Origin of the sequence: Paracoccus aurantiacus, from assembly GCF_007993065.1 — a bacterium.
GTDB classification, from domain to species: Bacteria; Pseudomonadota; Alphaproteobacteria; order Rhodobacterales; family Rhodobacteraceae; genus Paracoccus; species Paracoccus aurantiacus.
This window is the reverse complement of sequence record NZ_VOPL01000001.1, coordinates 791,832-903,096: the sequence shown is the minus strand read 5'-3', so window position 1 is coordinate 903,096 and position 111,265 is coordinate 791,832. Positions and strand designations below refer to the sequence as shown.

Annotated in this window: 110 protein-coding genes, 1 tRNA gene, 1 other RNA gene and 1 pseudogene (2 of these 113 only partly in view); 58 read left to right on the top strand and 55 right to left on the bottom strand. The window is 63.4% G+C overall.

The window, feature by feature from the left end; translation table 11 throughout:
• On the top strand, window positions 1–439 hold the 3' portion of the coding sequence (locus tag FQV27_RS04410) for a MarR family winged helix-turn-helix transcriptional regulator (protein ID WP_342779869.1). It extends 20 nt beyond the left edge of the window; 439 of the gene's 459 nt are visible here — the last part of the coding sequence; its start codon lies off the left edge, out of view; it ends in the stop codon at window positions 437–439.
• 106 nt (window positions 440–545) lie between these two features.
• On the opposite strand, the gene clpA is transcribed toward FQV27_RS04410, so the two are convergent.
• Both clpA and gloB read right to left on the bottom strand, forming a co-directional pair.
• The gene (gene clpA / locus FQV27_RS04405; protein WP_147096578.1) at window positions 546–2,864 is read right to left on the bottom strand and encodes an ATP-dependent Clp protease ATP-binding subunit ClpA; all 2,319 of its coding nucleotides are present in this window, start codon (window positions 2,862–2,864) and stop codon (window positions 546–548) included.
• A 210-nt stretch (window positions 2,865–3,074) separates the two neighbouring features.
• The gene (gloB, locus tag FQV27_RS04400) at window positions 3,075–3,830 is read right to left on the bottom strand and encodes a hydroxyacylglutathione hydrolase (RefSeq protein WP_147096577.1); all 756 of its coding nucleotides are present in this window, start codon (window positions 3,828–3,830) and stop codon (window positions 3,075–3,077) included.
• 79 nt (window positions 3,831–3,909) lie between these two features.
• Between gloB and FQV27_RS04395 the strand changes: the two genes are divergently transcribed.
• From FQV27_RS04395 to FQV27_RS04365, 7 genes are all read left to right on the top strand, one after another.
• The gene (locus FQV27_RS04395; protein ID WP_147096576.1) at window positions 3,910–4,740 is read left to right on the top strand and encodes a class I SAM-dependent methyltransferase; all 831 of its coding nucleotides are present in this window, start codon (window positions 3,910–3,912) and stop codon (window positions 4,738–4,740) included.
• 233 nt (window positions 4,741–4,973) lie between these two features.
• Window positions 4,974–5,540, top strand: a complete 567-nt coding sequence (locus FQV27_RS04390; protein ID WP_147096575.1) for a F0F1 ATP synthase subunit delta — start codon at window positions 4,974–4,976, stop codon at window positions 5,538–5,540.
• A complete protein-coding gene (gene atpA, locus FQV27_RS04385; protein ID WP_147096574.1) occupies window positions 5,540–7,075 on the top strand; it encodes a F0F1 ATP synthase subunit alpha in 1,536 nt (511 codons plus the stop codon). Before FQV27_RS04390 ends, atpA begins: the two co-directional genes overlap by 1 nt.
• Window positions 7,076–7,087: 12 nt before the next feature.
• Window positions 7,088–7,975, top strand: coding sequence for a F0F1 ATP synthase subunit gamma (locus FQV27_RS04380; protein WP_147096573.1), 888 nt, complete (start codon window positions 7,088–7,090; stop codon window positions 7,973–7,975).
• An 18-nt stretch (window positions 7,976–7,993) separates the two neighbouring features.
• Window positions 7,994–9,424, top strand: coding sequence for a F0F1 ATP synthase subunit beta (gene atpD, locus FQV27_RS04375; RefSeq protein WP_147096572.1), 1,431 nt, complete (start codon window positions 7,994–7,996; stop codon window positions 9,422–9,424).
• A 9-nt stretch (window positions 9,425–9,433) separates the two neighbouring features.
• Window positions 9,434–9,886: an ATP synthase F1 subunit epsilon gene (gene atpC / locus FQV27_RS04370; RefSeq protein WP_147096571.1), complete on the top strand. Its 453-nt coding sequence runs from the start codon at window positions 9,434–9,436 to the stop codon at window positions 9,884–9,886.
• A gap of 73 nt (window positions 9,887–9,959) precedes the next feature.
• Window positions 9,960–10,307: an H-type lectin domain-containing protein gene (locus FQV27_RS04365; RefSeq protein ID WP_147096570.1), complete on the top strand. Its 348-nt coding sequence runs from the start codon at window positions 9,960–9,962 to the stop codon at window positions 10,305–10,307.
• 32 nt (window positions 10,308–10,339) lie between these two features.
• Here the strand turns inward: FQV27_RS04365 and FQV27_RS04360 are convergent, their stop codons facing one another.
• Window positions 10,340–11,014: an SDR family NAD(P)-dependent oxidoreductase gene (locus FQV27_RS04360; protein ID WP_147096569.1), complete on the bottom strand. Its 675-nt coding sequence runs from the start codon at window positions 11,012–11,014 to the stop codon at window positions 10,340–10,342.
• Between the two features lie 111 nt (window positions 11,015–11,125).
• On the opposite strand from FQV27_RS04360, the gene FQV27_RS04355 reads away from it, so the two are divergent.
• Window positions 11,126–11,680: a biotin transporter BioY gene (locus tag FQV27_RS04355; protein WP_246132989.1), complete on the top strand. Its 555-nt coding sequence runs from the start codon at window positions 11,126–11,128 to the stop codon at window positions 11,678–11,680.
• Between the two features lie 49 nt (window positions 11,681–11,729).
• Here FQV27_RS04355 and FQV27_RS04350 read toward each other — a convergent pair whose 3' ends face one another.
• Genes FQV27_RS04350 through gltX form a run of 3 tightly spaced genes read right to left on the bottom strand, consistent with a single transcriptional unit; the run spans window position 11,730 to window position 14,909 of the window.
• The gene (locus tag FQV27_RS04350) at window positions 11,730–12,125 is read right to left on the bottom strand and encodes a DUF1284 domain-containing protein (protein WP_246132988.1); all 396 of its coding nucleotides are present in this window, start codon (window positions 12,123–12,125) and stop codon (window positions 11,730–11,732) included.
• A 43-nt stretch (window positions 12,126–12,168) separates the two neighbouring features.
• On the bottom strand, window positions 12,169–13,461 hold the full coding sequence (gene gltA, locus FQV27_RS04345) for a citrate synthase (RefSeq protein WP_147096567.1): 1,293 nt from the start codon (window positions 13,459–13,461) through the stop codon (window positions 12,169–12,171).
• A gap of 56 nt (window positions 13,462–13,517) precedes the next feature.
• Window positions 13,518–14,909, bottom strand: a complete 1,392-nt coding sequence (gene gltX, locus FQV27_RS04340; protein ID WP_147096566.1) for a glutamate--tRNA ligase — start codon at window positions 14,907–14,909, stop codon at window positions 13,518–13,520.
• Between the two features lie 112 nt (window positions 14,910–15,021).
• Between gltX and FQV27_RS04335 the strand changes: the two genes are divergently transcribed.
• Complete coding sequence (locus FQV27_RS04335; protein ID WP_147096565.1) at window positions 15,022–17,169, top strand: ComEC/Rec2 family competence protein; 2,148 nt, start codon at window positions 15,022–15,024, stop codon at window positions 17,167–17,169.
• A gap of 4 nt (window positions 17,170–17,173) precedes the next feature.
• Here FQV27_RS04335 and FQV27_RS04330 read toward each other — a convergent pair whose 3' ends face one another.
• A complete protein-coding gene (locus FQV27_RS04330; protein WP_147096564.1) occupies window positions 17,174–17,929 on the bottom strand; it encodes an NAD kinase in 756 nt (251 codons plus the stop codon).
• A gap of 203 nt (window positions 17,930–18,132) precedes the next feature.
• Between FQV27_RS04330 and glyA the strand changes: the two genes are divergently transcribed.
• From glyA to FQV27_RS04315, 3 genes are all read left to right on the top strand, one after another.
• The gene (gene glyA, locus FQV27_RS04325) at window positions 18,133–19,422 is read left to right on the top strand and encodes a serine hydroxymethyltransferase (RefSeq protein ID WP_147096563.1); all 1,290 of its coding nucleotides are present in this window, start codon (window positions 18,133–18,135) and stop codon (window positions 19,420–19,422) included.
• 238 nt (window positions 19,423–19,660) lie between these two features.
• Window positions 19,661–21,025, top strand: coding sequence for an aminotransferase (locus tag FQV27_RS04320; RefSeq protein WP_147096562.1), 1,365 nt, complete (start codon window positions 19,661–19,663; stop codon window positions 21,023–21,025).
• The gene (locus FQV27_RS04315; protein ID WP_147096561.1) at window positions 21,022–21,624 is read left to right on the top strand and encodes a class I SAM-dependent methyltransferase; all 603 of its coding nucleotides are present in this window, start codon (window positions 21,022–21,024) and stop codon (window positions 21,622–21,624) included. The genes FQV27_RS04320 and FQV27_RS04315 overlap by 4 nt, the downstream gene beginning before the upstream one ends.
• Before the next feature lie 27 nt (window positions 21,625–21,651).
• Here FQV27_RS04315 and FQV27_RS04310 read toward each other — a convergent pair whose 3' ends face one another.
• Window positions 21,652–22,488 (bottom strand): universal stress protein, encoded by an 837-nt coding sequence (locus FQV27_RS04310; protein WP_147096560.1) that lies wholly within the window; start codon window positions 22,486–22,488, stop codon window positions 21,652–21,654.
• 260 nt (window positions 22,489–22,748) lie between these two features.
• Here FQV27_RS04310 and ccoN point away from each other — a divergent pair, with 260 nt between their 5' ends.
• The 8 genes from ccoN (at window position 22,749) to ccoS (ending at window position 30,925) form a co-directional block, all read left to right on the top strand.
• Window positions 22,749–24,353: a cytochrome-c oxidase, cbb3-type subunit I gene (ccoN, locus tag FQV27_RS04305; RefSeq protein ID WP_147096559.1), complete on the top strand. Its 1,605-nt coding sequence runs from the start codon at window positions 22,749–22,751 to the stop codon at window positions 24,351–24,353.
• A 10-nt stretch (window positions 24,354–24,363) separates the two neighbouring features.
• Window positions 24,364–25,089, top strand: a complete 726-nt coding sequence (gene ccoO, locus FQV27_RS04300; RefSeq protein ID WP_147096558.1) for a cytochrome-c oxidase, cbb3-type subunit II — start codon at window positions 24,364–24,366, stop codon at window positions 25,087–25,089.
• 9 nt (window positions 25,090–25,098) lie between these two features.
• A complete protein-coding gene (locus tag FQV27_RS04295) occupies window positions 25,099–25,290 on the top strand; it encodes a cbb3-type cytochrome c oxidase subunit 3 (protein WP_147096557.1) in 192 nt (63 codons plus the stop codon).
• A 206-nt stretch (window positions 25,291–25,496) separates the two neighbouring features.
• Window positions 25,497–26,345: a cytochrome-c oxidase, cbb3-type subunit III gene (ccoP, locus tag FQV27_RS04290; protein WP_246133009.1), complete on the top strand. Its 849-nt coding sequence runs from the start codon at window positions 25,497–25,499 to the stop codon at window positions 26,343–26,345.
• Window positions 26,346–26,528: 183 nt separating this feature from the next.
• Window positions 26,529–27,986 (top strand): cytochrome c oxidase accessory protein CcoG, encoded by a 1,458-nt coding sequence (gene ccoG, locus FQV27_RS04285; RefSeq protein WP_147096555.1) that lies wholly within the window; start codon window positions 26,529–26,531, stop codon window positions 27,984–27,986.
• 4 nt (window positions 27,987–27,990) lie between these two features.
• Complete coding sequence (locus FQV27_RS04280) at window positions 27,991–28,551, top strand: FixH family protein (RefSeq protein WP_147096554.1); 561 nt, start codon at window positions 27,991–27,993, stop codon at window positions 28,549–28,551.
• Window positions 28,551–30,749: a heavy metal translocating P-type ATPase gene (locus FQV27_RS04275; RefSeq protein WP_147096553.1), complete on the top strand. Its 2,199-nt coding sequence runs from the start codon at window positions 28,551–28,553 to the stop codon at window positions 30,747–30,749. Before FQV27_RS04280 ends, FQV27_RS04275 begins: the two co-directional genes overlap by 1 nt.
• On the top strand, window positions 30,749–30,925 hold the full coding sequence (gene ccoS / locus FQV27_RS04270; protein ID WP_147096552.1) for a cbb3-type cytochrome oxidase assembly protein CcoS: 177 nt from the start codon (window positions 30,749–30,751) through the stop codon (window positions 30,923–30,925). The genes FQV27_RS04275 and ccoS overlap by 1 nt, the downstream gene beginning before the upstream one ends.
• Here ccoS and xseA read toward each other — a convergent pair.
• Together xseA and FQV27_RS04260 are read right to left on the bottom strand one after the other, a co-directional pair.
• Window positions 30,907–32,454, bottom strand: coding sequence for an exodeoxyribonuclease VII large subunit (gene xseA, locus FQV27_RS04265; protein WP_377768711.1), 1,548 nt, complete (start codon window positions 32,452–32,454; stop codon window positions 30,907–30,909). The genes ccoS and xseA overlap by 19 nt on opposite strands.
• Window positions 32,451–33,161 (bottom strand): glycine-rich domain-containing protein, encoded by a 711-nt coding sequence (locus tag FQV27_RS04260; protein WP_147096550.1) that lies wholly within the window; start codon window positions 33,159–33,161, stop codon window positions 32,451–32,453. The genes xseA and FQV27_RS04260 overlap by 4 nt, the downstream gene beginning before the upstream one ends.
• A 68-nt stretch (window positions 33,162–33,229) precedes the next feature.
• On the opposite strand from FQV27_RS04260, the gene purD reads away from it, so the two are divergent.
• Window positions 33,230–34,492 (top strand): phosphoribosylamine--glycine ligase, encoded by a 1,263-nt coding sequence (gene purD / locus FQV27_RS04255; protein WP_147096549.1) that lies wholly within the window; start codon window positions 33,230–33,232, stop codon window positions 34,490–34,492.
• 7 nt (window positions 34,493–34,499) lie between these two features.
• Here purD and FQV27_RS04250 read toward each other — a convergent pair whose 3' ends face one another.
• Entirely contained in the window at window positions 34,500–35,282 is a 783-nt protein-coding gene (locus FQV27_RS04250; protein WP_147096548.1) for a division plane positioning ATPase MipZ, read from the bottom strand.
• A 131-nt stretch (window positions 35,283–35,413) separates the two neighbouring features.
• Between FQV27_RS04250 and FQV27_RS04245 the strand changes: the two genes are divergently transcribed.
• From FQV27_RS04245 to FQV27_RS04235, 3 genes are all read left to right on the top strand, one after another.
• The gene (locus FQV27_RS04245; protein ID WP_147096547.1) at window positions 35,414–35,881 is read left to right on the top strand and encodes an RrF2 family transcriptional regulator; all 468 of its coding nucleotides are present in this window, start codon (window positions 35,414–35,416) and stop codon (window positions 35,879–35,881) included.
• 106 nt (window positions 35,882–35,987) lie between these two features.
• Complete coding sequence (locus FQV27_RS04240; protein ID WP_147096546.1) at window positions 35,988–36,230, top strand: hypothetical protein; 243 nt, start codon at window positions 35,988–35,990, stop codon at window positions 36,228–36,230.
• A 1-nt stretch (window position 36,231) separates the two neighbouring features.
• A complete protein-coding gene (locus FQV27_RS04235) occupies window positions 36,232–36,489 on the top strand; it encodes a hypothetical protein (protein ID WP_246132987.1) in 258 nt (85 codons plus the stop codon).
• Window positions 36,490–36,621: 132 nt separating this feature from the next.
• Here FQV27_RS04235 and rpmE read toward each other — a convergent pair whose 3' ends face one another.
• From rpmE to ffh, 12 genes are all read right to left on the bottom strand, one after another.
• Entirely contained in the window at window positions 36,622–36,843 is a 222-nt protein-coding gene (gene rpmE / locus FQV27_RS04230) for a 50S ribosomal protein L31 (protein ID WP_147096545.1), read from the bottom strand.
• Window positions 36,844–36,854: 11 nt separating this feature from the next.
• Window positions 36,855–37,247, bottom strand: coding sequence for a 50S ribosomal protein L19 (gene rplS, locus FQV27_RS04225; RefSeq protein WP_147096544.1), 393 nt, complete (start codon window positions 37,245–37,247; stop codon window positions 36,855–36,857).
• On the bottom strand, window positions 37,244–38,041 hold the full coding sequence (gene trmD, locus FQV27_RS04220) for a tRNA (guanosine(37)-N1)-methyltransferase TrmD (RefSeq protein ID WP_246132986.1): 798 nt from the start codon (window positions 38,039–38,041) through the stop codon (window positions 37,244–37,246). The genes rplS and trmD overlap by 4 nt, the downstream gene beginning before the upstream one ends.
• A 59-nt stretch (window positions 38,042–38,100) precedes the next feature.
• On the bottom strand, window positions 38,101–38,595 hold the full coding sequence (rimM, locus tag FQV27_RS04215) for a ribosome maturation factor RimM (protein WP_147096542.1): 495 nt from the start codon (window positions 38,593–38,595) through the stop codon (window positions 38,101–38,103).
• Between the two features lie 63 nt (window positions 38,596–38,658).
• On the bottom strand, window positions 38,659–39,072 hold the full coding sequence (rpsP, locus tag FQV27_RS04210) for a 30S ribosomal protein S16 (RefSeq protein ID WP_147096541.1): 414 nt from the start codon (window positions 39,070–39,072) through the stop codon (window positions 38,659–38,661).
• Between the two features lie 49 nt (window positions 39,073–39,121).
• Complete coding sequence (locus FQV27_RS04205; protein WP_147096540.1) at window positions 39,122–39,418, bottom strand: chorismate mutase; 297 nt, start codon at window positions 39,416–39,418, stop codon at window positions 39,122–39,124.
• 70 nt (window positions 39,419–39,488) lie between these two features.
• Window positions 39,489–40,022, bottom strand: a complete 534-nt coding sequence (locus FQV27_RS04200) for a GNAT family N-acetyltransferase (protein WP_147096539.1) — start codon at window positions 40,020–40,022, stop codon at window positions 39,489–39,491.
• A 76-nt stretch (window positions 40,023–40,098) separates the two neighbouring features.
• On the bottom strand, window positions 40,099–40,617 hold the full coding sequence (locus tag FQV27_RS04195; protein WP_147096538.1) for a GNAT family N-acetyltransferase: 519 nt from the start codon (window positions 40,615–40,617) through the stop codon (window positions 40,099–40,101).
• On the bottom strand, window positions 40,614–41,126 hold the full coding sequence (locus FQV27_RS04190) for a GNAT family N-acetyltransferase (RefSeq protein ID WP_147096537.1): 513 nt from the start codon (window positions 41,124–41,126) through the stop codon (window positions 40,614–40,616). Before FQV27_RS04190 ends, FQV27_RS04195 begins: the two co-directional genes overlap by 4 nt.
• The gene (locus tag FQV27_RS04185) at window positions 41,123–41,647 is read right to left on the bottom strand and encodes a GNAT family N-acetyltransferase (RefSeq protein WP_147096536.1); all 525 of its coding nucleotides are present in this window, start codon (window positions 41,645–41,647) and stop codon (window positions 41,123–41,125) included. Before FQV27_RS04185 ends, FQV27_RS04190 begins: the two co-directional genes overlap by 4 nt.
• A complete protein-coding gene (locus tag FQV27_RS04180; RefSeq protein WP_147096535.1) occupies window positions 41,644–42,171 on the bottom strand; it encodes a GNAT family N-acetyltransferase in 528 nt (175 codons plus the stop codon). The genes FQV27_RS04185 and FQV27_RS04180 overlap by 4 nt, the downstream gene beginning before the upstream one ends.
• A gap of 24 nt (window positions 42,172–42,195) precedes the next feature.
• The gene (ffh, locus tag FQV27_RS04175) at window positions 42,196–43,689 is read right to left on the bottom strand and encodes a signal recognition particle protein (RefSeq protein ID WP_147096534.1); all 1,494 of its coding nucleotides are present in this window, start codon (window positions 43,687–43,689) and stop codon (window positions 42,196–42,198) included.
• Window positions 43,690–43,922: 233 nt separating this feature from the next.
• Here ffh and FQV27_RS04170 point away from each other — a divergent pair, with 233 nt between their 5' ends.
• Complete coding sequence (locus FQV27_RS04170) at window positions 43,923–44,534, top strand: LysR substrate-binding domain-containing protein (RefSeq protein ID WP_147096533.1); 612 nt, start codon at window positions 43,923–43,925, stop codon at window positions 44,532–44,534.
• 37 nt (window positions 44,535–44,571) lie between these two features.
• On the opposite strand, the gene recR is transcribed toward FQV27_RS04170, so the two are convergent.
• From recR to FQV27_RS04145, 5 genes are all read right to left on the bottom strand, one after another.
• Window positions 44,572–45,168, bottom strand: coding sequence for a recombination mediator RecR (gene recR, locus FQV27_RS04165; RefSeq protein ID WP_147096532.1), 597 nt, complete (start codon window positions 45,166–45,168; stop codon window positions 44,572–44,574).
• A 6-nt stretch (window positions 45,169–45,174) separates the two neighbouring features.
• The gene (locus FQV27_RS04160) at window positions 45,175–45,519 is read right to left on the bottom strand and encodes a YbaB/EbfC family nucleoid-associated protein (RefSeq protein WP_147096531.1); all 345 of its coding nucleotides are present in this window, start codon (window positions 45,517–45,519) and stop codon (window positions 45,175–45,177) included.
• 3 nt (window positions 45,520–45,522) lie between these two features.
• Window positions 45,523–47,376 carry a DNA polymerase III subunit gamma/tau gene (locus FQV27_RS04155; RefSeq protein ID WP_147096530.1) on the bottom strand — a complete coding sequence of 618 codons (1,854 nt, stop codon included), beginning with the start codon at window positions 47,374–47,376 and terminating at the stop codon, window positions 45,523–45,525.
• A 149-nt stretch (window positions 47,377–47,525) separates the two neighbouring features.
• An RNA gene (ffs, locus tag FQV27_RS04150) (signal recognition particle sRNA small type) lies at window positions 47,526–47,624 on the bottom strand.
• 76 nt (window positions 47,625–47,700) lie between these two features.
• Window positions 47,701–49,518 (bottom strand): 5'-nucleotidase C-terminal domain-containing protein, encoded by a 1,818-nt coding sequence (locus FQV27_RS04145; RefSeq protein ID WP_147096529.1) that lies wholly within the window; start codon window positions 49,516–49,518, stop codon window positions 47,701–47,703.
• A 182-nt stretch (window positions 49,519–49,700) separates the two neighbouring features.
• On the opposite strand from FQV27_RS04145, the gene FQV27_RS04140 reads away from it, so the two are divergent.
• Window positions 49,701–50,144 carry a hypothetical protein gene (locus FQV27_RS04140; protein WP_147096528.1) on the top strand — a complete coding sequence of 148 codons (444 nt, stop codon included), beginning with the start codon at window positions 49,701–49,703 and terminating at the stop codon, window positions 50,142–50,144.
• Between the two features lie 211 nt (window positions 50,145–50,355).
• Here FQV27_RS04140 and FQV27_RS04135 read toward each other — a convergent pair whose 3' ends face one another.
• Window positions 50,356–51,234, bottom strand: a complete 879-nt coding sequence (locus FQV27_RS04135) for a prephenate dehydratase (protein WP_147096527.1) — start codon at window positions 51,232–51,234, stop codon at window positions 50,356–50,358.
• Between the two features lie 121 nt (window positions 51,235–51,355).
• Between FQV27_RS04135 and FQV27_RS04130 the strand changes: the two genes are divergently transcribed.
• The 6 genes from FQV27_RS04130 (at window position 51,356) to FQV27_RS04105 (ending at window position 59,184) form a co-directional block, all read left to right on the top strand.
• Window positions 51,356–51,895, top strand: coding sequence for a c-type cytochrome (locus FQV27_RS04130; RefSeq protein ID WP_147096526.1), 540 nt, complete (start codon window positions 51,356–51,358; stop codon window positions 51,893–51,895).
• Between the two features lie 184 nt (window positions 51,896–52,079).
• The gene (locus tag FQV27_RS04125; RefSeq protein ID WP_147096525.1) at window positions 52,080–54,005 is read left to right on the top strand and encodes an extracellular solute-binding protein; all 1,926 of its coding nucleotides are present in this window, start codon (window positions 52,080–52,082) and stop codon (window positions 54,003–54,005) included.
• A gap of 79 nt (window positions 54,006–54,084) precedes the next feature.
• Window positions 54,085–55,152: a microcin C ABC transporter permease YejB gene (locus FQV27_RS04120; RefSeq protein ID WP_147096524.1), complete on the top strand. Its 1,068-nt coding sequence runs from the start codon at window positions 54,085–54,087 to the stop codon at window positions 55,150–55,152.
• A complete protein-coding gene (locus FQV27_RS04115) occupies window positions 55,152–56,255 on the top strand; it encodes an ABC transporter permease (RefSeq protein ID WP_147096523.1) in 1,104 nt (367 codons plus the stop codon). Before FQV27_RS04120 ends, FQV27_RS04115 begins: the two co-directional genes overlap by 1 nt.
• The gene (locus tag FQV27_RS04110; RefSeq protein ID WP_147096522.1) at window positions 56,252–57,907 is read left to right on the top strand and encodes an ABC transporter ATP-binding protein; all 1,656 of its coding nucleotides are present in this window, start codon (window positions 56,252–56,254) and stop codon (window positions 57,905–57,907) included. Before FQV27_RS04115 ends, FQV27_RS04110 begins: the two co-directional genes overlap by 4 nt.
• Window positions 57,904–59,184 (top strand): glycosyltransferase family 4 protein, encoded by a 1,281-nt coding sequence (locus tag FQV27_RS04105; RefSeq protein ID WP_147096521.1) that lies wholly within the window; start codon window positions 57,904–57,906, stop codon window positions 59,182–59,184. The genes FQV27_RS04110 and FQV27_RS04105 overlap by 4 nt, the downstream gene beginning before the upstream one ends.
• Here the strand turns inward: FQV27_RS04105 and FQV27_RS04100 are convergent.
• Genes FQV27_RS04100 through FQV27_RS04090 form a run of 3 tightly spaced genes read right to left on the bottom strand, consistent with a single transcriptional unit; the run spans window position 59,168 to window position 61,487 of the window.
• Complete coding sequence (locus FQV27_RS04100) at window positions 59,168–60,478, bottom strand: sensor histidine kinase (protein WP_246132985.1); 1,311 nt, start codon at window positions 60,476–60,478, stop codon at window positions 59,168–59,170. The two genes, FQV27_RS04105 and FQV27_RS04100, sit on opposite strands and share 17 nt — an antisense overlap.
• Window positions 60,475–61,137, bottom strand: a complete 663-nt coding sequence (locus tag FQV27_RS04095; RefSeq protein WP_147096520.1) for a response regulator transcription factor — start codon at window positions 61,135–61,137, stop codon at window positions 60,475–60,477. Before FQV27_RS04095 ends, FQV27_RS04100 begins: the two co-directional genes overlap by 4 nt.
• Window positions 61,137–61,487, bottom strand: a complete 351-nt coding sequence (locus FQV27_RS04090) for a PepSY domain-containing protein (RefSeq protein ID WP_147096519.1) — start codon at window positions 61,485–61,487, stop codon at window positions 61,137–61,139. Before FQV27_RS04090 ends, FQV27_RS04095 begins: the two co-directional genes overlap by 1 nt.
• A gap of 124 nt (window positions 61,488–61,611) precedes the next feature.
• Between FQV27_RS04090 and FQV27_RS04085 the strand changes: the two genes are divergently transcribed.
• Entirely contained in the window at window positions 61,612–62,649 is a 1,038-nt protein-coding gene (locus FQV27_RS04085; protein ID WP_147096518.1) for a hypothetical protein, read from the top strand.
• Between the two features lie 57 nt (window positions 62,650–62,706).
• Here FQV27_RS04085 and FQV27_RS04080 read toward each other — a convergent pair whose 3' ends face one another.
• The 3 genes from FQV27_RS04080 to FQV27_RS04070 are packed head-to-tail and all read right to left on the bottom strand — an operon-like array spanning window position 62,707 to window position 64,812.
• Window positions 62,707–63,180: a CinA family protein gene (locus tag FQV27_RS04080; RefSeq protein WP_147096517.1), complete on the bottom strand. Its 474-nt coding sequence runs from the start codon at window positions 63,178–63,180 to the stop codon at window positions 62,707–62,709.
• A complete protein-coding gene (locus FQV27_RS04075) occupies window positions 63,177–63,668 on the bottom strand; it encodes a phosphatidylglycerophosphatase A family protein (protein WP_147096516.1) in 492 nt (163 codons plus the stop codon). The genes FQV27_RS04080 and FQV27_RS04075 overlap by 4 nt, the downstream gene beginning before the upstream one ends.
• Before the next feature lie 4 nt (window positions 63,669–63,672).
• Window positions 63,673–64,812 (bottom strand): bifunctional 2-C-methyl-D-erythritol 4-phosphate cytidylyltransferase/2-C-methyl-D-erythritol 2,4-cyclodiphosphate synthase, encoded by a 1,140-nt coding sequence (locus FQV27_RS04070; protein WP_147096515.1) that lies wholly within the window; start codon window positions 64,810–64,812, stop codon window positions 63,673–63,675.
• Window positions 64,813–64,984: 172 nt separating this feature from the next.
• Here FQV27_RS04070 and rpiA point away from each other — a divergent pair, with 172 nt between their 5' ends.
• The 7 genes and pseudogenes from rpiA (at window position 64,985) to purU (ending at window position 72,916) form a co-directional block, all read left to right on the top strand.
• Window positions 64,985–65,716 (top strand): ribose-5-phosphate isomerase RpiA, encoded by a 732-nt coding sequence (gene rpiA, locus FQV27_RS04065; RefSeq protein WP_186827224.1) that lies wholly within the window; start codon window positions 64,985–64,987, stop codon window positions 65,714–65,716.
• The gene (gorA, locus tag FQV27_RS04060; RefSeq protein ID WP_147096513.1) at window positions 65,713–67,095 is read left to right on the top strand and encodes a glutathione-disulfide reductase; all 1,383 of its coding nucleotides are present in this window, start codon (window positions 65,713–65,715) and stop codon (window positions 67,093–67,095) included. Before rpiA ends, gorA begins: the two co-directional genes overlap by 4 nt.
• Window positions 67,096–67,170: 75 nt before the next feature.
• Entirely contained in the window at window positions 67,171–68,463 is a 1,293-nt protein-coding gene (gene hflK / locus FQV27_RS04055; protein ID WP_147096512.1) for an FtsH protease activity modulator HflK, read from the top strand.
• A pseudogene (gene hflC / locus FQV27_RS04050) lies at window positions 68,463–69,479 on the top strand (protease modulator HflC); the annotation flags it as partial. The gene hflK and the pseudogene hflC, both read left to right, overlap by 1 nt.
• Before the next feature lie 476 nt (window positions 69,480–69,955).
• Window positions 69,956–71,491 carry a DegQ family serine endoprotease gene (locus FQV27_RS04045; RefSeq protein ID WP_147096510.1) on the top strand — a complete coding sequence of 512 codons (1,536 nt, stop codon included), beginning with the start codon at window positions 69,956–69,958 and terminating at the stop codon, window positions 71,489–71,491.
• A 97-nt stretch (window positions 71,492–71,588) separates the two neighbouring features.
• Window positions 71,589–71,912, top strand: a complete 324-nt coding sequence (locus FQV27_RS04040; RefSeq protein ID WP_147096509.1) for a 2Fe-2S iron-sulfur cluster-binding protein — start codon at window positions 71,589–71,591, stop codon at window positions 71,910–71,912.
• 119 nt (window positions 71,913–72,031) lie between these two features.
• A complete protein-coding gene (gene purU / locus FQV27_RS04035; protein WP_147096508.1) occupies window positions 72,032–72,916 on the top strand; it encodes a formyltetrahydrofolate deformylase in 885 nt (294 codons plus the stop codon).
• A 114-nt stretch (window positions 72,917–73,030) separates the two neighbouring features.
• On the opposite strand, the gene FQV27_RS04030 is transcribed toward purU, so the two are convergent.
• A tRNA-Gln gene (locus FQV27_RS04030) sits at window positions 73,031–73,105 on the bottom strand.
• 93 nt (window positions 73,106–73,198) lie between these two features.
• Here FQV27_RS04030 and FQV27_RS04025 point away from each other — a divergent pair.
• The 4 genes from FQV27_RS04025 to FQV27_RS04010 all read left to right on the top strand — a co-directional run bounded on the left by FQV27_RS04025 (window position 73,199) and on the right by FQV27_RS04010 (window position 77,796).
• Window positions 73,199–74,386, top strand: a complete 1,188-nt coding sequence (locus tag FQV27_RS04025) for a BaiN/RdsA family NAD(P)/FAD-dependent oxidoreductase (protein WP_147096507.1) — start codon at window positions 73,199–73,201, stop codon at window positions 74,384–74,386.
• A 28-nt stretch (window positions 74,387–74,414) separates the two neighbouring features.
• A complete protein-coding gene (gene tgt, locus FQV27_RS04020) occupies window positions 74,415–75,545 on the top strand; it encodes a tRNA guanosine(34) transglycosylase Tgt (RefSeq protein ID WP_147096506.1) in 1,131 nt (376 codons plus the stop codon).
• Between the two features lie 110 nt (window positions 75,546–75,655).
• Window positions 75,656–76,834 carry a ribonuclease D gene (gene rnd / locus FQV27_RS04015; RefSeq protein ID WP_147096505.1) on the top strand — a complete coding sequence of 393 codons (1,179 nt, stop codon included), beginning with the start codon at window positions 75,656–75,658 and terminating at the stop codon, window positions 76,832–76,834.
• Window positions 76,831–77,796: a GNAT family N-acetyltransferase gene (locus FQV27_RS04010; protein ID WP_147096504.1), complete on the top strand. Its 966-nt coding sequence runs from the start codon at window positions 76,831–76,833 to the stop codon at window positions 77,794–77,796. The genes rnd and FQV27_RS04010 overlap by 4 nt, the downstream gene beginning before the upstream one ends.
• Here the strand turns inward: FQV27_RS04010 and FQV27_RS04005 are convergent, their stop codons facing one another.
• From FQV27_RS04005 to FQV27_RS03945, 13 genes are all read right to left on the bottom strand, one after another.
• Window positions 77,797–78,756 (bottom strand): beta-ketoacyl-ACP synthase III, encoded by a 960-nt coding sequence (locus tag FQV27_RS04005; RefSeq protein WP_147096503.1) that lies wholly within the window; start codon window positions 78,754–78,756, stop codon window positions 77,797–77,799.
• Window positions 78,753–79,877, bottom strand: coding sequence for a phosphate acyltransferase PlsX (gene plsX / locus FQV27_RS04000; RefSeq protein ID WP_147096502.1), 1,125 nt, complete (start codon window positions 79,875–79,877; stop codon window positions 78,753–78,755). The genes FQV27_RS04005 and plsX overlap by 4 nt, the downstream gene beginning before the upstream one ends.
• A gap of 21 nt (window positions 79,878–79,898) precedes the next feature.
• Window positions 79,899–80,105 (bottom strand): 50S ribosomal protein L32, encoded by a 207-nt coding sequence (gene rpmF, locus FQV27_RS03995; protein ID WP_147096501.1) that lies wholly within the window; start codon window positions 80,103–80,105, stop codon window positions 79,899–79,901.
• Between the two features lie 204 nt (window positions 80,106–80,309).
• A complete protein-coding gene (gene mobA / locus FQV27_RS03990) occupies window positions 80,310–80,909 on the bottom strand; it encodes a molybdenum cofactor guanylyltransferase MobA (protein WP_147096500.1) in 600 nt (199 codons plus the stop codon).
• A complete protein-coding gene (locus FQV27_RS03985; protein WP_147096499.1) occupies window positions 80,906–81,973 on the bottom strand; it encodes an Mrp/NBP35 family ATP-binding protein in 1,068 nt (355 codons plus the stop codon). Before FQV27_RS03985 ends, mobA begins: the two co-directional genes overlap by 4 nt.
• Window positions 81,974–81,980: 7 nt before the next feature.
• Complete coding sequence (tpiA, locus tag FQV27_RS03980) at window positions 81,981–82,715, bottom strand: triose-phosphate isomerase (protein ID WP_147096498.1); 735 nt, start codon at window positions 82,713–82,715, stop codon at window positions 81,981–81,983.
• A 50-nt stretch (window positions 82,716–82,765) separates the two neighbouring features.
• Complete coding sequence (locus FQV27_RS03975) at window positions 82,766–83,146, bottom strand: HesB/IscA family protein (protein ID WP_147096497.1); 381 nt, start codon at window positions 83,144–83,146, stop codon at window positions 82,766–82,768.
• A gap of 57 nt (window positions 83,147–83,203) precedes the next feature.
• Window positions 83,204–85,381 carry a phosphoribosylformylglycinamidine synthase subunit PurL gene (gene purL, locus FQV27_RS03970; RefSeq protein WP_147096496.1) on the bottom strand — a complete coding sequence of 726 codons (2,178 nt, stop codon included), beginning with the start codon at window positions 85,379–85,381 and terminating at the stop codon, window positions 83,204–83,206.
• Between the two features lie 298 nt (window positions 85,382–85,679).
• Window positions 85,680–86,210 (bottom strand): holin family protein, encoded by a 531-nt coding sequence (locus tag FQV27_RS03965; protein ID WP_147096495.1) that lies wholly within the window; start codon window positions 86,208–86,210, stop codon window positions 85,680–85,682.
• On the bottom strand, window positions 86,201–86,812 hold the full coding sequence (locus tag FQV27_RS03960; RefSeq protein WP_147096494.1) for a holin-associated N-acetylmuramidase: 612 nt from the start codon (window positions 86,810–86,812) through the stop codon (window positions 86,201–86,203). The genes FQV27_RS03965 and FQV27_RS03960 overlap by 10 nt, the downstream gene beginning before the upstream one ends.
• An 87-nt stretch (window positions 86,813–86,899) precedes the next feature.
• The gene (gene ccmE / locus FQV27_RS03955; protein WP_147096493.1) at window positions 86,900–87,343 is read right to left on the bottom strand and encodes a cytochrome c maturation protein CcmE; all 444 of its coding nucleotides are present in this window, start codon (window positions 87,341–87,343) and stop codon (window positions 86,900–86,902) included.
• Window positions 87,344–87,352: 9 nt separating this feature from the next.
• Window positions 87,353–88,165: a glutamate racemase gene (locus FQV27_RS03950; RefSeq protein ID WP_147096492.1), complete on the bottom strand. Its 813-nt coding sequence runs from the start codon at window positions 88,163–88,165 to the stop codon at window positions 87,353–87,355.
• Window positions 88,166–88,229: 64 nt separating this feature from the next.
• The gene (locus tag FQV27_RS03945; RefSeq protein WP_147096491.1) at window positions 88,230–91,628 is read right to left on the bottom strand and encodes an indolepyruvate ferredoxin oxidoreductase family protein; all 3,399 of its coding nucleotides are present in this window, start codon (window positions 91,626–91,628) and stop codon (window positions 88,230–88,232) included.
• A gap of 154 nt (window positions 91,629–91,782) precedes the next feature.
• On the opposite strand from FQV27_RS03945, the gene FQV27_RS03940 reads away from it, so the two are divergent.
• The 4 genes from FQV27_RS03940 to FQV27_RS03925 all read left to right on the top strand — a co-directional run bounded on the left by FQV27_RS03940 (window position 91,783) and on the right by FQV27_RS03925 (window position 96,084).
• Entirely contained in the window at window positions 91,783–92,682 is a 900-nt protein-coding gene (locus tag FQV27_RS03940; RefSeq protein WP_147096490.1) for a LysR family transcriptional regulator, read from the top strand.
• Between the two features lie 124 nt (window positions 92,683–92,806).
• Window positions 92,807–94,765, top strand: coding sequence for a heme lyase CcmF/NrfE family subunit (locus FQV27_RS03935; protein WP_147096489.1), 1,959 nt, complete (start codon window positions 92,807–92,809; stop codon window positions 94,763–94,765).
• Complete coding sequence (locus tag FQV27_RS03930) at window positions 94,762–95,214, top strand: cytochrome c-type biogenesis protein (RefSeq protein ID WP_147096488.1); 453 nt, start codon at window positions 94,762–94,764, stop codon at window positions 95,212–95,214. Before FQV27_RS03935 ends, FQV27_RS03930 begins: the two co-directional genes overlap by 4 nt.
• A gap of 99 nt (window positions 95,215–95,313) precedes the next feature.
• Window positions 95,314–96,084 carry an enoyl-CoA hydratase-related protein gene (locus tag FQV27_RS03925; protein WP_147096487.1) on the top strand — a complete coding sequence of 257 codons (771 nt, stop codon included), beginning with the start codon at window positions 95,314–95,316 and terminating at the stop codon, window positions 96,082–96,084.
• 96 nt (window positions 96,085–96,180) lie between these two features.
• Here FQV27_RS03925 and FQV27_RS03920 read toward each other — a convergent pair whose 3' ends face one another.
• From FQV27_RS03920 to FQV27_RS03905, 4 genes are read right to left on the bottom strand one after another with little or no spacing between them, the layout of a single operon-like run.
• On the bottom strand, window positions 96,181–96,828 hold the full coding sequence (locus FQV27_RS03920; RefSeq protein WP_147096486.1) for a nicotinate-nucleotide adenylyltransferase: 648 nt from the start codon (window positions 96,826–96,828) through the stop codon (window positions 96,181–96,183).
• Window positions 96,829–96,879: 51 nt separating this feature from the next.
• The gene (locus FQV27_RS03915) at window positions 96,880–97,902 is read right to left on the bottom strand and encodes a GGDEF domain-containing protein (RefSeq protein WP_147096485.1); all 1,023 of its coding nucleotides are present in this window, start codon (window positions 97,900–97,902) and stop codon (window positions 96,880–96,882) included.
• Window positions 97,899–98,471 carry a heme NO-binding domain-containing protein gene (locus FQV27_RS03910; protein WP_147096484.1) on the bottom strand — a complete coding sequence of 191 codons (573 nt, stop codon included), beginning with the start codon at window positions 98,469–98,471 and terminating at the stop codon, window positions 97,899–97,901. The genes FQV27_RS03915 and FQV27_RS03910 overlap by 4 nt, the downstream gene beginning before the upstream one ends.
• 46 nt (window positions 98,472–98,517) lie before the next feature.
• Window positions 98,518–98,781: a DUF3572 family protein gene (locus FQV27_RS03905; RefSeq protein WP_186827208.1), complete on the bottom strand. Its 264-nt coding sequence runs from the start codon at window positions 98,779–98,781 to the stop codon at window positions 98,518–98,520.
• A gap of 82 nt (window positions 98,782–98,863) precedes the next feature.
• On the opposite strand from FQV27_RS03905, the gene FQV27_RS03900 reads away from it, so the two are divergent.
• Window positions 98,864–100,195 carry a GGDEF domain-containing protein gene (locus tag FQV27_RS03900; RefSeq protein WP_147096482.1) on the top strand — a complete coding sequence of 444 codons (1,332 nt, stop codon included), beginning with the start codon at window positions 98,864–98,866 and terminating at the stop codon, window positions 100,193–100,195.
• A gap of 129 nt (window positions 100,196–100,324) precedes the next feature.
• On the opposite strand, the gene FQV27_RS03895 is transcribed toward FQV27_RS03900, so the two are convergent.
• Window positions 100,325–100,921 (bottom strand): HAD family hydrolase, encoded by a 597-nt coding sequence (locus FQV27_RS03895; RefSeq protein ID WP_186827207.1) that lies wholly within the window; start codon window positions 100,919–100,921, stop codon window positions 100,325–100,327.
• Window positions 100,922–101,204: 283 nt separating this feature from the next.
• Between FQV27_RS03895 and FQV27_RS03890 the strand changes: the two genes are divergently transcribed.
• The 6 genes from FQV27_RS03890 (at window position 101,205) to FQV27_RS03865 (ending at window position 108,302) form a co-directional block, all read left to right on the top strand.
• Window positions 101,205–102,791 carry an ABC transporter substrate-binding protein gene (locus tag FQV27_RS03890; protein WP_147096480.1) on the top strand — a complete coding sequence of 529 codons (1,587 nt, stop codon included), beginning with the start codon at window positions 101,205–101,207 and terminating at the stop codon, window positions 102,789–102,791.
• A gap of 80 nt (window positions 102,792–102,871) precedes the next feature.
• A complete protein-coding gene (locus FQV27_RS03885) occupies window positions 102,872–103,879 on the top strand; it encodes an ABC transporter permease subunit (protein WP_147096479.1) in 1,008 nt (335 codons plus the stop codon).
• Between the two features lie 3 nt (window positions 103,880–103,882).
• Window positions 103,883–104,791: an ABC transporter permease subunit gene (locus FQV27_RS03880; protein ID WP_147096478.1), complete on the top strand. Its 909-nt coding sequence runs from the start codon at window positions 103,883–103,885 to the stop codon at window positions 104,789–104,791.
• A gap of 3 nt (window positions 104,792–104,794) precedes the next feature.
• Window positions 104,795–105,784, top strand: coding sequence for an ABC transporter ATP-binding protein (locus tag FQV27_RS03875; protein WP_147096477.1), 990 nt, complete (start codon window positions 104,795–104,797; stop codon window positions 105,782–105,784).
• Window positions 105,781–106,767, top strand: a complete 987-nt coding sequence (locus FQV27_RS03870) for an ABC transporter ATP-binding protein (protein WP_147096476.1) — start codon at window positions 105,781–105,783, stop codon at window positions 106,765–106,767. The genes FQV27_RS03875 and FQV27_RS03870 overlap by 4 nt, the downstream gene beginning before the upstream one ends.
• 83 nt (window positions 106,768–106,850) lie before the next feature.
• A complete protein-coding gene (locus FQV27_RS03865) occupies window positions 106,851–108,302 on the top strand; it encodes a TrkH family potassium uptake protein (RefSeq protein ID WP_147096475.1) in 1,452 nt (483 codons plus the stop codon).
• Window positions 108,303–108,359: 57 nt separating this feature from the next.
• Here FQV27_RS03865 and FQV27_RS03860 read toward each other — a convergent pair whose 3' ends face one another.
• The gene (locus tag FQV27_RS03860; protein WP_147096474.1) at window positions 108,360–109,796 is read right to left on the bottom strand and encodes a peptidoglycan-binding domain-containing protein; all 1,437 of its coding nucleotides are present in this window, start codon (window positions 109,794–109,796) and stop codon (window positions 108,360–108,362) included.
• 108 nt (window positions 109,797–109,904) lie between these two features.
• Between FQV27_RS03860 and FQV27_RS03855 the strand changes: the two genes are divergently transcribed.
• Window positions 109,905–110,837: a glycine--tRNA ligase subunit alpha gene (locus FQV27_RS03855; RefSeq protein WP_147096473.1), complete on the top strand. Its 933-nt coding sequence runs from the start codon at window positions 109,905–109,907 to the stop codon at window positions 110,835–110,837.
• Window positions 110,834–111,265, top strand: partial view of a DUF6446 family protein gene (locus tag FQV27_RS03850; RefSeq protein WP_147096472.1) — the 5' portion only. Its footprint extends 42 nt past the window's final position; only the first 432 of its 474 coding nucleotides appear in the window; the start codon lies at window positions 110,834–110,836; the stop codon falls past the right edge of the window. The genes FQV27_RS03855 and FQV27_RS03850 overlap by 4 nt, the downstream gene beginning before the upstream one ends.

Sequence of the window (111,265 nt, the reverse complement as noted above, 5' to 3'; positions counted from 1 at the left end):
GCCCGGTCATCTGATCCGGCGGCTTCACCAGATTTCGACACAGATTTTCACTCAGCGCGTGCAGGCAGAGGGCAGTGACCTGACCGCCGTTCAATTCGCGGCACTTGACGCACTGGAAAGCAGCCCCGGCATTGATCAGGCCGGACTTGCCGGGGCGGTCGCGAAAGATCGCGCGACGATTGGCGCGGTGGTGGACAGGCTTGTCCAGAAAGGGTTGATTGCCCGCAAGATCAGCGAGCGCGACAAACGTGCCCGCGAGTTGTGGCTGACAGAGAGCGGCACGGCTGCGCTTCGGGCGCTGGCACCGGTCGTAGGGGAATTGCAGCGCGATATTCTGCCGGGACTGAGCGATGACGAATATCGCGATTTCATCGCGCTTGCTGCGCGGGCAGTCACTGCCGCCGAAGCTGCAGAGTCTTCAGGCGCGGACCAGACCTGACCTCGTGCCGCCATGGTGACGAATGCGAAAGGGCCGCCACGTCTGAAACGTGGCGGCCCTTTCATCACATATCCGCTTGCGCGGGCGCCCGGAAACCGGGGCGCGTTCAGTCTGCCGTCAGAAGCGGCGGTTTCGCCTTGCCGCCGATCCGAGGCGCTTCGGGGCCAGAGATATCGAAGGTGGGCTTGTCATCCTCGATCCGCACCTTGACCACGCCGCCTTTCGTCAGGCGACCGAACAGAAGCTCTTCGGCAAGCGGCTTCTTGATCGTCTCCTGAATGACGCGGCCAAGCGGGCGGGCGCCCATCTTGTCGTCATAACCGTGTTCAGCCAGCCAGTTCGACGCTTCGTCGGTCAGCTCGATATGGACGTTGCGGTCGATCAGTTGCGCCTCCAGCTGCAGGATGAACTTCTCGACCACCTGAACGATCACCTCGCGAGAGAGGGGGGCGAAGCTGATGATCGCGTCCAGACGGTTGCGGAATTCGGGTGTGAAGAGCTTTTCGATCGCTTCCTTGTCATCACCTTCACGACGGTCGCGGCCGAAGCCGATGGCCGCGCGAGCAAGATCAGACGCCCCCGCATTCGACGTCATGATGATGATCACGTTTCGGAAATCCGTTGTCCGGCCGTTATGGTCGGTCAGCTTGCCGTGATCCATGACCTGCAGCAGGATGTTGTAGACATCCGGGTGCGCCTTCTCGATCTCGTCCAGAAGCAGCACGCAATGCGGGTTCTGATCGACACCGTCGGTCAGCATCCCGCCCTGGTCGAAGCCGACATAGCCGGGCGGCGCACCGATCAGGCGGGAAACGGCATGCTTCTCCATGAATTCCGACATGTCGAAACGCAGCAGTTCCACGCCAAGCGAATCCGCAAGCTGCTTGGCAACCTCGGTTTTGCCGACGCCGGTCGGTCCTGCAAACAGATAGTTGCCGATCGGCTTTTCAGGTTCGCGAAGCCCGGCACGCGCCAGTTTGATCGCCGACGACAGCGCGTCGATCGCTGCATCCTGCCCGAAGACAACGCGCTTCAGCGTGACATCGAGATCGCGCAGAACCTCTGCATCGTCTTTCGACACATTCTTCGGGGGAATGCGCGCGATCTTGGCCACGACCGCCTCGATCTCTTTGGGAGAGATTGTCTTGCGGCGCTTGGATTCTGCCACCAGGTGCTGCGCGGCACCGGCCTCGTCGATCACGTCGATGGCCGAGTCGGGCAGCTTGCGGTCATTGATATACCGGGATGCCAACTCGACGGCGGTCTTGATGGCTTCGTTGGTATAGCGCAATTCGTGATGGGCTTCGAAATGCGGCTTCAGACCCATCAGGATCTTGATCGAATCCGGCACCGAAGGCTCGTTCACGTCGATCTTCTGGAATCGCCGCGACAGGGCCCGGTCCTTTTCGAAATGCTGGCGGAATTCCTTGTAGGTGGTCGACCCCATGCAGCGCAGCTTGCCGCCGGCCAGGGCCGGCTTCAGCAGGTTAGACGCATCCATCGCACCGCCCGAGGTCGCGCCCGCACCGATGACGGTATGGATCTCGTCGATGAACAGGATCGCATCGGGATGGGCTTCCAGTTCCTTCATCACCGCCTTGAGGCGTTCCTCGAAGTCGCCGCGGTAGCGGGTTCCGGCAAGAAGCGCGCCCATATCGAGCGAGAAGATCGTGGCGCCGGCCAACACATCCGGCGTCGCACCTTCAACGATTTTCTTCGCGAGACCTTCAGCAATCGCGGTCTTGCCCACGCCGGGATCACCCACCAGAAGCGGGTTATTCTTGCGACGGCGGCACAGAACCTGAATACAACGCTCCACCTCCAGCTCGCGGCCGATCAGCGGATCGACATCGCCATCAAGCGCCTTGGCGTTCAGATCGACGCAATACTTATCGAGCGCCGTCTCTTCCTTCTGCGCGGGCGACGCCTCGTCTTCGTGCTGGCCATCCGCACCAGAGACGGGCCGCTGCTCGTTGAATTCGGGATTCTTGGCGACGCCATGGGCGATGAAATTCACCGCGTCATAGCGGGTCATGTCCATTTCCTGCAGGAAATAGGCGGCGTGGGATTCGCGTTCGGCGAAGATCGCGACAAGCACGTTCGCGCCCGTCACCTCGGCCCGGCCAGAGCTTTGGACATGGATTGCGGCGCGTTGGATCACGCGCTGAAAGGCTGCGGTCGGCACTGCTTCGGACCCGTCGATATCAGTAATCAGCGTCGACAGATCGTCGTCGATGAAGTCGCTGAGATGCTGTCGCAGCTCTGCGAGGTCGACATTGCAGGCGCGCATGACGCGCACTGCATCCGGCTCGTCCGTCAGGGCCAGTAGCAGATGTTCGAGCGTTGCCAGTTCGTGACGGCGTTCATTGGCAAGCGCGAGGGCGGCGTGGATCGCCTGTTCCAGCGAAGTCGAAAATGAAGGCACTTGCGTCTCCTGTCAGTCTGTCCGGCGGTTTGGACTCAGCGGCCCACCTGCACAGACTGTCATCATCAGTTTAAGGATTGGTGGATTTCGCCGCGATTCAAGTCACTTTTTCGCAGGGTCGTCGAAATCTTCCGGTCATGGTCACAATTTGGGCGCAGGTTGCACGGGTTTCAAGACTGCGGGACAGCAGAGGGGACGGGTGCTTCGGCATCAGAACCTGTCCTTCATGTCGCGCAGGATTGCAAAAGCCTCTGCCTCGTCAGGCGTGCCAAGCTGCGCTGCCAGTGCGCCAGCACGAAGAAAGGGGTTGGTCGCGCGTTCCTCGGCGAGCGTGGCAGGCGCGCAGGGCTGCGCCGATGATGCAATCGCGTCAAGCCGGGCCTTGAGGCGGTCGTTATCACCATCGACGCTTAATGCGAAGGCACCGTTGCCTGCGCAATAGTCATGGCCCGAACAGACCAACGTCTCGGGCGGCAATGAGTTCAGGCGTTGAAGGCTGTCCCACATCATCGCGGCATCTCCTTCAAAGATGCGCCCGCACCCCAGGGCCATCAGGCTGTCGCCGGTGAAGACCGCGCCGATTGCGGGCAGATAGAACGCGATATGGCCAACGGTATGACCCGAGACATCAATGACCTTTGCCGGAATTCCGGCCGCCTCTGTGTCTGTGCCTGCATCGACCTTGACATCAAGCGCGGGCAGGCGGTGCGCGTCGGCGGCAGCGCCGGTGACCGTCGCGCCCGTCGCCGCGACAAGCTCAGGGACGCCGTTTATGTGGTCGTCATGATGGTGGGTCAGCAGAATCTGGTCCAGCGTCCAGCCGCGCGCGTTCAGCGCATCCAGAATCGGCGCTGCCTCGGGGACGTCGAAAACCGCGGTCTTGCCATTGGCGTTCAGAAGATAGGCGTAATTGTCCCTTAGGCAGCGGACAGTGACGATCTCGGCGTCCTGATCTGGGTGGGTCATTGCAACCTCCTGTCATTTGCGGGCAGTCTGGACCGCGACGGCATTCACCGCAACCACTCCTCGCCGCATCGGGCGCACCATGCATCACGACGTTATCGACCTGCGCAGGTTCTACTATTCCCGCTCTCTCGGGCGGGTGGCGCAGCGCATTCTGCGCGACAAGCTGATAACGAACTGGCCCGCCGAGTCGATCACGGGGATGAGCGTTGCGGGATATGGCTTTGCGGTTCCGATGTTGCGGCCGTATCTGTCGCAGGCACGGCGCGTAACCGGGCTGATGCCGGGCCCGCAGGGTGTCATGGCATGGCCGGCTGGCATGGCAAATCACAGCGTTCTTTGTGACGAAACGGCGTGGCCGCTGGAAACCGGCAGCCTCGACCGGCTGGTGATGCTTCACGGACTTGAAACATCCGACCATCCCGCGGCGCTTCTGGCCGAGGCGTGGCGGGTGCTTGGTCCCGGTGGCCGCATGGTCGTCATGGTGCCGAACCGCGCCGGGCTTTGGGCGCGGACGGACAACACGCCTTTCGGCTTTGGCCGCAGCTACACACCGGGGCAGTTGCAGCGCCAGGCAGAAGGAACGGGTTTCGTGACCGAACGTTCGGGCGCGGCAATCTATATCCCGCCTTCGGACCGTCGCTTCTGGCTGCGCAGCGCGATGTGGTGGGAACGGGTGGGGGGCAAGATCGCCTCCATGCTGGTCGCAGGTGTGACCTGGGCAGAGTTTTCGAAGCAGCTTCACGCCCCTGTCGGGCCCGATCGCCGGCTGACCGTCCCGAGCCCGCTTGACGTTCTGGAGGGAATCGCCCGTCCACGCCCCAAACGCGATCCCGCCGCGGGCGGGCTTGGCGGCCAGGGAATGCGCGGGGTCGAGGAACGAATGTCACAGTCTGATCGCGCGCCGCGATAAACGGCTGGGAAGATCTTCCGGCGCATCGGCAGGCGCGAACCCGCGCGAAGCGTTGCCGATCTCGCAAAAAGCATAACATGATAGCGCTCAAGGCGGTTGCGGGTGCGAAAAACAATTGCTAGAGACCACCCGAGATAACGGGCCGGTGAGGTCCAACCCCAAGACCCGCGCCCCCCGCGACCGACCGCCCCTTCGGGACGGCCAGCCGGCGGGGTTACGCGTAAACCGGAAGGATGACCGTGGCCAATTCCGCTTCGATTTCCGCCTCGATCGCCGGGCGCTATGCCCAGGCCCTTTTTGACATCGTCAGGGAATCAGGGGAGATCGACCAGCTCTCTGGCCAGGTCGAGGATCTGGGCGCCGCGCTTCGCGACAGCGACGCCCTTCGCGATCTGATCAGCTCCCCCGTTTATACCCGCAGCGAACAGCAGGGGGCGATTCAGGCGGTTGCGCAGAAAATGGGCCTTGCCGCCCCGCTCGCCAATACGCTGGCGCTGATGGCGCAGAACCGCCGCCTTTTCGCGCTGCCGCAGCTTGTCACACGCCTTCAGGCGCTGATCGCGGATGAGCGCGGCGAAGTGACGGCCGACGTCACCTCGGCGGTCGAATTGAGCGATGAACAGAAAAAGCGTCTGACCGCCACGCTGGCCGAGAAATCGGGCAAAACGGTCAAATTGAATACGCGCGTCGATGAAAGTCTTATCGGCGGCATGATTGTCAAGCTGGGCTCGCAGATGATCGACAGCTCGATCAAATCCAAGCTCGCTTCCCTTCAGAATGCTATGAAAGAGGTCGGATAATGGGAATCCAGGCTGCCGAAATTTCGGCGATCCTCAAGGATCAGATCAAGAACTTCGGTCAGGACGCCGAAGTGGCCGAAGTGGGCCAGGTGCTGTCGGTCGGCGACGGGATTGCCCGTATCTATGGCCTCGACAAGGTGCAGGCCGGCGAGATGGTGGAATTCCCCGGCGGTATCCGCGGGATGGTTCTGAACCTTGAAACCGACAATGTCGGCGTCGTGATCTTCGGTGACGACCGCGACATCAAGGAAGGCGACACCGTCAAACGGACCGGCGCCATCGTGGAAGTTCCGGTCGGCAAGGGCCTGCTGGGTCGCGTCGTTGACGCGCTTGGCAACCCGATCGACGGCAAGGGCCCCCTGCAGGACGTGACGCAGGCCATCGCCGACGTGAAAGCGCCGGGCATCATGCCGCGCAAATCCGTGCATGAGCCGATGGCGACCGGCCTGAAAGCCGTTGACGCCATGATCCCGGTTGGTCGCGGTCAGCGCGAACTTATCATCGGTGACCGTCAGACCGGCAAGACCGCCGTCGCGCTCGACACGATCCTGAACCAGAAAAACTATAACGGCCGCGAAGATGAAGGGATGAAGTCCCTTTATTGCATCTATGTCGCTGTTGGTCAGAAGCGTTCGACCGTGGCGCAGCTGGTGCAGAAGCTGGAAGAGACCGGCGCGATGGAATATTCCATCGTCGTGGCCGCGACCGCCTCGGACCCCGCGCCGATGCAGTATCTGGCGCCCTATTCGGCGACTGCGATGGGCGAGTATTTCCGCGACAACGGCATGGACGCGCTGATGATCTATGACGACCTGTCCAAGCAGGCCGTCGCTTACCGTCAGATGTCGCTGCTGCTGCGCCGTCCGCCGGGGCGCGAAGCCTATCCGGGCGACGTGTTCTATCTGCACTCGCGCCTGCTGGAGCGTTCGGCCAAGCTGAACGAAAATTATGGCGGCGGCTCGCTGACGGCACTGCCGATCATCGAAACCCAGGCGGGTGACGTGTCGGCCTATATCCCGACCAACGTGATCTCGATCACCGATGGGCAGATCTTCCTGGAAACCGACCTGTTCTTCCAAGGCATCCGCCCGGCTGTGAACACCGGCCTTTCGGTGTCGCGCGTTGGTTCGTCCGCGCAGACCAAGGCGATGAAATCCGTCGCCGGTCCGGTCAAGCTGGAACTGGCGCAGTATCGCGAAATGGCGGCCTTCGCGCAGTTCGGTTCTGACCTTGATGCCGCGACGCAGAAACTGCTGAACCGCGGTGCGCGCCTGACCGAGCTGATGAAGCAGCCGCAATACCAGCCGTTGACCAATGCGGAAATCGTGATCGTCATCTATGCCGGCACCAAAGGCTACGTCGACGACGTGCCAGTCCGCGACGTGGTGGCCTGGGAACAGGGGCTGATCCAGTTCCTGCGCAACCAGAAGCAGGATCTGCTGGACGATATCACCAAGAACGACCGCAAGGTCGCTGGCGATCTGGAAGATGCGATCAAGGCTGCTCTGGACGCTTACAACAAAACCCGCGCCTGAGAGGAGGGATAGATGCCCAGCCTCAAGGATCTTAAGAACCGGATCAACAGCGTCAAATCGACGCGCAAGATCACCAAGGCGATGCAGATGGTCGCCGCAGCCAAGCTGCGGCGCGCCGAGGAAGCCGCGCAGCAGGCCCGTCCCTATGCCGACCGCATGAATGCGGTCATGGCAGGACTGGCGGAAAAGGCGTCGGGTTCTGAAAGCGCACCGCGTCTGCTGGCCGGAACAGGCGACGACAAGCGTCACCTGCTGGTCGTGCTGACCTCGGAACGCGGGCTTGCGGGGGGCTTCAACTCCTCCATCGTCAAGCTGGCGCGTCAGACGGCGGTGAAGCTTCGTGGTGAAGGCAAGGACGTGACAATCCTGACGGTCGGCAAAAAGGGCCGCGAACAGCTGAAGCGTGACTATTCGCAGGCTTTCGTGAACCATGTCGATATGTCCGAGGTGAAGCGCCTTGGTTACGAACATGCCCGCGACATTGCCGATGACGTTCTGGATCGGTTCGAGACCGGCGATTTTGACGTGGCGACCCTGTTCTATAACCGCTTTGAATCGGTCATCAGCCAGGTTCCCACCGCGCGCCAGATCATCCCTGCGGTGATCGAAACCGCGGAAGATCAGGAAATCGCGGATTCGGTTTCGGCGGAATACGATTATGAACCCGGCGAAGAGGTCATCCTGGCCGAGTTGCTGCCGCGTGCGGTTGCAACCCAGATCTTCACCGCGCTTCTGGAAAACGCCGCATCCGAACAGGGCGCGCGCATGACCGCCATGGACAACGCCACGCGCAACGCGGGCGACATGATCAGCCGGCTTGAAACCGAGTATAACCGCTCGCGTCAGGCTGCGATCACCAAGGAACTCATCGAAATCATTTCGGGCGCCGAGGCGCTCTGACCGTAAAGGGGTAGAAACATGGCAGAGGCCAAAGCAAAAGGTAAGATCACCCAGGTCATCGGCGCCGTCGTGGACGTGCAGTTCGACGATCACCTGCCGGCGATCCTGAACGCGCTTGAAACCGAAAACAACGGCAAGCGCCTTGTTCTGGAAGTGGCGCAGCATATGGGTGAAAACACCGTCCGCACCATCGCCATGGACGCGACCGAAGGTCTTGTCCGCGGTGCCGAAGTGCGGGATCTGGGCGAGCCTATTCAGGTGCCGGTGGGCGACGTGACGCTCGGCCGTATCCTGAACGTCGTGGGCGAGCCGGTGGACGAGGGCGAGCCCCTGAACGTCACCGAAACCCGCGCCATTCACCAGCCCGCGCCGGATTTCGCGTCGCAGGCGACTTCGTCCGAGATCCTCGTGACCGGCATCAAGGTCATCGACCTGCTGGCCCCCTACGCCAAGGGCGGCAAGATCGGCCTGTTCGGCGGCGCCGGTGTGGGCAAGACGGTTCTGATCATGGAACTGATCAACAACATCGCGAAAGTGCACTCGGGCTATTCGGTGTTCGCGGGCGTTGGTGAACGGACCCGTGAAGGCAACGACCTGTATCACGAGATGGTGGAATCGGGCGTTATCAAGCCGGACAATCTGGCTGAATCGCAGGTGGCACTGGTTTACGGCCAGATGAACGAGCCTCCGGGCGCGCGGATGCGCGTCGCGCTGACCGGCCTGACCTTGGCCGAACAGTTCCGCGATGCGACCGGCACCGACGTTCTGTTCTTCGTCGATAACATCTTCCGCTTCACGCAGGCGGGCTCCGAGGTGTCGGCGCTTCTGGGTCGTATCCCGTCCGCCGTGGGCTACCAGCCGACGCTGGCCACCGATATGGGCGCGATGCAGGAACGCATTACCTCGACGAAAGCCGGCTCGATCACCTCGATCCAGGCCGTTTATGTTCCGGCTGACGACCTGACCGACCCGGCACCGGCCACGACCTTCGCCCACCTTGACGCCACGACCGTTCTGTCGCGCGCGATTTCGGAACTGGGCATCTACCCGGCCGTGGACCCGCTGGATTCGACCAGCCGTATTCTTGACCCGGCAGTTGTCGGCGAAGAGCATTATCAGGTTGCCCGCGACGTTCAGGGTATCTTGCAGAAATACAAATCGCTGCAGGACATCATCGCCATTCTGGGCATGGACGAACTGTCGGAAGAGGACAAGCTGACCGTGGCCCGCGCCCGCAAGATCCAGCGCTTCCTGTCGCAGCCCTTCGACGTGGCCAAGGTCTTCACCGGTTCGGACGGGGTTCAGGTGCCGCTGGAAGACACGATCAAGTCGTTCAAGGCGGTTGTCGATGGCGAATATGACCATCTGCCCGAATCCGCCTTCTACATGGTCGGCGGCATCGAGGATGTGAAGGCCAAGGCCCAGAAGCTCGCTTCGGAAGCGGCATAAGGGGGCGTCATGGCTGATACGATGCAGTTCGACCTTGTCGCACCGGAACGGAACCTGATGTCCGTTCCCGTGCGCGAGGTACGCCTGCCGGGTACGGATGGCGATTTGTCGGCGATGCCGGGCCACGCGCCTGCCATCGTCAACCTGCGCCCCGGTCTGGTCACGGTCGTTGACGACAAGGGGACAGAGCATCAGTTCGCGATTTCCGGCGGTTTCGCCGAGATCAACAACAGCTCGGTCTCGCTTCTGGCCGAAATCGGTCGCAAGCGCGAGGATATGACGCAGGAAGTCTTCGACGAGATGATGCGGTCCGCGGTGCGCAAGAAAGAGGCCGCCGAGGCGAAGGACACGGCCCACGGTGCCGAAAACATCGTCGCTTCGGCCGCCAAGCTTCTTGCCGATATGGAAGCCCTTGGTACCCATATCGGACTTGATCCGAATTCTTCGACCGTGCCGCACTGAATGGCCTAAGATACGAAAGCCCCGGTCACGCCGGGGCTTTTTGCTTACCTGACCGGGTTTTGGAAAAAGGACCATGAAGCGTTTCAGTCATCTCGCCGTCGGCATCCTCCAGGGCTCTGAGATCCTGTTCTCGGATTTCGAAGATGGCGGCGAAATGTGGACTGGCGATGGCCCGAGACAGCATCGTTACGACGTGCGCTTTGAAGAGGCTTTTCACGGCGTGCCGATCGTTCATATCGGGCTTTCCATGTGGGATATCGACAGCAACAGCAATCAGCGTGCCGATATTGGCACCGAAGATGTCACGCGCGACGGTTTCACGATCATCTTTCGCACATGGGGCGATACGCGCGTTGCACGGGTGCGCGCCGACTGGCTGGCGATCGGTCCGACCCGCTTTGACGAAGATTTCGAGGTCTGACAGGCGATCCGTCTATTTCGGTTGACCGAGCGTCAGAGGCCCGCATCGGCAAGAATTTTCTCGGCCTCGTCGGCGCATGGTGACAGGGCGGCGCGATCCTCGCCGGGATAGAAGCGCCCGCGCGTTGCCGTGGGCATGGGCGCAGGTTCTGGTGTCAGGACGCGCGGTCCGACACGCTCGGCCTCTGCCTGCCAGCTTTTCGCGAGCGAAATCTGGGCGGATTTGCTGGCCCCGTATGCCCCAAAAAATTTCTCTCCGCCGCGCGGATCGTCCGGAATGATCGCGGTGCCGTTTCGCGCCCGCAGCAATGGCTCCATCAGGCCGACCAGATTCTGCGTGGCAGTGGCGTTGACCGCGAAAGATTTTGTCCAATCCTTGCCATCGACATGACCGGCAGGCCCAAGCGGGGCAGCGTGGATCGCGGTATGCACCCAGACATCCAGCCCGCCCCAGCGTTCTGCAATCGCCTTCGTTAATTGCAGCATTGCGGGCGACTCGATCACGTCCATCGGTGCCAATGTCGCCGGATGACCGCCGGCGGCGCGGATGCGGTCGTCCAGTTCCTCCAGCGCGCCTGTCGTGCGGGCGACGGCGATAATGTGATATCCGCGCTTCGCGAGTGCTTCGGCGAGGGCAGAGCCAAGCCCGCGTGATGCACCGGTCACGAGCGCGATCTTCTGGTCCTGGTCATGCGTGTCATGTGTCATGCAGAACGCTTTCGCATGTGGCCGGAACGACTGCAAGACGCCGCGAAAGATTGACTTTTTGCGGCAATGCGGCATGATCGCCGGGACAGAAATTCCATGAAGGACAGTATCATGACACTCACTCAGGCGGCGCTTCCCAGCCGCACGTTTCTGACGAATGCGATCCTCGTTCTGGCCGGCACGGCACTGCTGGCAATGTCGGCGCAGGTGTCCGTGCCGATGTATCCCGTGCCGATGACGCTGCAGACGCTGGCGGTTTCCCTGATCGGTCTGGCCTATGGCTCTCGTCTCGGCGCTGTGACCGTGATTGCCTATCTTGCCGAGGGCGCGATGGGGCTGCCGGTATTTGCGAACTTTGCTTCGCTGCCGGCGTTCACCGGGCCGACGGCAGGCTTTCTTTTCGGCTTTGTCGGCATGGCATGGCTGACCGGTTTCATGGTCGAGCGTGGCTTTGACCGCGGCTTCGTCAAGCTGTTCGTCGCGGCCATCCTGCCCGCACTTCTGCTGTTCGTTCCCGGTGTCACGGTGCTGAAACTGGTGACTGGCCTGGGCTGGGAAGCGGCCTTCTTCGCGGGCTGCGCCCCGTTCCTGATCGGCGCGCTGGTGAAGGCAATCGTCGCCGCAATGGCAGTCAAGGGCGGCTGGAACCTGATTGATCGCCGCTGACCGGAGGTCAGACTGAACGAAAGCGCCGCCCATCGGGCGGCGTTTATCTTTACTGCTCCTGCAAGCGGCGCAGCGCGCCCTTGCACATGCCGTATTCCAGCCATTGGCAGCGGGCGCAGATCACATCCAGGTCGTCAGGGCGCACCCTTTCACGCGCCCGCGCTTCTGCCTGCTGCCAACGCATCTGCTGACCGGGCGTGATACCAAGCGCGCGTGCATGGTTCTGATCCAGCCAGGAAATACGCTCGTCAGAAGCGCATCCTTCGCCACGACGATGGGGGCAGGGGCCGCAGACGCTGTCGGCCTGAGACGTGAAGATCACGGGCGTGTCAGGGTCGGCGCGCAGCCGTCCGACAACGACGGCATCCATATTGCGTGAAAACGCCTCGGAATAGCCGCGACCCTGCCAACCTATGGCGCAAAGCACATGATGCGGGCGCAGCAAAACGGCCCCGGAAGCCGGGGCCGTTCTGCTTGTTTCAATACTCTCAGCGATTGGCGACGGGGACATAGTCGCGCTTGTCCGCCCCGACATAAAGCTGACGCGGACGGCCGATCTTGTTCTGCGGATCGGACAGCATTTCCTTCCACTGCGAGATCCAGCCGACGGTGCGAGACAGCGCAAAGATCGGCGTGAACATCGAGGTCGGGAAGCCCATCGCCGACAGGATGATGCCGGAATAGAAATCGACGTTCGGGTAAAGCTTACGCTCGACGAAATATTCGTCTTCCAGCGCGATCTTTTCCAGTTCCTTGGCGACTTTCAGGGTCTCGTTATTTTCGATGCCCAGCAGGTCCAGAACCTCGTCCGCCGATTCCTTCATCACCTTCGCGCGCGGGTCGAAGTTCTTGTAGACGCGGTGGCCGAAGCCCATCAGACGGAACGGATCGTCCTTGTCCTTGGCGCGACGGATATATTCGGGGATCTGATCGACGGTCCCGATTTCCTGCAGCATTTCCAGCGCCGCCTGGTTGGCGCCGCCATGCGCCGGTCCCCACAGGCAGGCGATGCCGGCCGCGATACAGGCAAACGGGTTCGCACCCGACGACCCGGCCAGACGCACGGTCGAGGTTGAGGCGTTCTGTTCGTGATCGGCATGCAGCGTGAAGATGCGGTCCATCGCCTTCGCCAGCGCCGGATCGACAGTGTATTTCGCCGCCGGAACCGAGAAGCACATGTTCAGGAAGTTCGATGCGTAATCGAGCTCGTTATTCGGATAAACGAAAGGCTGCCCGATCGAGTATTTATAAGCCATCGCGGCAATGGTCGGCAGTTTCGCGATCAGCCGGATCGAGGCCACTTCGCGCTGCCACGGATCGCCGATATCGGTCGAATCGTGATAGAAGGCGGACATCGCACCAACCACGCCGACCATGGTCGCCATCGGGTGGGCGTCACGGCGGAAGCCTCGGAAGAAGTTGTGCATCTGCTCGTGAACCATGGTGTGGTTGGTCACGCGCGCAACGAAGTCCTTCAGCTGGCTTTCGTTCGGCAGTTCGCCGTATAGCAGCAGATAGCAGACTTCCAGATAGTTTGAATTATCGGCCAGTTGCTCGATCGGGTAGCCGCGATACCACAGCTCTCCCTTGTCGCCGTCGATAAAGGTGATGGTCGACTCGCAGGAGGCGGTCGAAGTGAAGCCGGGATCATAGGTGAAGACGTCACCCTGTCCGTAGAGTTTGCGGATATCAAGGCAATCCGGTCCCGCGGTCGGCGTCAGCACGGGAAGTTCGATTTCCTTGCCAAAGACGGAGAGTATAGCGGGTTTGTTGTCAGCCATTCCGGGCTCCTTCGCTAGGGCCGGCGCCTTTCGGCACCGGACATGTGGGCGGGCCGTCAGCCCGCTTGATCTTGCAGCCGCGCCAGAGCCTCGTCGCGGCCGAGCGCAAGCATCATGTCGAACACGCTGGGAGTAGAGGTCTTCCCGGCCAGGGCAGCCCGTAGCGGCGCCGCAATCTTGCCGAGTCCGAGCCCGTGCGATTCTGCAACGGTCTTGGCTGCCTGCTCCAGCTCATCGCGCGACCAAGTAGCATGCTGCAGCGCGGCAGTCAATTCATTCAGCATACCACGGGATACCGTATCCAGCGAATTTGACGCTTTCTCCTCGATCGGGATCGGGCGTTCTGTCAGGGCGAAACTGGCCTGTTCAAGCAATCCTGGCAGGGTTTTCGCCTTTTCCTTCAGCACCGGCAGAATTGGCATCAGCCTGGCAGTCTGTGTCGCATCCAACGCTGCGTCACCGATGGCTGCGCGGAAGGCGTTCAGTTCAGCCAGAAGATGCGCGTCCTCCATCTGTCCGATATGCCAGCCGGAAACATGTTCCAGCTTTTTGAAATCGAGCCGCGCGGGCGCGCGCCCGATGCCGGAAAGGTCAAACCATTCAACAGCTTGCGCATCCGTGAAAAGCTCATCATCACCATGCGCCCAGCCAAGTCGCGCAAGATAGTTGCGCATCGCTTCAGGCGGATAGCCGAGTGCTGCGTATTCGTGCAGCCCGACCGCGCCGTGACGCTTGGAAAGCTTTTTGCCGTCGGTCCCGTGGATCAGCGGAATATGGGCAAAAACCGGGCGCTTCCAGCCCATCGCGTCATAGATCTGCGCTTGCCGCGCGGCGTTCGTCAGATGATCGTCACCGCGGATGATATGGGTTACGCCCATGTCGTGATCGTCCACCACGACGGCATGCATATATGTCGGGCTCCCGTCGCTGCGCAGCAGCACCATGTCGTCCAGTTGCGCATTCTGAAACGTGACATCACCCTGAACCGCATCAGTGATAACCGTCGCGCCCTCGCGAGGGGCGCGCAGGCGCACGGCATAGGGCAAGTCCGGCTGCTCGTTACTGTCGCGCCAGGGCGACTGGAAAGGCTGGTTTGGATTGGCCTCGCGCCACGCGGCGATTTCGTCGGCGGTGGCGTAACAGCGATAGGCATGCCCGTTTTCCAGCATTTCGCGTGCGACTTCAGCGTGGCGGTCGGCGCGGGCGAACTGGCTGATCGGCTCTCCGTCCCAGTCGATGCCAAGCCAGCGCAGCCCATCAAGGATGGCCTCGGTTGCCTGGGCGGTGGAACGCGCGCGGTCGGTATCCTCGATCCGCAGCAGAAATTTGCCGCCACGACCGCGTGCATAAAGCCAGTTGAACAGCGCCGTACGCGCACCCCCGATATGAAGATATCCGGTCGGCGAGGGGGCGAAGCGGGTGATGATCGGTCGGGTTGCGTCGGTCATGACAGGGCCTTTCGGGGCGGAAAGGGGAGGCATTGCAGCCATTAACCCTTTCTCAACGAGTTTGCTTGTACGGTTGCGCGAGGGATAGCGAAGGGGCCGGGAAAGAACAAGAATGGCGTCTGATGCGGCACTTTCAGGCCCAAGCGCTGCAGGCATGGCCGGGACACGTCGCGCACCAGCCGCGCGCGCGCCCGGAAGACGAGCGACCACGGGAATAGCCGAACGTGCCGGGCTGATGCCCTGGGCACCGGTGTGGCTGTCTTTAGGGATCGGGCTTTGGTTCGGGTTGCCTGCGCAGCCGGGGATCTTGGAAAACACGATCGCGCTGACCATCGCAGCGGCGGGACTTCTGCTGTGGTATTGGCGCGCGGGGCATCAGTCAGAGCTTCTTCGCCTCGCCGGCTTCGGGTTGGTTTTCATCGCCCTGGGCTTCGGGGCAAGCAGCATACGCGCCGCGCGGGTCGCTGCCCCCGTGCTGGAGTTCCGGTATTACGGCCCGATTGAGGGCCGCCTGATCGAGATCGACCGATCAGCCCGTGACCGCGTGCGCCTGACGCTGGATCAGGTCCGGCTTGATCGCATGTCCCCGGCCCGCATCCCGCGCAAGGTCAGGGTTTCCTTGCCCGATGGCGCGCCCGACGCCCCGCCACCGGGCACGCGCGTGATGCTGACCGGGCATCTTGGTCCGCCACCCGGTCCGGCAGAGCCGGGGGGATTCGATTTCCGTCGCGCGGCTTGGTTCGAAAGCCTTGGGGCGATTGGCTATACGCGCGCGCCCGTGATGGTCGCGGCCCCCGCGAAGCCCGGCGGTGCGCTGCAGATGCACCGCATGCGCATGCGGGTATCGGCGGCGATGCAGGACCGAATCGGCGGGCAGGCGGGTGCTGTCGCCTCGGCCCTGATGACGGGGGATCGCAGCGGTATCTCCGAAGCGACGAACCAGCTTATGCGCGATTCGAACCTGTTTCACATCATCTCGATATCCGGCCTGCATATGGGAATGCTGGCCGGTTTCGTCTATGCAGCGCTGCGTCTGCTGATTGTGGCTGCACAGGCCATCACGATGCGCGGCCTTCTGCTGCCCGCGCACAAGCTTGCGGCAATCGGCGGCATTCTTGCGGCGGCAGCCTATCTGTGGCTCTCGGGCGGTGGCGTCGCGACTGAACGCGCCTTTCTGATGGTCGCGGTGATGATGGGCGCGATCCTTGCCGACCGGCGGGCGCTGTCGCTGCGCACCGTGGCGCTTGCTGCGCTGGCGATCCTGCTGCTGGCGCCCGAGGCACTGCTGACCCCCGGTTTCCAGATGAGTTTCGCGGCAACGGTCGCTCTGATCGTCATCTATCCGCGCTGGCAAGGCTATGCGCCGCGTCTGCCCTGGCTGCTGCGTCCGGTTGTCATGCTTGTCCTGTCATCCCTGATCGCGGGGCTTGCCACAACACCCATCGCGGCCGCACATTTCAGCAGGCTTGCGCATTACGGTGTTCTCGCGAACCTGCTCGTGGTGCCGGTGACGGGCGCGCTCATCATGCCGATGGGCCCGGTGGCGGCGCTTCTTGCCCCTTTCGGGCTGGCGGCACCCGCGCTTTGGCTGATGGGGCTTGGGACGCGGTGGATGCTGGCGGTTGGCGAGTGGATTGCGGGGCTGAGCGGTGCGGTCAGCTTCGTTCCCCAGCCTGCGTCTTGGGTGCTGCCGACCCTCGGCGCCGGCGCGGTGATCGCACTTCTATGCGCGCGGTCGTCCGTCAGCATATTCCGCAACCTGCGCTTTCTGGCGGGTGCCGCGCTGATCCTTCTCGGTTTTGCCGGATGGGCGACGACGACACGACCAGAGCTTCTGATCTCACAGGCGGGGGATGCGGTCGGCGTGATGACGGCGCAGGGCCGGGTGCTGTCGAAGGCGAAAGGGGGCAGCTTCACCACCGGAGAGTGGCTGGAAAAGGACGGGGATACCGCAAGTCAGGCACAGGCGGCTGCGCGGCCGGGATGGACAGGGCCCGTGAAGCAACGGGTGATCCGCGTCGGTGATACGCAGTTGCTGCACTTGACCGGCAAGGGCAGCGACCTGGTCGCGCGGAAGATGTGTCGGCCGGGCGTGATCGTTGTCACGAATCAGCCTGTCGAGGCGGATGAGACAACGCGACCCGGCGGCTGTATCCTTCTGGATGCGCTTTCTCTGCGGCAGAGCGGGGCGGTTGCGATGCATCGCGGGACCTTTCGCAGCGCGCGCGATGCGACGGGAAAGCGACCCTGGTCATATTAGCCGATCAGACGAACTGCTCTCTGGTAAGGCGTTCCTCCAGCCCATGCCCCGGATCGAACAGAATGCGGTGCTGGATCGCCGGCTGTGACCGGATTTCGACCCATCTGACAGAATCGACGCCCCGAGAATCGGCATCTGCCATGACGGGTCGTTTTTCGGGTTCCAGCACGTCAAATCGCACCGTCGCAGAGGTAGGCAGGATCGCCCCGCGCCAGCGTCGGGGGCGAAAGGCCGCAATCGCGGTCAGGGCGAGCACGTCCGAGCCCATCGGCAGGATCGGGCCATGCGCGGAATAGTTATAGGCGGTCGATCCCGCCGGCGTGCACAGAAGCGCCCCGTCACAGACCAGTTCCTCCATCCGGACACGGCCGTTGACAGATATACGCAGCTTCGCCGCCTGCGGCCCGGCGCGCAGCAGGCTGACCTCGTTGATTGCGAGCGCCTGATGCTCTGTGCCGTCGCGGGAACCGGCGACCATCGCAAGCGGATTGGTCACGGTCATTTCAGCCTCGGCGATCCGCTCTGGCAGGTCGTTTTCGGCGTAATCGTTCATCAGGAAGCCGATTGTGCCGCGATTCATGCCGTAAACCGGAAGGCCAAGGTTGCGGTGAAGCGTGCTGAGCATCAGCCCGTCGCCACCAAGCGCCACGATCACGCCGGCATCTGCCTCATCGGCCTGACCATAGCGCGCGGTCAGCCGCACAAGCGCGTCCTGCGCGACTGTCGTTTCGCTCGCAACGAACATCAATCTGGCTGTCATCTGCCCCTGCCTGCGTGAACGCGCCCAGAGTTCCGTCAGACGGGCAGGAACGCAACCCCCAAGCGAAGGCGATCCGGGCGCGCGCGCAGTCTCTCGCCCACATGCCGCGCGAATTCGGCGACACATGGCGCGTATTAGCTGTTTATGCCGACGCCCCGCTCGGCTAAAGAGACCGCGAACCCGCCCAGTTCCGGAGACGTGACATGAATAACCAGACCCATGAATTCTTCACCGCGAATCTTGCCGGCAGCGATCCCGAAATCGCCAAGGCCATCGGTCAGGAACTGGAACGCCAGCGCGACGAGATCGAGCTGATTGCATCCGAAAACATCGTCAGCCGCGCGGTGCTGGAAGCGCAGGGCAGCGTGCTGACAAACAAATATGCCGAAGGCTATCCGGGCAAGCGCTATTACGGCGGCTGCCAATATGTCGATATCGTTGAAAATCTGGCGATCGACCGCGCGAAAGAGCTGTTCGGGGCGCGCTTTGCGAATGTGCAGCCCAACAGCGGCAGCCAGATGAATCAGGCGGTGTTTCTGGCGCTTCTGCAGCCGGGCGACACCTTCATGGGCCTCGATCTGAATTCGGGCGGGCATCTGACGCATGGCAGCCCGGTGAACATGTCGGGCAAGTGGTTCAATGTCGTCAGCTACGGTGTGCGGGCGCAGGACCAGCTTCTGGATATGGAAGATATTCGCGCCAAGGCACTGGAACACAAGCCGAAACTGATCCTCGCGGGCGGAACGGCCTATAGCCGCGTCTGGGATTGGGAAGCCTTCCGCAAGATCGCGGACGAGGTTGGTGCCTATCTGATGGTCGATATGGCCCATATCGCCGGTCTGGTCGCAGGTGGGCAGCATCCCTCTCCGGTGCCGCATGCGCATGTCGTGACCACGACGACACACAAATCGCTGCGCGGTCCGCGCGGCGGCATCATCCTGACGAATGACGCCGACATCGCGAAGAAGATCAACTCGGCCGTGTTCCCCGGCCTTCAGGGTGGTCCGCTGATGCATGTGATCGCGGCCAAGGCCGTGGCGTTCAAGGAAGCGCTCGATCCCAGCTTCAACGATTATGCCGCGCAGGTCGTGAAAAATGCACGCGCGATGGCGGATGAACTGATGAAGGGCGGCATCGACATCGTATCGGGCGGGACCGACAACCATCTATGCCTGGCCGATCTGCGCCCGAAAGGCGTGACCGGCAAGGCCGCCGAGGCAGCATTGGGCCGCGCGCATGTCACCTGCAACAAGAACGGCGTGCCGTTTGATCCTGAAAAGCCGTTCGTGACTTCGGGCATCCGCCTTGGTGCGCCTGCGGGCACCACGCGCGGCTTCAAGGAAGAAGAATTCCGCCAGATCGCCCGCTGGATCGTCGAGGTCGTCGACGGCCTTGCGGCCAATGGCGAGGAAGGCAATGCCGAGGTCGAAGAAAAGGTGAAGGCCGAAGTCGCCGCACTTTGCGCGCGTTTCCCGCTTTACGAGGGGATGTGAGCGACCCGCACCCCGACGGGCTGATCGGACGCTGACGCGACACGACCGGATCGCGGGTCAGGCCCGTGGTGCGGTCGGTACGGGATGTTTCGCGTCTTGCCACGTATCCCGATTATCGTCACGGACGCGATCCGGCGGCGGACCGGATGCCGCGACGTTGTGCGCAGGCCCGACAGCCCCCATTGCCGAGCCGCACGCGCAGCGATAGCCTGCGCCCAATCAGATTCAGGAGACGACCATGGTCCAACCGCAAAGCTGGGAACAGCGCGCCGAAGAGTTTTCGATGTATGGCTTCACCGACCTGCCGAGCGTGCATGAACGTGGCACGGTCGTGGTGACGCATGGCGAAGGGCCCTATATCGTCGACACCAACGACAAGCGCTATCTCGATGCGAATTCGGGGCTGTGGAACATGGTCGCGGGCTTCGATCACGCAGGCCTGGCTGACGCCGCGAAGGCGCAATATGACCGCTTCCCCGGTTATCACGCGTTTTTCGGGCGCATGTCCGACCAGACAGTGATGCTGTCGGAAAAGCTGGTCGAGGTTTCGCCTTTTGAACGCGGCAAGGTTTTTTACACGAACTCTGGTTCGGAAGCCAATGATACCATGGTGAAAATGCTGTGGTTTCTTTGGGGCGCGGAAGGCCAGCCGCAGCGCCGCAAGATCCTGACCCGCAAGAATGCCTATCATGGCGTGACTGCCGTTTCCGCATCCATGACCGGCAAGCCCTATAACGAGGTCTTCGGCCTGCCGATGGACGGGTTCATCCATCTGACCTGCCCGCATTACTGGCGCGAGGGTCGTGACGGCGAAAGCGAGGAAGAATTCACCGCCCGTCTCGCGCAGGAGCTTGAGGATGTGATCGCGCGCGAAGGCGCCGACACGATTGCGGGCTTTTTTGCCGAGCCTGTGATGGGCGCAGGCGGGGTCATCCCGCCCTCGAAGGGGTATTTCCAGGCGGTCCAGAAGGTGCTGAAGAAGCACAATATCCCACTCATATCGGACGAAGTGATCTGCGGCTTTGGACGCACCGGAAACACGTGGGGTTGCCAAACTTACGACTTCATGCCCGATGCGATCATCTCGTCCAAGAACCTGACCGCAGGGTATTTCCCGATGGGTGCAGTCATCCTCGGGCCAGAGCTTTCGGACCGGCTGAGCGCCGCCGCCGAAGCGATCGAGGAATTCCCGCATGGCTTCACGGCCTCGGGTCATCCGGTCGGCTGTGCGATTGCACTGAAGGCGATCGACGTGGTGATGAACGAGGGTCTGGCGGAAAACGTCAAAAGCCTTGCGCCGCGGATGGAAGCGGGTCTGCGCGGGATCATGGAACGCTCGAAGAATATCGGGGAGTTGCGCGGCGTGGGCTATATGTGGGCGCTGGAGGCCTGCCTTGATCCGGCAACGAAAACGCCCTTCGACAGCAAGTTGTCGGTGAGCGAGCGAATCGCGAATACCTGCACAGATATGGGACTGATCTGCCGTCCGCTTGGCCAGTCGATCGTGCTGTGCCCGCCCTTCATCCTGACCGAAGAGCAGATGGATGAGATGTTCACCAAGCTTGAAGCCGCGCTGAACAAGGTGTTTGCCGAGGTCGCATGAGCGCAGACCCCGCACTGCGGGTCTATGCCGAACATGCCGGGGACATGGCGGCGCGATGGCGGGCCGCCCGCACCCCGGCAGAGCTGTACGCGCCCGTCGCCGACCTGGTTCTTGACAGCCCCTGCCGGGTCGCGGATATCGGTGCCGGTCCGGGTCGCGAGGCGCAGTGGCTGGCGGGGCTTGGCCACGATGTCACCGCCGTGGAGCCGGTGCAGCCTTTTCGCGAGATCGGCGCGCACGGTGCCGCGCAGGTCACGTGGCTGGATGACCGGCTGCCCGATCTTGCGCTGACCCGCCAGCTTCCTCTCTTCGATCTCGTGCTTCTGACCGGCGTCTGGCAGCATGTCGATCCGGCCTCGCGCGGGCAGGCGATGGCGTCTCTGGCTGCGATCCTGCGCGATGGCGGTCGCCTGATGATATCCTTGCGTCAGGGTCCGGTCGATCCGCACAGGGGTCTTCATACCGCCGACGCGGGCGAGGCGCTTGGCCTGGCTGCGGCGGCGGGGCTGACCATGATTGCGCGGCGCGACGGCGCATCGGCTCAGCCGCAAGGCATTGTGGCTGGCGTAAGCTGGATCTGGCTGGTGCTCGGCAGGTGAACCCTTGCGGAGCCGGCGGGTCCTCGATCAGCGCGCCATGAAGACCGGCAGATTTGTCTTGCCCAGCATGTTGCGTGTGGTCCCCCCAAGGATCGCCTCGCGAAAGCGAGAATGACTATAGGCACCCATGACGATCATATCGGCCCCGATCTCGGTCGCGCGCTGTGCGATGATGTCGCTGGTCTGGGGCAGGGTGCGCGCGAGCACCGCAATATCGCTGTTGACGCCGTGGCGTGACAGCATCTCGGCCAGTGCGCCGCCGGGGTCAGAGCGTTCCGGCCCGTGCGGCGACGGGTCGATGACCGTGATCTCGACACTGTCGGCGGCTGTCAGAAGGGGCAGGGCGCGCCTGACGGCGGCCATGGTTTCCTCTGACTGGTTCCACGCGATCATTATCTTGCGGCCCATATCTTCCGGAAGCTCTCCTTTCGGGACGATCAGCACAGCCGCGCCGCCCTCGAAAAGCGCGGCTTCCGTGATCGCTTCCGCGTCAGAGGATGCATTCTCGCTATAGGGGCGGGTCAGCACGACCAGATCGGCGAAGCGCGCGCGCATCCCGATCAGCGTGGTCAGCCCGCCGACCTGTGCCACGGCGCTTTCGACGGACCAGCGGACATCTTCTGCCTCCAGCCGGCTTCTGACCGAGGCTTCCAAGGCTTCGGCTGCGGCCATCGCCTTGTCGATGCTTTCCTGGAACACGTAAGCCGAGGCCCCGGCGTAGTAATACCCGGTCTGCGAATGATCGACGCCAAGGCAGAACACCTCCAGATGCGCGTCTTCGCGGCGCGCCATCGCAATTGCGGCGTCAAGCTGTCGTTGCTGCCCTTCGGTCGAGATGACGGTGAGTATCGTCTTGTAACCCATGCTGCGCTGTTCCTTCGCGTTCATTTGCGGCCCGACTGTTCACGGCCTGTGGGCGACAGAGGCAGTTTTTCGGCGGGGCGGCCGCCCGGTACCGGCCACATGCAAAACTAATGCCGCATCAGATCGGGCGATTTGATGCAGATCAAGGATAGCACATCGCGGGCCGGCTAGGACATCGCTGTGTGCAGATGCCCCGTAACCGTGCCCGAGTGACGCGATTCGGCGGTCGCTGCCGCTTATGATGACGGGGGCGCGAACCAATGTCGGACTACCTTAAGCTGGGCGTGCTGGGCCTTGTTGCGCTGATCGCGGCCATTGCCGCGAATTATGCGCGCGATCTGGCCTTCGCCGTCAACATGGCAATCGTGATGCTGAGTGCCGGTGGCCTGTTCATCTATTACCTGCGCCGCACTGACGAGCCGCACCCGGACATCAACGAAAGCGAGTATGCCGACGGTGTCGTGCGTGCGGGCGTGATTGCAACCGTGGTCTGGGGGCTGGTGGGTTTCCTTGCCGGGCTGACCGCAGCCGCGCAGCTGGCATGGCCGGCGCTGAACCTGACCGACATCTTCGGCGGGTATCTGAATTTCGGCAAACTGCGTCCGCTGCATACCTCGGCGGTGATCTTCGCCTTCGGGGGCAACGCGCTGATTGCGACATCTTTCTATGTCGTCCAACGCACAAGTGCCGCACGGCTCTGGGGTGGCAATCTCGCCTGGTTCGTCTTCTGGGGCTATCAGCTGTTCATCGTGCTGGCCGCGACCGGCTATATTCTTGGGGCGACGCAATCCAAGGAATATGCCGAGCCTGAATGGCATGTCGATCTGTGGCTGACGATCGTCTGGCTGGCCTATTTGGCGGTGTTTCTGGGCACGATCATGAAACGGCGCGAGCCGCATATCTATGTCGCGAACTGGTTCTATCTGGCGTTCATCGTGACCATCGCGATGCTGCATGTCGTCAACAATCTGGCCGTTCCGGTCAGTGTGTTCGGGTCGAAATCCGTCCAGCTTTTCGCCGGCGTTCAGGACGCCATGACGCAGTGGTGGTATGGCCATAACGCGGTCGGCTTCTTCCTGACGGCAGGATTTCTGGGGATGATGTATTACTTCATTCCCAAGCAGGCCGAGCGTCCTGTCTATAGCTACAAGCTGTCGATCATCCACTTCTGGGCGCTGATCTTCCTGTATATCTGGGCCGGTCCGCACCACCTGCATTACACCGCGTTGCCCGACTGGGCATCGACCCTGGGAATGGTGTTTTCGATCATCCTGTGGATGCCAAGCTGGGGTGGCATGATCAACGGGCTGATGACGCTGTCGGGCGCGTGGGATAAGCTGCGCACCGATCCGGTCCTGCGCATGATGGTCGTGGCCGTGGGCTTTTACGGCATGGCGACCTTCGAAGGCCCGATGATGTCGATCAAGGCGGTCAACTCTCTAAGTCATTATACCGACTGGACAATTGGCCATGTCCATTCCGGCGCACTTGGCTGGAACGGGATGATTACCTTCGGTGCGCTTTACTATCTCGTTCCGCGTCTGTGGGGGCGCGCGCAGCTTTACAGCGTGCAGCTTGTCAGCTGGCACTTCTGGCTCGCGACGATCGGGCTGGTTCTTTACGCGGCTTCGATGTGGGTCTCTGGCATCATGGAGGGTCTGATGTGGCGCGAGGTCGACAGCCAGGGTTTCCTCGTCAACGCCTTCGCCGACACGGTGGCCGCGAAATACGCCATGAATGTGGTCCGCTTCCTTGGCGGGGCGCTGTATCTGGCCGGTGCTGTCGTCATGGCGTGGAACCTGTGGGCGACTGTCAATCGCCAGCCTCGTATTCATTCCGGCCCGGTCGCCGTGCCGGCAGAATAAGGGGCAGAAGATGCAGATCCTTGAAAAACACAAGATCCTTGAAAAGAACGCAACGCTTCTGCTGGTCTTTTCCTTTCTGGTCGTCACGATCGGCGGCATCGTCGAGATCGCGCCGCTGTTCTATATCGACAGCACGATCGAGGAGGTCGAGGGCATGCGCCCCTATACCCCGCTCGAACTGACGGGTCGCGACGTCTATATCCGCGAGGGCTGCTATGTCTGCCACAGCCAGATGATCCGGCCGATGCGAGACGAGGTAGAGCGCTACGGGCATTACTCGCTGGCTGCGGAATCGATGTATGATCACCCGTTTCAATGGGGGTCGAAGCGCACCGGACCGGATCTGGCGCGGGTCGGCGAACGCTATTCGGATGAGTGGCATCTGGACCATCTGCGCGATCCGCGGGCGGTGGTGCCGGAATCGATCATGCCGTCCTATGGCTTTCTGGAAAATCGCATGCTCAGCGGCGAAAATGTCATGGACCGCGTTCAGACGGATGCGCTTGTCGGCGTGCCCTATGACGACGCCATGATCGCCGCCGCGCGCGAGGATTTTCTGGCGCAGGCCGATCCGGACGCCGACGCCTCGGGGATGGAGGAACGCTATCCCGGCGCGCAGCAGCGCAATTTTGACCGGCAGCCGGGCGTATCGGAAATGGATGCGCTGATCGCCTACCTACAGGTTCTCGGCACGATGGTCGATTTCTCGACCTTCGAACCGGACCCGAACCGCTAGGGGGCCGCGATGGATATTTATACCCTCACCCGCGCATTCGCCGATAGCTGGGCCTTGCTGGCGCTTGTCCTGATTTTCCTCTGCGTGATCCTGTTCGTATTCCGGCCGGGTGCCCGCAACGCGCAGCAGGATGCCGCCAAAAGCATCTTCCGCAACGAGACGCGGCCCGCGCCGCCTGAACCAGAAGAGGATCAGCGCTGATGGCCGAGAACGACAAGGACAAACCGGACACGCAGGATCACGACAGCCCCGCGAACCCGGATAACCGCATCTCGCTGGAGCGGGCTGCGGCGGATGATGAGCACAAGGCCGATATCCTTGCCCATCCGACCGGCGAGGCAGAGGGCAAGGCGCTGCATAAACCGAAACGCACCGGGCCGCGCACCGGCAAGCGCCGCGCCGGCAAGATGGTTGAAGAGGTCGGCTCGACCGGGCACAGCTGGGACGGGATCACCGAATACGACAATCCCATGCCCCGCTGGTGGCTCTGGGCGTTCTATGCGACGATGGTCTGGGGGCTGGCCTATACGTTCTTTTATCCGGCCTGGCCCCTGATCAGCGGCGCAACGCAGGGCCTGCTGCACACCAACTATCGCAAGGAACTGGCTGCCGATGTGCAGCGCTATGACGACGCGAATTCAGCGGTGCAGCAGAGGCTGGCCTCGGCCGATCTGAACGCGATTGCATCGGATGCAGAGCTTTCGAACTATGCCCTGAATGCGGGCCGCGCGGTCTTCGCGACATGGTGCGCCCAGTGCCACGGATCGGGCGCGGGCGGCGCGAAGGGCTATCCCAACCTGCTTGACAATGACTGGCTGTGGGGCGGCACGATGGAGGAGATCCATACTACCGTGACCCACGGCATCCGCAACACCGCCGACCCGGATGCGCGCTATTCCGAAATGCCGCGCTTCGGCACCGATCAGTTGCTGGAAGACGCGCAGATCGACCAGGTGGTTCAGCATGTGCTGGCGATTTCCGGACAGGCGCATGACGCTGCGCTTGCGGCCGAAGGGGCCACGGTCTTTGCCGACAATTGCACCGCCTGCCATGCCGAGGATGGCACCGGCGACAGGATGCAGGGCGCGCCTGACCTGACCGACGCGGTCTGGCTTTACGGTGGCGATCCGGCATCGGTCACGCAATCCGTCCACGATGCCCGTTTCGGGGTGATGCCCAACTGGTCGACGCGCCTGTCCGAGGACGATCTTCGCGCGGTGTCCTTCTATGTCCACAGCCTTGGCGGTGGCGAATGAGCTTTCGAATTCCGGCGTTCTGGGACGCCGGGATGGTGCCGGTCCCTCGTCCTGTTCGCGCGTTTCCAGAGGGACCGGCATCGCTGTCCAAAGAGCAGGATTTCCGGCCGCGACTTGATGCAGGTCAAGGTTCAGCGCCGATCGGCGGCATAGAAAGCCTGTGCGCGAGACAGGAGCATGTTCATGTCCACCCCGGATACGGACCCGCCACGGCTTTACGCGGCCAGAGAGCCGATCTTTCCACGCTCGGTCAAAGGCCGCTTCCGGCGGTTGAAGTGGATCATCATGGCGGCCACGCTGGCTGTCTATTATATCACGCCGTGGCTCCGCTGGGACCGCGGGCCGGACATGCCGGATCAGGCCGTGCTGGTCGATCTGGCCAGCCGGCGCTTCTTTTTCTTCTGGATCGAGATCTGGCCGCATGAATTCTATTTCGTGGCGGGGCTGCTCGTCATGGCGGGTCTGGGGCTTTTCCTGTTCACCTCGGCACTTGGGCGCGTCTGGTGTGGCTATGCCTGCCCGCAGACCGTCTGGACCGACCTTTTCACCCATGTAGAGCGCTGGATCGAGGGCGACCGGAATGCGCAGATCCGACTGTGGCGGGCGAAATGGGACGCGCGCAAGATACGCCTGCGCGCCGCGAAATGGACGATCTGGCTGGTAATCGCGCTGCTGACCGGGGGCGCGTGGGTGTTTTACTTCACCGATGCCCCGACGCTTCTGGGCAATCTGCTGAACGGGCAGGCCCATCCCGTTGCCTATCTGACCATCGCCACCATGACAGCGACGACCTTCCTGTTCGGCGGTTTCATGCGCGAGCAGATCTGCATTTACGCCTGCCCGTGGCCGCGCATTCAGGCCGCGATGATGGACGAGGATACGCTGACCGTCGCCTATCGCGAATGGCGCGGCGAAGAGCGGGGCAAGATCCGCAAGGGCGAGCCGACCAGATCCGACGATCCGCTTGCCGAAAAGGGCGACTGCATCGACTGTTTCGCCTGCGTGAACGTCTGCCCGATGGGGATTGATATCCGCGACGGACAGCAGCTTGAATGCATCACCTGCGCGCTGTGTATCGACGCCTGCGACGATGTGATGGACCGCATCGGAAAGCCGCGTGGTCTGGTCGATTATATGGCCCTGAAGGACGAGACGGCCGAGCGTGTCGGCAATGAAAGCCAGTCGCTGTTGCGCCATGTCCTTCGCCCCCGCACGCTGCTTTATTTCACGCTCTGGGCTTCTATCGGGGTTTTGCTGCTGGTGGCGCTTTTCCTGCGCTCGCCCTTCGATCTGAACGTGACGCCGATACGAAACCCGCTGTTCGTGACGCTTTCCGACGGCGCGATCCGCAACACCTATGCGCTGCGGCTGCGCAACAAGCAGCACACGGAAATGGCGTTCAGCGTCGATGCAGTGGGCACGGATGGCGAAGCGCTGCCGCAAGCCGTCCTCAGCGTCGAAGGGGCCGAGAATGCGGCGGTAAGGGTTCCCGCCGACAAGACCGCGACGCTGCGCGTCTATCTGACGGCGGAACCCGGATCGCCCCTGACACGGGTTCAAAGTACCGATCTCGATCTGCTTGTCACGGATGCGGATGGCCAGCAATCGACCGTCGCGACCGTCTTTCATGGAAAGGACTAAGCCCATGCCCGCCGCCTTTTCGAACCCGCTTCCGCTCAGCCTTCTTCTGGTGCTGGCCATATCGGCTGTGTTCTTCGCACCGTTTCTGCTGTTCGGCGGCCACAGACCGGTGACTGGCCGGGCAATATTGGCGGTCTTTCTGTCGCTTTTTGGCACGATCCTTTGCGTGAATATCGTCATGGCGACCAAGGCGGTGCGCAGTTTTCCGGGCCTGGAGGTCGCGAATTCCTATGTCGCCTCGCAGAATTTCGACCGCGAGAGATCGGCGCAGCAGGCGCTCGGCTGGCGGGCAGAGCCGAGTTATCGTCATGGCGTGCTGAGCGTGAAAATCTCCAACGCGCAGGGTCTGCCCGCCCCTGTGCAGGCGCTGCGCGTGACCGTAAGCCGCCCGACGCAGAGGCGCGACGACATCGCCCCGACAATGCGCAACGCGGGCGGCATCTGGCTTGCAGATCTGCCGCTGCCGCCCGGCGCATGGGTCCTGCATCTGGAAGCAGACGCGCCGGATGGCACAGTCTTTCGCCAGCGGCTTTCGCATTATCCCGGCAGCATGGTGAGAGGCTGATGGCAGATATCAGCGCCCCCGGACCTTACGGCGCAAAGCTCAGCGCCTGCCCTGCCTGCGACGCGGTGCCGCTGGCCAGCCGGGTCGCGGAATCTGCGATAAAAAGCGATCTGGTCCTGTCGCTGCCGACCGCACATTGCGCAACATGCATTGCCGATGTCGAACGTGCATTGCGCGCCCAGCCGGGCGTAAATTCGGCCCGCGTCAACCTGACCCTGCGCCGCGTCATGATTGATGCGCCGGGCCGCCGGGCGGAGGAATTTATCCCTATTCTGCAAGGCATCGGATACGAGGCGCACGAGCTTGACCTGTCGGCGCTGTCTTCATCGGCCGCTGGTCGGCAGGGGCGCGATCTTCTGATGCGGATCGGCGTCGCCGGTTTCGCGATGATGAACATCATGATCCTTTCGGTCGCGGTCTGGTCCGGGGCCAGCGGTCCGACGCGCGACATGTTCCATTGGATTTCCGCGTTGATTGCACTGCCGACCGTGGCATTCGCCGGTCAGCCCTTCTTCGCAAGTGCATGGGCCAGCCTGCGCGCAGGACGGCTTGGAATGGATGTGCCGATCTCGCTGGCGCTGATCCTCGCCACGGCGATTTCTGTGACCGAGACGCTGCAATCGGGTCATCACGCCTATTTCGACGCGGCGGTGATGCTGTGCTTTTTCCTGCTGGTCGGCCGCTATCTGGATTTCCGCAGCCGGGCTGTTGCGCGCTCGGCCGCTGAAGAGCTGACGGCATTGGAGGTCAGCCGCGCCGTGCTGCTTACGGACGGCGCAGAAAGCATCGTCAATGTGGCTGACCTGCGCCCTGGCGACCTGATCCGCATCCGACCGGGTGCCCGCGTTGCGGCGGATGGGGAAATCGTGGCCGGAATGTCTGAAATTGACCGCTCGTTTCTGACCGGGGAAAGTCTGCCTGTGCGGGCCGGGCCGGGGGACGATTTGTCGGCGGGCGATGTCAACCTGACAGGACCGCTGGACCTGCGCGTCAGGGCGGCCGGGCGCGACAGTTCCCTGTCGCGGCTGGCAACGCTTGTGGCCAGTGCCGAAGCGTCGCGGGGGCGTTACGCCTCGCTTGCCGAACGCGCCGCGCGGGTCTATTCGCCTGCCGTGCATCTGCTGGCGCTGGCAAGCCTGCTGGGCTGGATCTTGACGACAGGCGACTGGCGCGTCGCATTGAATATCGCCGCGGCGGTCCTGATCATCACCTGCCCCTGCGCGCTCGGCCTTGCCGTTCCGGCAGTGATCACGGCCGCATCGGGCCGGCTGTTCAGCCACGGCATGCTGATAAAGGACGGCACCGCGCTGGAACGTCTGGCAGAGGTTGACACCGTCGTCTTCGACAAGACCGGCACGCTGAGCATGGGGCTGCCGGAACTCGTGTCCGCATCGTACTTGCCGCTGTCGCTGCACCCGACCTTGCTCGCGATTGCGCAGGGGTCTGAACATCCGCTGTGCCGCGCGATTGCCGCAGCGCTGAAAGGTGAAGGCGTGGTTCCGGCGCAGCTTGACCGCGTGACAGAGATACCGGGTCACGGTGTCGAGGCCGAATGGGATGGTCGCCTTGTCCGTCTGGGTCGCCCGGACTGGGTTGGTCTGCCTGCCGCCGCTGCCGATGGACCTGTCAGCGTTCTGGCGGTCGAGGGTCACGACCCCGTAACGCTGCATTTCGCAGATACGCTGCGTCCGGGTGCGGCCGATTGCGTCGCCGCGCTGCGCGGGCAGGGGCTGCGGGTGATCATGCTGTCGGGCGATGCCGAGGCTGCGGTCGCGCGCACCGCATCGGCGCTTGGCATAGACGAGTTTCACGCCACCGTAACGCCGCAGCAGAAAGAGGCAGAGGTCGCGTCTCTGGCTGCGGCCGGCGCGCGGGTTCTGATGGTGGGCGACGGCTTGAATGACACTGCGGCACTTGTTCGCGCCCATGTCTCGATCTCGCCTGCTTCGGCGCTGGATGCGGCGCGGGTCGCGTCTGATATCGTGCTGATGGGGTATGACCTTGCACCAATTGCCGAGGCGATGGCGCTGGCGAAAACCGCGCGGCGGCGGATAAAGCAGAACTTCGCGATTTCGGTCGGGTACAATGTCGTGGCCGTGCCATTCGCCATGCTGGGCCTTGTCACGCCGCTGCTTGCCGCACTCGCGATGTCGTTCAGTTCGGTCAGCGTGACGCTGAATGCCCTGAGGCTGCGCTGATGGCGGTTCTGTTCATTCTGATCCCGGTTTCCATCCTGCTTGGCGCGGGCGGGCTGGCGGCGTTCCTGTGGTCACTGAAGGCGCGGCAATATGACGACCCGAAGGGGGATGCGGCCCGCATCCTATCGGACGAGTGGGACGAACGGCCGAAGCCGCCTCAGAACAGCGATCCCTGAGGGTCCAGATCGGGGCGTGCGGGAAGCTCTCCATCGCTGAATTCGATGATGAACGCCTTCGCCCTGGCGGCGGCGTCCGCCGTGGCCAGCACATGGCCGTCCTTGTCACGAACGACGGCGAAACCGCGCGCCAATGTCTGCTGATAGCCAAGCGAGATACGCATCCGGTCCAGCCGCTGGATCGCGTCGTCGCGCCGGGCGATGCCCCGCGCAAATGCGGCATCCATCCGTTCGTGAAGCGGGACCAGACGCGCCCGCCCGTCGGAAGTTTTGCGACGGGCATCGGCCAGCACCCGTTCGCGGCCATTTTTCAGCCGGGCGCTCAGACCGTCCAACCGGTCACGGCGGCGTTGATTGGGTGCGCTGGCAGAACTTGTCAGATGTCGCGTTAGGTTGTCCAGCCCGGTCTTTGCCCGCTCGGTCAGACGCGTCAGCATGGCGGGCGTCAGACGTTCCTTGTTCAACTGGTCGCGGCGGCGGTGAACGAGATTGCGAAGCGCCGGTTCCAGCGCGCCGCCCCGGAAGTCGAGCCTTTGGCGCGCGCCTTCGGTGAGCGTCTGTGGGCGGCCAAGGGCGCGGCCCAGATCGACCAGCCGCTGCGCCATGCGTTCGTGCCGCTGACCCATCGCCTGCGTCATGCGAAGCCGCGCCTGCTGCAGTTGCAGGCCCAGTTCGCGCCGCACCGGCACGGCCATTTCGGCGGCAGCGGTCGGCGTCGGTGCGCGGCGGTCGGCGGCAAAGTCGATCAGCGTGGTGTCGGTTTCGTGCCCGACCGCCGAGATCAGCGGGATGGCGCTGTCGGCGGCGGCGCGGACAACGATTTCCTCGTTGAAGCCCCACAGGTCCTCCAGACTGCCGCCACCACGCGCCACGATCAGCAGATCGGGCCGGGGGATCGTACCGGTCGGGGGCAGGGCGTTGAAGCCGCGAATGGCGGCGGCGACCTCGGCTGCGGAGCTGGCGCCCTGCACGGCCACCGGCCAGATCAGCACATGCGTCGGAAAGCGGTCGCGCAGCCGGTGCAGAATGTCGCGAATGACCGCGCCCGAGGGCGAGGTGACAACCCCAATCACGCGCGGCAGGTAGGGCAGCGGCTTCTTGCGATCCGCATCAAACAGCCCCTCTGCCGCCAGCGCCTTGCGCCGCTTTTCCAGCATCGCCATCAGTGCGCCGGCACCTGCGGGTTCCAGCTCATCCACGATCAGCTGATATTTCGACTGGCCCGGGAAGGTGGTCAGCTTGCCGGTCGCGATCACCTCCAGCCCTTCTTCGGGCTTCTGGGTCAGCCGCGCGGCCTGTCCTTTCCAACTGACGGCGGCAATGACCGCGCGGTCGTCCTTGAGATCGAAATAGACATGGCCGGAACGCGGCATGGACACGCGCCCGATCTCTCCCCGCACACGGACACGCCCGAATTCGCCCTCGATCACACGTTTGACCGCGCCCGAGATTTCGGACACCGAAAGCGGAGGATTGTTATTGCCGGGGCCGTCGCCGTCGGGCGTTTCGTCTTCAAACAGGTCCATCAATCTCCTCCGCAGCCGCCGCCATCGCCGGCGTCGCTGCCGGATTGCCCGTCATAGGTTGTGAAGCCCGGCCGGTTTTCGTCGTCATGCCTGCTGCCGCGCGACGTCTCGGCCCCGACGACCATACCGCCATCTGCGCTGTCTGACCGACGCAGCAGTCTTTTACTGGGCGTGGCAATATAACGCTCCACCGCGATCACAACGGTCACGGCGAAGGCGACGGTTGCCCAGCCCGGTCCGAACTGCCAGAGCACCAGAGCCGTGACAACGACACCCAGAAAAAACGCATTCAGTGAGGTTGCCCCTTTTTGCGACCGGCTTGATGGGTCCGGCCAGAATTCGGGATCGGGCGAGACATCGAATTCTTCGCGGATCATGCGCAGTGTTGAAAGGTAGGCGGGATCATTTTCAGGCGCAGGCCGACCGGGAATATGGCGCAGTTCACGACCGAAGAATTTCCTGCTGTATGTGCGCCAAGCGGCGTCATCTGCGAGGTGCAGATGCCAAAGCTGGTCAACCATGGTCGACGGCGCCAGAACGCCGTCCGAGAGTGAGACGAGATAGAGAAAGCGCCTGTATTCCGTGAGCAGCGCCGCCGTGCGCTGCGGCGAGATGTGATAGCGATCCGTCAGCACCACGCCCAGATCGCTGCCATCCGACAGCGTGATCGGTTCAGATTGCAGCTGTTGCCAGAGTTCGGGATTGCGCACCGGGTGGCCTGCCTCTAGTTCCTTGGCCCAGCACTAACGCGGCGGTCCGCGAAGGGAAAGGGCAGGGCATGAATATCCTCATACTCGGTGGTGGCGGGCGGGAACACGCGCTTGCCTGGGCGATCCGGCAGAACCCGAAATGCGACCGGCTGATCGTCGCACCGGGCAATCCGGGCATCGGGGCGGTCGCGGAATGCGCCGATCTGGATATCATGTCGCGCGCCGCGGTCTGCGAATTCGCGCAGGAGAACGCGATTGATCTGGTCGTGGTCGGCCCCGAGGCCCCCTTGGCTGCCGGTGTCGCGGATGCGCTGCGCGCGGCGGGCCTGCTGGTCTTTGGGCCGTCGCAGGCAGCGGCGCAGCTGGAGGCGTCGAAGGCGTTCACCAAGGAAATATGCGATGCCTGCGGTGCACCCACTGCGGCATGGGCTCGGTTTGACGCGGCGGCGGATGCGCATGTTTATGTCGATGCGCAAGGCGCGCCGATTGTCGTGAAGGCGGACGGGCTGGCGGCAGGCAAGGGTGTGGTTGTGGCCGAAACGCTGGAACAGGCACATGAGGCCATCGACATGATTTTCGGCGGCGCCTTCGGGGCATCCGGCGCCGAAGTCGTGATCGAGGAATTCATGGAGGGAGAGGAAGCCAGCTTCTTCATCCTGTCGGACGGCGTGAACTGCCTGCCCATCGGCACCGCGCAGGACCACAAGCGCGTGGGCGAACGTGATACCGGCCCGAATACCGGCGGCATGGGGGCCTATTCGCCCGCGCCGGTGTTGACAGATGCGATTCAGGCGCAGGTGATGGAGCAGATGATCCGCCCGACCGTGGCCGAAATGGCGCGGCGCGGCACCCCGTTTCAGGGCGTGATCTTTGCCGGGCTGATGATAAAGGACGGACAGGCGCGGCTGGTCGAATATAACGTGCGCTTCGGCGATCCCGAATGTCAGGTGCTGATGATGCGGCTGGGTGCGCAGGCGCTCGATCTGATCCATGCCTGTGCCGAGGGACGGCTGGATCAGATCGCCGCCAACTGGGCCGAGGATCATGCACTGACCGTGGTAATGGCAACGGAGGGCTATCCGGGCGATTACGCGAAAGGCAGCCGCATCAAAGGGCTGGACGACCTGCCCGAGGACAGCTTCAACATGATCTTCCATGCCGGGACTGCAATGAAAGACGGTGGACTTGTGGCGTCCGGCGGGCGGGTGCTGGCGGCGACGGGGCGCGGCGACACGCTGACGCAGGCACGCGAGCGTGCTTATGCGCTCGTGAACGGCGTCGATTGGCCGGAAGGTTTCTATCGCCGCGACATCGGCTGGCGGGCGCTGTAGCGACCGTCTAGAAATCCACCTTCACGCCGGGCAGGTTCAGGGTCTGCACAAGCTCGCGCAGCTCTTGTCGGGCGGCGATGTTGGACATGCTTAGCTGCTCGGTCCCGATATCTTTCAGGTCCAGAAGCGTCAGCCCGCGCGGGAAAAGTTCGCGAAAGACGACGCGCTCGGCAAAGCCGGGTGCCACGCGAAAGCCGATCCGCCTGGACAATTGCCCAAGGGCCGTGCCGACCTTTCGCTTGTTGTGCATCGCCTGCGTGCCCAGGCGGTTGCGCAGCACGATCCAGTCAATGGGCCCGGCACCCGCCGCCTGACGGCCCTGCCGCGCGCCCCAGACCATCTCGGCATAGATCGACGGTCCCAGCACCTTGCCATCCGGCGACATCCGCGCCAGCAGGTCAAAGTCGATGAAACTGTCATTCATCGGCGTGATCAGCGTATCGGCCAGCATATGCGCCATCTGCGCCAGCCGCGTATGAGAGCCGGGGCAGTCAATCAGGATGAAGTCGTGATCGCCTTCCAGCGCCGCCATGGACGCCGAAAGAGGATCGGTGTCGTTCGGGTTCTTCGCGTCGATCTGGCCAAGCGTCGGGCTGGGCAGATCCAGCCCTTCCTTGCCGACAAAATGCGCACGATTTTCCAGATACCGCCCGAAGCTGCGCTGCCGGATATCAAGATCCAGCGCCGCGACACGGTGGCCCATGCGTGCCAGCGCGGTGGCCACATGCATCGAGGTCGTGGATTTGCCGGACCCGCCCTTTTCGTTTCCGACGACGATGATATGCGCCATGAATCGCTTCTGCTCTTTCCCAAGGTCGCGGGACCATATGCGCAGATGACGAGCTTGGAAAGCCGTTGAATCCCGCCCGTCCCGGCTGAGTTTCAGTTGAATTTCCCGCGCGTTCTGCCGTAATTGTCGTCATGCTGACGCAGAAAATGAAATATGCGCTGAAGGCGCTTATCGTGCTCGCCGACGAGTATGACGATCAGGCCAAACCACTTCAGATCGAAGAAATCGCGCGCCGTGCCGGGGCGCCCCGGCGCTTTCTCGAACATATTCTGCTGGATCTGCGAAAAGAGGGCGTTCTCGTGTCGGTGCGGGGCCGTTCGGGGGGGTACCGCATGGCGCGTGAGCCGGCGACTGTCCCGCTGGAGGCGCTGTTGCGCCGCATCGACGGGCCGCTGGCCCCACTGCCATGCCTGTCGCGGACGGCCTATCAGAAATGCGAGGATTGCCGCGACGAGGCAGAGTGTCGCCTTCGCCGCGTCTTTGCCGAGGTATTCTGGTCCTATCTGCTGCTTCTCGAATCTCTCACGCTGGCCGATCTGGTCGGCGCGGCAGGCGTTCCGATGCGCGGAATGCTGTCGGCCGATCCGGTAACTAGCTGAAATAAAATAATCTTTAAGCTTCTGAAAATTTTTGTTTTAAAACACGACAAAGTCGGTAGAGATAAAGTGGTCAGAAGGTCTGACAAACTCGATGAGGAGTGATGTGATGACCATGTTGAACCGGCTATCAAGTTTTGCCGATGCGACCATTCGCGCCGTTGCGCGCGAACCGCGCCGCTATGCGGTGCACCTGGTCGATCGCGAAAGCGGCAGAATGCATTGCGTCGCTGGCATCCCGCTGACGGTGTTTACCAGTGATCCTGCCGACGTGCGCACAGAACTGATGCGCAACCGCGACCCGTTGAAATGGGATGTCCTGATCGAACAGCGCATCCCGAAGGAGATCTGACATGACCGCCTTGTTCTTCCCCATGTTCGGCCACTACACTGCGGTCCCGGATGGATTTGCCGTGCCGGTGCCCGCGACAGAAGCGCGCAATCTGGGCTGGGCCACAGTCCGCGTCGCCGGACAAACTTCTGCCCAGGGGCCGGTCCTGCGCCGCTTTCGCGACGGGCGCGTGACCATTGATACGGGCGATCGTCAGATCACCGGCCACCCCATCGGCGGCAGTGCTCCGCGCGGATGGTGGGCAGGGCTGATGAACTGATCCCGTTTCCTCCGGCGTTGCCACGTCATGGGAATGAGCGCCGCCCTTCGGGGCGGCGTTTCAGTTTTCAGCATCTGCCAATGAAAAACGCCGCCCAGACGGGCGGCGTTCGCTGTGGCAATTGCGCCGGGATCAGAAGCCCAGACCGGCGTATTTGTTCTTGAACTTCGACACACGGCCGCCGGCGTCCATCAGGCGGGCATTGCCGCCGGTCCATGCCGGGTGCGAGGTGGGGTCGATATCCAGCGACATGGTGTCGCCTTCCGCACCCCAGGTCGAACGGACCTGATAGGTGGTGCCATCGGTCATCTTGACCTCGATCATGTGGTAATCGGGATGGATGTCTTTTTTCATGGCAGCGATCCTCAGGCTTTGGCGTCGGCCTTGGCGGCCTTCGGCTTGTAGTTGGTGACTTCGGCAATACGGGCCGACTTGCCGCGACGGTCGCGCAGGTAATACAGCTTGGCGCGACGGACCTTGCCGCGGCGCACGACTTCGATCGAATTGATGTTCGTCGAATAAAGCGGGAAGACACGTTCCACGCCTTCACCGAAGGAGATCTTGCGAACCGTGAAGGATGCGCCGATGCCGTCGCCACCCTTGCGGCTGATGCAGACGCCTTCATAGTTCTGTACGCGCGTGCGCGTGCCTTCGGTCACTTTGTAGCCGACGCGGATCGTGTCGCCGGCCTTGAAATCCGGAATATCCTTGCCGAGTTCGGCAATCTGCTCTGCTTCGAGCTGTGCGATCAGGTTCATCGCTGTTCATCCTTGTCTTGCGCGGGTTCGTTCCCCGCTTGGTGTGATGCGCCCGAGAGCTGTGCGTCCTTTGCCGGGTCATTCTGCGCGTGCTGCGCATATGCCCGCCACAGGTCGGGGCGGCGTTCCTTTGTCAGCCTTTCGGCTTCCTCACGTCTCCAAGCAGCAATGGCCGCGTGATTGCCGGACATGACGACATCCGGTATCCTGCGGCCTTCCCACTCGGCGGGGCGAGTATATTGCGGGTGTTCAAGCAAGCCATCCGAGAAGGACTCTTCGGCCAGTGACGCCTGATTCCCGACGACGCGCGGTATAAGCCGAACCGTCGCATCAATCAAGACCTGAGCGGCAAGCTCTCCGCCGGTGAGGACATAGTCGCCAATCGAGATTTCTTCGACGCAGTGGGCGTCGAGAACCCGCTGATCAACCCCTTCAAAACGCCCGCAAATCAGGGTGACACCAGGACCTTCCGCCAGTGCCCGCGCGCGGTCCTGCGTCAGCGGCATGCCGCGCGGCGACAGGTATATGACCGGCAGGCGCAAGCTGGCCTCGCGCAGCGCGGCATCCATGACATCCGGGCGGATCACCATGCCCGCGCCGCCGCCGGCGGGTGTGTCATCGACATTGCGGTGCTTGCCGACACCATGTTCACGCAGCGGGATCGTCCGCAGATTCCATAGCCCTTCGGCAAGCGCGCGGCCTGTCAGCGAAAGACCCAGCACGCCGGGAAAAGCCTCGGGGAAAAGTGTGATCACATTTGCCGTCCACGCCCCGGCATGCTGCGGTTCTGCCATCAGGTCCCGTGGCCGGGCCGATGAACTGGCCGAGAGCCGCCCATGAGATTTCGACGCCTTCATTCGTCCGATCCGGGCGGATCGGCGACAATGCGGCCGGCTGACAGATCGACGGTCGGTACGATCTGGCGAGTGAAGGGCAGCAACAAAGTCTGTTTCCCTGCAATTTCAAGAATATCGCCGGCACCATGATCGAAGATCGCCTTGACGCGGCCCAGCACCTGTCCGCCGGTATCGACGACCTCCAGCCCGATCAGATCGGCATGATAAAACTCGTCGTCGGGCAGGGAAGGCAGGGCGGTGCGCGGTGCCCACAGCGTTGTGCCGCGAAGCGCCTCGGCCTGTTCGCGCGTAGCAATTCCAGAGAGCCGCGCACCAAGCCCCCCGGTGACGGAACGGGTCAGGGTGAGAGTAAACTGCTGCGACCCATCCTCGGTCGAAAGGGGGCCATAGCTTGCAATATCAGCAGCTTGCGCGGTGAAGCTCTTTATCCGCACCTCGCCATGAACGCCGAACGCACCGGCGATTGCACCTACGCATATCTTGTCGGTCATCGGTGTATCCCCGCGATGCTGCGGTCAGGAAACGGCCCGCCGGTCGGGCGGGCCACTAGGTGATTATTCCGAGGCGGCTTCTTCTGCCGGTGCCTCTGCTGCCGGGGCGGCCTTGGCTTCTTCGGCGGCGGCTTTGGCGGCTTCTTCGCGGTCGGCGCGGGCCTTGGCGCGATCCTGGGCTTTCTTGCCCGGCTCGGCTTTCTTCATGTTCTTGCGCTCTGCCTTGTCCTTGACGCCAGCGGCTTCGAGGAAGCGGGCGATGCGGTCGGTCGGCTCGGCGCCCTTGCTCAGCCAGTACTGAACGCGTTCGATATCCATCTTCACGCGATCTTCGCTGTCCTTGGCGAGAAGCGGGTTATAGGTGCCCAGCTTTTCGATGAAGCGGCCGTCGCGCGGCATGCGCGAATCGGTTGCGACGATCGAATAGAAGGGACGCTTCTTGGAGCCACCACGGGCCAGACGGATTTTCATTGCCATTGCGTTTTCTCCTTTGAAATGGCGGTATTGAGGCGCAAATCTGACGCGCCTACGATTGGTAACTTTCGTGATGGCGGATCACTTCCGCGATCACGAAATTCAGGAATTTGCGCGCGAATTCCGGGTCGAGATCGGCCTCGCGCGCGAGGCGTTCCAGCCGCTCGATCTGTTGGGCTTCGCGGGCCGGATCGGACGGAGGAAGGTCGTGTTCGGCCTTGAGGCGGCCGACGCTTTGGGTGTGCTTGAACCTTTCGGCAAGCGTATAGACGAGGATCGCGTCCAGCCGGTCGATGCTGGCGCGGTGTTCCTTCAGAAGGGCGGAAGCGCGGGCGACGGGATCGGTCATATGCGCCCCCATGCGGCGTATTCAGCCCGTCCATAAGCCGTATATATCGCGTCTATAATCCGTATATACATCAGGCACCTTCTTTCGGGTGGCGGAAAACCAGACATGGCTCGTCCGGTTTCGGCTGGCGGGCGGCGGGATCGACGACAGCACCCAACCGTTCGGCAAGCGCGATGGAGCGCGCATTTTCGGTATCGATGTAACTGACGATATCGACCCAGCCGAGGCGGCGACGGGCGAAGTCGCGCGCGGCGGAGGCGGCTTCGAACGCGTAGCCCTGTCCTTCGGCTTCGGGTGTCCAGACCGTCCAGCCGATTTCGGTTTCGGGCCAGTCGGCGGGATGCCACGGCCCGGCCATGCCCAAAGGCGCATCATCGCCTTTCAGCGTGAAGACGAAGCTGCCATAGCCGCGCATGGCCCAATGGCCGATGACATGGCCGAAGGCGCGCCATGCATGGCCGAGGGTGATGTCGGCCCCGCCGCCGCAATATTGCGCGCGCGCGGTCATGTAGAAATCGCGCCAGACCGGCCAGTCGCTGCCCTTTGGCGCGCGCAGGCTGAGGCGTTCGGTTTCCAGAACCGGGGTGTTGGCCAGGTCGATCATGCGGCACCTGCGGGCAGGGCGGCACCGGGGCGTTGCCCCGGACCCCAGGATACTTGGATGAAGAAGAAACGCAGCGTCATTCGGATACCTTCGGGTGACGCCAGATGCGGGCGTTGCGGCCGGCAGGCGAGGTCCAGTCGGATTCGACCTGTGCGCCAAGGCGGGTGGCGACGGCTTCAGAGCGCGTATTGCCAAGCGCGATGATCGAGATGAGATGGGGCAGGCCCCACACAGTGGCGGCGTGGCTGCGCATGGCGATGGCGGCTTCGGTCGCGTAGCCCTTGCGCTCGGCCCCGTCGTAAAGCGTCCAGCCGAGTTCGGGTTCGGGCCAGCCGCCGGGATACCACAGCCCGCAGCGCCCGATCAGCGTGCCGCTGGCTTTTTCGATGACCGAGGCCATGCCGAAGCCGCGCATCTGCCAGTGGCCGAGTTCGGTGGCAAAGGCCTTCCATGCGGCGGGCGCATCGAGCGGGCCAGCGGTCGTGGCCGAGCGATCCGTCGCGTAATAGGCGGTGAAGGCGTCGAGATCCTGCGGCTGCGGGCGGCGCAGGATCAGGCGGTCGGTTTCGACGATCTGCATCGGGGTCGGGGTCATGCGCTCACCTTCTCGGTCGTGGGCATGGCGTAGATGTCGCGGTCGATGCCGTCGGGGAAGGTCTCGCGGCGTTGTTTTGTCCCGCCGAGGCTTTCGGTCAGGCGGCGTGCGGCAGTGTTCTCGTCGCGAAAATGGGTTTCGACCCGTGGCCAGCCCAGTTCCGTGCCAGCCCATGCGAGGACTGCGCGCGACGCTTCCTGCGCGATGCCCTGACCGCGCGCGGCGGGCAGAAGCCACCATGTCAGTTCATGCCCCGGCCAGCCATCCACGTCGAGGATGCCGCAGCCGCCAATGACCTGACCGTCCTTTTCGATGACGAAGCGGCCAAAGCCTTTCAGCATGAAATGGCCGATATCTGCGGCCAGCCGTTCCCATGCCTGATAGGGCAGCAGCGGGCCGCCATAGAAGCGCGACGCCTCTGCATCGGCAAAGAACGCCGAATAGGAGGCGTGGTCGCGGGCGTCCGGCATGCGCAGAGTGAGACGCGCGGTGGTCAGATCGGCTGTCATACGGCCACCTGCGGGTGGCGATAGATCATGCACGGGGTGCCGCGGATCTGAAAATCTTCGGTTTCGATTTTCGCGCCAAGGCGTTCGGCCAACCGGCGAGAGCGGGTGTTGCCGTGTGCTATCAGAGAGATCAGCGGGCCGAGGCCGAAATGGCGATTGGCGTGATCGCGGGCGGCCAGTGCGGCCTCGTAGGCGAGGCCCTTGCCTTCGAAGCCGTCATAGATGTGCCAGCCGAGTTCCGGTTCCGGCCAGTCGAGGTGATACCCGATGCCCGCGCGGCCTGCGACGGCGCCGGTGGCCTTGTCTTCCAGAACCCACCAGCCGAAGCCGCGATTGATCCAATGCCCGATAGCGGCGTTCAGGACGTTCCAGCTTTGCCACGGTTCCAGCTTGCCGCCGACGAATTCGGTACGGTCCGACATCCCGAATGCCACAATGGCGTCGAGGTCGGACAGGCGCGGTTCCCGCAGGAACAGACGCTCGGTTTCCAGTACCGGAATGTCGATTGTCAGCGTGGTCATGCGGACACCTGCGGGTGGCGGAAGCGCAGCATCGGGCCGTAGGGCGTTTCCCATTCGCCGTCGCGCCTTGCGCCCATGCGTTCGGCCAGTGCGATCGAGCGGGAATTCGTGGCCTCGATTGACGATATGGGGGCGGTGATGCCGAAGTGCCGTGCTGCGCCGTCGCGAGCGGCGGTTGCGGCTTCCATTGCGATGCCGCGACCTTCGTGGCTGTCGCCATAGATGATCCAGCCGAGTTCGGGTTCCGGCCAGAAATCGGGATGATAGATGCCCGCGCGGCCGATATTGACGCCGGATTCGCGGTCGATCACTTCCCAGAAGCCGTAGCCTTTCAGGAACCACTGCCCGGCGGTGGACGAAAAGCCGCTATAGGCGTCCTTGCGGTCAAGCGGTCCGCCGATCATGGCGCTGCGCGGGCTGGCGTAGAAGCCGGCGAAAGCGTCGAAATCCGAAAGCTGCGGCGGGCGCAGCAGCAGACGCGCGGTCTTTAGGACCGGGGCGTCGGGCAGGGGGGTGCCCCGCATATTATGCTGCGCCGCAATCATCGCTTACTTCTTCCCGAACAGCCCCGAAAGACCGCCCGGCAGGCCTGCGCCGCCAAGCTGACCGCCCAGGCCCCGCGGGTCCTGCAGCATCTTCGTCGCCTCGGCCATTTTCGCCGGATCGGCATTGGACATGTCGGGCAGACCGCCGCCTTTGCCCATCATCGCGCGCATCGCCTGCTTCAGCATCCCGCCCTTCATCTTGCCGAGCTTCTTCATCGTGTCGGCCATCTGCTTCTGCATCTTCAGAAGGCGGTTCAGTTCGGACACTTCCAGCCCGGCGCCTGCGGCGATCCGCTTCTTGCGGGATGCCTGCAGCAGGTCGGGATTGGCGCGTTCCTTCTTGGTCATGGAGTTGATCAGCGCGATCTGGCGGCGGATCATGGTATCGTCCATGCCGGCTTCTTCGGCCTGTTTGGCCATCTTCTGCATGCCGGGCATCATCTGCATGATCGACCCCATGCCGCCCATCTTCTGCATCTGTTCAAGCTGGCTGCGAAGGTCGTTCATGTTGAACATGCCCTTCTGGAAGCGCTTCATCATGCGCTCGGCCTGTTCGACCTCCAGCACTTCCTGGGCTTTTTCGACAAGGGCCACGATATCGCCCATGCCAAGGATGCGGCCGGCGACACGGCTTGCGTCGAAGGATTCCAGCGCGTCCATCTTTTCGCCCAAGCCCACAAAGCGGATCGGCTTGCCGGTGACAGCGCGCATGGACAGGGCGGCACCGCCGCGCCCGTCGCCATCCATCCGGGTCAGCACGACGCCGGTGATGCCGACCTTGCCGTCGAATTCGGTGGCGACGTTCACCGCGTCCTGACCGGTCAGGCCATCGACGACCAGCAGGGTTTCGCGGGGGTTTGCGACGTCGCGGACGGCCTGCACCTCGTCCATGAGCACTTCGTCGATATGCAGGCGACCGGCGGTGTCCAGCATATAGACGTCATAGCCGCCAAGCGTGGCCTGTTGCTTCGCTCGCTTGGCGATCTGGACGGCGCTTTCGCCCTTGACGATGGGCAGGGTATCGACGCCGATCTGGGTGCCAAGGATCGCCAGCTGTTCCATCGCCGCCGGACGGTTGGTGTCGAGCGAGGCCATCAGCACGCGCTTCTTCTCGCGGTCTTTCAGGCGCAGGGCGAGTTTCGCCGTGGTGGTGGTTTTCCCCGAGCCCTGAAGCCCGACCATCAGGATTGGCGCGGGCGGGTTGTCGATGCGCAGCGCGTCGGGCTCACCATCGCCCTGAAGTGTCTTGATAAGTTCGTCATGGACTATCTTCACGACCTGCTGGCCCGGCGTCACGGATTTGGTGACCGCAGCGCCCGTGGCCTTGCCGGTCACCGCCTTCACGAAGCTGCGCGCGACGGGCAGCGAAACGTCGGCTTCCAGCAGGGCGGTGCGCACCTCTCGCATGGCGGCGGTGACATCATCCTCGGTCAGGGCGCCCTGTTTCGTCAGCCGGTCGAAGACGCCGCCAAGGCGGTCTGACAGATTCTCGAACATATGGGCCTCCTGCGGGTCCGTTGCGGGGTGCGCGGGTGCGAAATGCACGAACGCCCCCGTGGGCGCAACGCGCTGACGGGGGGCGATCCCCGCGCAAGGTCGGGGACCGGAAGGCAGACCTTCCGGGAATTGGGGCAGGAAATACGGGGGCAGGGCGCCAAAGTCAAGCGCAGGGCGCGAATTAACGCGATCTTCAGGGCCGGGCGATAGGCTGGGCGCGAATCGGAGGTGGTATGGCGGGACCGAACGAGCAGGTGGTTATCAGTGCGGTCCCCTTGATGGGAGAGCTGATCGTGCCGGCGCTGATGAATATCGGCGCGACATTCCCGGAAATCGGCGTCGTCTATCGCAGCGAACTGGGCTTTGCCAATCTCGCCGATTGCTCGACCATCGCGATCCGCGCCGGGGCCGAACCCGCCGGCGACAGGCTGGCCGTGCGCTGGCTGGGGCGGATCAGCGTGGCGCTGGTCGCGACGCAGGCCTATATCGCCCGTCACGGGCTGCCCGAAACGCCTGCCGATCTGGCGCGATACGAGATGGTCGCCCATGATTTCCCGGACGGCGCCGCCCCCTGGTCACGCTGGCTGCTGCACCATACGCGAACGCAGCGCACGATCTTTCGCACCAATGACGAAACCGTGCTGCGCCTGGCCATCCGTTCAGGGCGATGCGCGGGTTTCCTGCCGATTTCCAGCCTGATCTGGTCGCCGGAACTGGTCGAGCTGATGCCGTCGAGCGATGAATGGGCCGCGCCCCTGTGGCTTGTGCATGATCGCGGCGCGTCGCAGGCCTGCCGCGATGTCGGGCGCGAACTTGCGGATATCGTGTCGAGGCAGCTTGAATGAGGCAGCTTGAGTGAGGTTGCGACGCCGAATTGCGGGGTCAGAAATTGCGCCGCGCCCGCAATGCGGCGGTGATCGTCCCGTCGTCGAGATAATCAAGCTCTCCGCCGATGGGGACGCCCTGCGCCAGCCCGGTCACACGCAGCCCCTCCGGCAGCGCGTCCGCGATGTAATGCGCGGTCGTCTGCCCCTCGACCGTGGCGTTCAGCGCAAGGATCACCTCCTGCACCTCCTCCTTTGCGATCCGCGACAGCAGGCGCGGAATACCCAGATCCTCGGGGCCGATATCGTCAAGCGCGGACAGCGTGCCGCCCAGCACATGATAGCGCCCGCGAAAGGCGCGCCCGCGTTCCAGCGCCCAGAGATCGGCGACAGTCTCGACCACGCAGATCTCGCCGGTCTGGCGGCGGGGATCGTCACAGATCGGGCAGATTTCAGTGTCCGAGATGTTCCCGCAGCGCGCGCACGGCCGCGCGTGATCGGCGACGCGCGCCATCAGGGCGGACAGTTGTGCCATCTGGCCGGGCCTGCGCCCGATCAGCGCCAGAACGATGCGCCGCGCGGATCGCGGCCCCAGCCCGGGCAGCCGGGCCATGGCGTCGATCAGCGCCTGAATATCGCTGCCGCCGTCATCCATCCCGGATCAGAAAGGCAGCTTCATGTCGGCCGGCAGGCCGAGTTCCTGCGAAATCCGCGTCATTTCGGTCTGGGCGCGTTCCTGCGCGCGGCGCTGGGCGTCCTTGATCGCGGCCAGAATAAGATCCTCGACCACTTCCTTTTCCGAGGCGACGAAGATCGACGGGTCGATATCGAGCGCCGTCAGCTCTCCCTTCGCGGTCGCGGTCGCTTTCACAAGACCGGCACCGGCCTCGCCCGTGACGGTGATGCTGGTCAGGTTTTCCTGCATCTCGGCCACTTTGGCCTGCATATCCTTCGCGGCGGACATCATCTTGGCCATATCGCCAAAACCGCCAAGTCCCTTGAACATTTCCTACTCCTCGTCCTCGAAAGGGTCCCATTCCTCTGCCTCGGCCACCGGGCCGGCGCCTTCGTCATGCAGCGCATTGCCCGGCGCAGACCCGTCGGTGTCCAGCGTTGCCGCGGGGCGTTCGATCTGTTTCGCCGAAATAATGCGCGCCTTCGGAAAGGCCTGCAATGCGGCCTTCACGGTCGGGTTTTCGGCAGCGCGGGCAAGGGCTTCCGCCTCGATTTCGGCGCGCTGCTCGGCCACGGTTTTCGCGCCCCCGGAACTGACCACGCTGACCGCCCATCGCTGACCGCCGGTCCAGCCGCGCAAACGCTCGGCCAGACGAGAGGCAAGATCGGCGGGTGCACCGGGGGCGGGTTCGAATTCGATCCGGCCGGGGCTGTATTTCACGAGGCGCAGATGCGATTCGACCATGATGAGCAGGGGCATGTCGCGCATCCGGCGGATCAGGCCCAGAACGCTGTCGAAATCGGGATAGGCCGCGATAAGCGATTCCGGCACTGCGGAAAGCGCAGTCGCCTGACCGGAGGCGCTGACCGTGCCATAGCCCGCGCCGTTGCCTTGCGCGCGCGCGGTGGCTGCGCTGCTGCCGGCGTCACGCGCGCCAGATTGCCCGGACGCCCCGGCCGAGGCGCGCGCGCCGCCCTCGCCACCGCCGCCGGCTGGCGCGGGCTGCGTGAATTCGCCTGCGGCCTGCGCGGATTTGATCTTGCGGATCAGTGCCTCGGGGTCGGGCAGATCGGCGGCATGGGTCAGCCGGATCACCGCCATTTCCGCGGCCATCATGCTGTTCGGCGCGGCAGAGACTTCTTCCAGCGATTTCAGCAGCATCTGCCACATACGTGTGAGAACGCGCATCGGAAGCCGCGCGGCCAGATCAGCGCCACGCGTGCGCTCATCGGGCGCGATTGTCGGGTCCTCCGAGGTCTCGGGCGTGATCTTCACGATCGAGATCCAATGCGTCAGCTCGGCAAGGTCGCGCAGCACGGCGACAGGATCGGCCCCATCGGCATATTGCGCCTGCAACTCTGCCAGCGCCTGCGCCGCATCACCGCGCACGATCATGTCGAACAGGTCGATGACGCGGCCGCGATCAGCCAGACCGAGCATGGCGCGCACCTGATCGGCCCCGGTTTCGCCGGCGCCGTGGCTGACCGCCTGATCCAGAAGCGAGGTCGCGTCGCGGGCCGAGCCTTCGGCGGCGCGTGTGATCAGCGCAAGCGCGTCATCGGTGATCTCGGCGTTTTCCGCATTGGCGATCTTGCGCAGCAGCGCGATCATCACCTCGGGTTCGATCCGGCGCAGGTCGAAGCGCTGGCAGCGCGACAGCACGGTGACGGGAACCTTGCGGATCTCGGTCGTGGCGAAGATGAATTTCACATGCGGCGGAGGTTCTTCCAGCGTCTTCAGCAGCGCGTTGAATGCGCTGGTGGACAGCATGTGAACCTCGTCGATGATATAGATCTTGTAGCGCGCAGAGGCGGCGCGATAGTGAACGGATTCAATGATTTCGCGGATATCGTTGACGCCCGTGCGGCTGGCCGCATCCATTTCCAGCACATCGACATGGCGCCCTTCCGAGATCGCGACGCAATGTTCGCATTGTCCGCAGGGGTCGGTCGTCGGGCCGCCCTGACCGTCGGGTCCGACGCAGTTCAGCCCCTTGGCGATGATCCGCGCCGTGGTCGTCTTTCCGGTCCCGCGAATGCCGGTCATGATGAAGGCCTGTGCGATGCGCGAGGTCGCGAAGGCATTCTTCAGCGTGCGCACCATCGCATCCTGACCCACAAGGTCAGAAAAGGTCTCGGGCCGGTATTTCCGGGCCAGCACCTGATAGTTCTGTTCGGTCTCGGTCATTACGCCTCGCTCGGGTCGCGTCACATTAGCGATGGCGGTGGCGCGCCACAACCGGCGAGATGGGGGTCCGGCACCGGCTGCGCAAGCGCACGACCTGCCGCAGATCGCGATGCGGCCATCGGTGACGCGCAGGGACAGGATGTCGGGAAAGGTGAGAGACTGGACAGCGACCCGAACGAATTTCGTTACGGCTGCTTCCTTCCGGACCTGACCGGGTTGGCGATGCGTCCGCCCGCGCCAGCCTCTCGCGGCCTAGATAGGCAAGCGGAACGCCCGATGCAACCCCGTTCCCGCGCACCGGCCCTTTCGCATCCGCAGGTGGCATCAGAAACGCAGGATCAGGCGTTTGAAACCGCTGCTGGTCATGGCCGCGCTTTCGACCGGCAGGGGGCAGTCCGCGACACGCGCCTCGGCCGATGTTTCGAAGCTGAAGCGCGCCCCGTCGGGTGCGTGAAAGCTGAAAAGCGGGGCATCCGGCAGGCCCGACAGATCGGCCCGCTTCAGGTATCGGGCGACGATGTCGCGCATCCTGATCCGCGCGGGGCCGGGCAGGCGGCAGGTGCGGTGCCGGGTCAGGGGGGCATAAAGCGGGGTGCCGGTCAGGCGGTAACTGTTGGTCAGCATGAGAAAACGCGCATCGGGCCTCAGCGGCTGGCCCAGATGCCTGACATGGCGCAAACGGCCCGGATTGGGCAGCGCATGCCCCCAGGCGTCGAAGGCTGGCGGGCGCGACAGGTCGATCCCGTAGTCAAGCCCGGTCAGGATATCGAACTGGAATCCTGCGAAATCCGGGTCGATGAGCGGCCGGACCGGCGCGACCGCACCGGCATTCCGCACCTCCGCATCGCTGTGCCAGCTGAAGATCGCGGCTGCGCGTTCCAGCCATTCGGTGATTTCGGCACCGCTCATCTCGATCGCGGCGATGTGGTTGGTGAAAGGATACAGCGCCGACAGATCGCCAAGCGACAGCGGGCCTGCGGGAATGGTCACGAAATTCTCTGGCCCACCGCGCCCCCCGGTGCGGAAGGGGGCGACGGCCGAGAGGACCGGCAGGCTGTTTTCCGGCATGGCCTCGTCCAGCCAGGCGCGGGCGGCGGCGTCGATCAGACGCAGGCCGTTATCGACCCCGAGCAGCGCGTAATGGCTGTGAAGCGGGCGCGTGCTGAAGCCAATCGGCATGCTCAGCCGGCGGGCGACGGCCGCGGTTGCGCTGTGCAGCGTATCGGCGAAATCCGGATGCGGCGTATCGGCGGCGGCAAGCGCCTCGGCGCTGCTGAAAACCGTGCGCCATCCATCGGCCTCGCGATGCAGCGAAAGCGTGATCGCGGCGAGGTGAGAGCCGGCATAGCCCGCCTTCACGATGGGCGCGCGACCCGGCTTCGCGGCGCGCACGATGACCTCATGCGTGTGACCGGCGATCACCGCATCGACCCCGTCGATCCGGGCGATCACGCCGGCGGCGTTTTCGGCGCGCGGCGAAGGTCCGTTTCCATGTCCGCCATGGCTGAGAGCGATGATGACGTCCGCGCCCCGCGCCCGAAGCGAGGAGACGGCGCGATGCGCGGCGATCACCACATCTTCGGTGCTGAGATCGCGCGCGAGATCAGCCTCCCATTCGACGGTCTGGGGCGGGGCGACGCCGAAGACGCCGATGGACAGGTCGTGCATGCGCCCCTCTGCATCGCGCATCCGGCGCGGCAGGATCACCGATTCGGACCAAATCGCTGCACCGTTCATCAGCCCGGCATTGGCCAGCGTCACCGGATGCTGCGCATCGCGCAGCACGCGACGCAGAAATTCGGTGCCATGTGCGAAATCATGATTGCCAAGCGTTGCCGCGTCGAATTTCAGCCGGTTCAGCGCCGCGATGGCAGGATGCACATCATGAGGACCAAGCCCCGCACGCGCGATTTCCTCTGCCAGTGGCGTGCCCTCGATCAGATCGCCATTGTCGAACAGAAGCACATTGTCGAACTGCCGCCGCTCGGCGCAGATCACGGGGGCGATGCGCGCAAGCCCGCCGCTGCGCCGCTCGGCGCCCAGATGCATATGCAGATCCGTGGTCGCGAGAATGCGAAGTCTCAGCGTGGAAATCCGGGGAGGGCTGCCCCAAGTCGCGGGCGGGCGGGTGCCGTCAGGCATTCTGTGTCTTTTAATCCTTTGCCCGGAACCTATTCTGAGCGTGAGGGGACCATAGGCAGGATTATGTCTGGCTTGCAACCTATGATTGCAAAAGCAACGGTTTCGTGTGGCGGACCGGCTTGCATCGGCGAAATCGCGCGGCTAATCGAATTGACAGAGTTAACAGGATTTTTTCGGTCACCATGAAGTTTTCAACGCGTATTGATCAGGACGTTCCTGCCGAGGAGATGTTTGACGCCGTCGCGAATTTCGACCGGATCGAGCGGATGCTGATGCGGCGCGGTGTTTCAGTCCGTCGCAACAACGACATGTCGGTCGGCAGCCGGTCATGGGATCTGGCCTTCGACTGGCGCGGCCAGCGGCGCGAGGTCAATCTGGTGCTGACGAGATTCGACCGCCCCGAACACCTGACCATGACCGGCCAGTCGGCGCCGTTCGACATGGTGCTGGATATGTCGGTGGTGGCGCTGTCACGTCAAAAATCGCGGCTGATCTTCGAACTGGACGTGAAGCCGCGCAATATGCGTGCCCGGCTGGCGCTTCAGACAGCGAAACTGGGCAAGACGCAGCTTGACCGCAAGATCGCAAAGAAGGTCGGTGCGTTCATCGACGACACGCTGAGCTGAGAGGGCAGCCCGCGCCCGACAGCGCGGCCGGTCCGGCAAGGCGTATGGCCACGTGGGCGGCGGGCGCGGGGGAGTTTGTTCCCAGAAGATGCGGCGCTGGCAGGTTCTACCAGGGGCGATGGTCGCCGGCGCGGCGGGCCGATCTGTCACGCCGTCCTGTCGCGCAGCCCCGGTTCGGCAGGCCATCTTCTGCAGGCCCGTTGAGCTGCGCCTATTTCGCCTGGCTGCGAAGTTGTTCGGCGCGCAGCGGATCGGCGGGATAGACACCCAGCACGTTCAGCGACGAGGTGAAGTAACGCAATTCGTCAAGCGCGTTCATGACGTTCTGATCGTCGGGATGGCCTTCGACATCGGCATAGAACTGCGTCGCGGTAAAGACGCCGTCAACCATGTAGCTTTCAAGCTTGGTCATGTTCACGCCGTTGGTCGCGAAGCCGCCCATCGCCTTGTAAAGCGCCGCAGGGATGTTGCGGACACGAAAGACGAAGCTGGTCATCATCCCCGGCTCTCCCGCGCGGTTCGGGCGGCGCGCATAATCGGGCTCTCGTGACATGATGAGAAAGCGGGTGGTGTTGTTCTGGCGGTCCTCGATCTCGTCGGCCAGGCGGTCAAGACCGTAGATTTCGCCCGCAAGCGGCGCGGCGAGTGCGGCGATATGACGCTGGCCCTGTTCGGCGACGATCTTGGCCGAACCGGCAGTATCCGCACCGACGATCCCGCGAATGCCATGATCGCGCAGGAAGCGGCGGCATTGCCCCAGAAGGACGGTATGGCTCATCGCGTCGGTGACCTCGGACAGCGTCACACCCGGCAGGGCCAGCAGCGAGATATGGACGCGGACGAACGCTTCGTCGATGATGTGCAGGCCGGATTCGGGCAACAGATGGTGAATATCGGCGACGCGGCCATAGGTCGAGTTCTCGACCGGCAGCATGGCCAGATCCGCATCACCCGAGCGAACGGCCTCGATCACGTCCTCGAATGTCCGGCAGGGCAGGGCGTCCATATCGGGGCGCGCGTCCCGGCAAGCCTGGTGGCTGTAGGCACCGGGTTCGCCCTGAAAGGCGATGAGGTTCGTCGGGCTGGTCATCTGCGCTTCGCTTCATCCGATTGACATCAAGGGGATCGGGACGTGAACTATACCTTGAACCGGCCGAAAGAAAGCGGATAGATACGGCCAGAATTTGAACACTACCTAGCGGGGACGGCATATGTTCAACACCATGACCATTACCAAGACGGCGGGGGCGCTGATCGGTTCGCTGCTTTCGCTGCTGCTTCTGTTCTGGGCTGGCAGCGCGCTGTTCCATGTCGGCGCCTCGGAAGGTCATGCCGAAGGCGAGGGGCATGCGCAGGCCTACACGATCCCGGTTGAGGATGCCGGCGGCGGCGGCGAGGCCGCGGCCGAGGAGCAGATTGATTTCGGCGCGCTTCTGGCAGCGGCCGATCCGGCCAAGGGCGAGAAGGTGTTCGGCAAGTGCAAGGCCTGCCACAAGATCGACGGCAGCGACGGCACCGGGCCGCATCTGAATGGTGTCGTCGGGCGTCCCGTCGCCAGCGTTTCCGGCTTCAACTATGACGACGCGATGAAGGAACATGCCGCCGAAGCGCCGGAATGGACGCCTGAGGCGCTGCAGGCATTCCTTGCCGATCCGAAAGGCATCGTGCCGGGCACGAAGATGAGCTTCGCCGGCCTGCCGAAGCCCGAAGACCGCGCCGATCTGATCGCGTTCCTGCAGACGCAGAACTGATCCCCGCAAGAAATCCTGGCAACACTTCCGCAAGCGCCCGGCCTGTCTGCCGGGCGTTTTTCTGTCTGGTCCGCAGGCGGCGCGGTGCAGCCGGGCCGGTCTGCGCGCTGCCGATCACGAAATCGCGGATTGATCCGGGCGCCCGGCCTGTCCTAGCCTGCGCGAACAGACCTGAAGGACTCTCATGCGCAACACCGAATTTCTCGCCGCCCTGATCCTGCCGCTTTGCCTTTTCGGCGCGCCGCTTGCCGCGCAGGAGGCCGCACCCGGAGCCGAAGCCGGCACCGACGCGCCCGCTGAAGCCGAAGCGCCAGCACCGGAAGAGCAGGCCGCTGACAACGTCACTGTCGCAAGCGGCATCGGCGTTTTTGGCCCGCCGGCGCTGCCTGAGGGCTTTGCAAATCTGCCCTATGTGAATCCCGACGCGCCGAAGGGCGGAGAGTTCTCGATGTCATGGACGGGGGGATTCGACAGCCTGAACCCCTATACGGTCAAAGGACGCCCGGCGCTCATGTCCTCGATCATGCACGAGCCGCTGATGGAGGGTTCCGCCGCCGAGATCGGGGCGGCCTATTGCCTGGTCTGCGAAACCATCGAATACCCCGAGAGCCGCGACTGGGTGATCTTCAACCTGCGGCCCGAGGCGGCGTTTTCCGACGGAACGCCGGTCACGGCGGAAGATGTGCTGTTCAGCTATGAAACGCTGCGCACCAAGGGGCTGAACTCGTTCCGCACGGTGATCGCGCAATCCATCGCCGGGGCGGAGGTTCTGGACGATCACCGCATCCGGTTCGATTTCGTCGAGGGCTATCCGCGCCGCGACGTGATCCAGGGCGCGGCCAGCCTGCCGGTGTTTTCGCGCAAGGATTTCGAGGATAACGACCGCGATTTCGAGGCCTCGACCAACAAGGCGTTTATCGGCAGCGGCCCCTATATGTTCGACCGCATGGATACCGGGCGCACCATCGTCTGGAAGCGGAACCCCGATTATTGGGGAAAGGACCTGCCGCTGAACAAGGGCCGGCATAATTACGACCGTATCCGCATCGAGTACTTCGCCGACAGCGATTCCGCGTTCGAGGCGTTCAAGGCGGGCGAATACACGTTCCGGCAGGAAAACTCTGCGATCCAGTGGGCGACCGGCTATGGCTTTCCCGGTGTCCAGAACGGCAGCGTGCTGAAGGTCGCGCTGCCGGACGGAAGCAAGGCCCCTGCGCAGGGGTTCTTCATCAATCTGCGGCGCGAGAAGTTCCAGGATATTCGCGTGCGCGAAGCCATCGGTCTGATGTTCAACTTTGAGTGGGCCGACAAGGCGCTGTTCTACGACCTTTACACGCGCATCGAATCTTTCTGGGATAACAGCTATCTGAAAGCCGAAGGTAAACCGTCCGAGGGTGAGCTGGCATTGCTGGAGCCGCTCGCCGCCGATCTGCCAGACGGCATTCTGACCGAGGACGCTGTCCTGCCCGCGAAGGGCGGCGAGCGGCAGCTTGACCGCGCAGCACTGCGCAAGGCGGCGGCGCTTCTGGACGAGGCCGGATGGGTGCCGGGATCTGACGGGATGCGCCGCAATTCCGACGGCCAGGTGCTGAGCGTCGAGTTCATGAATGACAGTCAGGCCTTCGATCGCGTCATCAACCCCTATGTGGAAAACCTGCGCGCGCTGGGCGTGGATGCCCGCATGGCGCGGGTGGACGATGCCGAATACGAAACCCGCCGTTATGAATTCGACTATGACATCATGGTCACCCACGCATTCACCGACATGATCGCCGGGGACGGGCTTTATCAGATGTTCGGCTCGCAGGGGGTGAATGACGTGTTCAACGCCTCGGGCCTGTCGAACCCGGCCATCGACAAGCTGATCGGCGCTGCCGTCGCCGCCGAGACCGAGGACGACATGGTGACAGCGACGCATGCGCTCGACAGGTCGCTTCGCGCGCTGCGGATCTGGGTGCCGAACTGGTACAATGCCGACAACCTCGTGGCCTATTACGACATGTATGAGCATCCCGCCGAATTGCCGCCCTATTTGCTGGGTCAGCTTGATTTCTGGTGGTATAACGCGGAAAAGGCCGAAAAGCTGAAAGCCTCGGGCGCGCTGCGCTGAGATGGCGCGCGGCGCATAACAACGACAGGGCCGAGGACGGCGATACCGTCCCGGTGCCAGCAAGGCAAAAGGGCAGGGCATGGCAGCTTATCTTCTGCGGCGTTTGCTGCTGATCGTCCCGACGCTGATCGGGATCATGGTGGTGAATTTCACGCTGACCCAATTCGTGCCGGGCGGTCCGATTCAGCAGGTCATCGCGCAGGTCCGGGGCGAGGGCGATGTCTTTGCCAATATCGCGGGCGGTGGCGGCGATGCGGGCGGGGTGGAATATGCGGGCGCGCAGGGTCTGCCGCCGGAATTCATCGCCGAGCTGGAGCAGGAATTCGGCTTCGACAAGCCGCCGCTGACGCGCTTCCTGACCATGATGGGCAACTATCTGCGCTTCGACTTCGGCGATAGCTGGTTTCAGTCCGAAAGCGTCATCAACCTGATCCTCGACAAGCTGCCCGTCTCGATCACGCTGGGGCTCTGGTCAACGCTGCTGGCCTATCTGATTTCGATTCCTCTGGGGATAAAAAAGGCCGTCAGGGACGGCACGCCCTACGATACCTGGACTTCGACGCTTATCATCATTGCCTATGCGATCCCCGCCTTCCTGTTCGCGGTGATCCTGCTGGTGCTGTTCGCGGGCGGCACCTATTGGCGCATCTTCCCGCTGCGCGGCCTGACAAGCGCCGATTTCGACACGCTTTCGACCTTCGGCAAGATCAAGGATTATCTGTGGCATATCACGCTGCCGGTTCTTGTGACCTCGATCTCGGGCTTTGCGACGCTGACGCTGCTGACGAAGAACAGCTTTCTGGACGAGATCAACAAGCAATATGTCATGACCGCGCGTGCGAAGGGCCTGACAGAGCGCAAGGTTCTGTATGGCCATGTCTTCCGCAACGCCATGCTGATCGTGATTGCAGGCTTTCCGGCGATGTTCGTGGGCATGCTGTTCGGATCGTCCATCCTGATCGAGACGATCTTCTCGCTTGACGGGCTGGGACGTCTGGGCTTCGAGGCGACGGTCAAGCGCGATTATCCGCTGATTTTCGGCACGCTTTATGTCTTCGGCCTGATCGGGCTTCTGGTCGGCATCCTGTCGGACCTGATGTATGTGTTCGTCGATCCGCGCATCGACTTCGAAAAGAGGTCCGGCTGATGGCCTTGTCCGAACTGAACCGTCGCCGCTGGCGCAATTTCCGGCGCAACAAGCGTGCCTTCTGGTCGCTTGTCATCTTCACGGTGATGTTCGTCATCGCCTGCTGCGCGGAACTGGTTGCTAATGACCGGCCCATCGTCGCCAGCTATCGCGGAGAGCTGTATTTCCCGGTTTACAACTTCTATCCCGAGACGACATTCGGCGGCGATTTCACGACCGAGGCGATCTACACCGATCCGGCGGTGCAGTGTCTGATCGTGTCGGGCGGCCGGGAAGAGTGCTGGGACGATCCCGAAGGCTTCATGGCCGCCGTGAAGGACGGCAGTGCCGGTGTCCCCAAGGCCGAACAGGGCTGGATGATCTGGCCGATCATTCCCTACAGCTACAACACCATCAACAATGTCGGGCAGGCACCAAGCGCGCCTGACGCGGATCACTGGCTGGGCACCGACAACACCGCGCGCGACGTGGCCGCGCGGGTGATCTATGGCTTCCGCACCTCGATCATGTTCACGCTGATCGTGACCATCATCGCCTCGACCATCGGGATCGCGATGGGGGCGATTCAGGGCTATTTCGGGGGGCGCACCGATATCATCCTGCAGCGGATCATGGAGATCTGGCAGAATACGCCGTCGCTTTACGTCATCATCATCCTGTTCGCGATTCTGGGGCGAAGTTTCTGGCTGCTGGTCTTCATCACCATCCTGTTCGGCTGGCCGGCGCTGGTGGGCGTGGTCCGCGCCGAATTTCTGCGGGCGCGGAATTTCGAATATGTCCGCGCGGCGCGCGCCCTTGGCGTCAGCGACCGGGTCATCATGTTCCGCCATATCCTGCCCAATGCGATGGTCGCCACGCTGACCATGCTGCCATTCATCGTGACCGGCACCATCTCTGGCCTCGCTGCGCTGGATTATCTGGGATACGGGCTGCCCGCATCCGCGCCGAGCCTTGGCGAGTTGGCGCTTCAGGGGAAACAGCATCTGCGCTCTCCCTGGCTGGCATTCACGGCATTTTTCACATTCGCCATCATGCTGTCGCTTCTGGTCTTCATCTTTGAAGGCATCCGCGATGCCTTCGACCCGCGGAAGACCTTCAAATGACCGAACAGATAATCGCCGAACGCCCCCGGACCGCGCCCGCCGCCACAACCGGACAGCCGCTTCTGGACGTGCGTGACCTGAAGATCAGCTTCCGTCAGGACGGCAAGACCTTTCAGGCGGTGAAGGGGGTCAGCTTCACGATCGGGAAGGGCGAAACCGTTGCGCTGGTGGGGGAATCGGGGTCGGGCAAATCGGTCACGGCGCTGTCCACGGTGCGGCTTCTGGGCGATGCGGCCGAGCTTGACGGATCAATCCGCTATGACGGGCAGGAACTGATCGGCGCGTCGGAAACCGTGCTTCGCGACATTCGCGGCAACGATATCAGCTTCATCTTTCAGGAACCGATGACATCGCTGAACCCGCTGCACACGCTGGAACGGCAATTGTCGGAAAGCCTTGCACTGCATCAGGGGCTGAAGGGTGCGGCTGCGCGCCAGCGGATCATTGATCTGCTGACCCGTGTCGGCATCCGCGACCCCGAAAGCCGGCTGAAGGATTATCCGCACCAGTTGTCGGGCGGGCAGCGTCAGCGTGTGATGATCGCGATGGCGCTGGCAAATGGCCCCGAACTGCTGATCGCGGATGAGCCGACGACCGCGCTGGATGTGACCATTCAGGCGCAGATCATGGACCTGCTGGCCGAACTGAAGCGCGACGAGCATCTGTCGATGCTGTTCATCAGCCACGATCTCGGGCTGGTCAGGCGCATCGCGGACCGTGTCTGCGTGATGAAGGATGGCGAAATCGTCGAGCAGGGACCGGCCGCCGAAATCTTTGCCAACCCGCAGCACCCCTATACCCGCAAACTTCTTGGGGCAGAGCCTGCGGGACGCGCGCGACCTGTCCCCGAAGGGGCTGCGACGATTGTCGAGACGATAGACCTCAAGGTCTGGTTTCCGATCAAGCGCGGATTTCTGCGACATGTCGTCGGGCATGTGAAGGCGGTCAACGGGGCCTCGCTGGCGGTCCGCGAGGGCGAGACACTGGGCATCGTGGGCGAAAGCGGATCGGGCAAGACGACGCTGGCGCTTGCGATCATGCGCCTGATCGAAAGCGACGGGCCGATCCTGTATCTCGGGCAGGACATTTCGGGCTGGAATGGCCGCCAGTTGCGCCGCCTTCGCCGCGATATGCAGATCGTCTTTCAGGACCCGTTCGGCAGCCTGTCGCCGCGCATGACGATCGAGCAGATCATCTCGGAAGGGCTTGGCGTCCACGGGATAGAGCCGGGGGCGAACCGGCGCGAGATGGTCGCGGAGATCATGGCAGAGGTCGGGCTGGACCCGGCGACGATGCACCGCTATCCGCATGAATTCTCGGGCGGGCAGCGGCAGCGCATCGCGATTGCGCGGGCGATGATCCTGCGCCCGAAAGTGGTGGTGCTGGACGAGCCGACAAGTGCGCTCGACATGACGGTGCAGGTGCAGATCGTGGACCTGCTGCGCGGATTGCAGGAAAAATACGGTCTGGCCTTCCTGTTCATCAGCCACGATCTGCGCGTGGTGCGCGCAATGGCCCACAAGATCATGGTCATGCGCGCCGGCGAAGTGGTCGAACAGGGCACCACGGATCAGGTCTTTGACGCCCCGCAGACGGATTATACCCGTGCCTTGATGAATGCGGCCTTCCGCGACCGCGAGGTATCGGCGTGAAGATACTGTTCGTGCATCAGAATTTTCCCGGCCAGTTCCCGCATCTCGCGCCCGCGCTTCAGGCGCGCGGACACGAGGTTGTCGCGATGACCGACCAGAAGAACGAGCGTCCAAGTCCGGTGCGCGTCGTCCGCTACAAGACGCCAGAGGATCAGACCTGCAGCCAGCCTTTCGCCACGCCCTATGCCAACCATGTCGAGCGCGGCTATATGGCCGCGCGCGGTGCCCGTGCGCTGCGCGACCGGCACGGCTATACGCCCGATGTCATCATCGGTCATTCCGGCTGGGGCGAGACGCTGTTTCTGAAGGAAATCTGGCCCGATGCGAAGCTGCTCGTCTATGCAGAGCTTCTGTATCGGACGCGCGGTCAGGATGTCGGCTTCGATCCTGAAATGACGCCGGATATCGACATGTCGCGCTTTTCGACCACGGCGCGCAACGCTCATCTGGCGATGGGCATCCTGCAATGCGACGCGGCGCTTGCGCCGACCCGCTATCAGGCCGACAGCTTTCCGCCAGAACTGCGCCAGAAGATCACCGTGATCCATGACGGGATCGACACCGATGTGATGCGCCCCGACCCGCAGGCGAGCGTGACCCTGCCCGGCGGGCTGCGGCTGAAAGCCGGCGACGAGGTGCTGAGCTATGTTTCGCGCTCGCTCGAACCCTATCGCGGCTTTCACGTCTTCATGCGTGCCTTGCCGAAGGTGCTTGCCGCGCGCCCCGATGCGCATGTCGTGCTGATCGGCGGTGACGGCGTCAGCTATGGCGGCAAGCCGAAAGATGCCGAAAGCTGGAAGGCGAAGATGCTTGCGGAAGTCGGCGACGGGCTTGATCTGTCGCGCGTTCACTTCCTGGGCCGTATTCCCTATCGCGATTACCGCCGCGTGATCCAGATCGCGCGGGTGCATTGCTATCTGACCTATCCCTTCGTGCTGAGCTGGTCGCTGACCGAGGCGATGGCGGCGGGGGCCTATATCGTGGCGTCGGATACAGCGCCGGTCCGGGAACTGATCGTTGATGGCAGGAACGGGCGCCTGGTGCCATTCTTCGATACGGCCGCCCTGTCGGATGCGCTGATCGGGGGGCTGGCGCAGCGCGATGACAAGGCCGAAGCCATGCGGCATGCGGCGCGCCAGACCATCCTGGACGGCTATGACCTGCGTCAGCACAGCCTTCCGCGCCTGATCGACTGGGTGGAAAGCTTCGCACCCCCGTCCGACCGCGTGAACAGGGCAGGCACAGCCGCCGCATCGGCAATCAGCGCGGAAGGCTGATCTTCGCGGCCAGCCCGCCAAGTTCCTGATCGTTCGCAAGCTGCAAGCTGCCGCCATTCAGCGCGGCGAGATCGGCGACGATGGCAAGGCCAAGGCCCGCGCCCGGCCCCCGCTCATCCAGCCGCATGCCGCGCGAAAGGGCGCGTGCGTGGTCGGCTTCGGCCATGCCGGGGCCGTCATCGGCGACCGTAATCAGCAACCGCCCGTCAGCCTCGGCGGCGCGCACGGCAATCGTCCCCGACGCCCATTTCGCCGCGTTTTCCATCAGGTTGCCCAGCATTTCCTGCGCGTCCTGCTGTTCCAGCGGCAAGGCGAAGCCCGCGGGAATGGCGGTTCGCAGCGTGATATCGCGATCCTCCAGCGCATGACGCAGGACAAGCGCGATGTCATCGACCACAGGGCCGAGCGGCGTGCGCTGACCCAGCACCCGCGCGGCCCCCGCGCTGCGGGCATGTTTCAGATGCCAGGCAATCTGCCGGTCCATCCGCTCGATCATTGCCTGACCGGGATCATTGCTTGCCATTTCCCCCTGTAGCGCCATGAGCGGGGTTTTCAGCGAATGGGCGAGGTTTCCGATCTGCTCTCGCGTGCGGGTCAACTGGCTGCGGTTCTGCGAGATGAGGGCGTTGATTTCGTCGGTGACGGGGCGCAATTCGCTGGCTTTGGGCGGCGGCAGCGCATCGCTTCGCCCTTCGCGGATCGCGCGCAGATCCCGTCCCATCCGTTTGAGCGCGCTGAGCCCGAGCGTCACCTGAACAAGCACCGCAAGCCCAAGGCCAAGACCAAGCGCGCCCAGCGTCAGCGCGAGCGGGCGGCGCACGACGGACAGCGCAGCGTCGATTTCCGACTGCGGCGCGGTCACGGCGACCGATAGCGCCTCGTCACTGCCGGGCACGGTATATGCGCGTTCCAGCAGGCGCAGCGCCGCGCCATCCGGCCCGGTGATCGCTCTGCCTGCAGCCGGCGCGCTGCCGGTGTCGAGTTCGGATTGATAGAGCGACGCGGATTTCGCGAATGTCTCGCCATCTGCCGCGATCTGCCAGTACCACCCCGAAAGCGGGGCCGCGAAGCGCGGGTCGTCCGGTGCCGTCACGATCTGCGCCAGCCCCTGAATATCGGCCTCGGTTCCGGCCATGATCGCATCGGAAATGGCGGCGGTTTCCGCGTCGAAGCGCGCGGTCACGAAGCGTTCCAGCACATTCCCGATCACCAGATATGCCGCGATCAGCGCCGCCGCCATCCACAGCGCGGACAGCCACAGCAAACGCCCCCGGATCGAATTCCATCCGATCACGGCGCGTCGCGAAGGACATATCCTTCGCCCCGCCGCGTCTCGATCACGCCCTCGCCGATCTTCTTGCGCAGGCGGCCAATGACGACCTCGATAGACTTGAAATCGCGGTCTGCATTGGCGTCGTAAAGATGCTCGGCCAGTTCGCTGCGCGAGACGACGCGGTTCTTGTGGTGGATGAGATACGCCAGAATGCGCTGTTCGAACGCCGTCAGCTTCAGCGCCAGCCCGTCGCGGGTGATGATCGAAAGCTGACTGTCAAGCTTCAGCGCCCCGGCCTTGATGACCGGCTGCGCGTGACCGGCGGCGCGGCGCACCAGCGTCTGCGCGCGGATCACGACCTCCTCCAGCCGGAAGGGTTTCACGGCGTAATCGTCGGCCCCGGCGCGAAAGCCTGCCACCTTGTCGGCCCATTCGCCGCGCGCGGTCAGGATCAGCACCGGCATCGCGACGCCCGCCGCGCGCCAGCTTTCCAGCACGGCAATCCCCGGCATCCCGGGCAGGCCTAGATCCAGCACCGCCACATCATAGGTTTCGGTCGCGCCCAGATATTCGCCCTGATCGCCGTCGCTGGCGCAATCGGTGACGAAACCCGCATCTTCCATCGCGCGGACAAGCTGGCCCGACAGGGTCGGGTCATCTTCGACGATCAGGCAGCGCATCAGGGATTCTCCTTCATCCGTCCGGTCCCGGCGCGCGGGCTTTCCTTCCTGACCCGCGCGGCATTGATGCCGCGCCCGCGCACATCCAGAACCTTGCCGCTGACAGCGTCGATGCGCAGAAGGATGATATTGCCTTGCGGCGAAAGCAGGGTGAGTTCCTGCACGAGATCGCTGCCGAGCGCGAGCTCGAACGGGCGCGGCTGATCGATTCGCACGGCCAGCAGCCTGCCTTCGAAACGCGATGCGACGATTTTCACGACCTCGTGAAAGGGAAGCAATGCCGCTGGCCGCTTGGGCTGAGCAGCCAGCGGGGTCGTAAGAAGCAGGCATAGAAGGGCGGCGCGGATCATTCGGGCAGAATATGACGGATCAGGTAAACGAAAACACAACGGCTCATTGGTGAACCGTTCGCAAACGATTCGCTAGACCGGTCTCATCGGGGCGATGTCCCCGTCAGATTTGAAAGGAAGAAACATGAGCAGCAAGTTCAAAGGTTCGGTCGCCAGCATGGCGCTGATCGCCATCATGGGCGCAGGTCTTGCGGGAACGCAGGCAGGCTGGGCGCAGACCGCCCCGGCAGAGACTGCGACCGACGCGCCTGCCGGTCAGGCCGAAAGCGCGGCACCTGCCGCCGCGGAACAGGCAGCACCGCAAGCATCGGCAATCGCCGTTCCGCAGATCCTTGAGGGGGACCAGTTCAGCGATGTTTCCAGCCGTCAGGGACCGCGCGGCGGGCTGATGGTCGAAGGAACCATCGCCGAAACCGGCAAGGGCTTCGATGCGCTGGTGAATTCAGACGGTGCGCTGATCGGTATCCGGACTGCTGAAGGCTCGTCGCTGCCGCAGGCCGTCATTGACGAGCTGTTGCCCGAGGCCGCACGCGGGAACGCGGTTCTCGCCGAAATCACCGAGCTGAACGCCATCGGCACGCGTGACGGTGCTGTCATGGCCGCAGGTCAGGACGCATCGGGCGATGATGTGCGCATCGGCTTCAACGCGGATGGAGAGTTGATGCATTTCGACCGCGGCGGTCGCGGTGAGCGTGGTGATCGCGGCGGCCCGTGGATGGGCGGCGAGCGCGGTGATCGGGGTGACCGGGGTGGCAAGGACATGCGCAGCGATCACGGCGAGCGCGGCGGCAAGCACGGTGACCGGGGTGATCGGGGTGATCGCGGTGATCGGGGCGACCGTGGCGACAAGGCCATGCGCGGCGACAAGGGCGGCGACCGCCCCGGCGACCGGATGGGAGAGCGTGATGCAATGCCCCCGCGCGAGGGTCGGCCCGCGCCCGAGGGCGATCGCGCGCCGAGCGGCGAAATGCGCGGCGATGCCCCGCAACCTGTCGATGAGGCTGCGCTGCGCGCCGCGCTGGAAGGCAACGGCTATACCGATCTTGCCGGTGTTCGTCCCGCTCCGGGCGGCGCGGTGATCGAGGCCACCAATCCGCAGGGCGAACAGGTGCTGGTCACCATCGACATGCAGGGCGAGGTGGTGCGCGAAACCGCGCGCTGATGCAGCCTTGATAAAGTGGCGGCACGGCCTTCGGGCCGTGCCGTTCTACGTTTGTGATCAGACCGCGGCCAGCCTGTCCAATAGCAGGCGAAGCGCATGGGCAACGGTCGCCGCGCGCACGCCCGCGCGCCCGACAGCCCCGAATTCGACAGTCTCGGTTGCGACCCCATCCTCATCTGCGATACCGAAACAGACCCGGCCTTCGGGCTTGTGCTCTGACCCGCCCGGTCCGGCGATACCTGTGACCGCGACCGCCAGCCGCGCGTCGGATCGTGCAAGCGCGCCTGCCGCCATTTCTGCGGCAACCGCCTCGCTTACCGCCCCATGCGTCGCAAGCGTGTCGGCGCGGATACCAAGCATCTGCTGCTTGGCGGCGTTGGAATAGGTGACGAAGCCCCGGTCGAACACGTCGGACGATCCGGCGATCTCGGTCAGCGCGCCCGCGATCAGTCCGCCGGTGCAGCTTTCCGCCGTGGCGATCATCACGCCACGCTGCCGCGCGGCCTCCAGAACCCTTGCCGCATCGCTCACATCACAAACCCGTGCCAGATGCCGGCGCAGACCATCGTCGCAAGCCCGGCAAAGACCCCCGCCCAGAGGTCATCCATCATAACACCCATCGTGCCGCCCTCGCGATCCGCGCGCCCGACGATCCACGGCTTCCAGATGTCGAAAAGCCGGAAGAACAGGAATGCCGCCAGCCAGCCGGGCCAGGGAAAATCGGTCGAGGGCAGGCCCGCGTGCCAGAAACCATAGGACGGAAAGCAAAGCGCCAGCCATTGACCCGCGACCTCGTCAATGACGATTTCCGAGCGGTCGGGGTCTTCCATGCCGGCGGTGTATTGCGCGACCGACCAGAAGCCGAGCGCCGCGACCGCGATGGTGGCAACGGCCAGAAGCGGGAAGCTGCCCAGCCAATGGATCAGCACGCCAAGCGCAATCGCGACGGCCGACCCCCAGGTGCCGGGGCCAGGGCGCATATCGCCCGCGCCGAACCATGTGACGATCATCCGGATCATCGTTTTATCCTTTCATCAGCGTGGCGGTTGCGATTGCGGCGATGCCCTCGCCGCGACCGGTGAAGCCCAGCCGTTCGGATGTGGTTGCCTTGACCGAAATCCGCGCCGCCTCGATGCCAAGGATCTCTGCCAGACGGGACTGCATGTCTCCCGCATGAGGCCCGATCTTCGGTGCCTCGCAGATCAGCGTGACATCGGCATTGCCGATGCTGAAGCCGCGAGAGCGGGCCAGATCACCCGCATGGGCCAGAAACACGGCGCTGTCCGCGCCTTTCCATTGCGGATCGGACGGCGGAAAGTGCCGCCCGATATCGCCCTCGGCCAATGCACCATAGATCGCGTCGGTCAGCGCATGCATGCCGACATCGGCATCCGAATGGCCCTTCAGGGTGCGGTCATGCGCGATGCGCACACCGCATAAGGTGACGTGATCGCCGTCTTCGAAGGCATGCACGTCGAAACCGTTGCCAAGGCGAATATCCATTGCGTCCCCAAGAATTCGGCGGGCGCGGTCGAAATCCGGCCCGTAGGTGAGTTTCAGATTATCCTCTGCGCCCGCAGTGATGACGACCTCGTGCCCTGCGCGGCGCGCGAGTTCGACATCATCGGCAGCCCCTTCCGGGAAAGCGCGATGTGCGGCGAGGATCGCATCCAGCGAAAAGCCTTGCGGGGTCTGGGCGCGAAACAGGCCATCGCGCGATTGCAGCCCGGTGACGCGCCCATCCTCGCTTCGCCACAGCGCGTCCGAAACGGGCAAAGCGGGTGCTGCGGCGTCGGCGCCCTGCGCCAATGCGGACACCACGCCTGCGATGACCTGAGGCGAAACAAGCGGCCGCGCGCCGTCATGGATCAGGACATGACGAATACCGCTGCCGTCCAGCACCTCCAGCCCCGCCCGCACGCTGTCAGAGCGTGTCGCGCCGCCTGCTACAAGCGTGACCGGGCCGGAAAGTTCGTCAATCGCGCGACCCATGTCATCGGGCGAGAGAACCACGATAATACGAGGAAACTGCGCGAAGGCCGCGATGGAGCGTGCGAGCACGCTTTTCCCGTTCAGGTCGCGCCATTGCTTCGGCGGGCCGCCCATGCGGCTGCCGCGCCCGGCGGCGGTAATGATGACGGCAAATTGCGACAGATCCTGCATGGCGATGGTCTAGTCCAGCCGCGAGGTCCGCGCAATCGCCGGGATTGCAGCACGGGCGCGGGCGCTTACATGGAAGAAGCGACACCATCGACGCTGCGACGAAAAGTTGCTGTTTATTGCTGCCGGACCGGGCTAGACAGATTGCGCCCGCGAAATCCCCGGAAGGACCGATATCATGACTGAACTTTCGCCCTCGGATATTGCCAAGGATGCCGCTGCCGCTGCCGCTGTCCGGCTGGTTGAAAACGGCATGCGCCTTGGTCTGGGGACCGGATCGACAGCGGCATTCATGGTGCGCCGTCTTGCTGCCTTCGTTAAGGAGGACGGATTGCAGCTTCGCTGCGCCGCGACCAGCAAGGCGACGGCGGATCTGGCCGAAAGCCTTGGCATGAAAGTCGAGACGCTTGACGATATCGGCTGGCTGGATCTGACCATCGACGGTGCGGACGAACTGGACCCGGACCTGAACCTTATCAAAGGCGGCGGGGCGGCATTGCTGCGCGAAAAGATCGTTGCCAGCGCCTCGGACCGGATGGTGGTCATGGCCGATGGCAGCAAGGTGGTCGAGACGCTGGGTGCGTTTCATTTGCCCGTCGAAGTCATTCCGTTCGGCTGGCAGACGACAAAGCAGCTGATCGACCGCATGCTGACACTGATGGATCTGGATGGCCGCCCGATCCTGCAGCGCAAGCGCGATGATGCGCCACTTCTGACTGACGAGGGCAATTACATCCTTGACCTCTCGCTTGAGGCGATCCCGGAACCGGCGCGTCTCTCCGCTGCGTTGAACGCGATTCCCGGCGTGGTCGAAAACGGATTGTTCATCGGCCTGTGCGATCTGGCGATCATCGGCAAACCCGATGGCGAGGTGGTGGAACTGCGCCCGGAAGGGGCCGAGGAATGAGTTTCGATTTCGATCTTTTTGTCATCGGCGGCGGCTCTGGCGGGGTCCGCGCGGCGCGTATCGCGGCGGGCCACGGTGCCAAGGTCGCCCTTGCCGAAGAAAGCCGGATGGGTGGCACCTGCGTGATCCGTGGCTGTGTGCCGAAGAAGATCATGATCTTCGCCTCGACCGCGCCGGCCGCTGCCGAAGAGGCGCGCGGCTATGGCTGGCAGGGCGCGGATGCAGGCGATTTCGACTGGGGCGCTTTCCGCGCAAAGCTTGACGCGGAACTGTCGCGGCTGGAAGCGGCCTATACGCGCGGCCTCGAAGCCGCGAATGTCACGATCTATCACCAGCGCGCGCATCTGACCGGCCCGCATGAGGTGGAACTGGCCGACGGCACCCGGATCAGCGCCAAGCATATCCTGATTGCCGCGGGCGGGCGTCCGCGCCTTCCGGGCATACAGGGCGAGGAACTGGGCATGATCTCGGACGATCTGTTCCTGATGGACAAGCTGCCGGGCCGCGCGCTTGTGGTTGGTGGCGGCTTCATCGCCTGCGAATTTGCGACCATCCTGAAGGGGCTGGGGGTCGAGACCGTGCTTGCCTATCGCGGCGACAAGGTGCTGCGCGGCTTCGATAACGACCTGCGCCTGATGGCGACTGAACAACTGGCGGAAACCGGCGTCGATGTGCGGCTGGAATGCACACCGTCGGCCCTTGAAAAGACAGGCACGGGTATCAGCGTCACGTTCTCTGACGGGGTCGAGGACAGCTTTGACGCGGTTATCTTCGCGACCGGACGCGCGCCCTATACTGCCGGTCTGGGGCTGGAGGCAGCAGGTGTTGCCACAGGCGATAACGGCAAGATCATCGTGGACGAATGGTCGCAGACGAATGTGCCCTCGATCTTCGCGGTGGGCGATGTGACCGACCGCGTGAACCTGACGCCGGTCGCGATCCGCGAAGGTCACAGCTTTGCCGATACGGTCTTCGGCAACCGGCCGCGCAATCTGGATCACAGCCTTGTCGCGAGCGCGGTCTATACCCGCCCGCACGAGGCCGCGACCATCGGCATGACCGAGGATGAGGCCATTGAGCGCGGCGGGGTCGAGGTCTATGACGCCCGGTTCCGCCCGATGCGGTCGCTTTTCGCAGGCTCGGACGCGCGCGTCATGATGAAGCTTATCGTGGACGAAGACACCCGGCGCGTCCTGGGATGCCAGATCTTCGGGCCCGAGGCGGGCGAACTTATTCAACTTGTCGCGGTCCCGATCACGATGGGCGCGACCAAGGAGGATTTCGATAATGCGGTCGCCGTTCACCCGACGCTGGCAGAAGAACTGGTGACGATGCGCCAGCCCACGCGACGGCATGAGCGCCCGCAGGCGGCGGGCTAAGAACAGGTCAAACAGCTTGACTTTCCGGGCTTTGCCCCCAGTTTCAGGCACAAGTAAACAGCAAGAGGCATACAGATGGCACAGGGCCCCTGGGGTGGCGGCAGCGGCGGCAATAACGGAAATGGCGGCGACAAGGACGGCAAGCAGCCGCCGCGCGGCCCGCAGCGGCCTTGGGGTCAGTCGGGTGAGCAGGGCAACCAGCGACCCGAGCCGCCACGCCGCCCGGGTCAGCGCGGCAACGAGATGCCCGAGATCGAGGATCTGATGAAGAAAGGCCAGGACAGGCTGCGCGTTCTGATGGGCGGGCGCGGCGGTTCAGGCAATGGCGGCAGCCCGCGCCGGCCAAGCGGTCCCGGCTTCAGCTTCGACCGGCGCACGCTGGCGATCGGCGCGCTGGTGCTGGCCGGGCTTTGGGCATTTGCCAGCTTCTATACCGTGAAACCGGAAGAGCGCTCGGTCGAGTTCCTGTTCGGGCGTGCCGTGGGCACCGGCGAACCGGGTCTGAATTTCGCGCCGTGGCCGATTGTCACGAAGGAAGTCGTGCAGGTCACCGGCGAGCGTGTCACAGAGATCGGCACCGGCCAGACCGATGCGGTGCGCAAGGGCGCCGGCACGATCAGCGCCACCGATAGCGGGCTGATGCTGACACGCGACCAGAACATCGTGGATATGGAATATCAGGTCGTCTGGAACATCTCGGACCCGGAAAAATACCTGTTCAATCTGGCCGATGCCCCCGGCACGATCAGGGCCGTGGCCGAATCCGCGATGCGCGACATCATCGCGCGGTCCGAACTTGCGCCGATCCTGAACCGTGACCGTGGCGCGATCGCCGAGGATCTTAAACTGTCCGTGCAGCAAACGCTCGACAGCTATCAGTCCGGCATCCATGTGGTGCGCGTCAACCTTGACCGCGCCGATCCCCCGGCCGAGGTGATCGACGCCTTCCGCGAAGTGCAGGCAGCCCAACAGCGCCGCGATGCGCTGGAAAAAGAGGCCGATGCCTATGCGAACCGTGTTCTTGCCGCCGCGCGCGGCGAGGCCGCGGCGCTTGTCGAAGAAGCCGAGGCTTACCGCGCACAGGCCGTGAACGAGGCGCAGGGTGAATCCGCGCGGTTCAATTCGGTCTATGCCGAATATGCCAAGGCACCGGAAGTCACGCGCAAGCGCATGTATCTTGAAACAATGGAAAAAGTGCTGGGTAACGTTGACAAGGTGCTTCTGGATGAAGGCACCGGCGAGGGCGTCGTGCCCTATCTGCCGCTGGATCAGCTGCGCCGCGGCGGGCAGGGCGCAAACGGGCAGGGCGCGTCTGCGGGCACGAACAGCGCAACAAATACGACGAATACGCAGGAAGGTGGTAACTGATGGCCGGCGCACGCAAGAGACTATTGGCGACGCTCGCCATTCCGGCGCTGATCGTGGTCGGCGTGATCGTCGCGGCCTCGCTGTTCATCGTCGACGAACGCGAGAAAGCGCTGGTTCTGCGTCTCGGCCGGGTGGTCAAGGTGCAGGAACGCCCCGGTCTTGGCGTCAAGCTGCCCTTCATGGATCAGGTCGTCAAATATGATGACCGGATGCTGGGCCTGTCGACCACGCCGCTGGAAATTACCCCGCTGGACGACCGTCGCCTGATCGTCGACGCCTTTGCGCGCTGGCGCATCACCGATGTCGTCCGGTTCCGGCAGGCTGTCGGCACGGGCGGGATCGACGCAGCCCTTGGCAGGCTTGATCCGATCGTGCGCACCGCGATCCGCGAAGTTCTGGGCAGTGTGCCATCGACCACGGTTCTGTCGGATGACCGGACCGCGATGATGAACCAGATCCGCGACGAGGCACGGCGCAATTCGGAAGGGCTCGGGGTCGAAATCATCGACGTGCGGCTGACCCGCACCGACCTGCCCGAGCAGAACCTGTCAGCGACCTATGAGCGCATGCGCGCCGAACGCGAACGCGAAGCCGCCGACGAGATCGCCCGCGGTAACGAGGCCGCACGCCGTGTCCGCGCCGCCGCCGACCGCACCGTGGTGGAGCTGACCTCGGAAGCGCGCCGCAATGCCGAGATCATTCGCGGTGAAGCCGACGCCTCGCGCAACGCGATCTTCGCCGAGGCATTTGGCCGTGACCCTGAATTCTTCGCTTTCACCCGTTCGATGACGGCGTATGAACGGGCGTTGCAGGGCGGCAATTCGCAGATCGTGATCGCGCCAGAGGGCGATTTCTTCACCTATCTGGGCAATGACGGTGCGGCAAACGCGCAGCCCGCGACCCCGCCTGAGGCTTTGCCTGCCGAAGAAAACCTGTCGACCCTTCCCGACAAGGACGGCGATGCGGATGGCAGCGGCGCGCCGATACAGGCAGACAGCGCTGTCACGCCGAAGCCGCTGGAAATGCCTTGGGACGCAGAGCCGGGCGCCGCAATGGGCGATCCTGCCATGCCGGGCGAAGCTTCTCCAGTGCCGCCGGCAGAAAGCGACGCAGCAGCGCCACCGGCCAACGAAAGCGACGCAGCCGCGCCGCCGGCCGACGAAAGCGGCGCAGCCCCAGCCGCAGCAGGCGACGCGCCAGAGGCTGCGGTTGACCCCGCCGCGACGGACGCCGCGGCGGCAGATACGGTCCCCGAGCCAGAGCCTCTGCCCGAGGCGGCGGCGCAGGAAACGCCGCAACCGGCAACGAACTGAACAGAAAGAAAGGCGGCACATGCCGCCTTTTTTCATGATTTTCGCAACTCACGATGAGTTCATCGGTCAGGAGCGTGATTTATTTGCAACGGCTGCCCATCTGCCGTTCTGTGCAATCGCGAGTTGTCGCGTCGCGAACAGCTCGCAAATCAATAAGCGCTCCAATGAAAGGACATTCGATGCGCACCCGCTTTTCCCAATTTCTTGCCACCGTTTCCGTGGCTGCGCTGAGCCTCGGCGCTTTGCCCGTTACCGCCCAGCAGGCCGTAACCGAAACGCAGGCCCCCGCAAATTCTGCCGACGCACCGCTGGTTGCGCCCGATACGGCTGCGCGCCGCCAGCAGATCATGCCGGACAGCTTCGCCGATCTGGTCGAGAAGGTGTCCCCCGCCGTCGTCAATATCAACACCACCTCGGTTATCGAACAGCCGACCGGGCCGGTCTTTCCGGAAGGCAGCCCGTTTTCCGATCTGTTCCGTGAATTCGGCTTCCCGACGCCCGATCAGGGGCAGGGCGACCCCCGGTTCGGCGGGCGCGGCCAGCAGCAGGCGCAGCGCGCCAATGCGCTGGGTTCGGGTTTCGTGATTTCCGATGACGGCTATATCGTCACGAACAATCACGTCATCGAAGGTGCTGACGAGATCGAGATCGAATTCAAGGACGGTGCACGCCGCAAGGCAGAGGTCGTCGGCACCGACAAGCAGACCGATATCGCGCTTCTGAAGGTCGATGCGACCGATCTGCCCTATGTCGGCTTCGGCAACAGCGACGATGCCCGCGTCGGCGACTGGGTGCTGGCGCTTGGCAACCCGCTGGGTCAGGGATTCTCGGCCTCGACCGGGATTGTCTCGGCCCGGGGGCGCGCGCTGACCGGCACCTATGATGACTTCATCCAGACCGATGCCTCGATCAACCGCGGGAACTCTGGCGGGCCGCTGTTCAATATGGACGGCGAGGTGATCGGTGTGAACACCGCGATCCTGTCGCCGAATGGCGGTTCCATCGGGATCGGCTTCTCGATGGCGTCGAATGTGGTCGGCAATGTGGTTCAGCAGCTGCGCGAATTCGGCGAAACGCGGCGTGGCTGGCTGGGCGTGAAGATCCAGCGCGTGACGCCTGAAATCGCCGAATCGCTTGGCCTCGACAATGAAAACGGCGCGATGGTTACCGACGTCCCGGATGGGCCTGCCGCCGATGCCGGGGTGAAATCGGGCGACGTCATTGTCAGCTTCGATGGAAATGACATCACGGACGACCGCGATCTGGTCGCGCGCGTCGCACAGGCCCCGATCGGCGAAAAGGTCGATGTGACCGTTCTGCGCGACGGTAAGTCCGAGGATCTGCAGGTGACGCTTGGTCGCCGTGAAACCGCGGAAGGCACCGCAAGCGATGAACAGTCGGCACCGGCCGAGACCAGCGACGACACGCTCGGGATGCAGCTTCAGACCCTGACCCCCGAAATCGCGGCGGAACTGGGCATGAGTGGCGATCAGCAGGGGCTGGTGGTGCGCGAGGTCGATCCCAGCTCTGACGCGGCCGACAAGGGCCTGTCGCAGGGCGATGTCATCACTGAAGCCGGTCAGCAGGCGGTGAATTCCGTCAGCGACCTTCGTGACCGCATCACCGAGGCGAAGGATGCCGGGCGCAAGTCGCTGCTGCTGATGATCCGCCGCGGTGGAGAGCCGCGTTTCGTGGCGCTGTCCATCGAGGACTGAGCTTTTGCGCCAGATCACAGGGGCGGGGCCTTCGGGTCCCGCCTTTTCTTTGCCCGCCGGATGGCCTATTCCGCGCGAGACGTTCAAGGAGCAAGCGATGGCCAGGATCACCTATATCGAGCATAACGGCACCGCCCACGAGATCGACGTAAAGACCGGTATGACCGTCATGGAAGGCGCGCGCGACAATGGTGTGCCGGGGATCGAGGCTGATTGCGGGGGCGCCTGCGCCTGTTCGACATGCCATGTCTATGTTGCGCCGGAATGGATCGACAAACTGCCGCCGAAAGACCCGATGGAAGAGGATATGCTGGATTTCGCCTGGCAACCCGATCCCGAGCGGTCGCGGCTGACCTGTCAGCTGAAGGTCACGGACGAACTTGACGGGCTTGTCGTCAATATGCCCGAAAAGCAGATCTGATCGGGGTCATTCGCCTTCGACGAAATATCTATCCTGCCCGGCCCGCTGTCGGGTGCCTGATCCGGTGCGCCACAGCGACGGCACCAGCCCGACCGCGCGGCCCTGAAGGAGAGCCCTGAATGTCCGATCTCGTCCTGACTGTGACCTGCCCGACGCGACGTGGCATCGTGGCGGCGATCTCTGCCTTCCTTGCCGATAACGGCTGCAATATCACGGATTCGGCGCAGTTCGACGATCTGGAAGCCGGGCGCTTCTTCATGCGCGTCAGCTTCCGCGACGAGGAAGCGCAAGGTATCGAGGCACTGCGCGAGGGGTTTGCGCCCGTTTCGGAAGCGTTTTCGATGGACGCGTCGATCCATGACGCGACGCGCCGGATGCGGGTTCTTCTGATGGTGTCCAGCTTCGGACATTGCCTGAACGACATCCTTTATCGCTGGCGGATCGGCGCGCTGCCGATCGACATCGTCGGTGTCGTGTCGAACCACATGACTTATCAGAAGCTTGTGGTGAATCACGACATTCCCTTCCACCACATCAGGGTGACGAAAGACAACAAGCCCGAAGCCGAAGCCCGGCTGATGGAGGTAATCGCCGAAAGCGGGGCGGAACTGGTCGTTCTGGCGCGCTATATGCAAATCCTTTCGGACCGGCTTTGCCGCGAGATGTCAGGACGCATCATCAATATCCACCATTCATTCCTGCCCAGCTTCAAGGGCGCGAACCCCTACAAGCAGGCCTATGAGCGCGGTGTTAAGCTGATCGGGGCGACGGCGCATTACGTGACCGCCGATCTTGATGAGGGGCCGATCATCGAACAGGATACGGTGCGCGTGACCCATGCGCAAAGCCCGTCCGACTATGTCAGCCTCGGGCGGGATGTCGAGGCGCAGGTGTTGGCGCGCGCAATCCACGCCCATATCCATCACCGCGTCTTTCAAAATGGCGGCAAGACCGTCGTTTTCCCCGCATCCCCCGGCAGCTACGCGTCCGAGCGGATGGGCTGATCCGGCCTGTCATTCCGGCGAACGCGCGCGACGACAGGGCGCGGCGTTCCGGCGGGTCAAAATGCGCTCAGCAGGGCGCTAATCCCGTTGTTTTACTGGCTTTTCAAGGATTGTTGGCTGGGGCGGTAGGATTCGAACCTACGGTACACGGTACCAAAAACCGATGCCTTACCACTTGGCCACGCCCCAACTGTGCGGGCGTATCTAGACTCGGTTGCCGGTCGGTGCAAGGGGGTTTTGGAAAAACTTGCGGGCGGATTTCGGGGCAAGTAAGCGGGCAGCATGGATTGTGATGTTTTGATTATCGGCGCGGGCGCGGCAGGCCTGTTCTGCGCGGGCTCTGCGCGGGCCACGGGTGCGCGCGTCGTGGTGATTGACCATGCCGCGCGGCCGGGCGAGAAAATCCGGATCTCTGGTGGCGGACGCTGCAACTTCACCAATCTGGCGACCGCCCGCGAAAGGTTCATTTCCGAAAACCCGCGCTTTTGCGCCTCGGCGCTGGCGGGGTACCGGCCGCAGGATTTCGTCGCTCTGGTCGATCAGGCAGGGATCGACTGGCATGAAAAGACGCTCGGCCAGCTGTTCTGCGACGGCAAGGCCACGCAGATCACCGATATGCTGATCCGCCGGATGAACGGGGCAGAGTTGTGGCTTGATACCACGCTTGAGCGGTTGGAGGCGCAGGGCAGCGGGTTCACGGCGCTCACCTCTCGCGGCGTGGTGACGGCCGGGCGCGTCGTCGTGGCCTGCGGGGCGAAGTCCATTCCCAAGATGGGGGCGACGGGGCTCGCCTATGATCTTGCGCGGCAGTTCGGCCTGCGCATTGTCGAGACACGCCCCGGCCTTGTGCCGCTGACCTTCGCGGAACAAGAACTGGCGCTGACCAAACCGCTTGCTGGCGTCTCGGTCGAGGCAGAGATCCGGCACGCAAAGACGGCGTTCCGCGACGCGCTGCTGTTTACTCATCGCGGGCTGTCCGGCCCGGCGGTGCTGCAGATCTCCAGCTATTGGCAGCCGGGGCAGGAAATCACCGTTGATCTGGCGCCTGACTGCGACCTTGCCGCCGTCCTGAGGGACCGGCGCGGGCAGGGCGGTCGTGTGGCCGTGGCGACCGTGCTTGGCACCGCGCTGCCTGCGCGACTGGCCGAGGCAATCGCGGCCGAGCTCGGGCTGGGCAACGCGCGACTGGCCGACCAGAACAACGCGACGCTCGACCGGATCGCGGCGCGGGTCCATCGCTGGCAGATCCGTCCCGTGGGGTCCGAAGGGTATCGCACGGCGGAAGTGACGGTGGGCGGGGTCGATACGCGCGATCTCGACGCGAAAACGATGCAGGCGCGCGCGGTGCCGGGGCTTTATTTCATCGGCGAATGTGTCGATGTGACGGGCTGGCTCGGCGGGCATAATTTCCAATGGGCCTGGGCTTCGGCCCATGCGGCGGGGCTTTCGCTGGCCGCTGCGCTGCGCTAGAACGCGCCTTTCCAGAAGAGTGCCGGATATGAGCGGATTTTCCTTCACCCTGAACGCCACTGACAATCGCGCGCGCGCGGGCGTCATCAGCACGCCGCGGGGCGAGATACGCACCCCCGCCTTCATGCCTGTCGGCACGGCAGCGACCGTCAAGGCGATGCTGCCGGAATCGGTGCGTGAGACAGGCGCGGACATCCTTCTGGGCAATACCTATCACCTGATGCTGCGACCGGGTGCCGAGCGCATTGCGCGGCTTGGCGGGCTGCACAAATTCATGAACTGGGACCGCCCGATCCTGACCGACAGCGGCGGCTTTCAGGTCATGAGCCTTGCCGATCTGCGTAAGCTGACCGAGGACGGTGTGACTTTCGCAAGCCATGTCGACGGATCGCGCCATTTCCTGTCGCCTGAAACGAGCATGGAAATCCAGCGCCTGCTGGGGTCCGATATCGTCATGGCCTTTGACGAATGCCCGGCCCTTCCGGCAACCGAGGAGCGTCAGGCCGAAGCGATGCGCCTGTCGATGCGTTGGGCGCAGCGGTCGCGCGACGCGTTTGGCGACCGGCCCGGACACGCGCTTTTCGGCATCATGCAGGGCGGCGTGCTGCGTCACCTGCGCGAAGAATCGGCCGAGGCGCTGCGGGCGATCGGATTTGACGGCTATGCAATTGGCGGTCTCGCGGTGGGCGAGGGTCAGGAAGCGATGTTCGATGTCCTCGACTACGCCCCCGAGATGCTGCCGCCGGACAAACCGCGTTATCTTATGGGCGTGGGCAAGCCCGACGATATTGTCGGCGCGGTGCAGCGCGGGATAGACATGATGGATTGCGTGCTGCCCTCTCGCTCGGGCCGGACGGGGCAGGCATGGACGCGGCGCGGGCAGGTCAACATCAAGAATGCGCGTCACGCCGATGACCCGCGGCCCCTGGACGAAGACTGCACCTGCCCCGCCTGCCGTGGCTATTCGCGCGCCTATCTGCATCATGTCTTCCGCGCCGGAGAGATGATTTCGGGCATGCTTCTGACTTGGCACAACTTGCATTACTATCAGCAGATCATGGACGGAATGCGCAGCGCGATCGGACGCGGCGCGCTGGATGAATGGGTGGCGGGGTTCCACGAAATGCGCCGCGGCGGCGATATCCCGCCGATTACCTAGGGTAAGGTGCCGTTTTCCCATTGATCTACAAGGAAGTTATGGCGCGGACGTGCCTGCGCTGCTAGTCACCCAGTCGGCGGATGACCCGCCCAGCTTAGTGAAAGTCCAGCATGTCCCAGTTTACCACCATTACCACGACCGAGGCGCTGGCTGCCTTTTGCGCCGATGCGAAGGCACAGCCTTATGTCACCATCGACACGGAATTCCTTCGTGAGCGGACTTATTATTCGCGCCTCTGTCTGATTCAGATGGCGTTGCCGCCTGCCGACAAGGCAAAGGACGGGGGCGGCCCCGCCGTTCTGGTCGATCCGCTTGCGCCGGGCCTCTCGCTGGAGCCGCTTTACGATCTGTTCCGCCATGAAGGCACCGTGAAGGTCTTCCATGCCGCGCGCCAGGATCTGGAGATATTCTTTCACGATGCGGGCATTTTTCCGACGCCGCTTTTCGACACACAGATCGCCGCCATGGTCTGCGGCTTCGGAGAGCAGGTCGGCTATGAAACGCTGGTGCGCAAGATCGCGAAGGACAATCTCGACAAGTCGTCGCGCTTCACCGACTGGTCGCAGCGCCCGCTGTCAAAGGCGCAGCAGGATTACGCGATTGCCGATGTGACGCATCTGCGCGCGATCTACGAGACGCTGAAGGCGCAGATCGACAAGACCGGCCGCGGCCCGTGGGTGGCCGAGGAAGTTGCGATCCTGCTTGACCCCGAAACCTATATCACGCGACCGGCAGAGGCATGGCAGCGTATCCGCACGCGCTCGAACTCTCCTCGCTTCATGGCAATTGTCAGGAAACTGGCCGAATTCCGCGAGGAATACGCTCAGACCCGCAATGTCCCCCGTTCGCGCGTCTTCAAGGATGATGCACTGGTAGAGCTTGCTTCGACCAAGCCGTCAAATGAGGCAGAGCTGGGGAAGTCCCGACTGCTGATGCGCGAAGGCCGGCGGCCCGAGATTGCGCAGGGCATCCTTGCTGCCGTCAAGGCCGGCATGGACGACCCGCACCCGCCGCGGCCCCCCAAGGAAGTTCCCGGCCAGCCCGGAAATGCGGCCTTGGGCGAATTGCTGCGCGTGTTGCTGAAGGCCAAGGCCGATCTGGAAGGGGTCGCGCCCAAGCTTATCGCAACCACGGCAGAGCTTGACGCAATCGCGCAGGGCATGCGCGACGTGCCCGCCCTGCATGGCTGGCGGGCCGAGGTGTTCGGGCGCGACGCGCTGCGTCTTGCATCGGGCGAAATCGCTCTGTCGGCCGAAGGCGGTGTCGTCCGTGTGGTCGAACTGCAATGAGGGTTCGGCTGCGTGCACCGCAGCCCGGTGACAGGCATGCCATTGTCGCGGCGCTTCAGGACCGGGACACCGTGAGCTGGCTGTCGCGTGTTCCCTGGCCCTATCACTTGGCCGATGCGGATCATTTTCTGGACGAGGTGGCGACGGACAAGGATCAGGCGATCCTTGTCGATGGACATTTTGCGGGAATGATCCGACTTCATGGCGAGCTCGGATACTGGATCGCGCCGGACTATCGAAAACGTGGCGTCGCCACGCGGTCGGCACAAATGGCGCTGTTTCGCGCGTTCTCGGACGGAAAATCAACCGTGACCGCGACAAGCTTTGTCGGAAATTCGGCCTCGCTCGGCGTATTGCACCGCGTGGGCTTCGTCGAAACCGGACGCCAGATGGCAACACGCCGGATGGATGGCGAGGAACTGGAACAGATCGTGCTTAAGGCCAGCCCCGAAAGCTTTGCCGCCGCGCTGCATATCAGCACGCGCCGCTGCCGGCTCGACCGGATGACCGAGGCCGATCTGACGACGATGCACCGCATCGCAACCATGCCGCAGGTCGCCCGAATGTTGTTGCGCTTTCATCCCGACCAGACCCCCGATCAGGTGGCCGAGGTGATACGACCGGCAATGGACCCGCTGGATCGCCCCGTCAGACTGGCCATTCGCCTGAATGGTCAATGCATCGGATCTGTCGGGGTCGCGGGCGGCGATGAACCGTCGGTCTTTTATTTCCTTGACCCGGCGATGGCCGGGAAGGGTCTGGCCAGCGAAATCGTGCCCGAATTCTGCGATGCCGTGCAGGACTGGTATGGGCTGGACACGCTGCGGGCAGAGGTTTTTCAGGACAATCCGGCGTCGCGCCGGGTGCTGGAAAAGGCAGGATTTGCCGTCATCGCCGACATCGCGATGCCATCGGCCGGGCGTGCTGCGCCGGAACCCGGCTGGATCATGCAGCGCGGCTGATTACCAGCGCAGAACGACCGCGCCCCAGCTCAGCCCGCCGCCGATCGCCTCTGTCAGGACGATATCGCCTTCGCGGAACGATCCTGCCTCGTCCGCGACCGAAAGCGCCAGCGGAATCGAGGCCGCCGAGGTGTTTCCGTGATCGGCTACGGTCAGCACCACCTTTTCCATTGGCAGATGCATGCGCTGCGCGGTCGCCGCGATGATGCGGGCATTGGCCTGATGCGGCACCAGCCAGTCAACATCTGCGGTGGTCAGGCCGGCCTTGTCGATCGCACGATGGGCGGTTTCGGCCAGTTTCTCGACCGCGTGACGGAACAGCACATTGCCCTGCATCCGCAGCTTGCCCGAGGTGCCGGTCGTCGCGACCCCGCCATCCACATACAGAATGTCACGATAGCTGCCGTCGCTGTTCAGATCGGTGGCCAGAACGCCGCGCTCGCCCTCTGCCGCTTCCAGCACGACGGCACCCGCGCCGTCGCCGAACAGCACGCAGGTTCCGCGATCCTCCCAGTCCATCAGCTTGCTGAAGGTTTCCGCCCCGATGACCAGAATACGCTCTGCCTGACCCGAGCGGATCATTCCGTCAGCATTCGCCAGGGCAAAAACGAAGCCCGCACAGACCGCCTGAACGTCAAAGGCGAAGCCGCGTGTCATGCCCAGACCAGACTGCACCATTGTCGCGACCGACGGAAAAGTCAGGTCGGGGGTCGAGGTCGCGACGATGATCGCGTCGATCGTATCGGCAGCGATTCCGGCGCGATCCAGCGCGTTTTGCGCTGCCTTGATTGCCATATGCGAGGTCGCTTCGCCCTCGGCCGCGAAATGACGGCGCTCGATGCCTGTCCGGGCGCGTATCCATTCGTCCGAGGTGTCGATCTTGTCCTCGAACCACGCGTTTTCAACGATCCGCTCGGGCAGGTAACGGCCGGTGCCGCGGATCACGGCCCGCCGCGTCACGACAGGGCCCCATCGGTGGACGAGGCATTCAGCGCATGCGCTTCCTCGACATTGGCGGCAGCCTCGGCCACGCGGGCGGCAAGGCGGTCCTGAAAGCCCGACTGGGCAAGCTGGAAGGCCAGCTTTATCGCCGCAGAAACCCCGGTTGAATCGGCAGAGCCATGAGATTTGACGACCATGCCATTCAGCCCCAGAAATACCCCGCCATTGACCCGGCGCGGGTCGATACGCTTCTGCAGTCGCTTCAGCGAGGTCAGCGCCAGAACCGCAGCGAATTTCGACAGAATCGACTTGGCAAACGCTTCTTTCAGGAAATCGCCGACCAGCTTCGCGGTTCCCTCGCCGGTTTTCAGCGCGATATTGCCGGTAAAGCCATCCGTCACGATCACGTCGGTCTTGTCCGAAGGCAGATCGCCGCCTTCGACAAAGCCGACATAGTCGAAGCCGCCAGTCTGCTGCGCGTCGGCGATGAGTTCATTCGCCTGCTTCAACTCGGCCCGGCCCTTGTGCTCCTCGGTGCCGACATTCAGCAGGCCGACACGCGGCCGTTCGACGCCAAGACCGTTTCGCGCATAGGACGCGCCCATCAGGGCATATTGCAGCAGGTCCGGCGCGTCGGCGCGGATGTCGGCGCCACAATCCAGCATGACGTTGAAGCCCTGCGGATTGCGCGAAGGCCAAAGGCAGGCGATGGCGGGGCGGTTGACGCCGGGCAGCTTGCGCAGGCGGATCATCGACAGCGCCATGAGCGCGCCTGTATTGCCGCAGGACACCGCGACCGACGCCTCGCCCGCGCGCACGGAATCGACCGCCGACCACATCGACGTTCCCTGCGCGTTACGGATCACCTGACCCGGCTTGTCGTTCATGGTGACGACGCCTGCCGCATCGCGGATCTCGCAGCGTTCGGAAAGGCCACGCTTCTTCGCGATCAAGCGCGTGAGCTCATCCTTCGGGCCGTGGACCACGAAGCGGATGTCGGGGTTCTTTTCGGCGCTTTGCGCGATGCCGGCGACGATTGCCGCAGGACCGTGATCGCCACCCATCGCATCAACGGAAATGACCACGCTGCCCCCTGTCGAGGGGCGGCGTGGTGTATCATTGTCCGCCGTCTGCGTCATGCAGCCTTCTCAGCCAGCCGATCAGGCCGCGTCGTCGTCCAGGTCGATCTCGGTCGACTGGGCCACGATCTCGCGGTCGGCATAGTGGCCGCAGGACGGGCAGACGTGATGCGGGCGCTTCAGCTCGCCGCAGGAGGGGCATTCATTCGGGTTCGCCGCCGACAGTGCATCATGCGCACGACGCATGTTGCGCTTGGAACGGGTCACGCGATTCTGAGGGACAGCCATGTCTCAACCTCGGGTCAGGGGCCGCGCAATCCATGCGGGGCCGGTGTAAAAATGTATCGGAGCCGCGGCAATAGGCGACAACCGTGCCGGAAGCAAGTGAAAACCTGACCGGATTGGATTGGCCCGAGCGCGCGGCCCGTGAACGCCGGAACATAGCGATTCTGCGCCGTTGTGCAAGGGAAGATCGTTGCCGTGACGCGACCGTTACCTGGCGGACACGGCGCGCGAAAGATCCTGCGGCGTATTGATGTTGAGAAATGCGGTGTCATCGGCATCGAACAGCGTTGTCCTTGCGCCATGAGCCTGCGCGAACGGCATTATCTTGCGCTCGCCGCGCAAAAGCGCCTCGTGCAGCGGATGTCGCAGCGAAACCGGCCATTGGCCGATGACAGGATGCGTTCTTGTGTTTTCGCCGACACGTTCGGCCGCAAGGGCCAGGCCGTCCGGGCCGGCAACCTCGGCAAGCGCCTGAATCAGCGTTGCGGGCAGAAATGGCGTATCGCCGGCGACAGAGATCACGACCTTCGCCCCACGCGCCGCCGCCCATTCCATCCCGGCCAGAATACCTGCAAGCGGACCGGGAAAGTCCGGGACCGCATCGGGCAGAACCGGAAGACCGAAGGCGGCAAAGCGCGTGGCATCGCCATTTGCGCTGATCGCCATTTCGCCGCATTGGGGCTGCATCCGGTCGATCACATGCGCCAGCAGAGGTTTGCCGCAAAGATCCAGCAGCACCTTGTCGCCGCCGCCCATCCGTCTGGCGCGTCCTCCGGCCAGAATGACGGCGGGCGGCGGCGCGATCATGCGATGCCGGCCTGAACCAGACCGCGCGCCAATCTGACAAAGGCTTGCGAGGCTGCGCTGTCGGGATGGCTTGCCACGACCGGCACCCCGCTATCGCCGGAAACCCGCACATCGAGTTCCAGCGGCAGCTCCGCCAGAACCGGAACGCCCAGCTTCTGCGCCTCGGCCGAGACGCCGCCATGACCGAAGATATGTTCCTCATGTCCGCAATTTGTGCAGACGTGAACGGCCATGTTTTCGATCAGCCCCAACAGCGGAACGTTCAGTCGGGTGAACATGTCGATGCCCTTGCGGGCATCCAGAAGGGCCACGTCCTGCGGGGTCGAGACGACGATTGCCCCGTCCACATGCGCCTTCTGCGACAGCGAAAGCTGAACGTCGCCGGTTCCGGGTGGAAGGTCGATCAGCAGGCAATCGAGTTCGCCCCACTGCACCTGAAACAACATCTGCTGCAACGCGCCCATCAGCATCGGGCCGCGCCAGATGATCGCCTCGTCCTCGCGGGTCAGCAGGCCGAGCGACATGAGCTTCACGCCATGACCTTCCAGCGGGATGATCGACTTGCCGTCGGGGCTGGCCGGTCGTCCCGAGACGCCCATCATCCGCGGCTGACTTGGGCCATAGACATCGGCATCCAGCAGCCCGACCTTGCGGCCTTCCGCCGCCAGCGCCGCCGCGAGGTTCGCCGCCACCGTCGATTTGCCGACGCCACCTTTCCCCGAGGCAATTGCGATCACATTCTTGACGCCGGGCACGCGTTCCGGCGCATTGGGGTTCTTGCTGGCGGCCTTCGGCTTCAGGTCCGGCGGCGCCTTGTCGCTATGCGCGGTCAGGACGCCCGACACTTTGGTGACACCGGGCAGGGCGCGGATCGCGGCCTCTGCCTCGGCCAGCACGCCTTCCATCACACGCGCATCGGCGGGGTCGATTTCCATGACGAAACGCACTTCACCACCCGGATCGAGCGTAATCGCCCGCGCGATCCCGGCGTCGATCAGATTGCCGCCGCCGGGCGTTGCGATGCCGCGCAGGGCGTCGGTCACGATGTCCTTGGTCAGGGTCATGCCGGGTTTACGCCGCCGCCAGAGCATCGATGATCGGGCCGAAATCGCCCGCCTTCAAGCTGGCGCCGCCGACAAGCGCGCCGTTCACATGGGGAATGTCGAAGATCTCGCCGGCATTGCCCGGCTTCACGCTGCCCCCGTAAAGAAGCGTGACATCATTACCGTCGCTGAAACGCGCGGCAAGCGTTTCGCGGATCAGGGCATGGACCTCTGCAATCTGATCGTTGGTGGGGGTGCGGCCGGTTCCGATGGCCCAGACGGGTTCATAGGCGATCACGGTATTCGCCGCCGTCGCGCAATCGGGAACTGACCCGGCAAGCTGCGTTGCGATGACGTCAAGCGTCTGGCCCCCATCGCGCTGCGCCTCGGTCTCGCCGATGCAGATCACCGTGACCAGACCGGCCTCATGCGCGGCAATGGCCTTTTGTGCAACCTGACCGTCCGTCTCGCCATGATCGGTGCGGCGTTCCGAATGGCCAAGGATGACGTGGCTTGCCCCCGCATCGCGCAGCATTGCCGCCGAAACATCGCCGGTATGCGCGCCGGATTCCGCCGCATGGCAGTCCTGCCCGCCGATCGCGACTTCGCCTGAATGGGCAACCGCAGCCGTTATCAGCGTCGCGGGCGGGCAGATCAGCACATCGCAGCCATTTTCGCGTGCAGCGATTGCATCAAGCTCGGCCAGCGAGGCGGTGAGCCCGTTCATTTTCCAGTTTCCGGCGGCGAGTTTTTTCGGGGCCATCTGATCCTCCTGTTGCTGAACAGCAGGGATAGGGCGCGATGGCCCGGCCTTCAAGCCTCGGGAACGGTTTCGCCGGTCTCGTGATCCAGCTTGAACGACACCGATTCCCCGCAGCCGCAGGCATCGGTCACGTTCGGATTGCGGAACTTGAAGCCTGATTCCAGCAGCCCGGTTTCGTAATCTATCTCGGTGCCGAACAGGAACATCTGTGCGGTCGGCGCGATCAGCACGCGCGCGCCGTTTTGTTCGATGACCTCATCGGCGCGGTCGGCTTCGGCAACCATGTCCATGGTGTATTCCATCCCCGCGCAGCCGCCCTTCTTCAGCCCGATCTTCAGGCCGAAAGCGTCCTTGCCGGTCATCAGCCGGGAGATCTGGCGTTCCGCCGCCGGGGTAATCGTGACCGGGGCCTGTCCGGGGATCGAGAACATGAGTTCACCTTCGTTGCACCCCTATAATCTAGGGCGCGAAACCCGGTTTCTCAAGTCTCAGCCAAGCGGTTCCTCGCCGTGGATCGCGTCCGAGAAGGCGCTGCGGTAAAGCTGCGACAGCTCCGCCAGATCGCCGGCATCGCCCCCCATCTGGACAGCCATGCCACCGAACTGGCCGACCTCGACCGCCGGAACGCCCGCCTTTTCAGCGGCTTTCAGCAGCGCCTCGGCCCCGGATGCGTCGCAGGCCACCAGATAACGGGCCTGATCCTCGCCATAAAGCTGGGCGATATCATCGCTTTGCAGGCGGATGCCGATGCCCGCGCCCTCGGCCATTTCGAATGCCGCCAGTGCAAGGCCCCCGTCCGACAGATCGGTCGCCGCGCGCAGATGGGCGCGATTGGCCCGCAGGAATTCGCCGTTCTGCTTTTCAACGGCCAGATCGACATGGGGCGCGTCGCCTGCCTCGATCCCGAAAGCCTCGGCAGCCAGTGCGGACTGGCCCAGATGACCTGCGGTTTCGCCGATCAGGATCGCCACGTCCCCGTCCTCGGGCCGGCCGGCGATCAGGTCGTTCAGATTTTCCAGCAGGCCCACGGCGCCGATGGTCGGCGTCGGCAGAATGCCCTGACCGTCGGTTTCGTTGTAAAGCGAGACATTGCCCGACACGATGGGCATATCCAGCGCCGCAACCGCCTCTCCGATCCCTTTGATCGCGCCCACGAACTGGCCCATGATCTCGGGCTTTTCGGGATTGCCGAAATTCAGGTTGTCGGTCGTCGCCAGTGGCAGCGCGCCACAGGCGGTCAGGTTGCGATAGGCTTCGGCGACGGCCTGCTTGCCGCCCTCAAACGGGTTTGCCTTGACATAGCGCGGCGTCACGTCGCTGGTGAAGGCAAGCGCCTTGTCGGTGCCGTGCACGCGCACGACGCCCGCACCAAGGCCCGGACGGCGCACGGTATCCGCGCCGACCTGCGTATCGTACTGTTCCCAGACCCACGCCTTGTGGCCATAGTTCGGGCTGCCGATCAGCGCACGCAGCGCCTTTATGGGCGTGATCGCGGGCAGATCGGGCAGCGGCTCCGCCGGCGGCGTTTCGACCCAGGGGCGATCATATTCCGGGGCGCTGGATGACAGCTTTGACAGCGGCAGGTCGGCCATGACCTCGTTGCCATGCAGGATCAGGAAGCGATCCTCGGCAATCGTCTCGCCCACGACCGCAAAATCGAGATCCCATTTCTCGAAGATCGCCCGCGCCTCGGCCTCTTTCTCGGGCTTCAGGACCATCAGCATGCGTTCCTGGGATTCCGACAGCATCATCTCATACGCCGTCATATCCGTCTCGCGCTGCGGCACGTGATCGAGGTTCAGCTGAATGCCAAGCCCGCCCTTGTCGCCCATTTCGACGGCCGAACAGGTCAGGCCCGCCGCACCCATATCCTGAATCGAGATCACGCTGTCGGTGGCCATCAGTTCCAGACAGGCTTCCAGCAGGCATTTTTCGGTGAAGGGGTCGCCAACCTGAACTGTTGGGCGCTTTTCTTCGATCGTGTCGTCAAATTCGGCAGATGCCATAGTCGCGCCGCCGACGCCGTCTCGTCCCGTTTTCGCACCCAGATAGACGACCGGCATGCCGATCCCCGAGGCGGCCGAGTAAAAAATCCTGTCCGCATCGGCCAGACCCGCCGCGAAGGCGTTCACAAGGCAATTGCCGTCATAGGCGCGATGGAAACGCACCTCGCCGCCGACATTCGGCACGCCGAACGCATTGCCGTAAGCACCGATCCCCTCGACCACGCCTTTCACCAGATGCGCGGTCTTGGGGTGCTCCGGCCGCCCGAAGCTGAGCGAATCCATCGCCGCAATCGGGCGCGCGCCCATGGTGAAGACATCGCGCAGAATGCCGCCGACGCCGGTCGCGGCACCCTGATGCGGCTCGATATAGGAGGGGTGATTATGGCTCTCCATCTTGAAGACCACCGCCTGACCATCGCCGATATCGACGACGCCCGCATTCTCGCCGGGCCCGCAGATGACCTGCGGGCCGCTCGTCGGCAGGGTGCGCAGCCATTTCTTCGAGGATTTATAGGAACAATGCTCGTTCCACATGGCCGAGAAAATACCGAGTTCGGTAAAACTCGGCTCGCGCCCGATAATGTCGAGGATGCTTTCATATTCGTCGGGCTTCAGCCCATGCGCCGCGATCAGGTCCTTGGTGATCTCCGGTTCGTTCATGGCCGTCCCTCAAGCTGTGATATGGCGCGCTTTGTTGATCCGCCGCCTTTTACGGCGCAAGCGCTTGAAGGGAAAGGGGCGGGTGCGCGTGTGCAGGGCAAAAAAAAAAGCCGGGCATGAAGCCCGGCCTAAGTCCAACAGGGAGGTGAAGGAGATAAGAGTTGCCTCGATCATCGCCTTCGCAGACCGATTTAGGTGCAGCGTGCCGTCCAATCAAGCGTTAACATGCTGCAGCAGCGACATACCCGATATGCATGTATTACATGGCAACTCGTTCGGGTGACGTTGCGGAACCCTGTTAACGCCCTGCCGCCCAATCCTGCAACGCAGCATTATCGCTGAAATTTCCGGATGTAATGCTTTGCTGCACCGGCTCTGGCGCCCCGGTTTCGGGCAACGGCACGACCGACTGCTCGATCCGCTGCGGGAAGCTGCGGCTGCGGAAGTAATGTGCCTCTCGTGCGCCGAAATAGAACGAAACAATCGCACCGAGCAGCCACCAGAGCGGTTCCGGGACCGTCTGAAGCCCTGCCATTCGCTGCGAAAAGCCGATCGGCTCGACCATCGCATAGACAAAAAGCCCGATCGTTCCCAGCGTCAGCAGCGGACGGGGCAGGCGGTTCATGCCGTTGACGATGTCGTCGAACCAGCCGCGCCGCGCGGCACCGAATTCCGCTGAAAGCTGCGTTATGGCATGACCATAGGCGGCCTCTTCCAGCTCCATCTTGCGGGTGGCATTCTCGCGGAAGATCTCGGTGACGTTGGCAGCGGCATTGGACACTGTCTGCGCAGCAGCCCCCACGCCCAGAAAGCGGTCGATCATGCCCATTTTGCGGTCCTTTCGCGGTGCTGGCCAGCGGTAAGGTGGTATTTTGGCGCAATGAAAGCTTCGGCCCGCGTGATCCAGCCGCCTTTGCCGCCAGCGCGGGTCCGGGCGTATTTGCGGCTGGCGGGCCGAGCATCGGCAATCGCGTAATAGTAGTTCCGGCGCTCGATCCCGTAGGCGTCAACGATGTGCTGGGGCGCGGCCTGCGCAGCAGCGGTGACGGCCGCAACGGTGTTGGGGCCGATCACGCCATCATCGCCGGTCGCAAAGCCCATTCGCGTGACCATGCGCTGAAGGATTTTCACCGCGTTCGCGCCTGCATTCACATACATGTCGAAGACGGTCGCGTGCAGCGGTGCCGGCAGGCGTTCGATCCCCGGTCGTCTGAAATAATGTTCCTTGAAGATGCCAGCGGCCTGCGCACGGGTCAGCGCCTTCACATCCGCGTTGTCAACCCGCCCGTCGCGGTTCAGGTCCAGACCCAGCCGCTGCATGGTGCCGATTGTCACGCCGTAATTGGTCGCCCCGCCCGGATCATCGGGGTCATTCACATATCCCCCCTCTCGCGCCACGATTTCAGTGGCGATCTCATCCACGGATTTCATCCCGTCCCCCTTCATCTCTGAAACGGGGCGAGACTGCGCTTCGGGAATTAACCTTCCGTTAAGAAGACGTGCGTTGCCGGCGATGACTCAGCTGTTCGGGTCCTCATAGCGTCCCGTCGCTTTGAGGGAGTCGATCACCTCTTTCGGCATGTAGTTCTCGTCATGTTTCGCAAGGATTTCGCTGGCGACGAAAGTGTCGCCCTCCATCCGGCCCGTGCCGATCATGCCCTGGCCCTCTTCGAACAAGTCTGGCAGGACGCCGGTGAAGCGGACCGGTACCGAATGAGCGCCGTCGGTCACGGTGAAGCTGATCGTCTCGCCTGCGCCGCGCATCAGGCTGCCTTCCTCGACCAAACCGCCAAGACGAAAGACCTCGTCGGGGGCGGGCATCTGCTCGGCAACCTGGGTAGGGGCGCGATACAGGTTGATGCCGTCGCGGAAACCATAGCCGATCAGCACCGACGCCAATACCAGCGCGAGCGTGGCGGCGACAATGATCTGAATTCGTCTCTGTTTTTTCAGCGACTTCATGCGAATTCCTCAGGCAGAATCAAAGCTGATCGGCATGCGCAGGAACTGAGTCGCCTTGGACGACACGCGGGCCGGAGTCCCCGTCGTCAGGCATTTCGACTCGGTCCCGCTGCCGATGAATTCCGGGCGGCGTTCAAGATAGTCAGCAAGGCTTTCCGCAACGAGGCTGGCCTGACTGAACAGCGTCACGTCGGGACCAAGCGCCTTCTGGAACGAGTCCTGCATGAAGGGATAATGCGTGCAGCCAAGGATCGCGGCCTCGGGGTGGGGCATGCGGCGCTTCAGCGCCTCGACATGGCTGGAGATCAGCGCTTCGGCAAGGATTTCGTCGCCATCCTCGATCGCATCGACCACGCCGCCGCAGGGTTGCGCCTCGACATCGACACCAATGGCGCGGAAAGCCAGCTCGCGCTGGAAGGCACGGCTGGCAACGGTGGCGGGGGTCGCGAACAGGGCGACATGCTTCACCGCCACTTCGCGCGGCGGAGAGTTGTCGCCCCATTGCCGTTCGGTCAGCGCCTCAATCAGCGGAACAAATACGCCCAGTACGCGCTTGTTTTCAGGGACAAATTTTTCCTGCATCCGACGAAGCGCAGCGGCAGAGGCCGTGTTGCAGGCAAGGATTACAAGATCGCAACCCTCGGTCCAAAGCCGTTCGGTCGCGGCACAGGTCAGATCATAAATGTCATCAGCCGTGCGCACGCCATATGGCGCATGGGCGTTGTCGCCGAAATAGACCAGCGGCAGATCGGGCAACCGGTCGCGGATGGCCTTATAGACGGTCAACCCGCCCAGACCTGAATCGAAAATGCCTACTGCCATCTGCCGCCCCTGTCAGTTCAGATCGCGACATAAGCCGCGACCTGAAAAAAGTCCATGAGGCAGGTCATTCCGCCGCATGCGCCAGCGGCGTGCCCCCATCCTCGAACGCGGCCAGCAGTTCGGCGCGACGAGCTTCGGCTGCCTCTGCCGCCTTGTCCTTCACCAGCCCGTAACCCTTCACCGACAGCGGCAGGCGCGCCAGTTCACGGGCGATTTCAAGCGTCTCGGGCGTCACGCGGGGCAGGATGCTGTTCATGTCATCCTCGAACCGGGGGATGGCCGCGCGTTCTGCGCGCCGTTCCGCCAGCCAGCCGAAGGGATCGAGCGCTGTGCCGCGCAGGCCCTTCATCCTTGCCAGCATGCGGAAGCCCGGCATGATCCATGCCCCGAATTCGCGCTTTTTCGGGCGGCCATCGGCATCGCGGCCCGGCAGGATCGGGGGCGCAAGATGGAAGGACAGCTTCATGTCGCCGTCGAATTCGCGCGCAACGCCTTTGGCGGTTTTCAGGTGAAGGCGGGCGACCTCGTATTCATCCTTATAGGCGAGCAGCTTGAAATAGCCCTCGGCCACGTCCTGACGCAATTCGTCCGGCGCTTGCGCGACCAGATCGCGGAAGCGCTGCGCATAGGCCTCGTTCTGGTAATCGACCAGGAAGCTGGCGCGATATTCGACCGGATCGGGGCGTTCTGCGACAGCAGGCGCGGTCGCAACCGCCACAGCGTCGGGATCTGTCATGGCCCAACGGCCGATCTGGAAGGCGCGCTTGTTTTCTTCGACCTTCGCACCGTTCAGCTGAATGGCGGTCATGATCGCGTCTTCGGTCAGCGGGATCAGCCCGCGCTGCCATGCCGCCCCCAGCACCAGCATGTTCGAATAGATCGAATCGCCGAGCGCCGTCTGCGCCAGCTTGTTGGCGTCGAAAAACGCTGCGTTATCGCCAAGACGGGCCTGCAGCGACATCTTCAGCCGGTCAGCCGGGATCTGGAAATCGCGGTTCTTGGTGAATTCGCCGGTGATGATCTCGTGATCGTTGACCACGGCACCCGTGCGGCCATTGGTCATCAGGCCAATGGTCTTGGCACCCGCCGTCACCACAAGATCGCCGCCGATGATACAGTCTGCCTCGCCCACGGCGACGCGGATCGCGCTGATATCTTCGGGCTGATTGGCCAGCCGCAGATGGATATGCACCGCACCGCCCTTCTGGGCGAGGCCGGCCATTTCCATCATCCCCGCGCCTTTGCCATCGATATGCGCGGCCTGTGCCAGCACCGCGCCGATGGTCACAACGCCCGTGCCGCCAACCCCGGTAATCACGATGTTATGCGTGCCGTCGATCGCGGGCAGGCTGGGCGCGGGCAGGGCGGGCAGGTCCATTGCGGCTGCCTTCGGCTTCCTCAACTTGCCGCCCCGGACCGAGACGAAGCTGGGGCAGAAGCCGTTCACGCAGGAATAGTCCTTGTTGCAGCTCGACTGCTCGATCTGACGCTTGCGGCCCAGTTCAGTATCCAGCGGCACGACCGAGACGCAGTTCGACTGCACACCGCAATCGCCGCAGCCCTCGCACACTTCGGGGTTGATCCAGATGCGGCGGTCCGGGTCGGGGAAGGCGCCTTTCTTGCGACGGCGGCGTTTTTCCGCCGCGCAGGTCTGGATATAGAGGATCGCCGAGGTGCCGCCCTGATCGGCCAGTTCGCGCTGCACGGCCATCATCTTGTCGCGGGTTTCCATCCGCAGCCCGTCGAACTGGGCCGGGTCCACATCTTCCTTGTCGTCATAGACCACGATGACGGGATCGACCCCCATCGCCACCAGCTCGCGCGCGATCTGGGGCGCGGTCAGCCCGCCCTCATGCGGCTGCCCGCCGGTCATGGCGACGGCGTCGTTGAACAGCACCTTATAGGTGATATTGGTCTTGGTTTCGACCGCATGACGGATCGCCAGAGAGCCGGAGTGATTATAGGTTCCGTCGCCAAGGTTCTGAAAAACATGCGGTCTGTTCGAGAATGGCGCTTCGCCGACCCAGTTTGCACCTTCGCCGCCCATATGGGTGAAACCGTTGGTTTCGCGGTCCATCCACTGCACCATATAATGACAACCGATGCCCGCATAGGCACGGCTGCCGTCCGGCACGCGGGTCGACGTATTGTGCGGACAGCCCGAGCAATACCACGGCGTTCTGACGGCGATTTCCGGCGCATTATCCGCACGACGCGCGGCTGACAGCTTTTCAAGCCCGGCGCGAATTCCTTCGGTGCCGCGACCTTCCTCGATCAGGATACCGCCCAGCTTTTCCGCGATCATCACCGGATCGAGCGCATAGCGCGTCGGGAAAACCTCTTCGCCGGTGCGGTCATGCTTCCAGCCGATCACGCGGCGGCCGTGGCGGTTGTCGAAGATCGCCTCCTTGACCTGCACCTCGATCAGCTTGCGCTTTTCCTCGACCACGACGACCAGATCCAGCGGTTCCGACCATTCCTGGAAGGTCTTCATATCCATCGGGAAGGTCTGGCCGATCTTGTAGGTCGAAATCCCAAGCCGGTCGGCCTCGGCCTCATCAATACCCAGAAGCGCCAGCGCGTGGACCAGATCCAGCCAGTTCTTGCCCGCCGCGACAAAGCCGATCTTTGCGCCGGACTTGCCCCAGACGGGCCGGTCGATCTTGTTGGCCCGCGAAAACGCCTCTGCCGCGAAGCGTTTATAGTCGATCATGCGGGCTTCCTGCAGGACCGGCGTGTCGCCCAGACGAATGTTCAGCCCGCCATCGGGCATCTTGAATTCGGGGGTGACGAAATTCAGCCGGAACGGGTCGCCATTGACGACAGACGTCGCCTCGACGGTGTCCTTCATGGTCTTGAGGCCCGTCCACACGCCCGCGAACCGCGACAAAGCGAAGGCGTAAAGGCCGTAGTCGAGAATTTCCTGCACGCCTGCGGGCGAAATGACCGGAATATAGGCATCGACCATCGCCCAGTCGGATTGGTGCAGCACGGTCGAGGACTCTCCGGTGTGGTCGTCGCCCATCGCCATGACGACCCCGCCATGGGGCGACGAACCGGCCATGTTCGCATGCCGCATCACATCGCCGGAACGGTCGATGCCCGGCCCCTTGCCGTACCACAGCGCGAAGACGCCGTCATACTTGCCTTCGCCGCGAAGTTCGGCCTGCTGACTGCCCCAGACGGCGGTCGCGGCAAGGTCTTCATTCAAGCCGGCCTGGAACAGAATCTCGTTCTGCTTCAGCAGCTTGTCGGCCTTCATCATCGCCAGATCGACGCCGCCAAGCGGGCTGCCGCGATAGCCGCTGACCAGCCCCGCCGTGTTCAGCCCGGCCTTTTCGTCGCGGGCGTGCTGCATCAGCATCAAGCGAACAAGCGCCTGCGTGCCGTTCAGCAGCACATGGGATTTCGACAGATCGAAACGGTCTGCCAGTGAAAACGACTTGTCTTGCGGAACCCCCATCTGGCCCTCCCTGCTCGGCGGTGGTTGGCGGCATTATACGTCAGCAATTCTGACCCACAAAGGAAAAATGCGTGGTTTACTTATGTTGCTACAGAGCGGCCTTCGGGGTAAGAGTTGCATTATTTGCAAGGCACCTACGACAGAAAGTCATAACATGGACTGGGACAAGCTCCGCATTTTTCACGCGGTGGCCGATGCGGGCAGCCTGACTCATGCCGGCGATTCGCTTCGCCTGTCGCAATCCGCTGTCAGCCGGCAGATCCGTGGGCTTGAAGATCAGGTCGGTGTGCCGCTGTTTCATCGCCACGCGCGCGGGCTCATCCTGACGGAGCAGGGCGAACTTCTGTTCAGTGCCACGTCCGAAATGGCGCGAAAGCTGGAAATCGCCGAAGCGCGCATGCGCGACAGCGAAGAACATGTGATGGGCGAACTGAAGGTGACGACCGCGACGGGGTTCGGCACGCTCTGGCTCGTGCCGCGGCTGAACAAGCTTTACACGATGTATCCCGATCTGAAGGTCAACCTGATCCTGGAGGAGCGGGTGCTGGATCTTCCGATGCGCGAAGCCGACGTCGCCATCCGTATGAAAGAGCCCAGCCAGGCCGATCTGATCCGCCGCCGGTTGCTGAATATCCGCATGCGGCTTTACGCAACGCGCGCCTATCTGACCGAGGCCGGGCGCCCCATGTCGCTGCCGGATCTGTCGCGCCATCGGGTGATCTGTCAGGATACCGCGATGCCGCAGGTTTCGGCTGGCAAGCTGTTGGTGCAGCAATTGCTGGAAACCGGGCCGCGTTCGCTGTTGATGGTGAACAACTATTTCGGTGTTCTGCAGGCGGTCCTGAACAATGTCGGCATCGGCGTGCTTCCCGATTACCTGACCGCGGACTTTCCCGAACTCGTGCGGGTGTTCGACGATGTCGAATCCGGCGAAGTGCCTGTGTTTCTGGCCTTCCCGGAAGAACTGCGCGGCTCGCGCCGGGTTATCGCCTTTCGCGATTTCGTCGTTGATGAAATACAGGCATATCGAAAGGCGCAGACGCCGGTCGAATAGGGGCGACGCCCGGACCGCCGCGCGTCACAAAGCCGCGACCGCGACGGTGACGCTGGCCTCGGCGCGCCGGGGCAGATAAAGTTCCCGCAGTCGGGCGCGCCTGACAGAGCGGAAAAAGAATATCATGACAGCCGAACTCGGACATTTCGCCCTCATTCTCGCTTTCGCGGTGTCGCTGTTTCAGGTCGTCGTACCACTGGTCGGTGCGGCGCGCGGCTGGGACAGCTGGATGGAGGCAGCACGGCCGGCGGCCGTCAGCCAGTTCGGACTGGTCGGGCTGTCCTTCGCGGCGCTGACAGTGTCCTTCGTGACCTCGGACTTCTCGGTCGCACTGGTGTACGAAAACTCGCATACCGCCAAGCCGATGCTCTACAAGATTTCGGGGGTGTGGGGGAACCACGAGGGCTCGATGCTTCTGTGGGTGCTGATCCTTGCACTTTTCGGGGCGATGGCTGCGGTTTTCGGATCACAGCTTCCGCCAAGCCTGCGCGCGCGCGTCCTTGCGGTGCAGGCAGCGATCGGCGCGGCGTTCTATGCCTTCATCATCTTCACGTCGAACCCGTTCGCGCGGCTTGAAATCCCTCCCTTCGACGGCCGCGACCTGAACCCGCTTCTGCAGGACCCCGGCCTCGCGTTCCATCCGCCGTTCCTCTATCTCGGCTATGTCGGGCTGAGCATGTCCTTTTCCTTTGCTGTCGCGGCCCTGATCGAAGGACGGGTTGATGCCGCATGGGCGCGCTGGGTCCGGCCCTGGACGCTGGCTGCCTGGGTGTTTCTGACCATCGGCATCGCGCTCGGATCATGGTGGGCCTATTACGAGCTTGGCTGGGGCGGTTTCTGGTTCTGGGACCCGGTCGAGAATGCCAGCTTCATGCCCTGGCTTCTGGCGGCGGCACTGCTGCATTGCGCAATCGTCGTCGAAAAGCGCGAGGTGCTGAAAAGCTGGACGATCCTGCTGGCGATCCTGGCCTTCGGGTTTTCGCTGATCGGAACCTTCATCGTGCGTTCGGGCGTCATCACATCCGTCCACAGCTTTGCGTCAGATCCGACACGGGGAACATTTATCCTTGGTATTCTCGCGGTCTTCGTCGGTGGCGCGCTGACGCTTTTTTCGATGCGGGCGGGGGCGATGCAGGCAAAAGGCGTCTTTTCCCCCGTGTCGCGAGAGGGGGCGCTTGTCATCAACAACATTCTGCTGGCGGTTGCCGCGTTCGTCGTATTCGTGGGCACCGTCTGGCCGCTGATCGCGGAAATGGCATTCGATCGGAAGCTTTCGGTCGGCGCACCCTTCTTCGAAAAGGCGTTCACGCCCTTCATGATCGTGCTGGCGCTGATACTGCCGGTCGGTGCCATCATGCCGTGGAAACGCGCACAGATCGCCCGCGCGATCCGGCCGCTTCGCGCGGCAATCGCGATCTCGGCGGCGGTTATGCTGCTGGTCTTCGCGATTTCGACAGGGCGTTCGGCCCTTGCCGTGATCGGCGCGGGTCTGGGGTCGTGGCTGGTGTTCGGCGCGCTGTCCGAACTTTGGTTCAGGACCGGAAGCGGCGGATTTTCGCGCTTGTCGCGCCTGCCGCGCGCTGATTGGGGGAAGGCGATTTCGCATGCCGGTCTGGGCGTCACCTTTATCGGCATCAGTCTTCTGATGGCCTGGCAGGTCGAGGATATCCGTACCCTGCGCACCGGCGAAAGCTTCGATATGGCGGGCTATCAGGTGACGCTCGACCGGGTCGAGGAAATGGCCGGTCCCAACTATGCCTCGACCACCGCAACATTCACCGTCGCGCGCAACGGTCGTGAAATTGCGGTTCTCCGGCCGGAAAAGCGCATTTATCCGGTTCAGGCAATGCCCACGACCGAAGCTGCGATCAAGAACGGCCTGTTCCGCGATATCTACCTCGTGATCGGGGATGAACAGCAGGGCGGGGGCTGGGCGGTCCGCAGTTACATCAAACCCTTTGCAAGCTGGATCTGGCTTGGCTGCTTCCTCATGGCGCTTGGCGGGGCGGTCAGCTTGTCGGACCGCCGCTATCGCGTCGCCGCGGGCGCGCGGCGCCGGAATGTTGCGGTGGCGGCAGAATGAAGACGCTGCTTCTTCTTCTGATGTTGTTCGTGACCCCGGCGCTCGCCGTCCAGCCAGACGAGGTTCTGCCCGATCCGGCGCTCGAATCGCGCGCGCGGGACATATCCCGGTTGCTGCGCTGTCCGGTCTGTCAGGGCGAGACGATTGACGAATCGAATGCGCCGATCAGCCGCGACCTGCGTCTTTACGTGCGCGAAAGGCTGGTCGCGGGTGACAGCAATGCGCAGGTTCTGGATGCCGTGACGGACCGTTTCGGAGAGTTCGTTCTGTTCCAGCCGCGCGCGACGGGCGGCAATCTGATCCTTTATATCGCCGGGCCGCTGATGGCGGTGATCGCGTTAATCCTGGGATGGCGGTTCATTGCAAGCCGTCGCAGCGGCACAGAAACCGCCGAAAAGCCGCTTTCCCCCGAGGAGCAGGCGCGCCTTGATGAGATCATGCGCGGCTGAACGTCCCGGCAGATGCACGCATGACGTTAACTGACGCAACGGCGGGGCTTTGCCTGCGCGGATGGCCGCGTCATTCTGCACGCAAGCAGGAGGAATGACATGGTATATGAAACGATCAGCTTTTCGGTTCGCGACAGCATTGCGACGCTGATGCTGAACCGACCGCAGGTGATGAACGCGCTCAGCAGCCGGATGCGGTCCGAAATTACCGAGGCGCTGAATTCGGTCAGTGACGAGGTGCGCTGCGTCGTCATGACAGGGGCGGGCGCGGCCTTCTGCTCTGGTCAGGATTTGTCGGATGCGGCAGCGGCGGCGGATATCGAAGGGACGCTGCGCCGTGAATATGAACCGATGCTTCAGGCCGTGATCGGCTGCGCCGCGCCGGTGATCGCGGCGGTGAACGGTCCCGCGGCGGGGGCGGGGGCCAATCTGGCGCTTGCGGCGGATGTCGTGATCGCTGTCGAAAGCGCCTATTTCAGCCAGGCTTTCACCAAGATCGGCCTTATCCCTGATGCTGGCGGGACGTGGATCCTGCCGCGACTGGTCGGCAATGCGCGTGCGATGGGCATGATGCTGTTCGCCGACAAGGTGCCTGCCCGGAAGGCCGAGGAGTGGGGCATGATCTGGGAAGCGGTCGCAGAAAACGACTTTGTCAGCGTGGTCGAGGAACGCGCAAGACAGCTCGCATCAGGACCGACCGGGGCCTATCTGAAGGTGCGCCGGGCATTGCGCGAATCCGGCGCAAACGACTTCGCCGCACAACTCGCGCTTGAGGCGGAGTTGCAGGGCGAGGCCGGTCGCAGTCCCGATTTCCGCGAGGGTGTGGCGGCGTTCCTTCAGAAGCGGGCACCGCGCTTCACCGGCCGCTGAACGCCTGCCTTCTGTCGGCAAGCCCACGGCGCAGCATATCCATCCGCCCCGCCGCCAGCTTCTTTTCCCGCGATAACCAGCGCGCGCAAGGGGCGGTCAGCCAGCGCTTTCCGAAGCGGACCTTCTGGCGTCTTTGGCCTTCAGCGCGCGCGCCTTTCGCGCCGCGCGGATCGCCGTCGAAGATGCGCTCGACATCGGGATGTTTACCATGACCCAGGCAGGTGGGGTCGAGCGGCCCAGAAGGCTTGCATGGCTTTCGGCAAGGCGGTCATCGGCCATGATGCGGGCGGCCTTTGACAGGCGCGCGCGCAGCCGTGTGCCGGGACGGACCAGCACGCCGATCGGAACGCGTGCCGCAATCTCGCGCCAGCGATCCCAGCGGCTGAACTGAACCAGATTGTCCGATCCCATAAGCCAGACGAAACGAACATGCGGATAAAGTCGTTGCAAGGCGGCGATCGTATCCACGGTCATCCGCGTCTGCAGTCGCGCCTCGATCCCCGTCACTGTCACACGCGGATCATCGACAAGTTGGCGCGCATAGTCGATCCGCTCTGACAGCGGGGCGGGGCCATGCGCCTTCAGCGGATTTCCTGGCGTCACCAGCCACCAGACCCGGTCGAGGCCAAAGCGCTTCAGTGCCTCCTCTGTCAGCCGGACATGCCCTTCATGCGCGGGATCGAACGACCCCCCGAGAAGACCGATCCGCTGGCCCGGTGGCGCGACTGGAAGATCGTTTTTCATGGAACTGCTGTAGGTCGCCCGGCGCCAATGCTCAAGCCGTCCTGAAGCCGATCAATCCACCTGAGGATCTATTCCGGTCTGGTCGCGGCCATGCAGACGCACGCAAGCGCGGCCCGCCCGCTTTGCCGCGTAAAGCGCTTCGTCCACATGGGCCAGAAGCTCTTCCGAGACAAGCTCGTGGTAACTGGTCGAAAGCGCCGCCCCGATGCTTCCCGATACCCTGCACAGATGCTTGTCATGCCAGACCGGCTGCTGAACGGCGTCGATGATTCGCCGTCCGAGCTGGCGGATCGCGGGCTCGGAGGTGAGCTCCGGCAAAAGGATCAGGAATTCGTCGCCACCGATCCGCGCGATGCAGTCGTCGCTGCGCGTTTCCTGGCGAAGCACCTCGGCAATGCGGCGCAGCACCGCGTCGCCTGCGGCGTGGCCGAAGCGGTCGTTCACATCCTTGAACCAGTCGAGATCCAGCTGCATGACCGCGAATTCCTGCGCAGGATCTGACTGCGCGCGCCGGGCCTCAAGCGCGAGGTTGAACGCAAGTTCAAATCCGCGCCGGTTCAGCAGGCCGGTCAGGGGATCGGTGAATGCCTGAAGCTCCGCAGCCTCGCGCGCTTCTTCCAGACGCAGGCTGTGTCGCGAAAGCTCTGCCCGGATAAGCTGGTTCGACTTGTGGAGATAAAGGATCTCGATGGCCAGATCATTGGCCGCGAAATCCGCATCGGTCAGGTCATAGGCGGAAATCGCGTCGATCACGCCGATCCCGAAGCCCAGATTCAGCAGCATTTCACCATGCGGAAGCGCCGTGACCTCACCACGCAGCGGGGGAAGCTGGCTTTCGCGAATGCCCAGAAACACCCGCCTGCCGCTTGCCGCGGCGTCCCTGACCGATGGCAGGATGCGTGCTTCGTGTGGGGCGCGGCGTATTTCGAATGCGGCCGCGATATTCGTCGCCCAGCCGATCATCTTGCGAAGCGTCGGCCCGCAGGAACGAATATTGCCGCCCTCATCGACCAGCAGATGCATCGGCATCAACGAGACCAGCCGATCCACCGGAATCATGATCGCGCCCGTCATGTCGCCACCCCGAATTGCTGTGCGAATGAGAAATCGCTGCCCTCGGCGAAGCGGTCATCCGCGATCTGCACATCCAGCGCGCCGCCTTCGCGTTCGACCATCGCGAGCACCCCGTAATCGTCGGCCATGCCGCGCAGCAGCCCCGCGAGGACCGGGTACCACTCTCTCGCTTCGGACTGAACGGCAAGGCGATAGTGCTGAGCCCCGATCAGATAGGTCGTGATGCGCGGCAGGTTGAGGCCGGGCAGCACGACGCTGGCCCGGTCCTGAAGGTCATCAAGCGACAGAACGAAATCCTCGAATCTGGAACCGCTGAAGCGCATGATGTGACGCATTCCGTCCAGCCGCGGTATCCAGCCGCCGATATCCTCCAGCAATTCGTCGCGTTCCATCTGCAGCGCCGCGCCGGCGGCAAGGATCATGTGCTGAACCATGTCCTGCTGATAGTGCTTCATGATCTGGGTTCCGCGCCGATCCAGCCCGGTCGCGGCGCAGACCGATGCCCATACCCAGTCGCCGTGACGGGCACGCAAGAACAGCTCGATACCGCGAATGATGAATCCGTGCATTGGACCTCCGTTGCGGAAGCCCTAGCAGCGGAGTGTTAAGATAGCGTCAATCGCGGCGTGAAAGCATGCGGGATGCCAGCGCGATATCGTCGGGTCGCGCCCCTATCGCGTCGGCGCAGGCCATAACGCGGTCATCGCTTTCCGACACGAATTCAAGGACGAATTCGTGGATTCCCGGCCCGTTGACGACCTCTGCGAGTTGCGAGGGATTCAGTCCCGACCGGCCGAGAAGGCTGCTCAGCAGTTCCTCGTCAGCGAGGATGTGCAGAAGCAGGCGGTCTGCGATGTCATGGGCGGTTTGTTTGCTCATCATGGATTTCGCCATTCACGAAAGGTTTTGTTAACGTTTTGCTGCGAACTTGCCGGGACGGGAAGTTCGGGGCAAGGACAAGATGCTGGGACGATTGCTAGTAGTGGATGGCGATGTGACCTCGCGTTTCACGATGAAAGCGCGGCTCGTTGCGGCGAATCATCAGGTTATCACTGCAAGCGACCTGGCGGAGGCGATGCCTCAGGTTGATGGCGTCGATGCGATTCTGATTCGCGATCCTGATGCCAGGGGCCTTGGCGCCGCAATCGCGCGGTTGCGTCCGCGCACCGGCGTGCCGCTCATCGCGATCTGCGATGGCGCGCAGCGCGCGGCGGCGTTCCGGGCGGGTGTGGATCACGTGCTTGATCCATATGCGCCTGATGCGGTGCTGCGTGCCAGGCTGCGCAGCTGGCTTGCCCAGCCCGTCGAAATGGCATCCGGCTTTGCCGAGGCGGCGAACATGTTCGACAGCGCTGACCAGATTGCACTCGTTACGGATGAGGCCGCGCTGTCATCGGAATGGCGGCAGGGCGTGGCAGAGGCGACAGGGCGTCGCCTGCATATCCTTTCCCCGCAGGCCGCCTATGGACGTATTCCGGACAGTGTCGCCGTTCTGCTGGTCGATGCTGGCGCGTCGGGCGGCGGCCTGCAGCAACTTGCCGATCTTCGGACACGCTTTGCCGCCGATGCCCGCGGCGCGGCGCTGGCGCTTGTGCAGCGCAGGCACACCCCCGAGGAGGAGGCGCAGGCGCTGGATATGGGGGCGAGCGAGGTTCTGCCATCGACGCTTGCCAAGCTGGAGCGGCGCGGCGAATTGACGGCGCGGCTGAACTGGCTGCTCAGGCGCGGCATAGACGCTGAACGCCGCCAGACCGAGGCAAAGCTGGCGCAGCGCCTGGCGGCGGTTGACCCGCTGACGGGCCTTTCAAACAGGCGCCGCATCAGCCTCGACATCAATGCCGCGGCCCGGACGCGCGAAGGCTTTTCCTTGCTGATGGTCGATATCGACCGTTTCAAGTCCATCAACGATACCCATGGTCACGAGGCCGGGGACGACGTTCTCGGTGCAGTTGCGAACCGGCTGACCGATCTGATCGGCGCGGAAGGACAGGTCGCCCGCTACGGGGGCGAGGAGTTTCTGATCCTGCTTCCGCATGCCGATGAAACAAGGGCGGTTTCACTGGCAGAACGGCTGCGCCACGCGCTCGCGAGCCTCAGGATCAGCGCACGCGGACTTCGTGGCGTCGTCGATCTGGGTGTATCTGTCTCGATCGGCGTGGCAGTCAGTGAAAGCCGGTATGGCGCACGGCATTCCACCGATCAGGTGCTGCGCAATGCGGACGCAGCACTGCTGTCGGCGAAGGGCGCGGGACGCAATCTGGTGATGCTCTCGCGAGAGCCGCATGCGGCATAGCCAACCACCCGCCGGCGCGACCGGGGCGCAGTTCTATCAGACATCGGGCGGGCCTAACCCGCTGGCCGACCGGCCGCTTCACAACCGTTCACATGTTCCCCCACCGCTGGCGCTTAACGCGCTCTCGGATCAAAGAAGCCCTTGACGCTGAAGCGCGGCTTCAAGCGCCTCAGGATCGGTGAAATGGACGGACTGCATACCCACGCTTTCCGCTGCGGCGCAGTTCTCGGGCTTGTCGTCGATGAACAGGCAATCCCGCGGATCGAGTCCGCTCCTCGTGAAGAAGACCCGGAAAATCTCGGGATCGGGCTTCAGCAATTTTTCCTCGCCCGACACGATGACCGTTCCGAAAGCATCACCCAGCCTCGGGTGGGCGCGAACGCCGATCGGCCAGGTTTCGGCCGACCAGTTGGTAATCGCGTGGATCTGCAGCCCACGATCGCGAAGCCGGCTCATCAGCGCCCAGCTTCCCTCGATCGGCTCGACAAGGCTGGACGCGAAATTCTTCAGATACAGCCCAAGCGTTCGCCGGTCTGATGCGTCGTCCAGTTCTGCAGCCAGATCCGCGAAGCTGGCACCGGCATCAGCGCGCAGGTTGCGCCCGTCAAAGTCGATACGGTCCAGAAAGTCCCGCACGGCGGTTTCGGTGCCGAGTGCGGGTATGAAGGGCGGGACGGGGTCCCAGCGGATCAGCACATTGCCGATATCAAACACGATCGCCTTCATCATGACTCCTCAACACAGTGGAATTCGCGACATGCCGCCTGCCGCGCGGACGCTCGCAAGACCTTGTCACTTCGCCAGAGGCGCGGACCTGTTCATATGGCGACGGCAGGCGCAGGACAACAGGCGCGAGCGCGCCGACGGAGGGTGGGCGAGCCGGCATCGGGGCTGCCGTCTGCCTTCAATTTGCGCACCAAGTTGCTTGCATATTCGTCATGCTTTGGGGCAACTTACCGCAATGAACGGACCCGCGCCCACGCGGGCCATCGTCCAACAGGAGAACCAAATGAAAAAATTCCTCGCAATCAGCGTTTCCGCGATGCTGCTGGGTTCGGCTGCCTCGGCCGCGAACCTCGTCTATTGCTCGGAAGGGTCGCCCGAAGGCTTCGATCCGGCGCTTTATACCTCTGGCACGACCTTCGACGCCTCTGCACGCAACATTTATGACCGCCTTGTGCATTTCAAGCATGGCGAGACAGAGATCGAGCCGGGTCTGGCCGAAAGCTGGGACATCAGCGATGACGGTCTGGAATATACGTTCCACCTGCGTCCCGGCGTGAAGTTCCACAGCACCGATTATTTCACCCCGACCCGTGACCTGAATGCGGACGACGTGATCTTCAGCTTCCAGCGTCAGGGCGATGCCGAAGGCGAATACCACTCGATGACCCCGGCTTCGAGCTATGAATATTACAACTCGATGTCGATGCCTGACCTGATCAGCTCGATCGAGAAGGTAGACGACCTGACGGTGAAATTCGTGCTGACGCGGCCCGAAGCACCGATGCTGGCGAACCTCGCAATGTCGTTCGCGTCGATCCTGTCGAAGGAATATGCCGATCAGCTGATCGCCGCTGGCACGCCCGAAATGCTGAACCAGCAGCCTATCGGCACCGGCCCGTTCAAGTTCACGGCCTATCAGAAAGACGCGGTGATCCGTTACGCCCGCAACGACGATTACTGGCGCGAGCCGGCGGCGATCGAGAACCTGATTTTCGCGATCACGCCCGACGCCTCGGTCCGTTATCAGAAGCTGAAAGCGGGCGAATGCCACGTGATGCCCTATCCGAACCCGGCTGATCTGGAAGCGATGAAGGCGGATGAAAACATCAACGTCGTCAGCCGCGAAGGTCTGAACGTCGGCTATCTGGCCTATAACACCAAGGTTGCGCCCTTCGACAACCCAGAGGTGCGCAAGGCGCTGAACATGGCCATGGACAAGCAGGCCATCGTTGACGGCATCTTCCAGGGCGCGGGCAGCGTCGCGAAGAACCCGATCCCGCCGACCATGTGGTCCTATAACGACGCCATCGTTGACGACCCCTATGACCCCGAAGCCGCGAAGGCCGCGCTTGAAGCGGCTGGCGTCACGGATCTGTCGATGAAGGTCTGGGCGATGCCGGTGCAGCGTCCCTATAACCCGAACGCGCGCCGCATGGCTGAAATGATCCAGGCCGACTTCGCCAAAGTCGGCGTAAATGTCGAAATCGTGTCCTACGAATGGGGCGAATACCTCGAACGTTCGAAAGCCGAAGACCGCGATGGCGCGGTTCTGCTCGGCTGGACCGGCGACAATGGCGACCCGGACAACTTCCTGGCCGTTCTGCTGGGCTGTGACGGTGTCGGCGACGCCAACCGCGCGCAGTGGTGCAACGAGGATTTCAACAAGCTGATCCAGGACGCCAAGGTCGAATCCGATCAGGCCGAACGGACGAAGCTGTATGAACAGGCGCAGGTCGTCTTCAAGGAACAGGCGCCCTGGGCCACCATCGCCCATTCCGTCGTGAACGAGCCGATCAGCACCAAGGTGCAGGGCTACAAGATCGACCCGTTCGGGGGCCACGTTTTCTACGGCGTCAGCCTGACCGAATAAGCTTTTCATGAAGCTTTGCGGCCGGGCGGCGATGCGCTGCCCGGCCGTTTCCTTTATTTCGCCAAGCCCGGGACATTCCGATGCTGAGCTTTCTCATTCGTCGATTGGCGACCTTCATCCCGACCTTCATCGGGGTGACGATCATCGCCTTTGCCTTCATTCGCCTGTTGCCGGGCGACCCCATTCTGCTGCTGGCCGGCGAACGCGGCGTCAGCCCCGAGCGCTATGAACAGTTGCGCCAGCAATTCGGTTTCGATCAGCCGATGTGGAAGCAGTATCTCGATTACGTCGCGGGCATCTTCCAGGGCGATCTCGGCATCTCGTTTTCAACCAAGCGCCCGGTTCTGGATGAATTCCTGACCCTGTTTCCGGCCACGGTCGAGCTTGCGCTTTGCGCGATTATCCTTGCCACGTTGATCGGCATTCCGGCAGGCGTCATCGCCGCCGTAAATCGCGGCAAGTTCTTCGATCAGGCGCTGATGTCGTCCGCCCTTGTCGGCTATTCGATGCCGATCTTCTGGTGGGCGCTGCTGCTGATCATCGTGTTTTCCGGCACGCTTGGCTGGACCCCGGTTTCGGGCCGCATCGGGCTGCAGTATTTCTTCGACACCCCGACCGGATTCATGCTGATCGACAGTCTTTTGTCGGGGCAGTCGGGCGCCTTCCGGTCTGCCGTGTCGCATCTGATCCTGCCAACGGTTGCGCTGGCGACGATCCCGCTGGCCGTGATCGCGCGCCAGACCCGTTCGGCGATGCTGGAGGTTCTGGGCGAGGATTATGTCCGCACCGCCCGCGCCAAGGGCATGTCGCCCATGCGCGTCAACGGTGTCCATGCCCTGCGTAACGCACTGATCCCGGTCATCACCGTGATCGGCCTGTCGGTCGGCACGCTGCTGGCCGGCGCGATCCTGACCGAGACGATTTTCTCGTGGCCGGGCATCGGCAAGTGGATGGTCGATTCCATCTTCCGCCGAGACTATCAGGTCGTCCAGGGCGGGCTTTTGCTGATCGCGCTTGTCGTGATGATCGTGAACCTGATCGTCGATGTCCTTTACGGGCTGATCAACCCCAAGATCCGAAAGGGCTGAGACATGACAGATGCAGCCAGCCAGACCGCCAGCACCCCGAACCTGCGACCCCCGTCGCGGTTCAAGGAATTCTGGTCCTCGTTCAAGGAAAACCGCGGTGCCGTCATCGGCCTGTTCGTTTTCCTCGCCTTCCTGCTGATCGCGGCCTTTGCGCCGCTTCTCGCGCCCTATTCCTTTGACGCGCAGGACCGCAGCGCCCTGCTGGTGCCGCCTTTCTGGCAAGAGGGCGGATCGACGAAATATCTGCTCGGCACCGACGCGCTTGGCCGTGATCTGCTGTCGCGGCTGATCTATGGCGCGAGGTTTTCCTTCTTCATCGGCCTTCTGGTCGTCACGCTCGCCTCGTTCTGCGGGGTGCTGATCGGGGTGATCGCGGGTTTTGCGCCGAATTGGCTGGACACGCTGATCATGCGGCTGATGGACATCATCCTGTCCTTCCCCAGCCTGCTTCTGGCACTGGTGCTGGTCGCCATTCTGGGGCCAAGCCTGATTAACGCGATGATTGCCATCGCCGTCGTGCTGCAGCCGCATTTCGTGCGCCTGACCCGCGCGGCGGTCCTGACCGAAAAGTCCAAGGATTACGTCACTGCCGCCCGTGTCGCCGGGGGCAGACCGCTGCGGATCATGTTCCGCACCGTGCTGCCGAACTGTCTGGCGCCGATCATCGTGCAGGCGGCGCTGTCCTTTTCGACCGCCATCCTCGATACGGCGGCACTGGGCTTTCTTGGCATGGGCGCGCAGCCGCCGACGCCCGAATGGGGCACCATGCTGGCCGAGGCGCGTGAATTCATTCTGCGCGCCTGGTGGGTGGTGACCTTCCCCGGCCTGTGCATCCTGATCACCGTTCTGGCCATCAACCTGATGGGCGACGGTCTGCGCGACGCGCTCGACCCGAAACTGAAGCGGAGCTGAGCCATGTCACTTCTGGAAATCCGTAACCTCAGCGTCGATTTCGCCACTGCCTCGGGCAAGTTCCGGGCGGTGGACGGGGTCGATGTCACCGTCGATCAGGGCGAATTGCTGGCGATCGTGGGCGAATCCGGGTCTGGCAAGTCGGTGTCGATGCTGGCGCTGATGGGCCTTCTGCCCTGGACCGCGACGGTCACCGCCGACAAGCTGGAATTCGACGGCCACGATCTGCGCAAGATCTCTGGCCGGCAGCGGCGGCGGATCATCGGCAAGGATATCTCGATGATCTTTCAGGAACCGATGTCGTCGCTGAACCCGGCCTTCACCATCGGCTGGCAGATCAAGGAATCCTTGCGCAAGCACACCAATATGTCGCGTTCGCAGCGGCAGGACCGCGCGGTCGAACTGATGCAGCAGGTCGGCATTCCCGCGCCCGAAAAGCGCCTGCAGGCCTATCCGCACCAGCTTTCCGGCGGGATGAGCCAGCGCGCCATGATCGCAATGGCGCTGGCAAACAAGCCCAAGCTGCTGATCGCGGACGAACCTACCACGGCGCTGGATGTGACCATTCAGGCGCAAATCCTGGAACTGCTGACCGGGTTGCAGCAGGAAACCGGGATGGCGCTGGTGCTGATTACCCATGACATGGGTGTCGTGGCCGAAACCGTGCAGCGGGTGCAGGTGCAATATGCAGGCCAGCGGGTCGAGTTGCAGGAGGTGGACGGGCTTTTCGAAAATCCGCACCATCCCTATACCGCCGCGCTTCTCGCGGCGCTTCCGGAACGCGCGATCGAAAAGCGGCTGCCGACCATTCCGGGCGTGGTGCCCGGTCAGTTCGACCGCCCGCAAGGCTGCCTGTTCTCGCCGCGCTGCAAATTCGCTGATGCGCGTTGCATTGCTGAACGTCCGACGCCTGCCGGGCGCGACCTTGGCTATGCGCTGTGCCATTATCCGCTGATCGACGGTCAGCCCACCGGGAAGGAGACCGCAGCATGAGCGATCCGATCCTTATCGCCACCGATCTGAAACGCCATTACGAGGTGAAGGGCGGCTTCATGAAGCCCAATGCCATCGTCCGCGCACTGGATGGGGCAAGCTTCAGCCTGACACCCGGCAAGACGCTGGCTGTCGTGGGCGAATCGGGGTCCGGCAAATCGACGCTGGCCCGTGTCGTGACCATGATCGAGCCCCCGACCGAAGGCCAACTGGTCATCGGCGGGCGCGAGATCGGCCCGGACGGTGCCGCGGGCGACCGCAAGCTGCGTTCCATGGTCCAGATCGTCTTTCAGGACCCTTACGGCAGCCTGAACCCGCGCCAGACCATCGGTCAGACCCTGATGGAGCCGTTGCTGCTGAACCGGCCCGATATCAAGGCGGACGAACGGACCCGCCGCGCGCGCGAGATGCTGACCATGGTCGGGCTGCGTCCCGAACATTTCGACCGCTATCCGCATATGTTTTCGGGCGGGCAGCGCCAACGTGTCGCGGTCGCCCGCGCGCTGATGCTGGAGCCGAAGATTCTGGTGCTGGACGAACCCGTCTCGGCGCTGGATCTGTCGATCCAGAGCCAGGTTCTGAACCTGCTGATGGACCTGCAGGAACGGCTGGATCTGGCCTATCTGTTCATCAGCCACGACCTTTCGGTTGTGCGCCACATCGCGGACGAGGTGCTGGTCCTGTATCTGGGCCAGCCAGTCGAGATCGGCCCGAAAGACGTGATCTTCGATCAGCCGCGCCATCCCTATACCAAGGCGCTGCTGTCCGCGACGCCGGTTGCTGACCCTGCCGAGCGGAAGGAACGGATCAAGCTGACGGGCGAACTGCCTTCGCCGATGAACAAGCCCGAAGGCTGTTCGTTCAACCCGCGCTGCTGGCGTCGGCTGGAAATCTGCACCAAGGTCGAGCCGCCACTGCAGGGGCATGGTCACTGCTTCGCATGCCATAACCCCGTGCCCGACGATGAAGAGGTCGCAGCGTGACGATCATGCATCCGGGGCGCGTTCCGCCCCGGCCCGCGTGACCGCCGCTTGACGCCTGCCAGCCGTCACGGCAATCAGTAGCCATGATCGATATCCGCCCCGTCGCCCATACCATCGGCAGGATCAGCGTCGCCCTGGGGTCGATGATGATTTTCCCGACGCTTATTGACTATGCCGCGGGCAATCCGAACTGGGTGCTGATGGCGCAGTCCATGGTGCTGGTCGTCCTCATCTCGGCGCTGGTGGTGGCCGCAACATCCTCGTCCAGCCGAAGCCTGACGATCGAGCAGAGCTTTCTGCTGACATCCGGCCTGTGGCTGGTTCTGCCGGTGATCGGGGCGGTGCCGATGATGCTCGGTGCACCGAATCTCAGCTTTACGGATGCCTTTTTCGAGGCGATGTCGGGCCTGACAACGACCGGCACGACGGTCATTCCGCAACTGGACAGCCTGCCACCCGGCGTGAATATGTGGCGCGCGATCCTGCAATGGTCAGGCGGGCTCGGGATCGTCGTGGTGGCGATGGTCTTTCTGCCGGTCATGAAGGTCGGCGGGATGCAGTTCTTCCGGTCCGAAGGGTTTGACACGCTTGGCAAGGTTCTGCCGCGCGCGGGCCAGATCGCGGCAGAGATGACCTGGATCTATCTGGGCATCACCGTCGCCTGCACGCTGATGTATTTCGCGGCCGGCATGACCTTCTTTGATGCCGTTCTGCACGCGCTGACCACCTGTTCGACGGGCGGGTTTTCTAACTATGATGCCAGTTTCGGGGTTTACATCGGACCGGCGGAATGGGTTTCGACGCTGTTCATGGTCCTGGCCTCGATCCCCTTCGTGCGGATGATCCAGGCGGTGCGCGGGGATGTCGGACCGATCTGGCGCGATACACAGATACGCACCTATCTGCGCTGGATCTTCTACAGTGTCGGGATCATCGTCATCTACCGGCTGCTTTATATTCACCAGACCGCGCATCCCTGGGACGTGATCCGAGAGACGACGTTCAACGTCATCACCGTTTTCTCAGGCACCGGCTTTGCCTCGACCAATGTGCTGGAATGGGGCCATCTGCCTTTCGCGATCCTGTTCTGCGTTGCGCTGATCGGTGGCTGCACGGGATCGACGGGCTGCTCGATCAAGATCTTCCGCTATCAGGTCCTGTTCGAGGCCGTTCATGCACAAATCAAGCGGATGCAGTCGCCGCACCGGCTTTATCCGCTGCGTCTGGCGGGCAAACGGCTCGATCAGGATGTCATCAACTCTGTCATGGCGTTCTTCACCATGTTCATGCTGACATTCGGCCTGCTGATCGTCGGACTGGCGTTGACGGGCCTGCATCCCAAGACCGCGCTGACCGGGGCGTGGACAGCAATTGCCAATGTCGGCCCGGTCTGGGGGCCGGAAATCACGTCGAATGGCAGCATCGAGCAGTTTCCAGAGACGGCGAAGTGGCTGATGACCCTAGGCATGTATCTCGGCCGGCTGGAACTGGTCAGCGTTTTCGTTCTGTTGCTGCCACGGTTCTGGCGCGGCTAGCGGCCCGGACGGAACAGGTCCGTCCGTTGCCGTTGCAGGTCTGCGCCTGCTGTCGTTTCAGTTCGACGCCGGGGTCTGCGCCGGCACCGTGGCAGGTGCCGCGTCCGTTGCCGCATCGGGTGCCGGCGTCTCGTCCATGGGTGCGTTCGCGGCGGCCTCTGCATCACGTTCGGACTTGGTCGGCATGGCGCGGGTAAAGCTCTTTTCGATCTCCGAGGCGATGCGCGGGGCATTGGCTTCGTCCTCGACCGGCCAGATCAGCACCCAGCCTTCCACCTGACCTTCCGCGACGCGCGCCTCGGCCCGTCCGATATGGGTATCGTTGCGCCCGGTCAGCGTCGCCGCGCCCTTGCGGATGTCGCGCACCGGGGCGGGAACCCAGCCAAGCGCGGTCACAAGACCCGTCATGTCCAGCATTTCCTGTTGTCCACCCGGCGCTGAAAACAGGATCATTGCGGCGCCCGAGTTATCGGCAGGTCCATAGATCGACAGCGCGCGCTCGTTCCGGTCATGCTGAAGCCGGGTCATCGGGGCCAGCAGCGAAAGGCCGGTATAATCATCCTCCAGCGTCGAAAGACCCATCTCGTTGCGCCATGCGGTGCGGCTCTCCTCCAGCTTCAACAGCGCGAGCGCCGTATCGGCGGCTTCGCGCTGCGAGGCGACCGCCGCCGCGATGGCAGCACGGGTCTGCGGGCCGGATTGTCCGTCGATCTCGCCCTCGTAAAAGCCTGCCCATTTCAGCAGGTCCTGAACCTCTGCGAGGGGCGGCATCTCGGGAAGCTTCTCGGGATTTGCCGGCCATTCAGGCACGGTGCCGGACACGGCGCTGGTTCCCATCTCTGACCCGGTCGCGATCAGACTGTCCTCCGGGATCGCACCGCCAGCTTTCAGCGCGCCAAGCCACTGGTTCGCGGCGGCTTCATCAAGCGGCCCGACAGCCACGCCGAACCAGCCGTTGGGCATCTGCCACAACCCGGCCTCTGGCACCGTCTCTCGCCATTTCGCAAGCGCCGTATCGGCCTCTGCCCGGTTCTGAAACGCTTCAAGCCGGATGAAGTGATCCGGTCCCGCTGGCGCCACGTCGATCGGGTCCGGTGGGGTGATCCCCGCGGTAGACGAGGCCGCAGCATCCGGGGCGCTATCCGCGCTGCCCGTCGCGGTCTGATCGGCACTGCCCGGCGCGAGCGGCGTTGCCTGAACCTCGGCTGCAGGCGTCAGCAGGCTGTCGGCGGGGATCGTGCGCGCAGTCTTCAGCGCGGTCATGCGTGCCTCGGCATCTTCGCGCGGCAGCGGACCAAGGCCGATCCCCGTCCATGTCGCGCCAAGCGGGAAGATGACTGCAGGCAGGTCGCCGACGCGCTGCTGCCACTGCGCCGCCGCCGCAAGCGCTTCGTCAGTGCCGCGCTTCGCTTCGATGCGGATGAACACATCCTCGGCCGAAGCCAGGCCGGGCAGGGCTGCGGTCATCAGCAGGATTGCGGTTCGCTTGATCATTTTCCTGTTCCTCGATCTTTGCCTCTGCGCGGGTCCGATTGACCATGGCCCGCGCCGCGCCTATGAACACGCGCGTATTCAGGCAGACATACGAAAAAGGATGCCCCGATGACCAGCCCCAGCAGCCATGAGAAGCCGCGTTGTTTCCAGGATGTGATCCTGCGGCTTCAAAATCACTGGGCGAAATCCGGCTGCGCGATCCTGCAACCCTACGATATGGAGGTCGGCGCGGGCACCTTTCACCCCGCGACAACCCTGCGTTCGCTGGGGCCGCGCCCCTGGGCTGCGGCTTATGTCCAGCCCTCGCGCCGCCCGACCGACGGGCGTTATGGTGAAAACCCGAACCGGCTGCAGCATTATTATCAGTATCAGGTCATCATCAAACCCTCGCCCCCGGACTTGCAGGAACTGTATCTCGACAGCCTGCGCGCCATCGGTCTGGACCCGATGGCCCATGATGTGCGCTTCGTCGAAGACGACTGGGAAAGCCCGACGCTTGGCGCATGGGGCTTGGGATGGGAGGTCTGGTGCGACGGGATGGAGGTCAGCCAGTTCACCTATTTCCAGCAGGTCGCGGGCTATGACTGCCACCCTGTCTCGGGCGAGCTGACTTACGGTCTGGAACGGCTGGCGATGTATGTGCTGGGGGTCGAGCATGTGATGGACATGCCTTTTAATGATCCCGACAGCCCCATTCCGCTGACTTACGGCGACATCTTCATGCAGGCAGAACGCGAATACAGCCGGTGGAATTTCGACATTGCCGATACCGATATGCTGTTCCAGCACTTCAAGGATGCCGAGGCGGAATGCGAACGCATCGTGAGCGCGTCCGAGGCGGACGGCGCGGGCCGTAATATCCTCATGGCACAGCCGGCTTACGATCAGGCGATCAAGGCCAGCCACCTGTTCAATCTGCTGGATGCGCGGGGCGTGATTTCCGTCACCGAACGCGCCGATTATATCCGCCGCGTCCGCGCACTGACCAAGAAATGCGCCGATCTGTTCATGCAGACGCCCTTGGGTCAGGCGGCGGAATGAACTGGGGCAAGGTTGCCGTGATCGCCATTGTCGCATCCGCCGCTGCCGCGGGTGCGGGCGTCTGGTATGCCCAGAACTATGCCTATTACGATGAAATCGACCCGGCCAGCGTGGCCCTGACCGCTGTTGTGAATGGCGCAGAGGTGCCGCTTCAGGCGACCGATATTCGCGCCATAGACGGCAGCAGCGCCCCCAACCGCTGGCGCGCCTGTGCCCGGCTGACCGCACCGCTGCCCGACGGGGCAGAGCCTTATCCGATCGCCGCCCCCACCTATGCGCCCGGCTGGTTCGACTGCTTCGATGCCGACCAGATCGGCAATGACCTTCAATCCGGCGCTGCCGGCGCCTGGCTTGCCCAGTCCGAAATCCACCCTGATGTGGACCGCGTGCTTGCCGTCTATCCCGACGGGCGCGTTTTCGGCTGGCAC

What these genes read in the sequence shown, in the direction of transcription:
- FQV27_RS04160 (WP_147096531.1), bottom strand. Translation starts at nt 45,519, where the DNA reads ATGTTCAAGGGACTTGGCGGTTTTGGCGATATGGCCAAGATGATGTCC.
- FQV27_RS03945 (WP_147096491.1), bottom strand. Translation starts at nt 91,628, where the DNA reads ATGGGGGTTCCGCAAGACAAGTCGTTTTCACTGGCAGACCGTTTCGAT.
- FQV27_RS04090 (WP_147096519.1), bottom strand. Translation starts at nt 61,487, where the DNA reads ATGATCCGCGCCGCCCTTCTATGCCTGCTTCTTACGACCCCGCTGGCT.
- mobA (WP_147096500.1), bottom strand. Translation starts at nt 80,909, where the DNA reads ATGATCGCGCCGCCGCCCGCCGTCATTCTGGCCGGAGGACGCGCCAGA.
- FQV27_RS04365 (WP_147096570.1), top strand. Translation starts at nt 9,960, where the DNA reads ATGAAGCGTTTCAGTCATCTCGCCGTCGGCATCCTCCAGGGCTCTGAG.
- rimM (WP_147096542.1), bottom strand. Translation starts at nt 38,595, where the DNA reads ATGACCGACAAGATATGCGTAGGTGCAATCGCCGGTGCGTTCGGCGTT.
- rplS (WP_147096544.1), bottom strand. Translation starts at nt 37,247, where the DNA reads ATGAACCTGATCGCACAGCTCGAAGCAGAGCAGATTGCCGAACTCGGC.
- FQV27_RS03880 (WP_147096478.1), top strand. Translation starts at nt 103,883, where the DNA reads ATGACAGATGCAGCCAGCCAGACCGCCAGCACCCCGAACCTGCGACCC.
- FQV27_RS04155 (WP_147096530.1), bottom strand. Translation starts at nt 47,376, where the DNA reads ATGACCGAGACCGAACAGAACTATCAGGTGCTGGCCCGGAAATACCGG.
- plsX (WP_147096502.1), bottom strand. Translation starts at nt 79,877, where the DNA reads ATGACGCAGACGGCGGACAATGATACACCACGCCGCCCCTCGACAGGG.
- tpiA (WP_147096498.1), bottom strand. Translation starts at nt 82,715, where the DNA reads ATGGCCCCGAAAAAACTCGCCGCCGGAAACTGGAAAATGAACGGGCTC.
- gorA (WP_147096513.1), top strand. Translation starts at nt 65,713, where the DNA reads ATGAGTTTCGATTTCGATCTTTTTGTCATCGGCGGCGGCTCTGGCGGG.
- atpA (WP_147096574.1), top strand. Translation starts at nt 5,540, where the DNA reads ATGGGAATCCAGGCTGCCGAAATTTCGGCGATCCTCAAGGATCAGATC.
- purL (WP_147096496.1), bottom strand. Translation starts at nt 85,381, where the DNA reads ATGAACGAACCGGAGATCACCAAGGACCTGATCGCGGCGCATGGGCTG.
- FQV27_RS03985 (WP_147096499.1), bottom strand. Translation starts at nt 81,973, where the DNA reads ATGACCCTGACCAAGGACATCGTGACCGACGCCCTGCGCGGCATCGCA.
- FQV27_RS04320 (WP_147096562.1), top strand. Translation starts at nt 19,661, where the DNA reads ATGGTCCAACCGCAAAGCTGGGAACAGCGCGCCGAAGAGTTTTCGATG.
- FQV27_RS03965 (WP_147096495.1), bottom strand. Translation starts at nt 86,210, where the DNA reads ATGGGCATGATCGACCGCTTTCTGGGCGTGGGGGCTGCTGCGCAGACA.
- FQV27_RS04125 (WP_147096525.1), top strand. Translation starts at nt 52,080, where the DNA reads ATGCGCAACACCGAATTTCTCGCCGCCCTGATCCTGCCGCTTTGCCTT.
- atpC (WP_147096571.1), top strand. Translation starts at nt 9,434, where the DNA reads ATGGCTGATACGATGCAGTTCGACCTTGTCGCACCGGAACGGAACCTG.
- FQV27_RS04330 (WP_147096564.1), bottom strand. Translation starts at nt 17,929, where the DNA reads ATGACAGCCAGATTGATGTTCGTTGCGAGCGAAACGACAGTCGCGCAG.
- FQV27_RS03875 (WP_147096477.1), top strand. Translation starts at nt 104,795, where the DNA reads ATGTCACTTCTGGAAATCCGTAACCTCAGCGTCGATTTCGCCACTGCC.
- FQV27_RS04310 (WP_147096560.1), bottom strand. Translation starts at nt 22,488, where the DNA reads ATGGGTTACAAGACGATACTCACCGTCATCTCGACCGAAGGGCAGCAA.
- ccmE (WP_147096493.1), bottom strand. Translation starts at nt 87,343, where the DNA reads ATGAAGTCGCTGAAAAAACAGAGACGAATTCAGATCATTGTCGCCGCC.
- FQV27_RS04315 (WP_147096561.1), top strand. Translation starts at nt 21,022, where the DNA reads ATGAGCGCAGACCCCGCACTGCGGGTCTATGCCGAACATGCCGGGGAC.
- FQV27_RS04180 (WP_147096535.1), bottom strand. Translation starts at nt 42,171, where the DNA reads ATGCGGGGCACCCCCCTGCCCGACGCCCCGGTCCTAAAGACCGCGCGT.
- FQV27_RS04240 (WP_147096546.1), top strand. Translation starts at nt 35,988, where the DNA reads ATGACCATGTTGAACCGGCTATCAAGTTTTGCCGATGCGACCATTCGC.
- ccoS (WP_147096552.1), top strand. Translation starts at nt 30,749, where the DNA reads ATGGCGGTTCTGTTCATTCTGATCCCGGTTTCCATCCTGCTTGGCGCG.
- FQV27_RS04380 (WP_147096573.1), top strand. Translation starts at nt 7,088, where the DNA reads ATGCCCAGCCTCAAGGATCTTAAGAACCGGATCAACAGCGTCAAATCG.
- purU (WP_147096508.1), top strand. Translation starts at nt 72,032, where the DNA reads ATGTCCGATCTCGTCCTGACTGTGACCTGCCCGACGCGACGTGGCATC.
- rpmF (WP_147096501.1), bottom strand. Translation starts at nt 80,105, where the DNA reads ATGGCTGTCCCTCAGAATCGCGTGACCCGTTCCAAGCGCAACATGCGT.
- FQV27_RS04200 (WP_147096539.1), bottom strand. Translation starts at nt 40,022, where the DNA reads ATGATCGACCTGGCCAACACCCCGGTTCTGGAAACCGAACGCCTCAGC.
- rnd (WP_147096505.1), top strand. Translation starts at nt 75,656, where the DNA reads ATGTCCCAGTTTACCACCATTACCACGACCGAGGCGCTGGCTGCCTTT.
- FQV27_RS03860 (WP_147096474.1), bottom strand. Translation starts at nt 109,796, where the DNA reads ATGATCAAGCGAACCGCAATCCTGCTGATGACCGCAGCCCTGCCCGGC.
- FQV27_RS03895 (WP_186827207.1), bottom strand. Translation starts at nt 100,921, where the DNA reads ATGAAGGCGATCGTGTTTGATATCGGCAATGTGCTGATCCGCTGGGAC.
- FQV27_RS04140 (WP_147096528.1), top strand. Translation starts at nt 49,701, where the DNA reads ATGAAGTTTTCAACGCGTATTGATCAGGACGTTCCTGCCGAGGAGATG.
- rpsP (WP_147096541.1), bottom strand. Translation starts at nt 39,072, where the DNA reads ATGGCAATGAAAATCCGTCTGGCCCGTGGTGGCTCCAAGAAGCGTCCC.
- FQV27_RS03975 (WP_147096497.1), bottom strand. Translation starts at nt 83,146, where the DNA reads ATGTTCTCGATCCCCGGACAGGCCCCGGTCACGATTACCCCGGCGGCG.
- atpD (WP_147096572.1), top strand. Translation starts at nt 7,994, where the DNA reads ATGGCAGAGGCCAAAGCAAAAGGTAAGATCACCCAGGTCATCGGCGCC.
- ccoO (WP_147096558.1), top strand. Translation starts at nt 24,364, where the DNA reads ATGCAGATCCTTGAAAAACACAAGATCCTTGAAAAGAACGCAACGCTT.
- trmD (WP_246132986.1), bottom strand. Translation starts at nt 38,041, where the DNA reads ATGGCAGAACCGCAGCATGCCGGGGCGTGGACGGCAAATGTGATCACA.
- FQV27_RS03925 (WP_147096487.1), top strand. Translation starts at nt 95,314, where the DNA reads ATGGTATATGAAACGATCAGCTTTTCGGTTCGCGACAGCATTGCGACG.
- FQV27_RS03950 (WP_147096492.1), bottom strand. Translation starts at nt 88,165, where the DNA reads ATGGCAGTAGGCATTTTCGATTCAGGTCTGGGCGGGTTGACCGTCTAT.
- FQV27_RS03915 (WP_147096485.1), bottom strand. Translation starts at nt 97,902, where the DNA reads ATGACGGGCGCGATCATGATTCCGGTGGATCGGCTGGTCTCGTTGATG.
- gloB (WP_147096577.1), bottom strand. Translation starts at nt 3,830, where the DNA reads ATGACCCACCCAGATCAGGACGCCGAGATCGTCACTGTCCGCTGCCTA.
- FQV27_RS04195 (WP_147096538.1), bottom strand. Translation starts at nt 40,617, where the DNA reads ATGACCCCGACCCCGATGCAGATCGTCGAAACCGACCGCCTGATCCTG.
- FQV27_RS04120 (WP_147096524.1), top strand. Translation starts at nt 54,085, where the DNA reads ATGGCAGCTTATCTTCTGCGGCGTTTGCTGCTGATCGTCCCGACGCTG.
- glyA (WP_147096563.1), top strand. Translation starts at nt 18,133, where the DNA reads ATGAATAACCAGACCCATGAATTCTTCACCGCGAATCTTGCCGGCAGC.
- FQV27_RS03920 (WP_147096486.1), bottom strand. Translation starts at nt 96,828, where the DNA reads ATGAAAAACGATCTTCCAGTCGCGCCACCGGGCCAGCGGATCGGTCTT.
- FQV27_RS04040 (WP_147096509.1), top strand. Translation starts at nt 71,589, where the DNA reads ATGGCCAGGATCACCTATATCGAGCATAACGGCACCGCCCACGAGATC.
- FQV27_RS04095 (WP_147096520.1), bottom strand. Translation starts at nt 61,137, where the DNA reads ATGCGCTGCCTGATCGTCGAAGATGACCCGACCCTGTCGGGCCAGCTT.
- purD (WP_147096549.1), top strand. Translation starts at nt 33,230, where the DNA reads ATGAATATCCTCATACTCGGTGGTGGCGGGCGGGAACACGCGCTTGCC.
- gltX (WP_147096566.1), bottom strand. Translation starts at nt 14,909, where the DNA reads ATGACCGACGCAACCCGACCGATCATCACCCGCTTCGCCCCCTCGCCG.
- FQV27_RS04245 (WP_147096547.1), top strand. Translation starts at nt 35,414, where the DNA reads ATGCTGACGCAGAAAATGAAATATGCGCTGAAGGCGCTTATCGTGCTC.
- FQV27_RS04145 (WP_147096529.1), bottom strand. Translation starts at nt 49,518, where the DNA reads ATGCCTGACGGCACCCGCCCGCCCGCGACTTGGGGCAGCCCTCCCCGG.
- FQV27_RS03885 (WP_147096479.1), top strand. Translation starts at nt 102,872, where the DNA reads ATGCTGAGCTTTCTCATTCGTCGATTGGCGACCTTCATCCCGACCTTC.
- FQV27_RS04130 (WP_147096526.1), top strand. Translation starts at nt 51,356, where the DNA reads ATGTTCAACACCATGACCATTACCAAGACGGCGGGGGCGCTGATCGGT.
- gltA (WP_147096567.1), bottom strand. Translation starts at nt 13,461, where the DNA reads ATGGCTGACAACAAACCCGCTATACTCTCCGTCTTTGGCAAGGAAATC.
- FQV27_RS04295 (WP_147096557.1), top strand. Translation starts at nt 25,099, where the DNA reads ATGGATATTTATACCCTCACCCGCGCATTCGCCGATAGCTGGGCCTTG.
- FQV27_RS04250 (WP_147096548.1), bottom strand. Translation starts at nt 35,282, where the DNA reads ATGGCGCATATCATCGTCGTCGGAAACGAAAAGGGCGGGTCCGGCAAA.
- FQV27_RS03870 (WP_147096476.1), top strand. Translation starts at nt 105,781, where the DNA reads ATGAGCGATCCGATCCTTATCGCCACCGATCTGAAACGCCATTACGAG.
- FQV27_RS03930 (WP_147096488.1), top strand. Translation starts at nt 94,762, where the DNA reads ATGAAGACGCTGCTTCTTCTTCTGATGTTGTTCGTGACCCCGGCGCTC.
- FQV27_RS04205 (WP_147096540.1), bottom strand. Translation starts at nt 39,418, where the DNA reads ATGACCGATCCCGTCGCCCGCGCTTCCGCCCTTCTGAAGGAACACCGC.
- FQV27_RS03855 (WP_147096473.1), top strand. Translation starts at nt 109,905, where the DNA reads ATGACCAGCCCCAGCAGCCATGAGAAGCCGCGTTGTTTCCAGGATGTG.
- ccoG (WP_147096555.1), top strand. Translation starts at nt 26,529, where the DNA reads ATGTCCACCCCGGATACGGACCCGCCACGGCTTTACGCGGCCAGAGAG.
- FQV27_RS04355 (WP_246132989.1), top strand. Translation starts at nt 11,126, where the DNA reads ATGACACTCACTCAGGCGGCGCTTCCCAGCCGCACGTTTCTGACGAAT.
- ccoP (WP_246133009.1), top strand. Translation starts at nt 25,497, where the DNA reads ATGGTTGAAGAGGTCGGCTCGACCGGGCACAGCTGGGACGGGATCACC.
- hflK (WP_147096512.1), top strand. Translation starts at nt 67,171, where the DNA reads ATGGCACAGGGCCCCTGGGGTGGCGGCAGCGGCGGCAATAACGGAAAT.
- FQV27_RS04010 (WP_147096504.1), top strand. Translation starts at nt 76,831, where the DNA reads ATGAGGGTTCGGCTGCGTGCACCGCAGCCCGGTGACAGGCATGCCATT.
- FQV27_RS03865 (WP_147096475.1), top strand. Translation starts at nt 106,851, where the DNA reads ATGATCGATATCCGCCCCGTCGCCCATACCATCGGCAGGATCAGCGTC.
- FQV27_RS04190 (WP_147096537.1), bottom strand. Translation starts at nt 41,126, where the DNA reads ATGACAGCCGATCTGACCACCGCGCGTCTCACTCTGCGCATGCCGGAC.
- rpmE (WP_147096545.1), bottom strand. Translation starts at nt 36,843, where the DNA reads ATGAAAAAAGACATCCATCCCGATTACCACATGATCGAGGTCAAGATG.
- FQV27_RS04390 (WP_147096575.1), top strand. Translation starts at nt 4,974, where the DNA reads ATGACCGTGGCCAATTCCGCTTCGATTTCCGCCTCGATCGCCGGGCGC.
- FQV27_RS04085 (WP_147096518.1), top strand. Translation starts at nt 61,612, where the DNA reads ATGAGCAGCAAGTTCAAAGGTTCGGTCGCCAGCATGGCGCTGATCGCC.
- FQV27_RS03935 (WP_147096489.1), top strand. Translation starts at nt 92,807, where the DNA reads ATGACAGCCGAACTCGGACATTTCGCCCTCATTCTCGCTTTCGCGGTG.
- FQV27_RS04170 (WP_147096533.1), top strand. Translation starts at nt 43,923, where the DNA reads ATGGCGGGACCGAACGAGCAGGTGGTTATCAGTGCGGTCCCCTTGATG.
- FQV27_RS04395 (WP_147096576.1), top strand. Translation starts at nt 3,910, where the DNA reads ATGCATCACGACGTTATCGACCTGCGCAGGTTCTACTATTCCCGCTCT.
- FQV27_RS04110 (WP_147096522.1), top strand. Translation starts at nt 56,252, where the DNA reads ATGACCGAACAGATAATCGCCGAACGCCCCCGGACCGCGCCCGCCGCC.
- FQV27_RS04280 (WP_147096554.1), top strand. Translation starts at nt 27,991, where the DNA reads ATGCCCGCCGCCTTTTCGAACCCGCTTCCGCTCAGCCTTCTTCTGGTG.
- FQV27_RS04070 (WP_147096515.1), bottom strand. Translation starts at nt 64,812, where the DNA reads ATGCAGGATCTGTCGCAATTTGCCGTCATCATTACCGCCGCCGGGCGC.
- FQV27_RS03905 (WP_186827208.1), bottom strand. Translation starts at nt 98,781, where the DNA reads ATGAGCAAACAAACCGCCCATGACATCGCAGACCGCCTGCTTCTGCAC.
- FQV27_RS04235 (WP_246132987.1), top strand. Translation starts at nt 36,232, where the DNA reads ATGACCGCCTTGTTCTTCCCCATGTTCGGCCACTACACTGCGGTCCCG.
- FQV27_RS03960 (WP_147096494.1), bottom strand. Translation starts at nt 86,812, where the DNA reads ATGAAATCCGTGGATGAGATCGCCACTGAAATCGTGGCGCGAGAGGGG.
- FQV27_RS04075 (WP_147096516.1), bottom strand. Translation starts at nt 63,668, where the DNA reads ATGATCCGGATGATCGTCACATGGTTCGGCGCGGGCGATATGCGCCCT.
- FQV27_RS04045 (WP_147096510.1), top strand. Translation starts at nt 69,956, where the DNA reads ATGCGCACCCGCTTTTCCCAATTTCTTGCCACCGTTTCCGTGGCTGCG.
- ffh (WP_147096534.1), bottom strand. Translation starts at nt 43,689, where the DNA reads ATGTTCGAGAATCTGTCAGACCGCCTTGGCGGCGTCTTCGACCGGCTG.
- FQV27_RS04335 (WP_147096565.1), top strand. Translation starts at nt 15,022, where the DNA reads ATGGCGTCTGATGCGGCACTTTCAGGCCCAAGCGCTGCAGGCATGGCC.
- FQV27_RS04115 (WP_147096523.1), top strand. Translation starts at nt 55,152, where the DNA reads ATGGCCTTGTCCGAACTGAACCGTCGCCGCTGGCGCAATTTCCGGCGC.
- FQV27_RS04275 (WP_147096553.1), top strand. Translation starts at nt 28,551, where the DNA reads ATGGCAGATATCAGCGCCCCCGGACCTTACGGCGCAAAGCTCAGCGCC.
- FQV27_RS04185 (WP_147096536.1), bottom strand. Translation starts at nt 41,647, where the DNA reads ATGACCACGCTGACAATCGACATTCCGGTACTGGAAACCGAGCGTCTG.
- ccoN (WP_147096559.1), top strand. Translation starts at nt 22,749, where the DNA reads ATGTCGGACTACCTTAAGCTGGGCGTGCTGGGCCTTGTTGCGCTGATC.
- FQV27_RS03940 (WP_147096490.1), top strand. Translation starts at nt 91,783, where the DNA reads ATGGACTGGGACAAGCTCCGCATTTTTCACGCGGTGGCCGATGCGGGC.
- FQV27_RS04360 (WP_147096569.1), bottom strand. Translation starts at nt 11,014, where the DNA reads ATGACACATGACACGCATGACCAGGACCAGAAGATCGCGCTCGTGACC.
- FQV27_RS03890 (WP_147096480.1), top strand. Translation starts at nt 101,205, where the DNA reads ATGAAAAAATTCCTCGCAATCAGCGTTTCCGCGATGCTGCTGGGTTCG.
- FQV27_RS03900 (WP_147096482.1), top strand. Translation starts at nt 98,864, where the DNA reads ATGCTGGGACGATTGCTAGTAGTGGATGGCGATGTGACCTCGCGTTTC.
- FQV27_RS04135 (WP_147096527.1), bottom strand. Translation starts at nt 51,234, where the DNA reads ATGACCAGCCCGACGAACCTCATCGCCTTTCAGGGCGAACCCGGTGCC.
- FQV27_RS03910 (WP_147096484.1), bottom strand. Translation starts at nt 98,471, where the DNA reads ATGCACGGATTCATCATTCGCGGTATCGAGCTGTTCTTGCGTGCCCGT.
- tgt (WP_147096506.1), top strand. Translation starts at nt 74,415, where the DNA reads ATGAGCGGATTTTCCTTCACCCTGAACGCCACTGACAATCGCGCGCGC.
- FQV27_RS04025 (WP_147096507.1), top strand. Translation starts at nt 73,199, where the DNA reads ATGGATTGTGATGTTTTGATTATCGGCGCGGGCGCGGCAGGCCTGTTC.
- recR (WP_147096532.1), bottom strand. Translation starts at nt 45,168, where the DNA reads ATGGATGACGGCGGCAGCGATATTCAGGCGCTGATCGACGCCATGGCC.